At 73.1% G+C, this 113,469-nt stretch carries 97 protein-coding genes and 1 pseudogene (2 of these 98 cut by a window edge); 39 read left to right on the top strand and 59 right to left on the bottom strand.

Features of this window, described 5'->3' with window-relative positions:
• On the bottom strand, positions 1-1,440 hold the 5' portion of the coding sequence (locus tag OHS17_RS02405) for an FAD-dependent oxidoreductase (protein ID WP_330310829.1). The gene continues 117 nt to the left of window position 1, outside the view; only the first 1,440 of its 1,557 coding nucleotides appear in the window; its start codon is at positions 1,438-1,440; the stop codon falls past the left edge of the window.
• A 142-nt stretch (positions 1,441-1,582) separates the two neighbouring features.
• On the opposite strand from OHS17_RS02405, the gene OHS17_RS02400 reads away from it, so the two are divergent.
• Positions 1,583-2,110, top strand: coding sequence for a hypothetical protein (locus tag OHS17_RS02400; protein ID WP_330310828.1), 528 nt, complete (start codon positions 1,583-1,585; stop codon positions 2,108-2,110).
• A gap of 72 nt (positions 2,111-2,182) precedes the next feature.
• Here OHS17_RS02400 and OHS17_RS02395 read toward each other — a convergent pair whose 3' ends face one another.
• Both OHS17_RS02395 and thpR read right to left on the bottom strand, forming a co-directional pair.
• Positions 2,183-2,743: a hemerythrin domain-containing protein gene (locus tag OHS17_RS02395; RefSeq protein WP_161210982.1), complete on the bottom strand. Its 561-nt coding sequence runs from the start codon at positions 2,741-2,743 to the stop codon at positions 2,183-2,185.
• 138 nt (positions 2,744-2,881) lie between these two features.
• Complete coding sequence (gene thpR / locus OHS17_RS02390) at positions 2,882-3,511, bottom strand: RNA 2',3'-cyclic phosphodiesterase (RefSeq protein ID WP_330310827.1); 630 nt, start codon at positions 3,509-3,511, stop codon at positions 2,882-2,884.
• 558 nt (positions 3,512-4,069) lie between these two features.
• Between thpR and OHS17_RS02385 the strand changes: the two genes are divergently transcribed.
• The 4 genes from OHS17_RS02385 (at position 4,070) to OHS17_RS02370 (ending at position 27,089) form a co-directional block, all read left to right on the top strand.
• The gene (locus OHS17_RS02385; protein ID WP_018102966.1) at positions 4,070-4,288 is read left to right on the top strand and encodes an MbtH family protein; all 219 of its coding nucleotides are present in this window, start codon (positions 4,070-4,072) and stop codon (positions 4,286-4,288) included.
• A 438-nt stretch (positions 4,289-4,726) separates the two neighbouring features.
• A complete protein-coding gene (locus tag OHS17_RS02380) occupies positions 4,727-18,994 on the top strand; it encodes an amino acid adenylation domain-containing protein (RefSeq protein WP_330310826.1) in 14,268 nt (4,755 codons plus the stop codon).
• Positions 18,991-26,532 carry an amino acid adenylation domain-containing protein gene (locus OHS17_RS02375; RefSeq protein WP_330310825.1) on the top strand — a complete coding sequence of 2,514 codons (7,542 nt, stop codon included), beginning with the start codon at positions 18,991-18,993 and terminating at the stop codon, positions 26,530-26,532. Before OHS17_RS02380 ends, OHS17_RS02375 begins: the two co-directional genes overlap by 4 nt.
• Before the next feature lie 107 nt (positions 26,533-26,639).
• Positions 26,640-27,089: a spore-associated protein gene (locus OHS17_RS02370; RefSeq protein ID WP_330310824.1), complete on the top strand. Its 450-nt coding sequence runs from the start codon at positions 26,640-26,642 to the stop codon at positions 27,087-27,089.
• A 51-nt stretch (positions 27,090-27,140) separates the two neighbouring features.
• Here the strand turns inward: OHS17_RS02370 and OHS17_RS02365 are convergent, their stop codons facing one another.
• Positions 27,141-30,338, bottom strand: coding sequence for a TIM-barrel domain-containing protein (locus OHS17_RS02365; protein WP_330315134.1), 3,198 nt, complete (start codon positions 30,336-30,338; stop codon positions 27,141-27,143).
• A gap of 214 nt (positions 30,339-30,552) precedes the next feature.
• Positions 30,553-31,299, bottom strand: coding sequence for a DUF1838 family protein (locus OHS17_RS02360; RefSeq protein ID WP_330310823.1), 747 nt, complete (start codon positions 31,297-31,299; stop codon positions 30,553-30,555).
• Between the two features lie 216 nt (positions 31,300-31,515).
• Here OHS17_RS02360 and OHS17_RS02355 point away from each other — a divergent pair, with 216 nt between their 5' ends.
• Positions 31,516-32,244 (top strand): esterase/lipase family protein, encoded by a 729-nt coding sequence (locus OHS17_RS02355; protein WP_330310822.1) that lies wholly within the window; start codon positions 31,516-31,518, stop codon positions 32,242-32,244.
• A gap of 70 nt (positions 32,245-32,314) precedes the next feature.
• Here OHS17_RS02355 and OHS17_RS02350 read toward each other — a convergent pair whose 3' ends face one another.
• Complete coding sequence (locus OHS17_RS02350) at positions 32,315-33,502, bottom strand: hypothetical protein (protein ID WP_330310821.1); 1,188 nt, start codon at positions 33,500-33,502, stop codon at positions 32,315-32,317.
• Between the two features lie 156 nt (positions 33,503-33,658).
• Complete coding sequence (locus OHS17_RS02345) at positions 33,659-34,459, bottom strand: GNAT family N-acetyltransferase (protein WP_330310820.1); 801 nt, start codon at positions 34,457-34,459, stop codon at positions 33,659-33,661.
• 68 nt (positions 34,460-34,527) lie between these two features.
• Here OHS17_RS02345 and OHS17_RS02340 point away from each other — a divergent pair, with 68 nt between their 5' ends.
• Positions 34,528-35,508, top strand: coding sequence for an aldo/keto reductase (locus OHS17_RS02340; RefSeq protein WP_330310819.1), 981 nt, complete (start codon positions 34,528-34,530; stop codon positions 35,506-35,508).
• Here OHS17_RS02340 and OHS17_RS02335 read toward each other — a convergent pair.
• Positions 35,505-36,359, bottom strand: coding sequence for a helix-turn-helix transcriptional regulator (locus OHS17_RS02335; protein WP_330310818.1), 855 nt, complete (start codon positions 36,357-36,359; stop codon positions 35,505-35,507). The genes OHS17_RS02340 and OHS17_RS02335 overlap by 4 nt on opposite strands.
• A gap of 143 nt (positions 36,360-36,502) precedes the next feature.
• On the opposite strand from OHS17_RS02335, the gene OHS17_RS02330 reads away from it, so the two are divergent.
• The 3 genes from OHS17_RS02330 to OHS17_RS02320 all read left to right on the top strand — a co-directional run bounded on the left by OHS17_RS02330 (position 36,503) and on the right by OHS17_RS02320 (position 39,087).
• The gene (locus tag OHS17_RS02330; protein ID WP_330310817.1) at positions 36,503-37,282 is read left to right on the top strand and encodes an NAD(P)H-dependent oxidoreductase; all 780 of its coding nucleotides are present in this window, start codon (positions 36,503-36,505) and stop codon (positions 37,280-37,282) included.
• A 140-nt stretch (positions 37,283-37,422) separates the two neighbouring features.
• A complete protein-coding gene (locus OHS17_RS02325) occupies positions 37,423-38,247 on the top strand; it encodes an aldo/keto reductase (RefSeq protein ID WP_330310816.1) in 825 nt (274 codons plus the stop codon).
• Between the two features lie 45 nt (positions 38,248-38,292).
• On the top strand, positions 38,293-39,087 hold the full coding sequence (locus OHS17_RS02320) for an SDR family NAD(P)-dependent oxidoreductase (RefSeq protein WP_330310815.1): 795 nt from the start codon (positions 38,293-38,295) through the stop codon (positions 39,085-39,087).
• Between the two features lie 18 nt (positions 39,088-39,105).
• Here OHS17_RS02320 and OHS17_RS02315 read toward each other — a convergent pair whose 3' ends face one another.
• The gene (locus OHS17_RS02315) at positions 39,106-39,462 is read right to left on the bottom strand and encodes a winged helix-turn-helix transcriptional regulator (protein WP_330310814.1); all 357 of its coding nucleotides are present in this window, start codon (positions 39,460-39,462) and stop codon (positions 39,106-39,108) included.
• Positions 39,463-39,539: 77 nt separating this feature from the next.
• Here OHS17_RS02315 and OHS17_RS02310 point away from each other — a divergent pair, with 77 nt between their 5' ends.
• The 5 genes from OHS17_RS02310 (at position 39,540) to OHS17_RS02290 (ending at position 45,390) form a co-directional block, all read left to right on the top strand.
• Entirely contained in the window at positions 39,540-40,181 is a 642-nt protein-coding gene (locus tag OHS17_RS02310; RefSeq protein ID WP_330310813.1) for an NADPH-dependent F420 reductase, read from the top strand.
• 91 nt (positions 40,182-40,272) lie between these two features.
• A complete protein-coding gene (locus OHS17_RS02305; RefSeq protein WP_330310812.1) occupies positions 40,273-40,875 on the top strand; it encodes a hypothetical protein in 603 nt (200 codons plus the stop codon).
• 147 nt (positions 40,876-41,022) lie between these two features.
• Positions 41,023-42,471, top strand: coding sequence for a glycoside hydrolase family 76 protein (locus tag OHS17_RS02300; protein ID WP_330310811.1), 1,449 nt, complete (start codon positions 41,023-41,025; stop codon positions 42,469-42,471).
• 77 nt (positions 42,472-42,548) lie between these two features.
• Positions 42,549-44,882, top strand: coding sequence for an excinuclease ABC subunit UvrA (locus tag OHS17_RS02295; RefSeq protein WP_330310810.1), 2,334 nt, complete (start codon positions 42,549-42,551; stop codon positions 44,880-44,882).
• 4 nt (positions 44,883-44,886) lie between these two features.
• Positions 44,887-45,390 carry a GNAT family N-acetyltransferase gene (locus OHS17_RS02290; protein WP_330310809.1) on the top strand — a complete coding sequence of 168 codons (504 nt, stop codon included), beginning with the start codon at positions 44,887-44,889 and terminating at the stop codon, positions 45,388-45,390.
• Between the two features lie 3 nt (positions 45,391-45,393).
• On the opposite strand, the gene OHS17_RS02285 is transcribed toward OHS17_RS02290, so the two are convergent.
• The 4 genes from OHS17_RS02285 to OHS17_RS02270 are packed head-to-tail and all read right to left on the bottom strand — an operon-like array spanning position 45,394 to position 49,563.
• Positions 45,394-46,308, bottom strand: a complete 915-nt coding sequence (locus OHS17_RS02285; protein WP_330310808.1) for a class I SAM-dependent methyltransferase — start codon at positions 46,306-46,308, stop codon at positions 45,394-45,396.
• Positions 46,305-47,417, bottom strand: coding sequence for an NAD(P)-dependent alcohol dehydrogenase (locus tag OHS17_RS02280; RefSeq protein ID WP_330310807.1), 1,113 nt, complete (start codon positions 47,415-47,417; stop codon positions 46,305-46,307). The genes OHS17_RS02285 and OHS17_RS02280 overlap by 4 nt, the downstream gene beginning before the upstream one ends.
• A complete protein-coding gene (locus OHS17_RS02275; RefSeq protein ID WP_330310806.1) occupies positions 47,414-48,799 on the bottom strand; it encodes an aldehyde dehydrogenase family protein in 1,386 nt (461 codons plus the stop codon). Before OHS17_RS02275 ends, OHS17_RS02280 begins: the two co-directional genes overlap by 4 nt.
• A gap of 8 nt (positions 48,800-48,807) precedes the next feature.
• The gene (locus tag OHS17_RS02270; protein WP_330310805.1) at positions 48,808-49,563 is read right to left on the bottom strand and encodes a (5-formylfuran-3-yl)methyl phosphate synthase; all 756 of its coding nucleotides are present in this window, start codon (positions 49,561-49,563) and stop codon (positions 48,808-48,810) included.
• A gap of 173 nt (positions 49,564-49,736) precedes the next feature.
• Between OHS17_RS02270 and OHS17_RS02265 the strand changes: the two genes are divergently transcribed.
• A complete protein-coding gene (locus tag OHS17_RS02265) occupies positions 49,737-50,024 on the top strand; it encodes a hypothetical protein (RefSeq protein ID WP_330310804.1) in 288 nt (95 codons plus the stop codon).
• 66 nt (positions 50,025-50,090) lie between these two features.
• Here OHS17_RS02265 and OHS17_RS02260 read toward each other — a convergent pair whose 3' ends face one another.
• A complete protein-coding gene (locus tag OHS17_RS02260; protein ID WP_330310803.1) occupies positions 50,091-51,992 on the bottom strand; it encodes an RICIN domain-containing protein in 1,902 nt (633 codons plus the stop codon).
• Positions 51,993-52,220: 228 nt separating this feature from the next.
• Here OHS17_RS02260 and OHS17_RS02255 point away from each other — a divergent pair, with 228 nt between their 5' ends.
• The gene (locus tag OHS17_RS02255) at positions 52,221-52,874 is read left to right on the top strand and encodes a TetR/AcrR family transcriptional regulator (protein ID WP_383167601.1); all 654 of its coding nucleotides are present in this window, start codon (positions 52,221-52,223) and stop codon (positions 52,872-52,874) included.
• Positions 52,875-52,887: 13 nt separating this feature from the next.
• Here the strand turns inward: OHS17_RS02255 and OHS17_RS02250 are convergent, their stop codons facing one another.
• The gene (locus OHS17_RS02250) at positions 52,888-53,337 is read right to left on the bottom strand and encodes a GNAT family N-acetyltransferase (RefSeq protein WP_330310802.1); all 450 of its coding nucleotides are present in this window, start codon (positions 53,335-53,337) and stop codon (positions 52,888-52,890) included.
• 142 nt (positions 53,338-53,479) lie between these two features.
• Between OHS17_RS02250 and OHS17_RS02245 the strand changes: the two genes are divergently transcribed.
• Positions 53,480-53,986, top strand: coding sequence for a hypothetical protein (locus tag OHS17_RS02245; protein WP_330310801.1), 507 nt, complete (start codon positions 53,480-53,482; stop codon positions 53,984-53,986).
• Positions 53,987-53,998: 12 nt separating this feature from the next.
• On the opposite strand, the gene OHS17_RS02240 is transcribed toward OHS17_RS02245, so the two are convergent.
• The 10 genes from OHS17_RS02240 to OHS17_RS02195 form a co-directional block, all read right to left on the bottom strand.
• A complete protein-coding gene (locus OHS17_RS02240; protein WP_330310800.1) occupies positions 53,999-54,394 on the bottom strand; it encodes a hypothetical protein in 396 nt (131 codons plus the stop codon).
• Positions 54,395-54,421: 27 nt separating this feature from the next.
• Positions 54,422-55,813 carry a phosphomannomutase/phosphoglucomutase gene (locus OHS17_RS02235; RefSeq protein WP_330310799.1) on the bottom strand — a complete coding sequence of 464 codons (1,392 nt, stop codon included), beginning with the start codon at positions 55,811-55,813 and terminating at the stop codon, positions 54,422-54,424.
• On the bottom strand, positions 55,794-57,401 hold the full coding sequence (locus OHS17_RS02230) for a glycoside hydrolase family 13 protein (RefSeq protein WP_330310798.1): 1,608 nt from the start codon (positions 57,399-57,401) through the stop codon (positions 55,794-55,796). The genes OHS17_RS02235 and OHS17_RS02230 overlap by 20 nt, the downstream gene beginning before the upstream one ends.
• Entirely contained in the window at positions 57,398-58,618 is a 1,221-nt protein-coding gene (locus tag OHS17_RS02225; protein WP_330310797.1) for a Gfo/Idh/MocA family protein, read from the bottom strand. Before OHS17_RS02225 ends, OHS17_RS02230 begins: the two co-directional genes overlap by 4 nt.
• Positions 58,615-59,694: a glycoside hydrolase family 130 protein gene (locus OHS17_RS02220; RefSeq protein WP_330310796.1), complete on the bottom strand. Its 1,080-nt coding sequence runs from the start codon at positions 59,692-59,694 to the stop codon at positions 58,615-58,617. Before OHS17_RS02220 ends, OHS17_RS02225 begins: the two co-directional genes overlap by 4 nt.
• Positions 59,695-59,699: 5 nt before the next feature.
• The gene (locus OHS17_RS02215; protein WP_330310795.1) at positions 59,700-60,557 is read right to left on the bottom strand and encodes a carbohydrate ABC transporter permease; all 858 of its coding nucleotides are present in this window, start codon (positions 60,555-60,557) and stop codon (positions 59,700-59,702) included.
• 1 nt (position 60,558) lies between these two features.
• On the bottom strand, positions 60,559-61,497 hold the full coding sequence (locus OHS17_RS02210) for a carbohydrate ABC transporter permease (RefSeq protein ID WP_330310794.1): 939 nt from the start codon (positions 61,495-61,497) through the stop codon (positions 60,559-60,561).
• Complete coding sequence (locus OHS17_RS02205) at positions 61,494-62,786, bottom strand: extracellular solute-binding protein (RefSeq protein WP_330310793.1); 1,293 nt, start codon at positions 62,784-62,786, stop codon at positions 61,494-61,496. The genes OHS17_RS02210 and OHS17_RS02205 overlap by 4 nt, the downstream gene beginning before the upstream one ends.
• A gap of 87 nt (positions 62,787-62,873) precedes the next feature.
• Positions 62,874-63,893 carry a LacI family DNA-binding transcriptional regulator gene (locus tag OHS17_RS02200; RefSeq protein ID WP_161209936.1) on the bottom strand — a complete coding sequence of 340 codons (1,020 nt, stop codon included), beginning with the start codon at positions 63,891-63,893 and terminating at the stop codon, positions 62,874-62,876.
• A 123-nt stretch (positions 63,894-64,016) separates the two neighbouring features.
• Entirely contained in the window at positions 64,017-64,697 is a 681-nt protein-coding gene (locus tag OHS17_RS02195; RefSeq protein WP_330310792.1) for a ScbR family autoregulator-binding transcription factor, read from the bottom strand.
• Between the two features lie 389 nt (positions 64,698-65,086).
• On the opposite strand from OHS17_RS02195, the gene OHS17_RS02190 reads away from it, so the two are divergent.
• Entirely contained in the window at positions 65,087-65,767 is a 681-nt protein-coding gene (locus tag OHS17_RS02190; protein ID WP_026171507.1) for an HAD family hydrolase, read from the top strand.
• Between the two features lie 12 nt (positions 65,768-65,779).
• On the opposite strand, the gene dhaL is transcribed toward OHS17_RS02190, so the two are convergent.
• Both dhaL and OHS17_RS02180 read right to left on the bottom strand, forming a co-directional pair.
• Entirely contained in the window at positions 65,780-66,442 is a 663-nt protein-coding gene (dhaL, locus tag OHS17_RS02185) for a dihydroxyacetone kinase subunit DhaL (protein ID WP_330310791.1), read from the bottom strand.
• Between the two features lie 40 nt (positions 66,443-66,482).
• Positions 66,483-67,481, bottom strand: coding sequence for a dihydroxyacetone kinase subunit DhaK (locus OHS17_RS02180; protein ID WP_330310790.1), 999 nt, complete (start codon positions 67,479-67,481; stop codon positions 66,483-66,485).
• Between the two features lie 159 nt (positions 67,482-67,640).
• Between OHS17_RS02180 and OHS17_RS02175 the strand changes: the two genes are divergently transcribed.
• Complete coding sequence (locus OHS17_RS02175; protein WP_330310789.1) at positions 67,641-68,195, top strand: hypothetical protein; 555 nt, start codon at positions 67,641-67,643, stop codon at positions 68,193-68,195.
• A gap of 24 nt (positions 68,196-68,219) precedes the next feature.
• On the top strand, positions 68,220-68,732 hold the full coding sequence (locus tag OHS17_RS02170; RefSeq protein WP_330310788.1) for a tetratricopeptide repeat protein: 513 nt from the start codon (positions 68,220-68,222) through the stop codon (positions 68,730-68,732).
• A gap of 48 nt (positions 68,733-68,780) precedes the next feature.
• Here the strand turns inward: OHS17_RS02170 and OHS17_RS02165 are convergent, their stop codons facing one another.
• Genes OHS17_RS02165 through OHS17_RS02155 form a run of 3 tightly spaced genes read right to left on the bottom strand, consistent with a single transcriptional unit; the run spans position 68,781 to position 71,232 of the window.
• Entirely contained in the window at positions 68,781-69,335 is a 555-nt protein-coding gene (locus tag OHS17_RS02165) for a cysteine hydrolase family protein (protein WP_330310787.1), read from the bottom strand.
• Positions 69,332-70,774 (bottom strand): MFS transporter, encoded by a 1,443-nt coding sequence (locus OHS17_RS02160; protein WP_330315132.1) that lies wholly within the window; start codon positions 70,772-70,774, stop codon positions 69,332-69,334. Before OHS17_RS02160 ends, OHS17_RS02165 begins: the two co-directional genes overlap by 4 nt.
• Before the next feature lie 8 nt (positions 70,775-70,782).
• Positions 70,783-71,232 (bottom strand): MarR family winged helix-turn-helix transcriptional regulator, encoded by a 450-nt coding sequence (locus OHS17_RS02155; protein WP_330310786.1) that lies wholly within the window; start codon positions 71,230-71,232, stop codon positions 70,783-70,785.
• A gap of 103 nt (positions 71,233-71,335) precedes the next feature.
• Here OHS17_RS02155 and OHS17_RS02150 point away from each other — a divergent pair, with 103 nt between their 5' ends.
• Together OHS17_RS02150 and OHS17_RS02145 are read left to right on the top strand one after the other, a co-directional pair.
• Positions 71,336-71,842 carry an ArsR/SmtB family transcription factor gene (locus OHS17_RS02150; protein ID WP_330310785.1) on the top strand — a complete coding sequence of 169 codons (507 nt, stop codon included), beginning with the start codon at positions 71,336-71,338 and terminating at the stop codon, positions 71,840-71,842.
• 38 nt (positions 71,843-71,880) lie between these two features.
• Positions 71,881-72,735: a M23 family metallopeptidase gene (locus tag OHS17_RS02145; RefSeq protein WP_330310784.1), complete on the top strand. Its 855-nt coding sequence runs from the start codon at positions 71,881-71,883 to the stop codon at positions 72,733-72,735.
• Here OHS17_RS02145 and OHS17_RS02140 read toward each other — a convergent pair.
• A complete protein-coding gene (locus tag OHS17_RS02140) occupies positions 72,723-73,322 on the bottom strand; it encodes a dihydrofolate reductase family protein (RefSeq protein WP_330310783.1) in 600 nt (199 codons plus the stop codon). The two genes, OHS17_RS02145 and OHS17_RS02140, sit on opposite strands and share 13 nt — an antisense overlap.
• A gap of 288 nt (positions 73,323-73,610) precedes the next feature.
• Between OHS17_RS02140 and OHS17_RS02135 the strand changes: the two genes are divergently transcribed.
• Complete coding sequence (locus OHS17_RS02135) at positions 73,611-74,147, top strand: hypothetical protein (protein WP_330310782.1); 537 nt, start codon at positions 73,611-73,613, stop codon at positions 74,145-74,147.
• Between the two features lie 29 nt (positions 74,148-74,176).
• On the opposite strand, the gene OHS17_RS02130 is transcribed toward OHS17_RS02135, so the two are convergent.
• A complete protein-coding gene (locus OHS17_RS02130) occupies positions 74,177-74,662 on the bottom strand; it encodes a hypothetical protein (RefSeq protein WP_330310781.1) in 486 nt (161 codons plus the stop codon).
• Positions 74,663-74,856: 194 nt separating this feature from the next.
• Here OHS17_RS02130 and OHS17_RS02125 point away from each other — a divergent pair, with 194 nt between their 5' ends.
• A complete protein-coding gene (locus OHS17_RS02125) occupies positions 74,857-75,405 on the top strand; it encodes a YciI family protein (RefSeq protein WP_330310780.1) in 549 nt (182 codons plus the stop codon).
• Between the two features lie 88 nt (positions 75,406-75,493).
• Here OHS17_RS02125 and OHS17_RS02120 read toward each other — a convergent pair whose 3' ends face one another.
• On the bottom strand, positions 75,494-76,963 hold the full coding sequence (locus OHS17_RS02120) for an MFS transporter (RefSeq protein WP_330310779.1): 1,470 nt from the start codon (positions 76,961-76,963) through the stop codon (positions 75,494-75,496).
• Between the two features lie 159 nt (positions 76,964-77,122).
• On the opposite strand from OHS17_RS02120, the gene OHS17_RS02115 reads away from it, so the two are divergent.
• Positions 77,123-77,770: a TetR/AcrR family transcriptional regulator gene (locus OHS17_RS02115; RefSeq protein WP_330315131.1), complete on the top strand. Its 648-nt coding sequence runs from the start codon at positions 77,123-77,125 to the stop codon at positions 77,768-77,770.
• 11 nt (positions 77,771-77,781) lie between these two features.
• On the opposite strand, the gene OHS17_RS02110 is transcribed toward OHS17_RS02115, so the two are convergent.
• The 5 genes from OHS17_RS02110 to OHS17_RS02090 form a co-directional block, all read right to left on the bottom strand.
• Positions 77,782-78,036, bottom strand: coding sequence for a DUF6332 family protein (locus OHS17_RS02110; RefSeq protein ID WP_330310778.1), 255 nt, complete (start codon positions 78,034-78,036; stop codon positions 77,782-77,784).
• A 61-nt stretch (positions 78,037-78,097) separates the two neighbouring features.
• Positions 78,098-78,559 carry an iron chaperone gene (locus OHS17_RS02105; RefSeq protein ID WP_330310777.1) on the bottom strand — a complete coding sequence of 154 codons (462 nt, stop codon included), beginning with the start codon at positions 78,557-78,559 and terminating at the stop codon, positions 78,098-78,100.
• A 52-nt stretch (positions 78,560-78,611) separates the two neighbouring features.
• The gene (locus tag OHS17_RS02100; RefSeq protein ID WP_330310776.1) at positions 78,612-79,262 is read right to left on the bottom strand and encodes a glyoxalase; all 651 of its coding nucleotides are present in this window, start codon (positions 79,260-79,262) and stop codon (positions 78,612-78,614) included.
• A gap of 5 nt (positions 79,263-79,267) precedes the next feature.
• Positions 79,268-79,756, bottom strand: a complete 489-nt coding sequence (locus tag OHS17_RS02095; RefSeq protein ID WP_330310775.1) for a helix-turn-helix transcriptional regulator — start codon at positions 79,754-79,756, stop codon at positions 79,268-79,270.
• A gap of 86 nt (positions 79,757-79,842) precedes the next feature.
• Complete coding sequence (locus OHS17_RS02090) at positions 79,843-80,382, bottom strand: CGNR zinc finger domain-containing protein (protein ID WP_330310774.1); 540 nt, start codon at positions 80,380-80,382, stop codon at positions 79,843-79,845.
• 191 nt (positions 80,383-80,573) lie between these two features.
• On the opposite strand from OHS17_RS02090, the gene OHS17_RS02085 reads away from it, so the two are divergent.
• The 4 genes and pseudogenes from OHS17_RS02085 (at position 80,574) to OHS17_RS02070 (ending at position 84,726) form a co-directional block, all read left to right on the top strand.
• A complete protein-coding gene (locus OHS17_RS02085; RefSeq protein ID WP_330315130.1) occupies positions 80,574-81,836 on the top strand; it encodes an MFS transporter in 1,263 nt (420 codons plus the stop codon).
• 100 nt (positions 81,837-81,936) lie between these two features.
• Positions 81,937-82,827, top strand: a complete 891-nt coding sequence (locus OHS17_RS02080; protein WP_330310773.1) for an alpha/beta hydrolase — start codon at positions 81,937-81,939, stop codon at positions 82,825-82,827.
• A 32-nt stretch (positions 82,828-82,859) separates the two neighbouring features.
• Positions 82,860-83,321, top strand: coding sequence for a nuclear transport factor 2 family protein (locus tag OHS17_RS02075; RefSeq protein WP_330310772.1), 462 nt, complete (start codon positions 82,860-82,862; stop codon positions 83,319-83,321).
• Positions 83,321-84,726: pseudogene (locus OHS17_RS02070) on the top strand (MFS transporter). Before OHS17_RS02075 ends, OHS17_RS02070 begins: the two are co-directional and overlap by 1 nt.
• Here the strand turns inward: OHS17_RS02070 and OHS17_RS02065 are convergent.
• The 4 genes from OHS17_RS02065 to OHS17_RS02050 all read right to left on the bottom strand — a co-directional run bounded on the left by OHS17_RS02065 (position 84,658) and on the right by OHS17_RS02050 (position 88,835).
• Positions 84,658-85,620 (bottom strand): LysR family transcriptional regulator, encoded by a 963-nt coding sequence (locus tag OHS17_RS02065; protein WP_330310771.1) that lies wholly within the window; start codon positions 85,618-85,620, stop codon positions 84,658-84,660. The pseudogene OHS17_RS02070 and the gene OHS17_RS02065 sit on opposite strands and share 69 nt — an antisense overlap.
• Positions 85,621-85,709: 89 nt before the next feature.
• Positions 85,710-86,363, bottom strand: a complete 654-nt coding sequence (locus OHS17_RS02060) for a hypothetical protein (RefSeq protein ID WP_330310770.1) — start codon at positions 86,361-86,363, stop codon at positions 85,710-85,712.
• A 118-nt stretch (positions 86,364-86,481) separates the two neighbouring features.
• Positions 86,482-87,309: an SDR family NAD(P)-dependent oxidoreductase gene (locus OHS17_RS02055; RefSeq protein WP_330310769.1), complete on the bottom strand. Its 828-nt coding sequence runs from the start codon at positions 87,307-87,309 to the stop codon at positions 86,482-86,484.
• Positions 87,306-88,835, bottom strand: a complete 1,530-nt coding sequence (locus OHS17_RS02050) for a DHA2 family efflux MFS transporter permease subunit (protein ID WP_330310768.1) — start codon at positions 88,833-88,835, stop codon at positions 87,306-87,308. The genes OHS17_RS02055 and OHS17_RS02050 overlap by 4 nt, the downstream gene beginning before the upstream one ends.
• A gap of 138 nt (positions 88,836-88,973) precedes the next feature.
• Between OHS17_RS02050 and OHS17_RS02045 the strand changes: the two genes are divergently transcribed.
• The 3 genes from OHS17_RS02045 to OHS17_RS02035 all read left to right on the top strand — a co-directional run bounded on the left by OHS17_RS02045 (position 88,974) and on the right by OHS17_RS02035 (position 91,908).
• The gene (locus tag OHS17_RS02045; RefSeq protein WP_330310767.1) at positions 88,974-89,657 is read left to right on the top strand and encodes a TetR/AcrR family transcriptional regulator; all 684 of its coding nucleotides are present in this window, start codon (positions 88,974-88,976) and stop codon (positions 89,655-89,657) included.
• A 156-nt stretch (positions 89,658-89,813) separates the two neighbouring features.
• Entirely contained in the window at positions 89,814-90,497 is a 684-nt protein-coding gene (locus tag OHS17_RS02040; protein WP_330310766.1) for a response regulator transcription factor, read from the top strand.
• 187 nt (positions 90,498-90,684) lie between these two features.
• Positions 90,685-91,908 carry a cytochrome P450 gene (locus OHS17_RS02035; protein WP_330310765.1) on the top strand — a complete coding sequence of 408 codons (1,224 nt, stop codon included), beginning with the start codon at positions 90,685-90,687 and terminating at the stop codon, positions 91,906-91,908.
• 63 nt (positions 91,909-91,971) lie between these two features.
• On the opposite strand, the gene OHS17_RS02030 is transcribed toward OHS17_RS02035, so the two are convergent.
• The 13 genes from OHS17_RS02030 to OHS17_RS01970 form a co-directional block, all read right to left on the bottom strand.
• Positions 91,972-92,811 carry an SDR family oxidoreductase gene (locus OHS17_RS02030; protein WP_330310764.1) on the bottom strand — a complete coding sequence of 280 codons (840 nt, stop codon included), beginning with the start codon at positions 92,809-92,811 and terminating at the stop codon, positions 91,972-91,974.
• A complete protein-coding gene (locus OHS17_RS02025) occupies positions 92,808-93,476 on the bottom strand; it encodes an antibiotic biosynthesis monooxygenase (protein WP_330310763.1) in 669 nt (222 codons plus the stop codon). The genes OHS17_RS02030 and OHS17_RS02025 overlap by 4 nt, the downstream gene beginning before the upstream one ends.
• 51 nt (positions 93,477-93,527) lie before the next feature.
• Positions 93,528-94,742, bottom strand: a complete 1,215-nt coding sequence (locus tag OHS17_RS02020; RefSeq protein ID WP_330310762.1) for an MFS transporter — start codon at positions 94,740-94,742, stop codon at positions 93,528-93,530.
• The gene (locus OHS17_RS02015) at positions 94,739-95,704 is read right to left on the bottom strand and encodes an LLM class flavin-dependent oxidoreductase (protein WP_330310761.1); all 966 of its coding nucleotides are present in this window, start codon (positions 95,702-95,704) and stop codon (positions 94,739-94,741) included. Before OHS17_RS02015 ends, OHS17_RS02020 begins: the two co-directional genes overlap by 4 nt.
• A gap of 39 nt (positions 95,705-95,743) precedes the next feature.
• Positions 95,744-96,514 (bottom strand): SDR family NAD(P)-dependent oxidoreductase, encoded by a 771-nt coding sequence (locus tag OHS17_RS02010; protein WP_330310760.1) that lies wholly within the window; start codon positions 96,512-96,514, stop codon positions 95,744-95,746.
• 2 nt (positions 96,515-96,516) lie between these two features.
• On the bottom strand, positions 96,517-97,704 hold the full coding sequence (locus tag OHS17_RS02005; protein WP_330310759.1) for an FAD-dependent monooxygenase: 1,188 nt from the start codon (positions 97,702-97,704) through the stop codon (positions 96,517-96,519).
• Complete coding sequence (locus OHS17_RS02000) at positions 97,701-98,639, bottom strand: aromatase/cyclase (protein ID WP_330310758.1); 939 nt, start codon at positions 98,637-98,639, stop codon at positions 97,701-97,703. Before OHS17_RS02000 ends, OHS17_RS02005 begins: the two co-directional genes overlap by 4 nt.
• Positions 98,640-98,677: 38 nt before the next feature.
• Complete coding sequence (fabG, locus tag OHS17_RS01995; RefSeq protein WP_330310757.1) at positions 98,678-99,463, bottom strand: 3-oxoacyl-ACP reductase FabG; 786 nt, start codon at positions 99,461-99,463, stop codon at positions 98,678-98,680.
• Between the two features lie 9 nt (positions 99,464-99,472).
• Complete coding sequence (locus OHS17_RS01990; protein WP_330310756.1) at positions 99,473-99,754, bottom strand: acyl carrier protein; 282 nt, start codon at positions 99,752-99,754, stop codon at positions 99,473-99,475.
• Between the two features lie 86 nt (positions 99,755-99,840).
• Positions 99,841-101,067 carry a ketosynthase chain-length factor gene (locus OHS17_RS01985; protein ID WP_330310755.1) on the bottom strand — a complete coding sequence of 409 codons (1,227 nt, stop codon included), beginning with the start codon at positions 101,065-101,067 and terminating at the stop codon, positions 99,841-99,843.
• Positions 101,064-102,353: a beta-ketoacyl-[acyl-carrier-protein] synthase family protein gene (locus OHS17_RS01980; RefSeq protein ID WP_330310754.1), complete on the bottom strand. Its 1,290-nt coding sequence runs from the start codon at positions 102,351-102,353 to the stop codon at positions 101,064-101,066. The genes OHS17_RS01985 and OHS17_RS01980 overlap by 4 nt, the downstream gene beginning before the upstream one ends.
• Positions 102,350-102,676 (bottom strand): TcmI family type II polyketide cyclase, encoded by a 327-nt coding sequence (locus tag OHS17_RS01975; protein WP_330310753.1) that lies wholly within the window; start codon positions 102,674-102,676, stop codon positions 102,350-102,352. The genes OHS17_RS01980 and OHS17_RS01975 overlap by 4 nt, the downstream gene beginning before the upstream one ends.
• Before the next feature lie 26 nt (positions 102,677-102,702).
• Positions 102,703-104,166 carry an FAD-dependent monooxygenase gene (locus OHS17_RS01970; RefSeq protein WP_330310752.1) on the bottom strand — a complete coding sequence of 488 codons (1,464 nt, stop codon included), beginning with the start codon at positions 104,164-104,166 and terminating at the stop codon, positions 102,703-102,705.
• A 359-nt stretch (positions 104,167-104,525) separates the two neighbouring features.
• Here OHS17_RS01970 and OHS17_RS01965 point away from each other — a divergent pair, with 359 nt between their 5' ends.
• The 6 genes from OHS17_RS01965 (at position 104,526) to OHS17_RS01945 (ending at position 110,560) form a co-directional block, all read left to right on the top strand.
• The gene (locus OHS17_RS01965; RefSeq protein WP_330315129.1) at positions 104,526-105,209 is read left to right on the top strand and encodes a response regulator transcription factor; all 684 of its coding nucleotides are present in this window, start codon (positions 104,526-104,528) and stop codon (positions 105,207-105,209) included.
• Positions 105,202-105,282 (top strand): putative leader peptide, encoded by an 81-nt coding sequence (locus tag OHS17_RS33850; RefSeq protein ID WP_443053202.1) that lies wholly within the window; start codon positions 105,202-105,204, stop codon positions 105,280-105,282. Before OHS17_RS01965 ends, OHS17_RS33850 begins: the two co-directional genes overlap by 8 nt.
• Positions 105,283-105,391: 109 nt before the next feature.
• Positions 105,392-107,023, top strand: coding sequence for an ABC transporter substrate-binding protein (locus OHS17_RS01960; RefSeq protein WP_330310751.1), 1,632 nt, complete (start codon positions 105,392-105,394; stop codon positions 107,021-107,023).
• A 2-nt stretch (positions 107,024-107,025) separates the two neighbouring features.
• Positions 107,026-107,982: an ABC transporter permease gene (locus OHS17_RS01955; protein WP_330315128.1), complete on the top strand. Its 957-nt coding sequence runs from the start codon at positions 107,026-107,028 to the stop codon at positions 107,980-107,982.
• Positions 107,979-108,890 carry an ABC transporter permease gene (locus tag OHS17_RS01950; protein WP_330310750.1) on the top strand — a complete coding sequence of 304 codons (912 nt, stop codon included), beginning with the start codon at positions 107,979-107,981 and terminating at the stop codon, positions 108,888-108,890. The genes OHS17_RS01955 and OHS17_RS01950 overlap by 4 nt, the downstream gene beginning before the upstream one ends.
• Positions 108,887-110,560: an ABC transporter ATP-binding protein gene (locus OHS17_RS01945; protein WP_330310749.1), complete on the top strand. Its 1,674-nt coding sequence runs from the start codon at positions 108,887-108,889 to the stop codon at positions 110,558-110,560. The genes OHS17_RS01950 and OHS17_RS01945 overlap by 4 nt, the downstream gene beginning before the upstream one ends.
• On the opposite strand, the gene OHS17_RS01940 is transcribed toward OHS17_RS01945, so the two are convergent.
• From OHS17_RS01940 to OHS17_RS01925, 4 genes are all read right to left on the bottom strand, one after another.
• Entirely contained in the window at positions 110,528-111,202 is a 675-nt protein-coding gene (locus OHS17_RS01940) for a 4'-phosphopantetheinyl transferase family protein (RefSeq protein WP_330310748.1), read from the bottom strand. The genes OHS17_RS01945 and OHS17_RS01940 overlap by 33 nt on opposite strands.
• A gap of 29 nt (positions 111,203-111,231) precedes the next feature.
• The gene (locus OHS17_RS01935; RefSeq protein WP_330310747.1) at positions 111,232-112,152 is read right to left on the bottom strand and encodes an alpha/beta hydrolase; all 921 of its coding nucleotides are present in this window, start codon (positions 112,150-112,152) and stop codon (positions 111,232-111,234) included.
• A 151-nt stretch (positions 112,153-112,303) separates the two neighbouring features.
• Positions 112,304-113,134: an ABC transporter ATP-binding protein gene (locus tag OHS17_RS01930; RefSeq protein WP_330310746.1), complete on the bottom strand. Its 831-nt coding sequence runs from the start codon at positions 113,132-113,134 to the stop codon at positions 112,304-112,306.
• Positions 113,131-113,469, bottom strand: partial view of a FecCD family ABC transporter permease gene (locus tag OHS17_RS01925; RefSeq protein ID WP_330310745.1) — the end only. The gene runs 741 nt beyond the window's last position; only the last 339 of its 1,080 coding nucleotides appear in the window; its start codon lies beyond the right edge, outside the window; its stop codon occupies positions 113,131-113,133. Before OHS17_RS01925 ends, OHS17_RS01930 begins: the two co-directional genes overlap by 4 nt.

Below are 113,469 nucleotides of genomic sequence, written 5' to 3'. Positions count from 1 at the left end.
CGCCTCGTTGAACGCCACCAGGCATCCCAGATGCGTGCACCGCGCGGACACCGCCCGCACCGTGCCGTCCGGCTCCCGGTACACGGCGCAGCGCCGGCCGTTCACCCGGACCACCGCCCCCGTGCCCGGCACCACCTGGCTCACCGAGTCCAGGTGGCTGACGCGCAGCCGGTCGCCGACGAAGTGCTTCGCCACCTCCGCCTGCGCACCCAGCAGCGACCCCGCCTCCCGTACGGCGCTCCCCAGCCGCCTCGGGTCGTACAACTCGGCCCACGGCAGCGGCGGGACGCCGTCCGCGATGAGCGAGGTCAGCAGCCGCCCGGCGAGCACCCCGCCGGTCATCCCCCAGCCGCCGAACCCGGTCGCCACATAGGTGTGCCGGGCCCCGATGTGGAACGGCCCGATCAGCGGGACCGTATCGCTGGGATCGTTGTCCTGCGCCGCCCACCGGTACGCGGTCGGGCCCGCCGCCGGGAACCGCTCGTGCATCCACGCGTCCAGCCGCCGGAACCGCTCGCCGGGGTCCCCGGTGCCCGGGGTGAAGCTCTCCCCGGTCACGATCAGCAGGCGCCGGCCGTCGTCGAGCGGGGTGGAGCGCACCGAGCGCCTCCCCTCGTCCTCCGTGATGTACATGCCCTTCGGCGCCAGGTCCGCCGGGATGGGCGCGGCGACGACCAGCTCCCGCCGGGGTGAGAGCCGGGCGAACAGCATCGCGCGGTCGAAGACCGGGTAATGCGTGGCGACGACCACGTCCCGGGCCGTCACACTCCGCCCCGACTCGGCGGTCACCCGGCACGGCGTCCCCTCGGACAGCCCGGTCACCCGGCTGCGCTCGAAGACCCGGCCCCCCTGCGCGATCAGATCCCGGGCCAGCGCCAGCAGGTACTTGCGGGGGTGGAACTGGGCCTGGCCGTCCGCCCGGACCGCCCCGCCGATCGCGAACGGCAGTTCCGTTTCGGAGACGTACGCGACATCGAGCCCCGCGTCGGCGGCGGCCCGCGCCTCCGCCTCGACCAGGTGCCGGGACTCCGCCCCGGCCGCGTAGCTGTACGCGCTCACCCGCTCCAGGTCGCACGCGATCCCCAGCTCCTCCACGATGCCGGCCACCCGGTCCACCGCGTCCAGCTGCGACGCCGCGAACAGCAGGGTCGCGTCCACGCCCCGGGTCCGCCGCAGCCGGTCGTACACCAGCGACTGGAGGGCCGAGACCTTGGCCGTCGTGTAACCGGTCACCCCGGAGGCGATGCGGTCCGCCTCCAGGACCACGACGTTCCGGCCCGCCCGGCTGAGCTCCCACGCCGTGCTCAGGCCCGCGATGCCGCCGCCGATCACCACGACGTCCGCATCGGTGTCCGACGCCAGCCGCGGGTGCTCGGGCGCGTCGGTGCTGTCCATCCAGAAGGACTCGTCCAGCCCCGGAAGAGGGCGGGGGTGGTTCATCGTGTGCTCTCCCAATCGTTCAGGACCTGGGGTGTCGCCGGTCATGACGCACACCACGGCCGGAAGGTGCTCTGCGTCATACGGGGGCCGGGGAGGGGCGCAGTACGCTGCACGGCGATCCAGCACCCGAGGGGACGCCCCGATGCCCGCAGACCTTGCCCCGCTCATCGCCGCCACCACCCAGTGGCTGACGCGCGCGTTCCCTGCCGGCGGGGGCCCGCTCATCGCCGCCCTGGCCGAGGCGCAGGCCCGCCAGGCCGTCACGGTCGCCACCTGGCTCCGCTACCCGACCGACCTGGACGCCGCCCTCGTGGTCCTGACCGGCCCCGGCGGATCCGCCCGCCTGGACGAGGTCACCGGTGGCCACGGCCGGGCGGCGGCCGGTCCGGCGGACGTGGCCTGGCGCAGCTGGGTGGACGAGGTCGTCGCCAGCTGGGCCGCGCATCTGCTCACCGCGCCCGACGCGGCGCAGGAGGCGGTGAAGGCGCTCGAAGAGACCGAGCACGGGGTGACAGGACCCGCCGAGTTCCGCCGCCTGACCGCGCCCAGCGCGCACGACCTGGCCGCCACCGCACTGCTGCGCCACCCCGACCTGCTGGAGCCGATAGCCCGCCTCCACCACGCGGACCTGCTCGACCGACTGCGCCTCGGCCCGGCCCACGCCTGCTGAGACCCGGGGAGGCGTCGGGGAGCCGAGGGCGCCGGGAGCGGGGGGCGCCGGGAGCGGGGGGCGCCGGGGGCTTCAGCCCTTGCCGCGACCGCTCAGCAGGTCGCGGGCCCGGTCGACCAGACCGGCGCCGGGGCCCAGGATCTTGTTGCCGGGCGGGGTGTCGGGCATGGACGGGTGCGGACGCGTCGGCGCGGTCTTCTTCGCCGCGCGCACCTTCTCGCCCAGCTGGTCCAGGGTCTCCGGGGAGACGGCCGCCGCCAGGAGCGGGAAGAGCCGGTTCTCCTCGTCGCGCACATGCTTGGTCACTTCGAGCTTGAGCTGCGCCACCAGGTGGTCGAACTGCGGGTCGTCCGCCGGCAGCCCCTCCAGCTCCTTGAGGTGCTGCTCCACCCTGGCGTGGTCCTCCAGCTCCTCGTCGGCCATGTCGTCGCCGTCGTCCACGAACCGCCGGACCACCGGGTAGAGGTGCATCTCCTCCGCCACGGAATGCCGGACCAGCTCGATCGTCAGCTCGTCGGCGAGCTTCCTGCGCTGCTCGTCGCCGACCGGCTGAGCCTCGATCTGCGCGAACAGTTCGTCGACCTCGCGGTGGTCCGTGGTGAGCTCCGCGATCACGTTCCCGCCGTGTCCCATGAGTGCAACCCTCTCCGCTCGTGTGGTGCGCGCCCAAGTCAGGCTCACCGTTCCACAGCGGTACCCCCGAACCTCACCAACACACGGAGCCACGCCCCACTCCGGTCAGGCTGGCGTAACGGCCCGGCGGCCCCGCCCTCAGGGACGTGCGGGCGGCGCCGTGACCCCGGAAGCCGTGCCGAGCGGCCACGCCTCGATGTCGCGGTAACGGATCTGCCCGGGGCCGTTCCCCGCGTTGCTGCCGACCAGATGCAGGCGTGCGGCGGGCCACGGGCGGCCCCGGAACTCCGTCAGCAGCGCGGCGATCTCCCCGGCCGACGTGTGGTCGCCCCGGCGTACCCGGGCAAGCGTCAGATGAGGGCGCAGCGGCCGGGTCTCCAGGGCGATCCCGCAGTCGCGGACCACGGCCCGTACGCCGTCGGCGAGCCGGTGCAGTCCTTCGAGGTCGCCGGCGATCCCGCTCCACGCCACCCGCTCGTCGAACGTGCCGCCGCCGTGCAGCGCCAGGCGCGGAGCGGGGTGGGACGCGGCGAGGGCGGCGAGCGGCGGACGCAGCAGCGGAACGGTGTCCACCGGGAGCGCGCCCAGGAATGCCAGGGTGATGTGCCAGTCCTCCACCCGGTTCCACCGCACCTGCGGGTGCGTCGCGTAGGCGGGGCGCAGTACCCGGGCCAGCTCGTCCTTCGCCGGGTCGGGCGGAGCGAGGGCGATGAACACGCGCACGGTCGCGGGCGGGGTCTCTTCGGTCACCCGGCATTCGTATCGCATGCGGGGCCGGCCGCCCCCGCCGGGTGGGCGCCCGCGCCACGCCCCGGAACATGACGCAGGGTGAGAGGAATGGCCATTGATTTCGAATGGGGCGCGCACCCGGCGCACGGGAGCGCGATGTGTTCGGCGCGTGCCCGTGGATGAGGGGGTGTACGCCGGCGGTTATCCGAATGTGCGCGGGTCGTATTTAGTGAAATGCGCACAATCGGGACATCGGGTGGCTGAAAATTTCCGGGGGAGCGGGCCTGGCATATGTCTCCGGCCGGCCTTCCCGCACGTCGCGGCCGTACGGGCTGATAAGTAATGGGCCGAATTCGACTCTTGGGCTGTCGGCGGTCCTCTATGGTGATTGGCGTGAACGGGCGAAGCCGGATGACCGGCCGGCCATCGGCATCACGCCGGTATCCCGAGGCGTAACGTATCTCCGGTCCATGTGGCCGGACTTGCGCGCCGGGGACGGGTGGCCCGGTGGCGGGGGAGCGGTGAATCCGTGCGGCAGGCCCGCATATATCTGAAGAACATGCGGTGGCATGTGGGAAAACAAGTGGGGGGACAGTCGTGACCAATCCTTTCGATGACGAGTCGGGCCGGTTCGTGACGCTGGTGAACGGCGAGGGGCAGTATTCGCTGTGGCCGGCGCACATCGAGGTTCCGGGCGGCTGGAGCGTCGGCGGCCCGGAGGGTTCGCGACAGGAGTGTCTCGACGCCATCGAGGCCACGTGGACGGACATGCGGCCCGCCGGCCTGGTCCGGGCGATGGAGGCCGACGCCGGGTAGCGCGGCGCGCGGGCCTGCGCGCCGCCCCGGTCCGTAGGCCGCGCGCGATCCATTCGATCGCTGTCGTTCCCATCCGGGCAAAGTCGATCAGTCCCGGCTTGTAATCGATCACGCTCCGGCGGGAAATGTTCATATCGCCGCCACGCGGCTTTATTTCCCTCATCGATGGACTGCAGTGACGGACTGCATTGATGGACTGCGTCGATGGACCGCATTGATGGGCCGCGCATCGGCCTGTCCTCGATAAGCGCAGAAAACCGAGCCCGCTCCCGGTTTTCGGAACGGGAAGCCGGTCCCGTGGTGCCCGATGCCCGGGGCCGGTGACCTTCTCCCCGCTATTACCCGCCCGTTGTCGGCCATGGACGCCGCACCGGCACGGCCGGCTTCGTCCTGCCCTTTTCGTCCCCCCGAAAGCTCTCCCCGAAGGTGTGTCCCGGCATGCGCGAAAACGGCTCTGTCTCCCCGGAATCCGCTCCCGAAGAGTTCTTCGGGACGACCGCAGCCCAGCAGGGCGTCTGGTACGGGCAACTCGTCGACCCCGACAGCCCGAAATACAACGTCGGTGAATGCTTCGAGATCCGGGGCGACCTGGACGAAGCACTATTCGCCGCCGCCGTCGACCGGGCCTGCGAGCTGTGCGACAGCCTCAACCTCGAGTTCGTCACGGAGGGCGACACCCTCCTCCAGCGCGTCGTCCGCGAACCCGGGGCCCGCCGGCTCCGGATCGTGGACGTGTCCGGGGCCGCCGACCCCGCCGCCGAGGTCGAGCGCTACCTGGCGACGGACATGGCCACGCCCGACACCCTGCACCGCCCCCGCCACCACATGGCCCTGCTCCGGGCCGGCGCCGGGCTGTCCTACTGGTACGTCCGCTTCCACCACATAGCCGTCGACGGCCTCGGCGGCGCCGTCTTCACCCGCGTTGTGGCCGACCTCTACGGGCGCGCGGTGAAGGGCGAAGACCTCGCGGAGGTCACGCTGCCCGCCGCGCCCCTGCGCGACCTCGTCGCCGACGAGACGGCCCACCGCGAATCCGGCCGCCACGACGCCGACCGCGCCTACTGGACCGCCAAGTTCGCGGACCCGGCCCCCGATGCCACCGGGGACGACGACGCGCACAGCGGCCGGACCCTCATCCCCCGCCGCGCCGACCTCCCCGAAACGACGGGCGACGCACCGGCCGCCCCCGGCCTGCGGCTGCACAACGGCGAGTCCCTGTCCGCCGAAGTCTTCGAGGACCTGCGCGGGCTCGCCGCCGCCCACCGCACCACGTGGAGCGCCGTCCTCGTCGCCGCCGTCGCCGCCTACACCGCCCGGGTCACCGGCACCCGCGAGGTCACCGTGGGCCTCGCCTCCAACGGCCGGCACGGCGGGCTGCGGCACATCGTCGGCATGACCTCCAACATCCTGCCGCTGCGCCTGACGCCCACCGCCACCATGTCCGTCGGCGAACTCGTCCGCGAGGCCGCGGCCGAGATGCGCGGCGCCCTGCGCCACCGCCGCTTCTCGCGCGAACAGCTCGCCCGCGAACTGAACACGGGCGACGACCCGTCCCGCCTCACCGGCATCGTCGTCAACATCATGGGCTACGACTACGACCGGGACTTCGCCGGAATCCCCGCGCCCTCCCGGGTGCTGTCGGTCGGCCCGGTGGACGACCTCTCCCTCTTCGTCTCCGAACGGGCCGAGGGCAAGGGGCCGTTGATCGGGTTCGACGCCCGCCCCGACCTCTACCACCCCGAGGACGTCCGGCTGCACGAGCAGGCCGTCGTGTCCTTCGTCTCCGCCCTGGCCGCCGCCGACCCCGGCCTGCCCCTGCGCGACCTGCCGCTCGTGGACGAATCCACCGCCCCCGCCCTGCGCGCCCAGGGACGCGGCACCGCACTGCCCCAGCGGGCCGTCGCGCGGACCCTGCCGGAGGCGTTCCGCGACCAGGCGCGCCGCACCCCGGACGCCCCGGCCGTCGTGGACGGGGCGCACACCCTCTCGTACCGGCAGCTCGACCGGGCGGCCGACGACCTGGCGAGCGCGCTGACCGGCTGGGGCGTCGGCGCCGAGGACGGCGTCGGGGTGCTTCTCGGGCGCTCGGCCGCCGTGCCCGCGGCCACCCTCGCGACCGTCGCCTCGGGCGCCGCCTACGTCCCGATGGACGCGGCCTGGCCCGCCGAACGGCTCGGCCGTGTCGCCGAGTCGGCCCGCGTCCGCGCCCTGATCGCCGACGAGCGGACCGCCCGCGAACCCTGGGTCCGCGAGGCCGCCGCCCGGCTGCCGCTCCTCGTCGTGGACGCGAGCGGCCGGGTGCTCGACGGTGCGCCGGAACGGCCCGGAGCGCTGCCCCGGATCAGCAGACCCGACCGGCTCGCGTACGTCATGTTCACCTCCGGCTCCACCGGGCTGCCCAAGGGCGTCGGCGTCACCCACGCCGACGTGCTGGCCCTCGCCGCCGACAGCGCCTGGACCGACGGGGTGTCCGACGCCGTCCTCATGCACTCCGCGTACGTCTTCGACGCCTCCACCTTCGAGCTCTGGGCGCCGCTCCTGAACGGCGGCCGGGTGGTCGTCGCCCCCGGCGGCGTCCTGGAGGCGAGCGCCGTCCGCGAGACGGTGGAACGGCACGGCGTCACCGCGTTGTTCCTCACGACCGCCCTGTTCAACGTGATGGCCGAGGCGGACCCCGCCGTCTTCGCCGGACTGCGCCTGGTCGCCACCGGTGGCGAGGCCGCCACCCCCGACCTCATGCAACGCGTCGCCGCCGCCTCGCCCCGCACGCGCGTCCTGCACGTGTACGGCCCCACGGAGACCACCACCTTCGCCACCCGGCACCCCGTCACCGCCGACACCCCCGGCGTGCCGCCCATCGGCCGCCCGCTGGACGGGATGGGCCTGTACGTCCTCGACGGCACCCTGGACCTGGTGCCGCCCGGCGTGGTGGGGGAGCTGTACGTGAGCGGGCACGGCGTGGCCCGCGGCTACCTGGGCCGCGCCGCGCTCACCGCCACGCGCTTCACCGCCGACCCCTACGGTCCGCCCGGCAGCCGGATGTACCGCACCGGCGACCTCGTGCGCTGGACCGCCGCGGGGGACATCGAGTACGTCGGGCGCGCCGACGGCCAGGTCAAGCTGCGCGGCTTCCGCATCGAACCGGCCGAGACCGAGCACGCCCTGCTCACCGACCCGGAGGTGCGCGGCGCCTGCGTCATGGTCCGCGAGGACACCCCCGGCGACCCCAGGCTCGTCGCCTATGTGGTGCCCGCCCCCGGAGCCCGCGCCGACACCGCCGCGCTGGCCCGCCGCGTCGGGCGCACGCTCCCCGCGTACATGGTGCCGTCCGCCTTCGTCGTCCTCGACGCCCTGCCCCTCAACCCCAACGGCAAGGTCGACCGCCGCGCCCTGCCCGCACCCCGGACCGTCACCGGCACCGGCCGGGCGCCGCGCACCGCGTACGAGGAGGTGCTCGCCGGGCTGTTCGCGGACGTGCTGGGCGTGAGCGCGGTCGGGGTGGACGACAGCTTCTTCGCCCTCGGCGGCCACTCCCTGCTCGCCACCCGGCTCACCGGCCGGGTCAGGGCCGCCCTCGGCGTCGAACTCGCCCTCGCCACCCTCTTCGACCACCCCACGGTCGCCTCCCTGGCCGCCGCCCTGGACACCGCGGGCGCCGCCCGCCCCGTCCTCGTACCGCAGCCCCGGCCCGAGGTGCTGCCGCTGTCCTTCGCGCAGCAGCGCCTCTGGTTCCTCAACCGGTCCGAGGCGCCCGGCGACACCTACAACGTCCCGCTCGTCCTGGAACTCGACGGACCCCTCGACGCCGGGGCACTGCGCGGCGCCCTGGCCGATGTGGCCGTCCGGCACGAGAGCCTGCGCACCGTGTTCGCCGAGCACGACGGCGTCCCCCGCCAGCGGATCACCGACGCGGACGCCGCCGCGTCGCTCGTCCCCCTCACCGTCGAACACCCCCCGGCCGACGGGGACACCGACGCCTGGGAGGAGGAGACGGTACGCCGCCTGAGCACCGCCCCCTTCGACCTGAGCCGGGACCCCGCCGTCCGCGCCCACCTGCTCCGGCACGGGCCCGCCCGGCACGTCCTGGTCCTCGTCCTGCACCACATCGTCGCCGACGGCTGGTCCCTCGCCCCGCTCTGCCGCGACCTCTCCGCCGCCTACCTGGCCAGGACCGAGGGCACGGGCACCCCGGACTGGGCGCCGCTGCGCGTGCAGTACGCCGACTACACCCTCTGGCAGCACCGACTGCTCGGCGACGACGGCGACCCGGACAGCCTCGCCGCCCGGCAGACCGCCTTCTGGCAGGAGGCGCTGCGCGGCGCCCCCGGACTGCTCGACCTGCCCCTCGACCGGCCGCGCCCCGCCGTGCCCAGCCACCGGGGCGCCTCCGTCCCCTTCGACCTCCCCGCCCCGGCGCACGCCGCGCTCGTCCGGCTCGCCCGCACCGCCGGATGCACGCCGTTCATGGTGCTCCAGGCGGCCCTCGCCGTGACGCTCGGCGCCCACGGCGCGGGCAGCGACATCCCGCTCGGCACCGCGGTCGCCGGGCGCACCGACGAGGTGCTCGACGAGCTGGTCGGCTTCTTCGTCAACACCGTCGTCCTGCGCACCGACCTCTCCGGCGACCCGGCGTTCCGCGAACTCCTCGACCGGGTCAAGCGGTCCGACATCGCCGCCTTCGGCCACAGCGACCTGCCCTTCGAGCGGATCGTGGAGGCCGTCAACCCGGAACGCTCCGGCGACCACCACCCCCTCTTCCAGACGATGCTGGTCCTCCAGAACCAGGACCGGGCCGAACCGGAGCTGCCCGGCATCACCGTCCGCGACCGCTCCCGGCATCACGGCGGCAGCAAGTTCGACCTCACCTTCTCGCTGACCGAGACCACCGGAGGCCCGGACGCCGAGGAGGCCGCCGGGGGCATCGGTGGCTACCTGGAGTACGCCACCGACCTCTTCGACGCCGCCACCGCCCGCGCCCTCTGCGCCCGCTTTTCCCGCGTCCTCACCCAGGCCGTCACCGACCCCGGCCGCCCCATCGGCGACCTGGACCCCCTGACCCCGGCCGAGCTCGACGGCCTCCTCGCCCGGGGACACGGCGCGCCCCGGCCCCTGCCGGTGCGCACCGCCCCCGAAGCGGTCCGGGAACACGCCCTGCGTACGCCGGAAGCCGTCGCCGTGCGCGACGCGCACACGCACCTCACGTACGCGGAGCTCGACGCCCGGGCCGACGCCCTCGCCCACGCGCTGCGCGAGCGCGGTGCGGGCCCGGAGACCAGGGTCGCCATCGCCGCGCCGCCGTCCGTGCACACCGTCACCGCCATGCTGGCCGTGCTGCGGTCCGGCGCCGCGTACCTGCCGGTCGACCCCGCCTACCCGCACGCCCGCATCCGCCACATGCTGGACGACGCGCGCCCCGTCCTCGTCCTCACCGCCGGGGACGTGCCCACCGGCGACATCCCCCGGCTCGCCGTCGACGCCCCGCTCCGGCCCGCCCCCCCGCTCCCGTACACACCGCGCCCGGCGGACCCCGCGTACGTCATCTACACCTCCGGGTCCACCGGCCGCCCCAAGGGCGTGGTCGTCACCCATGGCGCGCTGGCCAACCACATGGCCTGGATGGCGGGATATCTGACGGTCACTCAGGAGGACCGGGTCCTCGCGAGGACGTCCACCAGCTTCGACGCCTCCGTGTGGGAGGTGTGGCTCCCGCTGATGCACGGCGCCGAGGTGTGCGTACTGCCGTCCGGAGCCAACACCGAGCCGGAGGTACTGGTCTCCTGGATGAGCCGGTTCCGCGTCACCGTCGCCCAGTTCGTGCCCTCGCACCTCGCGCTCGTCCTGTCCGAGGCGTCCGGCGCCGCGCCCCTGCCGGGGCTGCGCGCCGTCCTGTGCGGCGGCGAACCCCTGCCGCGCGCCCTCGCCGAGGAGACGGCCGCGCTGTGGCGTACGGAGGTCCACAACCTGTACGGCCCGACCGAGGCCACCATCGACGCGACCGCCCACCGCGTCCCCGCCACACCGGACAGCCCGTACGAGGCGGTGCCGATCGGCGGGCCCGTCGACACCATGCGCGCCTACGTCCTGGACCACCGGCTGAGGCCCGTCCCGCCCGGGGTCACCGGGGAGCTCTACCTCTCGGGCCCCAACCTCGCCCGCGGCTACCTGAACCGGCCCGGGCTGACCGCCGCCCGCTTCGTCGCCGATCCCATCGCCGGTGCCGGCGCCCGCATGTACCGCACCGGCGACCTCGTCCGGTGGAACGCGGCCGGGCTCCTCGACTACGTGTCCCGCGCCGACGACCAGGTCAAGCTGCGCGGCTTCCGCATCGAACCCGGCGAGATCGAGGCCGCCCTGCTCAGCCACCCCGGGGTCACCGCCGCCTGCGCCGTGATCCGGGAGGACGCGCCGGGGGAGCGCCGCCTCGTCGCCTACGCCGTCACCACGGACGCGGGGCCCCGCCCGGCCGCCCTGCGCGACGCCCTCGCGGAGGCGCTGCCGCACTACATGGTGCCCGCAGCGGTCGTCGCCCTGGACGAACTGCCGCTGCTGCCCAACGGCAAGACGGACCGGCGCGCCCTGCCCCGCCCCGACGAGGAGGCCGCGCACCCCGCCGAGGGCTCCGGCGCGCTCAGCCCCCGCGAGGACCTGCTCGCCGGGATCTTCGCCGAGGTGCTGGGCCGCCCCGGCGTCGGACGGGACGACAGCTTCTTCGACCTGGGCGGGCACTCGCTCCTCGCGATGCGCGTCGTCAGCCGGGTCCGCACGGTCCTCGGCGCCGACCTCGCCGTACGCACCCTCTTCGAGCACCCGACCGTCGCCGGGCTCGCCCGGGCCCTGGACACCCGGGGGCAGTCCCGCCCGCCGGTGCGCCCCGTGGCCGAGCGGCCCGACCCGCTGCCCCTGTCGTACGCGCAGCAGCGGCTCTGGTTCCTGAACCGGCTCGACGGGCTCAGCTCCTCGTACCACATCCCGCTGGTGCTCGACCTCGACGGGCCGCTGGACACCGACGCGCTGCGCTCCGCCCTGCTGGACGTCATGGAGCGGCACGAGGCGCTGCGCACGGTCTTCCCCGAGCGGGACGGCGTGCCGCACCAGTTGGTGCTGCCCGCCGAGGTCGCCGCGCCCCGGCTGCCCGTCGAGAGCACGGCACCGGCCTGGCTGGAGGCGGCCGTCGCGGACGCCGTGGGCGAGCCGTTCGACGTGGCCGCCGACCCGCCGCTGCGGGCCAGGCTGCTGCGCACCGCGCCCGGCCACCACGTGCTCGTGCTGGTCCTGCACCACATCGCGGGCGACGGCTGGTCCCTCGCCCCGCTCGCCCGCCACCTGGGCGACGCCTACCGGGCCCGCCTCGCCGGGCGGGAGCCCGAGGCCGGAAACGGGATCCAGTACGCGGACTACACTCTGTGGCAGCACACCGTCCTGGGCGAACCGGACACCCCCGGAAGCGTCCTGCGCGAGCAGTTGGACCACTGGCACACCGCGCTCGCCGGACTGCCCGGGCTCGTCGACCTGCCGCTCGACCGCCCGCGCCCGGTCACCACCGACCCCTCGGGGGCCGTCCACGCCTTCGACGTACCGCCCGCGCTGCACGCCGGACTCCTGCGCGTGGCACGGGAGTCGGGCGCCACGCTGTTCATGGTGCTCCAGGCGGCCGTGGCCACCCTGCTGCACCGGCACGGCGCGGGCGACGACATCCCGCTCGGCACACCCGTCGCGGGCCGCACGGACGAGGCGCTGGAGGAGCTGGTCGGGTTCTTCGTCAACACCCTCGTCCTGCGCACCGATCTGTCCGGCGCCCCCACCTTCGGTGAACTCCTCGGGCGGGTGCGGGAGTTCGACCTTGCCGCGTACGCCCACCAGGACGTGCCCTTCGAGCGGCTGGTCGAGAGCGTCAACCCGGTCCGGGCCCGCAACCACCACCCCCTGTTCCAGACCATGCTGGTCCTCCAGAACCAGGACGCCGTACGCCCCGAACTGCCGGGGCTCGACGTCGAGGACCGGCTCGTCCACAACGGCCTGAGCAAGTTCGACCTCACTTTCGCCTTCGGGGAGGAGCGGGCCGGGGGCGGGCTCACCGCCGGGATCGAGTACGCCACCGCTCTCTTCGACCGCGTCACCGTCGAGGCCCTGGCGGCGCGTCTGCTGCGGCTTCTGGAACAGGTGGCGGCCGACCCGGCCCGGCCCCTCGCGGACTACGACCTGCTGACACCGGACGAGCGGACCCGCACCGCCCAATGGGGCACCGGCCGCGAACTGCCCGCCCCCGCACCGGACACCACCCTGCCCGCGCTCTTCGCCGCGCAGGCCCGCCGCACCCCGGACGCCGTGGCCGTGACCGGTGACGGCGCCACCCTCACGTACACCGCACTCGACACCGTCTCCTCGGAACTGGCCGGCGCCCTCGCCGCGCTCGGCGCGGGCCCGGAGACCGGCGTCGGCGTGCTGCTCTCCCGGTCACCGGCCGTCGTCACCGCATCGCTCGGCGCGGTGCGGGCCGCCGCCGCGTACGTCCCGATGGACGCGCGCTGGCCCCGGGAACGGCTCGACCAGGTCGCCGACGTGGCGGACGTGCGGGTCCTCGTGGTGGACGAGGCGGCCGCCTCGTCCGCCTGGGTGACCGAGACCGCCCGCCGCATCCCGGTCCTCGTCGTGGACCGGACCGGCCGCGTCCTGCGCGGCGCGCCCCCGGCACCCGGCGAGCCCGTCCCCGTACCGGGCCCGGACGCGCTCGCGTACGTCATGTTCACCTCCGGCTCGACCGGGCTGCCCAAGGGCGTCGGCGTCAGCCACGCCGACGTCGCGGCGCTGGCCGAGGACGCCGCCTGGCACGGCGGCGCGGCCGACGCGGTCCTCATGCACTCGGCGTACGTCTTCGACGCGTCCACCTTCGAGATGTGGGCGCCCCTCCTGGGCGGCGGCACGGTCGTCGTCGCACCGGACGGCGTCCTGGAGACCGGGACGCTGCGCGACGCCGTCCGCGAACACGGCGTCACCGCCGTCTTCCTGACGACTGCTCTGCTCAACGTGATCGCGGACACCGACCCCGGCGCCTTCGCCGGACTCCGCCTCGTCTGCGCGGGCGGCGAACTCGCCTCGCCCGACGCCATGCAGCGGGTCGCGGGCGCCGCGCCCGGTGTCCGCGTCCTGCACGTGTACGGCCCCACCGAGACCACCACCTTCGCCACCCGCTGCGACGTGGCCGCCGACCTCCCGGCGGGCCCGCCGCCCATCGGCCGGCCCCTGGACGGCATGCGGCTGTACGTGCTCGACGGCTCACTCGGCCCCGTCCCGGCGGGCGTCACGGGCGAGCTGTACCTCGCGGGGCGCGGCGTCGCCCGGGGCTACACCGGCCTGCCCGCCCTGACCGCCACCCGGTTCGTCGCCGACCCCTTCGACCCGGACGGCGGGCGCATGTACCGCACCGGCGACCTCGTGAAATGGACCCCGGACGGGCAGATCGCCTACGTCTCCCGCGCCGACAGCCAGGTCAAGCTGCGCGGCTACCGCATCGAACCCGGCGAGATCGAATCCGTCCTCGCCTGCTGCGAAGGGGTCGCCGACTCCTTCACCGTCGTACGCGAGGACATCCCCGGAGACCGGCGCCTCGTCGCGTACGTGGTACCCGCCGGGGCCGCCCGCCCCGACCCCGCCGACCTCGCCGAGGCCGTCGCCCGGTCCCTGCCCGCCTACATGGTGCCCTCCGCGTTCGTCCTGGTGGACGCCCTGCCGCTGACCGTCAACGGCAAGGTGGACCGGCGCGCCCTGCCCGCGCCCGAACAGCACGTCGCACCCCGCGGGCGCGCCGCCCGCACCGTGCGCGAGGAGATCGTCTGCGGGCTCTTCGCCGACGTCCTCGGCCTCCCGGCCGTGGGTGCCGACGACGACTTCTTCGCCCTGGGCGGCCACTCCCTGCTCGCCACCCGGCTCGTCGCCCGCATCCGGACCGCGCTCGCCGCCGAGATCCAGGTCAAGGCGGTCTTCGAGCACCCCACGCCCGCCGGGCTCGCCGCCGCCCTCGACGGTGCCGAGACCGCCGCCCCGCCGCTGACACGCACCCCGCACCGGCCGGACCCGCTGCCGCTGTCCTTCGCGCAGCAGCGGCTGTGGTTCCTCAACCGGTTCGAGGGCCCCAGCCCCACCTACAACGTGCCGCTGGTGCTGCGCCTGGAAGGACCGCTCGACGCCCCGGCGCTGGAACGCGCCCTCATGGACGTCGTGGAACGGCACGAGAGCCTGCGCACCGTCTTCCCCGAGACCGGCGGCGTGCCGCGTCAGCTCGTCCTCGCCGCCGACCACGCCGACCTGGACCTGACCCCCCGGCAGATCCGCCCGGACGCCCTGGACGAGGCGCTGGCCGCCGAGGTGGCCCACGCCTTCGACGTCACCGCCGACCTGCCCGTAAGGGCCCGGCTGCTCGGCCTCGGCGCCGAGTCCCACGTCCTCGTCCTGCTCGTTCACCACATCGCGGGCGACGGCTGGTCGCTCGCCCCGCTGGCCCGGGACCTCGGCGACGCCTACCGAGGCCGCAGCCGGGGCGAGGCGCCCGGTCAACCGGAACTCCGCGTCCAGTACGCCGACTACACCCTCTGGCAGCGCACCCTCCTCGGCGACGAGAACGACGCCGACAGCCGGGCCGCCCGGCAGCTGGACTTCTGGCGCACCGCCCTGGCGGACAGCCCCGGACTGCTCGCGCTGCCCCTGGACCGGCCGCGCCCCGCCGTCCTCACCTACCGGGGCGACGCCTTCGCGTTCCCCGTGGACGCCGACACGCACCGGGCGCTCGCCGAGCTGGCCCGCGCCCGGGGATGCAGCCTGTTCATGGTGCTCCAGGCGGCCCTGTCCGTCCTGCTCTTCCGGCACGGGGCCGGCGAGGACATCCCCCTCGGCACCGCCGTCGCCGGACGCACCGACGAGGCCCTGGACGATCTGGTGGGCTTCTTCGTCAACACCCTCGTCCTGCGCGCCGACCTGACCGGCGACCCCACCTTCACCGAAGTGCTGGACCGGGTCCGGGCGTTCGACCTGGCCGCCTACGCCCACCAGGACCTGCCGTTCGAACGGCTGGTGGACGCCCTCGCCCCGGCCCGGGCACAGGACCACCACCCGCTCTTCCAGACCATGATCGTCCTCCAGAACCAGGCGGACACCGTGCTCGGCCTCGACGGCCTCACCGTGACCGGGCAGCCCGTGCGAACCGGGATCAGCAAGTTCGACCTCACCTTCACCTTCACGGAGACCCGCGACGGGGCGGGCCGCCCCACCGGGCTCGACGGGAACCTGGAGTTCTCCACCGACCTCTTCGACCCCGCCACCGCGCACGCCCTGGCCGCGCGCCTGACCCGGCTGCTCGCCTCGCTCGCCGCCGACCCCGACGGACGCGTCCGCACCGCCGCGTTCCTGGACGCGGCCGAGCGCGCCGAGCTGGACCGGGCCGCCCCGGGCCCCGTCCGCCCGGTCCACGCCCGGACCGCCCCCGAGGCGTTCCGCGCCCAGGCCGCCCGGACCCCCGGACGGATCGCGGTCCGGGCCGGTTCCCGGCAGCTCACCTTCGCCGAACTGGACGCCCGCTCCGACGACCTGGCCCACCACCTCCACGACCGGGGCGTCGGCCGCGGCGACCTCGTCGCGCTCGCCGCCGAAGGCACCGCCGACCGGGTCGTCGCGATGCTGGCCGTCGCCAAGGCCGGGGCCGCCTGCCTGCCCGTCGACCTGGACTACCCCGAGGCCCGCGTCACCCACATGCTGGACGACGCCCGCCCCGCCCTGTTCCTGGCCCACGACGCGGCGCGGGCCGCCCGGTTCACGGCCGTGCCCCGCCTCGCGCTCGGCGACCCGTCCGCCTGGCCGGGCGGACGCGGAGCGCCACCTGCCGCCGCGGCGCCCGGCCCCGACGACGCCGCGTACGTCATCTACACCTCCGGCTCCACCGGCCGGCCCAAGGGCGTCGTCGTCACCCATGGGGCGCTCACCAACCACATGGCCTGGATGGCCGGCCACTTCGGCCTCACCGACGACGACCGCGTCCTCGCCCGCACCTCGCCCAGCTTCGACGCCTCGGTGTGGGAGACCTGGCTGCCCCTGCTGCACGGCGGCGCCACCTGCCCCGTACCGGCCGCGCTCAATCACGACCCGGCCGGGCTGCTGGCCCGGATGCGCGAGGAGGGCGTCACCCTCGCCCAGTTCGTGCCCTCCCACCTCGCGCTCCTGCTCACCGAGACCGGGGCCGAGGCGGCGCCCCCGGCGCTGCGGGCCGTCGCGTGCGGCGGCGAGCCCCTGAACCGCGCCCTGGCGGCCCGGGCCGCCAAGGCCTGGACGGCCGAGGTCCACAACCTCTACGGCCCGACCGAGACCACCATCGACGCCACCGCCCACCACGTCACCGCCGGGGGAGAAGAGGGCGGCGTCCCGCTCGGCCGCCCCGTCGACAACACCCGCGCCTACGTCCTGGACGCCGCCCTCCAGCCCGTACCGGCCGGAGTCACCGGCGAACTCCACATCGCCGGTGACGGCCTCGCCCGCGGCTACCTCCACCGCCCCGGGCTCACCGCCACCCGCTTCGTCCCCGACCCCTTCGGCCCGGCCGGCAGCCGCATGTACCGCACCGGCGACCTGGTCCGGCGCGACGCCGACGGACTCCTGCACTACGTCTCCCGCGCCGACGACCAGGTCAAGCTCAACGGCTTCCGCGTCGAGCTCGGCGAGATCGAGGCCGCCCTCACCGCCGTCGACGGCATCACCGCCGCCTGCGCCCTCGTCCGCGAGGACCGGCCCGGCGAACGGCGCCTGGTCGCGTACACCGTGGGCGCCCGCCCCACCGACGGCGCACTGCGTACCCGGCTCGGCACGGAGCTGCCGCCGTACATGGTGCCCGCCGCCTTCGTGGCCCTGGAGGCGCTGCCGCTGCTGCCCAACGGCAAGACGGACCGCGCGGCGCTCCCCGCGCCGGAGCGCCCGGACACCGCCCGGCCGGGCCGGGAGCCGCGCACCGCGCCCGAACGCGTCCTGTGCGAGGCGTTCGCCTCCGTACTGCGCGCCCCCGCCGTCCGTACCGACGACGACTTCTTCGCACTCGGCGGCGACAGCATCCTCTCCATCCAGCTCGTCAGCCGCGTCCGCGAAGCCGGGCTCGCCGTCACCCCCCGGGACGTCTTCGTCCACCGCACCCCCGAGGCCATCGCGGCCGTCGCCGCACCGCTGGACGACGCCACCGGCGAACCGGACGGGCACGGCACCGGCACCATGGAACCGACCCCCATCGCCGCCTGGTTCCTCGAACGCCCCGGCACCACCGACGGCTACAACCAGTCCGGAGTGCTGAGCACCCCCGCCGGGGCCCGCGAGGACACCCTCGTCGCCGCGCTCCAGCTCCTCGCCGACCACCACGACATGCTCCGCCTGCGCGTCACCCGCACCGCCGGGGGCGCCCCCGTACTCGAAGCGCTGCCGCCCGGCGCCGTCACGGCCCGGCGCCGCTTCACCCGCGTCGACATCGCCGGACTCGACGCCGACGCCGCCCGGGCCGCGCTCACCGAAGCGGGCGAACGGGCCCGCAGGCGCCTGCGGCCCTCCGCCGGAGCCGTCTTCGAAGCCGTCTGGGGCGACGCCGGACCCGGTGCGCGCGGCCGGCTGCTCCTCGTCGTGCACCACCTGTCCGTCGACGCGGTCTCCTGGCGCATCCTCGCCGACGACCTCGCCCACGCCTGGCAGGCGGTCACCGGCACGGCAGCCGAGCTGCCCGCCACCACCACCTCGTACCGGCGCTGGTCCCAGCTCCTCGCCGAACAGGCCCGCACCCCGGCCCGCACCGGCGAACTGCCCCTGTGGGAGGAGGCGCTGAGGACCCCCGACCCCCAGCTCGGATACCGGCCGCTCGACCCCTTCCTGGACACCGCCGACGGCACCCGCACCCTCACCACCCACCTGCCCGCCACCTGGACGAAGCCCCTGCTCAGCACCGTCCCCGGCGCCTTCCGCGCCGGAGTCGACGACATCCTGCTCACCGCGCTCGCCCTCGCCGTCAGCAGCTGGCGGGGCCGCCCGGAGACCGCCGTCCTGCTCGACCTGGAGAGCCACGGCCGGGAACAGATCGCCGACCACATCGACCTGTCCCGCACGGTCGGCTGGTTCACCAGCCTCTACCCCGTCCGGGTCGACCCGGGCCCGCTGGACGCCCGCGACCCGGCACGCTTCGGTGCCTCGCTCGTTGAGCGTGCAGTGAAGCGCGTCAAGGAACAGTTGCGCGCCGTCCCCGACCACGGTGTCGGCCACGGCATGCTGCGCCATCTCAACCCGGCCACCGGCCCCCGCCTGGCCGCCCCCGCACCCCAGATCGGCTTCAACTACCTGGGGCGGTACGCGGCCCCCGGCCAGACGGCGGACGGCGACTGGGAGGTCCTGCTCGACGCCGGCGGGCCCCGCAGCCAGGACCCCGACATGCCCGTGCACCACGTCCTCGACATCAACGCGCACACCGAGGACCGGCCGGAAGGCCCCCGCCTGGTGGCCCGCTGGACCTGGCCCAGCGACCTGCTGAAGGAGGAGGACGTGGGCGCACTCGCCGAGGCGTTCCACCGCGCCCTGCGCGCCGTCGCGGAACACGCCGAACAGCCCGGAGCAGGCGGCTGGACGCCGTCCGACCTTCCCCTGGTCTCGCTCAACCAGAACCAGATCGACCGACTGCAGAACAAGTGGGGTGGACGCAAGTGAACGGGTTCCAACTGGAGGACGTACTCCCGCTGACGCCGCTGCAGGCCGGGATGTACTTCCACGCCCTGTACGACGCGCACGCCGTGGACGTCTACACCGCGCAGTTCGTCTTCGACCTCGAAGGACCCGTCGACGTCGCGACGCTGCGCGCCGCCGTCGCCGGACTGCTCCGCCGCCACGCCAACCTGCGCGTCGGCTTCCTCCACGAGGACCTGGACGAGCCCGTGCAAGCGGTCGCGGCCGAGGTCCCCGTGCCCCTGGAGGAACTGGACCTGACGGGCGCCGACGAGGTGCCCGACCGGCTCACCGCCTTCCTCGCCGCCGACCGCACCCGCCGCTTCGACCTGGCCACCCCGCCCCTGATGCGGTTCACCCTGGTACGGACCGCGCCGGACCGGCACCGCCTGGTCATGACGAGCCATCACATCCTGTTCGACGGCTGGTCCCTGCCCCTGCTCGTACGGGAGCTCTTCGAGCTGTACGCGGCCGGTGGCGACGACAGCGCACTGCCGCGCGTCACCCCGTACCGTGCCTACCTCGTCTGGCTCTCCCAGCAGGACCGCGCCGCCGCCCTCGACACCTGGTCCGCCGCGCTCGCCGGAATCGAGGCGCCGACCCTCCTCGCGGAGCGGGACGGCCCCGACGGCGCCGCAGAACTGCCCGAGACGCTCGTCCTCGACCTGGACGCGGCCGTGACGTCCCGGCTGCGCGAGACGGCCCGCGCCCACCGCCTCACCCTCAACACCCTGGTCCAGGGCGCCTGGGGCCTGCTGCTCGGCCACCTCACCGGGCGGTCCGACGTGGTGTTCGGCACCACCGTGTCCGGGCGCCCGCCGGAGATCCCCGGCGTCGAGTCCATGGTCGGCCTCTTCATCAACACCGTGCCCGTACGCACCGGACCCGCGCCCGCCGAGACCCTCGCCGAATACCTGACCCGGCTCCAGGCCGAACAGGGCCGCCTCCTCGACAGCCAGCACGTGGGCCTCAGCGACATCCGGGGCGTCACCCATCTGGACGAACTCTTCGACACCCTCGTCGTGTTCGAGAACTACCCGATGGACGCCGAGGCCCTGCGCACCGCCCAGCGCGGACTGCCCGGCCTCGCCGTCACCGGCTTCAGCGGCACCGACGCCGCCCACTACCCCCTCACCCTCACCGTCGCCCCCGGCGACACTCTGAGGATCACCTTCGGCTACCGGGCCGCCGTGCTCGACCGCCAGGAGGTGGCCGAGACCGTCTCCCGCATGCGGCAGCTCCTGACGGCCATGGCCCAGGACCTCGGGAGCCGCGCCGACACCGCGCCCTTCCTCCTCGACGGCGAACGCGAGGAGCTGATCGCCCGTGGCACCGGCGCCGCACTCCCCGACGGCACCACGGCCCTCAGCGTCCCGGAGGCCATCGCCGCCCGCGCCGCCCGCCACCCGGACACGGTGGCCGTCTCCGGCGCGGGCGAGCAGCTGACGTACGCCCGGCTGACCGGGCTCGCGAACCGGCTCGCCGCCGACCTGACCGGGCTCGGGACCGGGCCCGAGGACGGCGTCGGCATCCTCGTCGCCCGCTCGGCCGCCACCGTCACCGCCTCACTGGCCACCCTGCGCGCGGGCGGGGCCTACGTGCCGCTCGACCCCCGCTGGCCCACCGAACGGCTCAACCGGGTCACCGACGTCGTCCCCCTGCGCGTCCTCGTCGTGGACGAGACGACCGCCACGCTGCCCTGGGTCCGCCAACTCGGCCCGGACACCGCCCTCCTGACCGTCGACCGGGCCGGCCGCGTCCTCACCGGCGGCCCCGCCACCCCCGGCCCGCTCCCCGCCGCACCGGGCGGCGACCGGCTCGCGTACGTCATGTTCACCTCGGGGTCCACCGGACTGCCCAAGGGCGTCGGCGTCAGCCACGGCGACATCGCCGCGCTGGCCGCCCACCACGGCTGGGACGACGCCGCCGACGCCGTCCTGCTGCACTCCGCGTACGTCTTCGACGCCTCGACCTTCGAGCTCTGGGCCCCGCTCCTGCGCGGCGGACGCGTCGTCGTCGCCCCGGACGGCCCGCTCCAGCCCGACATCCTGCGCGACCTGGTGACCCGGCACGGCGTCACCGCCGCCTTCCTCACGACCGCCCTCTTCAACGTGCTGGCCGAGACCGACCCCGGCTGCCTCGGCCAACTGCGCCTGGTCGCCGCCGGCGGCGAGGCCGCCGCGCCCGGGGTCATGCAGCGCATCGCCGCCGCCCACCCCGGCACGACCGTCCTGCACGTGTACGGCCCCACCGAGACCACCACCTTCGCCACCGCACACCACGTCGGCCCCGACCACACCCCGGGCGGTGCCCCGCCCATCGGCCACCCGCTCGACGGCATGCGCGCCTACGTCCTCGACGCCGCCCTGAGCCCCGTGCCGCCCGGCGCCGAGGGCGAGCTCCACCTCGCGGGCCCCGGCGTCGCCCGCGGCTACCTCGGCCGGGCCGCCCTCACCGCGACCCGCTTCGTCGCCGACCCCTTCGCGGGCGACGGGACCCGCATGTACCGCACCGGCGACCTGGTGCGCCAGGACGCCGACGGCACCGTGCGCTACGTGGCCCGGGCCGACCAGCAGATCAAGCTGCGCGGCCACCGCATCGAACCCGCCGAGATCGAAACGGTCCTGCGCGACCACCCGGCGGTACGCGCCGCCTGCGTCCTCGTACGCGAGGACCTGCCCGGCGACCGCACCCTCACCGCCTACGTCGTCCTCGCGCCCGGCGAGACCCCCGACCCCGGACTGCTCGCCGCCCACGTCGGCCGGCTGCTGCCCGCGTACATGGTCCCGGCCGTCATCCAGCCGCTGGACGTCCTGCCCCTGACCCCCAACGGCAAGGTCGACCGCAACGCCCTGCCCGCGCCCACCGTGCCGCGTACGGCGGCGGGGCGCGCCCCGCGCAGCGCCATGGAGGAGATCCTGGCCGGGCTGTTCGCCGATGTGCTCGGCGTGGACCGGGTCGGCACCGACGACAGCTTCTTCGCGCTGGGCGGCCACTCCCTGCTCGCCACCCGCCTCGTCGGCCGCATCCGCACCGCCCTGCACACCGAGACCGACATCCGCACCCTGTTCGAGCACCCCACCGTGGCCGCCCTGGCCACCGCCCTGGAAGGCGCGGAGGGCGGCACCCGCCCCCCGCTGGTCCCGCAGCCGCGCCCCGCCGAACTCCCGCTCTCGTACGCCCAGCAGCGGCTGTGGTTCCTGCACCGGCTCGACGGGCCCTCCGCCACGTACAACATCCCGCTCGCCGTCCGCATCGACGGACCGCTCGACCCCGACGCCCTGTGCACCGCCGTCGCCGACCTCATCGCACGGCACACCGCCCTGCGCACCGTCTTCCCCGAGGGCGAGGACGGGCCGTGCCAGCAGATCACCGCACCCGGCGACGTCGTCATCCCGTTCGCCATGGAGAGCGCCGAGGAGGCGAAGCTGCGCCACCGCGTCGCCGCGGCCACCGCCGAGGCCATCGACATCGAACGCAGCCTGCCGCTGCGCGCGACCCTGCTCCGCCTGGCGCCGGACGCCCACGTCCTGGTGCTCGTCGTCCATCACATCGCGGCCGACGGCACCTCACTGCCGCCCCTCGCCCACGACCTGGGCCTCGCCTACCGCGCCCGCGCCCGGGGCGAGGAACCCAACTGGGCCCCGCTGCCCGTCGACTACGCGGACCACACCCTCTGGCAGCGCGACCTGCTCGGCGACGAGAAGGACCCCGACAGCCTCGTCTGCCGGCAGCTCTCCCACTGGCGGCACGCGCTGGACGGGCTGCCCGAGGCGATCGAACTGCCCTGGGACCGGCCGCGCCCCGCCACCTCCCGGCACACCGGCGCCACCCTCGGCTTCTCCGTGGACCGCGCCACCACCCGCCATGTCACGGAGCTCGCCCGCTCCTGCGGCTCCAGCGCCTTCATGGTCCTCCAGGCCGCCCTGGCCACCGTCCTGTCCCGGCACGGCGGCGGCGAGGACATCCCCCTGGGCACGGCCGTCGCCGGACGCACCGACGAGGCCGCGAACGGTCTCGTCGGCTTCTTCGTCAACACCCTCGTCCTGCGTACCGATCTCTCCGGCGACCCCACGTTCCGCGAACTCCTCGGCCGCGTCCGCGCGTTCGACCTCGCCGCCTACGCCCACCAGGACGTGCCCTTCGAGCGGCTGGTCGAACTCCTCAACCCCGCACGCGCCCAGAGCCACCACCCGCTCTTCCAGACCATGCTGGTCCTCCAGAACCAGGCGGCCGCCGCCATCGACCTGCCCGGCCTCACCGTCACCGGGGTGCCCGCCGAGGCGGAGGTCAGCAAGTTCGACCTGTCGTTCGCGCTCACCGAGACCTACGACGACACCGGCGCCCTCGACGGGATGCGGGGCACCGTCGACTACGCCACCGAACTCTTCGACGCCCCCACCGTCCAGGGCCTCACCGACCGCCTCGTCCGGCTCCTGGCCGCCGTCACCGCCGACCCGGACCGCCCCCTGCACGCGTACGACCTGCTCACCCCCGCCGAGCACAGCCGCCTCACCGCCCTCGGCACCGGGCCCGCCGACGACCTGCCCGCCACGACGGTCCCCGCGCTCTTCGACGAGTGGGCCCGTCGCACCCCCGCCGCCCCGGCCGTCCGCGACGCGCGGACCACCCTCACCTACGGCGAACTCGACGCCCGAGCGACCGCGTTGGCCGGTCACCTCGCCGCGCTCGGGGTGGGCCCGGAGGACCGGGTGGCCGTCGCGCTGCCCCGGACGTCCGAGCTCGTGGTGGCCCTGCTCGCCGTCCTCAAGGCGGGCGCCGCCTATCTGCCGCTGGACCCGGACTACCCGGCCCAGCGCCTGTCGTACATGCTGGACGACGCGCGACCCCGGCTGCTCCTCACCACCCCGGAACTCCACCGCCGCCTGCCCGAGAACCCGGTGCCGCACCTGTACACCGACGACCTCGGCGCGAGCGGCACGGCCCCCGCGCCCGCCCGCGTCGACCCGGCCAACCCGGCGTACGTCATCTACACCTCGGGCTCCACCGGCCGCCCCAAGGGCGTCGTCGTCACGCACCGGGGTGTCCGCGCCATGGCCAGGACCCAGAGCGAGCGGCTGCGCGTCGGACCGGGCAGCCGGGTGCTGCACATGGCGTCGGTCAGCTTCGACGCCGCGTTCTGGGAGCTGTGCATGGGGCTGCTCACCGGCGCCTGCCTGGAGATCGACACCCGCGCCGCCCTGCTGCCGGGACCGGCCCTCGCCGGCCTGGTCCGGGACCGGGGCGTCACCCACCTCACCATCCCGCCCGCCGCCCTCGCCGTGATGCCCCCGGACTCCCTGCCCACCGGCCTCACCATGGCGCTCGCCGGAGAGGCGTGCCCGCCCGCCCTCGTCCACGCCTGGGCCAAGGACCGCTTCCTCGTCAACGCCTACGGCCCGACGGAGACCACCGTCTGCGCCACCATGAGCGGCTTCCAGCACGCGGAAGGCCCCCTCGCCCCCGACCGCACCGTCCCCATCGGCGCCCCCGTGAACGGCACCCGCATCCACGTCCTGGACGACCGGCTGACCCGGGTGCCGCCCGGCGTCACCGGCGAGCTGTACGTCGCGGGGGAGGGCGTCGCACGCGGCTACCTCGGCCGCCCCGGGCTCACCGCCGGCCGCTTCGTCGCCGACCCCTTCGACCGCGAGGGCGGCCGGATGTACCGCACCGGGGACCTGGTCCGGTGGACGCCCGACGGCCGCCTCCTCTACGTCTCCCGCGTGGACGATCAGGTCAAGCTGCGCGGCTTCCGCATCGAACTCGGCGAGATCGAGGCCGCGCTCGGCTCGCACCCCGGGGTCGCCGCCGCCTGTGTCACCGTCCGCGAGGACCGCCCCGGCGACCGGCGCCTCGTCGCCTACACCGTGGCCGCCGACGGCGAAGCCGCCCCCGGCTGGGCCGAACTGCGCGCCCACCTCGCCGCCACCCTGCCCGAACACATGGTGCCCGCCGCCCACGTCCGGCTCGACGCCTTCCCCGTGACGCCCAACGGCAAGACCGACCGGCGCGCGCTGCCCGCCCCGGAGAGCCCGGCGGCGGCCGGCGGGCGTGCCCCGCGCACCGCCCGTGAACGGGAACTCTGCGAGGTGTTCGCGCAGACCCTCGGCGTGCCCGAGGTCGGCGTCACCGACGACTTCTTCGCGCTGGGCGGCCACTCCCTGCTCGCCGTCACCCTGGCCCGCCGGATCGGCGAACGCTGCGGCGTACGGCCCTCCCTGCGCGCCCTGTTCGCGACGCCCACCGTCGAAGGCGTCGACCGGCTGCTCGGCCGGGCGCCGGGGGAGGAGGAGCAGGCGGAAGCGGCGGCCCCGGACTTCGCCGCCGAGGTGCGGCTCGCGTCCGACATCACCGCCGAGCGCCGCAGCACAGCCGAGTGCGGGGGCCCCAGGGAGCGCCGTCCCGCACGCCCCTCCGCGCGGCCCTTGCTCACGGGCGCCTCGGGCTTCCTGGGCGCGTTCCTGCTGCGCGACCTCATCGAGGCCACGGACGGCCCGGTCGACTGCCTCGTCCGGGCCGTGAGCCCCGACAGCGCGGCCCAGCGGATCCGGGCCAACCTGGAGCACTACGGCCTGTGGCAGTCCCGGTACGCCGACCTGATCCACCCCGTCCCCGGCGACCTCGCGGCCCCCGGCCTCGGCCTCGACCCCGCCGAACGGGCCGCCCTCGCCCGGCGCCTGGGGCCCGTGCTGCACAACGGGGCACGCGTCAACTTCGCCGCCCCGTACGGTGATCTGCGCGCGCCCAACGTGGGCGGCACCGAGGAGCTGCTGCGGCTCCTCGCGGACTCCGGCTCGCCCGGCCTGCACTACGTCTCCACCACAGGTGTGTACGCCCCGTCGCGCGGGACGGACCCCGCACCGCTCACCGAGTCGTCCCCGACCGGTCCGGCGGAGGGTCTGCCCGATGGGTACGCGCAGAGCAAGTGGGTCGCCGAGCAACTGGTGGGCCTCGCCCGCGAGCGCGGCCTCCCGGTGACCGTCCACCGCCCGGGACGCATCAGCGGCGACACCGCGACCGGCGCCTGCCAGGACCGGGACCTGCTCTGGCAGCTCATCAAGGGCTGCCTCCAGGCCGGAGCGCTGCCCGATCTGGCGCACGGCACGACCGACTGGGTGCCGGTGGACTACGTCAGCGCCGCCGTGGCGGCCCTCAGCACGGCCGAGGGACCCGGGGTACCGGCGTACCACTACACCAACCCGGACGCGCCGGGCCTGGACCGCGTCTTCGAGGCGGCGGCCCGCCTCGGATACGAGCTGCGCCCCGTGACCCCCGAGGAGTGGCGGGCCTGCGTGGCCGAACACCCGGACAACGCGGCGCAGTTGTTCCTCGGCGACGACGGTGGGTCCGGCGAGGACGAGGCGGACCACCGCCGCTTCGACTCCGGCTGCACGGCCCGGGCGGCAGCGGAGGCGGGTGTGCGCCAACCGCCCCTCACCGACGAGGTTCTGACGCGCTATCTGACGTACTTCCAGGTCACAGGCTTCCTGCCGGCCCCCGGAGCGCTCCCGGGGACGTAAACGATCACCAACCGTCAGATCCCCGACGATTCGCATACAACCATCCGTGTCCCCCGAAGGTCCCAACAAGTGGGAGCAAAACACTCCTGGAACTACAAGGGGGAAATATGCGAAACATCCGTACTCTCGCCACCGCCGGGGCTCTGACCACCCTGATGGTGGGCGCGACGGCCGCCTTCGGCCCGACCGCCTCCGCCGCGCCCAACACCACCCCGCAGAAGGTCTGCGGCAGCGCGTACAAGACCGTCAACTCCGCCGCGGTGGGCTCCCTCGGCACGGTCTACCTGACGTACAACGCGTCGAACGGCAAGAACTGTGTCGTGACCATCCGGTCCACGCCCGGCGCCGCGAAGGAGATGTCGGCGTACATCTACGTCCCCGACACCGACGCCTCGGCGAACGACTACGGCAACTACACGTCGTACGCCGGTCCGGTCTACGCCTACGGCAAGGGCCACTGCGTCAGCTGGGGCGGCCACATCGCCAACGTGTCCGTGTCCATCGACAACTCCAACTGCGCCTCGCTCAAGGAGCAGCGGACCCTCCAGGTCCGCTGACCCGCGCCGCGCACCGGCCCGCCCCGGCTCCCACCGGGGGCGGGCCGCTCGCTACCAGTAAGTGACGGTCACCGGCGCACGGACGCTGCGCTTCGGCAGGGTGACGGTCAGGGTCTCAGAGCCCGCGTCCCACGTGTACGCCCGGGCGGACAGGTGCGTCCCGCTCGCGGTGACCTGCCGGGGCGCGTGGTCCGCCTTGACCGACACGGTCCACACACGGTCCTTCGCCTGGCCCCGGAAGGACCCCTTCGCCGCTCCGACCGACACCGTGTGGCGTCCGCCCGACTCCTTGTAGGAGACCTTCGTCGTGGTGCTCCGGGCCTTGCCCGCAGCACCCCCGTCGTCCTCGTACAGGCTGAACGAACCGGATCGGCCCGGGGCGATCGTGAGCGTGAGGTCGTCCGCGCCGGCCGCGCCGTCGTGGGCGACGTCCTGCGTGCGGCCCGGGATGATCGCGCCCGCCCTGACGAACACCGGCATGGTGTCCAGCGTCGTCGTGACCTCCCGGGTGCTGCCGCCCTCGTACGTCCTGCCGGTGAAGTAGTCCGTCCACTGCCCCGGCGGGAACCACACCGACGTCTTCGCGGAGGCGCCGGGGGTGGTGACCGGGGCGACCAGCATGTCGGAGCCGTAGAAGTACTCGCTGCCGGCCGTCTCGTACGCCTGCCGCTCCTCCGGGTACTCCAGATACATCGGCCGGACGATCGGCACACCGGTCCGGTTGGCCTCCTCCGCGAGGGTGTACGTGTACGGGAGCAGCTTCTCCCGGAGGTTGAGGAACTTCTTCGCGGACGCCGACGCCTCGGGACCGTACTGCCAGGGCAGCCGGTCGCTGTGGTTGCTGTGCAGCCGGTCGACGGGCTGGAAGGTGCCGAACTGCACCCAGCGCGCGTACAGGTCGTCGGACAGCTTCGTCGTGGTGTGCGTGCCGCCGCCGTCGGTGTACGTCTCCGAGCCCTTCAGGCCCGTCGTGTCGTTGTGGCCGCCGATGTCATGCGTGACGTTGGCCATCCCCGTCGCCGCCGACTCGGCCGGGGTGTACCCGACCTCGAACTTCAGCGTGCCCCAGGTGGACGACGTGTCGCCGGTGAAGTGGACCGTGGTGCGCTTGTCGGCCCAGGGCCCGGTGGGCACCGCCTGCTGACCGCTGTAGCCGCCCGCCTGGAGCGAACCGAAGGCGCGCGAGAGGACGAACGGCCGGTCGAGGTGGCGGCCGGTGGCGTCCGCGTACTGCTGGTTGATCCACGCGTCCGGGGTCACACCGGGCAGCGACGACTGCGCCGCGTCGCAGCACCAGTCCAGCCACCAGAAGTCGTTGCCCTGCTCGTCCATGGTCCGGTGCAGATCCATGTACGCCTGCAACTGATCGGGGTCGCCGAAGTCGAAGGTGTAGCAGTCGGAGCCCGCGCCGCCCGCGCAACCGCCCTTCTTCAGCTTGCCCTTGGCGGTCTTCTGCGCCTGGGCGAACTGGGGGTCGGTGGCGAGGATGCTGGGGTGCACATTGAGCGTGTTGTGCAGCCCCTGGGACTCGGACCAGTCGAAGAACCCCTTCGGATCGGGGAACTTGGCCGGGTCGATCTCCCAGCCGCTCCACGCGTTGACGGCCTTGTAGTCGGTGTCCGTCACCAGCACGTCCAACGGCACGCCCTCCGAGCGGAACTTCGGCAGGATCGTGTTGCGGTAGTCCGCGTCCGTGCGGTCGATGTACTCCGAGTACCAGACCCCGTACGCCCAGGAGGGCAGCAGCGCGGGCGGCCCGGTGAGCGTCGCCAGGTCGCCGAGGCCCCGCTTGTAGTCGTGCCCGTAGCCGAAGAGGTAGCCGTCCTGGTACGGGGCGCCGCCGTGGTCGGAGCGCTGGGTCACCTTGCGGGTGGCGGAGTCGTAGAGCGCGGACGGGGTGTCGTCCAGGAGATACCAGCCGTCCCGGTTGAGCAGGCCGGGCGTGGTGGCGGGCGGTGCGCCGTCGCCGGTGACGCCGTCGAGGCCGCGCCGGTAGCCGCCGAGGGCCAGATGCGGCTGCGGAGCGGGGTCCCCGGTGGCGGCGACGGACACGGTGTCCGCGTTCACATGGCAGCTGCCGGCGTCCGGGCAGCCCAGGGTGACGTCGTTGGCGCCCGCCTCCAGGTGGACGGGCAGGGTGGCCGTGGACCACGTGTCCCAGTCGTCCGTCGCGGGGAACGACAGGGTGCCGGTGGCGCCGCCCGCCGACACGGTGGCGGTGCGCGCCTCGTGCCGGCCGTCGCCGCCCGGGCCGTTGGCGTACCGGACGCGCAGGGTGTACGTCCCGGCCGACGGGACCTCCACCACATGGGTCGTCAGCGAGGAACCCTGGTTGAGCTCCGCGACGAAGCCGTTCCCGGCGAAGCCCTGATGGTCGGTGGCGGCGGCCGCCGTACCGACGACCCGCCCGGCCTCCGCCTCGCAGCTCACCCCGAACCGGCAGTCGGCGATCGCCGTGCTCGACGCGGGCGGGTACGCCTCGCCCTCGCCCAGCAGCGCGACGCTGTCCACGTTCACACTGCCGGAGTCCGCGGCGCCCCGGGTCAGGCTGACCGTGTGGTGCCCGGCGTCCAGCCGGACCCCGGCGGAGACGGTTTCCCAGCTGTCCCAGTCCGCCGTCCGGGGCAGCGTCACCCGCTGCTCGTCACCGCCGTCCACCGACAGGGTGAGGGTGCGCGGCTCGCTCTTGCCGTCGCCGCCGCGCGCGTTGGCGTACCGCACGGCGAACCGGTAGGAGCCCGCCGCTTTGACATCGATGTCAGAGGACAGGGAAGCGCCGGTGCTCTCGAACCCGGCGGCGAACCCGGTCCCGGTGTAGCCGTCGTGGTCGGACGCCACGGAGACCCCGCCTGCCCGCAGGTTCTCCGCCTCGCACAGCGCGCCGGGCGGGCAGCTGACGCGGTGCCAGGGGGCGGCGGTCACGGGGGAGTCCCCCGCGTTGAGCCGGACCGACAGGTTGCTCGCGTCGAACGGCCCGGACCCCACCTTGTACCGCAGCGTCACCGCGCTCGTCCTGACGGTGAGCCAGCCGTCCGCCGTCTTCGCGGTGTAGGCCGCCGGGGTGAAGGAACCCCGGCCGATGGCGTTGAACGTCGCCTCGTCGGTGAACGCCCCGTCACCCGCGTACTCGGTCCGGATCAGCGTCGGCGACAGGACCTGGAACCGGGCGTCGCCCGAGGTCACCGTCGGGACGCGGTGGCTGTGCGGACCGCCGGCCGAGGCCGGGCTCGCCGTGCCCGTCACCGTCATGGCCGCGGCGGTCCCGAGGACGGCGGCTCCGCCGATCCACCGCCGCAGCCCTCTGCGCCGCCTCGCGGATGGAGGTTTCATGTGCGACTCCGTTCTCACCCCGATCGGCAGGCCCGTCCGCACCGCGCCGCTCGTTGTGCATCGTTGGAAAAGGGCAAGTGGCATGAGAGCACGCCCATGGCGCGGTGTCCATAAGGCGGGCGCCGGCTCCTTGCTACGCCGGAGGGTTGAGCTTGCGGAAGTACGTCCAGCTGGTCTCGTTCGGCTCGCTCCACCGCTCCGGCGCGTGCGCGAACTCCGGGTGCCGGTCGGCGATGTAGGCGCGGGTGCGCTCCGGCACCTCCGCGTACGAGCCGAGCTTCCGGCCCCGGCAGTGGAACGTCAGCCCGCCCGGCGCCTGGCCCCGGGCCATCCACGGCAGCCACGGGGACATCCGCGTCCACGACATGGTGGCGGGCACACTCGTCGCCGGACCGGCGAGGTCCGCCCGGTCGGCGAAGAACTGGAAGAGCTCCAGCGCCCGGTAGGTGTCTCCGGAGGAGTGCACGGGGTACTCCGCGACGGGCAGCGGCGACGGATAGGCCAGCGGGATCTCCAGGCTGAAGCACACCTGGCCGCCCAGCTCCGTCATGGGCACCGGGAAGGGCCGCCACTTCTGGTTGGCCGGGTCGTTCCAGACGTGCACCACCGGCAGATCCTGCCAGGTCTCCAGGATCTCCCGGGTCTGCGGGTCGAGGTAGAAGGCGGCCTCGCGGGTGAGCAGTTGGAAGGCGCCCGGCCCGGCATCGGCGTCCTGGACGAGCCGGGCCACATTGACCCCCTCGAAGCCGAAGAGGCGCTGGTAGGGCTGGTCGGGCGCCCATGCGTACACATCGCCCGACCACCAGTACGTGACCTCCTCCCCGTCGAGGGAGGCCCGGGTGCGGGCGAGGAGGTGGAGCAGCTCAGCGGGCGCGGTCATACGCAGCACTCTGCGCGAGCGCCGCGCCGCCCGGGGGCGGAACACCGCGTCCCGGGCCCGAACGGCTGAAAACCACCGTTCCCCGGGCCCGGCCGCCACGGAACACCCGCACACGGCTCACGAAGACCGGTGAATTCGCCGATGGCGTGGGCACCCCCCGCCCGGCACCTTGTGCGGGCAGGCCACCACATCCCCACGTTCCCCTCAGGAGTGCCCATGCCCCGTCGTTCACCGCACAGGCTCCTCGGTGTCCTCGCGGCCGTCACGGTCGCGTTCACCCTGTTCTCGCCGTCGTCCCCGGCCGGAGCCGCCGAGACGAACACCTCGGCCCGCGCGGCCGCGGTGCAGCCGCTGTCGACCAGTACTCCGGTCGTCTTCGTCCACGGCTACACCGGCAGCGCTTCCAACTGGGTCACTGCCATGAGCGTCTTCCGCCTCAACGGCTGGTCGAGCGCGAACCTCTTCGCGTACGAGTACGACTCCTACGGCAACAACATCACCAACGCCCAGGGCCTCGCCGCCTTCGTCGACGGCGTGAAGTCCCGGACCGGGGCGAGCAAGGTCGCGATCGTCAACCACTCCATGGGCGGCCTGGTCAGCCAGTACTACCTGAAGGTGCTGGGCGGCAACACCAGCGTCAGCCACCTCGCGTCCATCGCCGGCGCCAACCACGGCACCACGGCCGCCGGGGCCTGCCTGATCTACACGACCTGTCAGCAGATGTACCCGGGCTCCTCGTTCATCGCGCAGATCACCTCGGGTGACGAGACCCCCGGCGACACCAAGTACGCCACCTGGTACTCGGCGTGCGACGGCGTCATCCTCCCGTACACCAGCACCCGGCTGAGCGGCGCGACGAACAACAACGTGCTCTGCCAGACCCACATCGGGTATCTGGCCGACACGGTCGTCCTCGGCCGGGTCGCGCGGTTCATCGCCTCCTGACCCCGCGCGGCCCGGACGGGTCCGGTCCCCGACGCCTGCGCGCCGGGGACCGGACCCGTCCGCCGCCCGCTCAGACCCGGCCGCGACGGCGGCGCACCGCGGTGAAGCCCAGGGCGCCCGCCCCGGCCGCGACGAGGCCCGCCGCGCCCACCGCGGTCGCCGAGAGGCCGCCGCTCCCGGTCTCGGCCAGCTGCGCGGACATGCCGGACGACGCCGAGGTGGAGCCGGTGCCCGTGGTGGTGGGGGAGGACGACGCGGTCGCGGTGACGGAGGGGGAGGGGGACGGGGTGCCGGAGGTGGCCGCCTTCTTCACGGTGAGCGTGGCGCCCTTGCCGCAGCTGGTGATGCCCCGGAAGGGGATATCACCCGCGTTGACGATGGCGCAGGGGGACACCTCGGTCTTCCCCAGCGGAGCGTCCTTGCGGTAGGTCACGCGGATGTCGACGGACGCGCTGCCGTGCGCCGGGAGGGAGGCGTCCTTGCCGATCACGTTGTACCCGTAGACGTCCGGTTCGGCGTTCGAGGTGATCGGCTTCAGCGTCGTCCACGTTCCCGAGCGCCGCACCTGGACGGTGGTGTACCGGTTGGTGAACAGCACGTCCGTGACGTTCTCGTACGCCGACGGCGTCGGGTTGTCGACCGTGGCCTTGAAGGCGATCGCCGGGCCACCGGCGGTCGCGGTGGCCGGCACACCGGACAAGTGAGTGTCCAGCCCGTCGACCTTTACGTTGTCCACGTCGGTGTCGTTGGCGGCGCCCGCGGCCCCGTAGGAGATCATCGTCGTCAGCTTCAGGTGGTCGGTGCCGCCGTTGCTGTCGCCGTTGTGCGGGGTGCCCATGGGAAGCCCGAGGCGCAACTGCACCGTCCGGGACTTTCCGGCGGCCAGCGGGAACTGCTCGGGAAGCTCACCGCCGTACATGCCTTCGATGACTTCCAGCGGCACGGACTTCCAGGTCGTTCCGTCGAGCCGGTACTCCAGGCTCAGGGCGTTCTCCGGCAGGGCGTTGCCGCCGTCGATGCGGTAGATGAGGCGCGCCGACGAGGTGTCGTTCGGGCCGGGGTTGGACGCCGTGGTGGTGAAGGCGACCGGCAGACCGCCGAGGCCGACCGTCGCGGGCGCGTCGGTGGAGACTGCCAGCATGGGCGGGCCGCTGTCGGCCAGGGCGGCCGGGGCCAGGGCGGCTCCGGCCAGGGCCAGGAGCAGGCCGGCGGCCGAGGCGACGGCGGACGAACGCAGGCTGCGCGCAACGGTGTTCAAGGTATTCCCCCAGGGCGTGTGGGCGGCGCGGCCGGTTGCCGCGACCCGCCGACGACGGGTGGATCAGCCCGTCGTCTCACCCAGTTGGACAGGCCACCCGCGCCCCGGGTTGTGACCCCGCGTGTCATGGTTCTGTGACAGGGCCGACGGCCGCCCTCACTTCTGCAACCCGTAGAAGCGCATGGCCGAATTGGGGGTGAACCCGATCCGCGGGTACACCGGGGCGCCCGCCGCCGTCGCGTGCAGGGTGGCGCGGGTCAGCCCGGTGGCGCGGGCCCCCTCGTACAGCGCCTTGCGCGTCACCGCCTCGCCGTAACCCCGGCGCTCCCACGCCGGATCGGTGGCGACCAGCACGACGAAGAGCCGCCCCGCCGCCTCCACCGTCGCGGCACACGTCACCGGCACCCCCTCCCGCAGGCCCAGGTAGGCGTGCACCCCGCTCTTCCACAGCGCGGACCCCGCCAGCCCGTCGCGGCCCGCGTCCAGGGGGAAGCCGTACGCGCGCGAGTTCAGATCCGCGTACGCCAACAGGTGGTCGTCCTCGCTCACGCGGACGAACTCCAGCTCCGGGTGGGCCGGTTCGGGCAGCGGGAAGAGGTCGCCCGCCATGCCCGTGCCGGGGAAGGCGTACGCCAGTCCGGCGCGCTCGGCCGCCGTGTCCAGCGAGGCGCGCGCCTCCGCGTCGAGCAGCCCCTCGAAGACCCAGAGGAAGCCGGGCCGCCGCTTCGCCCGCATGATGTCCGCCGCCTCACTCATGCGCCGGGCGGCGAGCGCCGCGTCCGCGCCGACGTCGGTCAGGGTGACGCAGTTCCAGAACGCGAAGCCGCAGTCGGCCCAGCGCACGGCGATCCCGGGCAGGTCCCGTACGTCCGCGCCGGCATCCCGGTCGAGCACCATCGTCCGCCAGCCGACGGTGAGTTGTTCCATCGACTCGACCGATTCCGCGAGATACGCCACCACAACTCCTGAAGGTTTCGAAGAACGGGCTTGACCTGGAGCGCACTTCAACGCCGAGCATGACGGACATGAACGCGAACACGAACCGCGCCGACGCGCACGCCACCGACACCAACGAGGCGAACCCCCGGATCGTTCTGGGCACCATGGGCTTCGGCACACAGGTCGACCCCGACACGTCCTTCGCCATCCTGGACGCCTTCGTCGCCGGTGGCGGCGGCTGGCTGGACACCGCCAATTGCTACTCCTTCTGGGCCGATCCCAGCGGCGTCGGCGGTGCCAGCGAGCGCGTCATCGGCGCGTGGCTGGCGGCCCGCCCCGGCGCCCGCGACGCCGTGCGGATCGCGACCAAGGTCCGGCAGAACCCGCTCGTCCCGCACTCCTGGCCCGAGAGCGCCGAAGGCCTCTCCGCCCGCGCCGTCCACGCGGGCATGACGGAGAGCCTTGAGCGCCTCGGCGTCGACCACGTCGACCTGCTGTGGGCCCACGCCGAGGACCGCACCGTCCCCCTGGAGGAGACGGTCGGAGCCTTCGGTGAACTGGTCACCAAGGGCGTGGCGTTGCGGGTCGGCGCGGCGAACCACCCCGCCTGGCGCGTCGAGCGCGCCCGGTCCCTGGCCCGCGAGCAGGGCGTCGAGCCGTGGACGGCGCTGCAACTGCGCCACTCCCTCGTCCAGCCCCGCCCGCTCACCCCCGTCGCGGAGGGCGGCCACCGCCACCTCACCCCTGACGACCTGGACATCGCAGAGGCGGAAGGGCTGGAGGTGTGGGCGTACAGCTCCCTGCTCTGGGGCTCCTACACGCGCCCGGAGAAGCCGTTCCCCGCCACGTACGACCACCCCGGCACCACCAGGGTCCTCGCGGTCCTGGACGAGGTGGCCGATGAGGTCTCCGCGACGAAGAACCAGGTCGTCCTGGCGTGGCTCCAGCACCAGGGCATCGCCCCCATCGTCGGCGTCAGCCGCGTCCAGCACGTCGAGGAAGCCCTCGCCGCCCGGGACGTCCGGCTCGGCGACGACCACCTGGCGCGCTTCGAGGCGGCTCGCTAGCGGGGGCGTTCCTCACGGACGGGGGGCCGGTCGGGCGCGCCGTCGCTCTCCGCCCCCAGCCCGGACAGCAGCCGCAGGCCGTCCTCCGCCGGGCTGCCGGGCGCCGCCGACAGCACGATCATCTCCCGGCCCGGCGCGTCCACCAGCGAGAAGTTCTCCTGGTGCAGCTCCAGCACACCGACGAGCGGGTGCCGGTACACCTTGCGCCCATGCGTACGGGCCCGCACGTCCGCGCGGGCCCACAGCCGGCGGAAGCGGTCGCTGCCCATCGACAGCTCCCCGATGAGCGAGGCCAGCCGCGCGTCGTCCGGATACTTGCCGGCGGCCAGCCGCAGGTGGCCGACCGCGTCCAGGGTGCACTGCTCCCACTCCGCGTACAGACCCCGCTCGGTCTCCTCCAGGAAGAGGTGCCGGGCGGTGTTCATCCCCGGCAGCGCCCGGCCGTACAGCAGCCTGGCCAGGCGGTTGCCCGCGAGGACGTCCATGCGGTGGTCCATGATCAGCGCGGGTGCGTCGGTCACCAGGTCGAGGACGCGCAGCAGCTCGGGCCGGACCCGCCCGCCGGGCGTCTTCGCGCACCGGCGCCGCTGCCGGGCGAGCCGGTCGAGGTGCTCGCGCTCCGTCTCGTCCAGGCCGAGGACACGGGCGAGCGCGTCGAGGACCTGCTCGGATGGCTGGGTCGCGCGTCCCTGTTCCAGGCGTACGTAGTAGTCGACGCTCACCCCGGACAGGTGCGCGACCTCCTCGCGGCGCAGCCCGTCCACCCGGCGGCGGCTGTCGGCGGAGATGCCGGCCGAGGCCGGGTCGACCCGGGCGCGCCGGGTCCGCAGGAATCCCGCGAGATCGTCCATGCCCCCAGTATGGCCACGCCCGGCCCGCGCGAGGGTGGCCCTGCCGGTACCAGGAAGTCCCGTCCGACGGAAGCGGCGCCCCTGAACAACGGGCGTCTCGGCGTCCAGGATCGAACCCATCCGATCCGAAGGAGTGCGTTCCCATGAAGACGCTCATCGTCCACGCCCACCCCGAGCCGAAGTCCCTCAACGGCTCGCTCAAGGACCTCGCGGTCTCGACCCTGGAGGCGGCCGGGCACGAGGTGCGGGTGAGCGACCTGTACGCGATGAACTGGAAGACCACCGTCGACGCGGCGGACTACGGGCCCGACGCCTCGGACCCGCTCAGGCCGGCCCGCGACTCCGGCCGCGCCTTCGACGCCGGGACGCTCACCCCGGACGTGCGCGCCGAGCAGGAGAAGCTGCTGTGGGCGGACGCCGTCATCTTCCAGTTCCCCCTGTGGTGGTACACGATGCCCGCGATCCTCAAGGGCTGGGTGGACCGCGTGTTCACGTTCCACTTCGCGTACGGCGTTGGCGAGCACAGCGACACCAAGTACGGCGAGCGCTACGGAGAAGGCACCCTCGCGGGCCGCCGCGCCCTGCTCTCGGTGACCGTCGGCGGCCTGGAATCCCACTACGCGCCCCGGGGCATCAACGGCCCCATCGACGACCTGCTCTTCCCGATCCAGCACGGCATCCTCCACTACCCCGGCCTCGAGGTGCTCCCGCCGTTCGTCCTGTACGGCACCGACCGGATGACCGACGCGGACTACCCGGAAGCGGCCAAGGCCTGGCGGGAACGCCTGCTCACGCTGGAGACGACCGCCCCGGTCCCGTACCGCCGCCAGAACTTCGGCGACTACGAGATCCCGTCCCTGCACCTCAAGGAGGGCCTGGAACCGACGGGCCGCACGGGCTTCGGGCTGCACGTGGGGGAGTGACCGACGCGGGAAGCCGTCGATTGCATTAGTGAGCGTGTGCAAGTATTGTGGATGCATGTAAGGCGCGCTTGCATGCATGTGCGGCGAGCCGGCCCGGCTCGCCGCACGGCATACGACGAACACGAAAAGGACCACCCCCCATGACTTCCGTGCCCACCCTCACCCTGAACAACGGCGTCCGCATGCCCCAGCTCGGCTTCGGTGTCTTCCAGGTGCCCGACGACGAGACCGCCACCGCGGTCGGGCACGCCCTGGACGCCGGGTACCGCAGCATCGACACCGCCGCGGTCTACGGCAACGAGCGCGGTGTCGGCCGGGCCATCGCGGACTCCGGCCTGCCGCGGGAGGAGCTCTTCGTCACCACCAAGCTGTGGAACGCCGACCAGGGCTACGACCAGGCGCTCGCCGCCTTCGACGCCTCCCTGGACAAGCTCGGCCTGGACCATGTGGACCTCTACCTCATCCACTGGCCCACCCCGGCCCGGGACCTGTACGTGGAGACGTACAAGGCGCTGGAGAAGATCCTCGCCGACGGCCGCGCCCGCGCGATCGGCGTCTCCAACTTCCAGGTCCCCCACCTGCGGCGGCTCATGGAGCACACCGGAACCGTCCCGGCCGTCAACCAGGTCGAGCTGCACCCCGGCCTCCAGCAGGCCGAACTGCGCGCCTTCCACGCCGAGCACGGCATCGCGACCGAGGCGTGGAGCCCGCTGGCCCAGGGCGCGGTGCTGGCGGACGAGGCGGTCGTGCGCATCGCTCAGGCCAACGGCGTAACCCCCGCACAGGTCGTGCTGCGCTGGCACCTGGCGACGGGCAACATCGTGATTCCCAAGTCCGTCACCCCCGCCCGCATCCGGCAGAACCTCGACGTCTTCGGCTTCGAGCTCACCGACGCCGACCTGGCCGACCTCGCCGCCCTCGACCGGGGACTGCGCACCGGCCCGGACCCCGACACCCTCAACTGACCCGCGCGGGCCGTGTCGCCGGCCCCGGCGCGAGGAGGACCCGCCATGCACATCGATCTCTCCGGCCGTACCGCCCTGGTCACCGGCTCCACCCAGGGCATCGGCGAGGCCATCGCCGTCGGGCTGGCCCGGGCCGGTGCCCATGTCGTCGTGAACGGCCGCGGCCAGGAGCGGGTCGCCGAGGCCGTGCACGCCGTACGGGCCGCCTCGGGGAGCGAGGAGGTCACCGGCGCGGCGGGTGACCTCGCGACCGAGGACGGCACCGCGGCCGTCCTGGAGGCCGCACCGGCGGTCGACATCCTGGTCAACAGCCTCGGCGTCTTCGGCTCCGCCGACCCGCTGGAGATCGAGGACGCGGAGTGGCGCCGCTACTTCGAGGTCAACGTCCTCTCCGCCGTCCGGCTCATCCGCGCCTACCTGCCGGGCATGAAGGACAACGGCTGGGGGCGCGTCCTCAACATCGCCAGCGACTCGGCCGTGGTCATCCCCGCCGAGATGATCCACTACGGCATGACCAAGACCTCGCTGCTCGCCGTCTCCCGCGGCTTCGCCAAGGACGCCGCGGGCACCGGGGTCACCGTCAACTCCGTCATCGCGGGACCCACCCACACCGGTGGCGTCGAGGACTTCGTCCGCGAACTAGTCGGCGACGACCTCCCCTGGGACGAGGCCCAGCACGAGTTCATGGTCAAGCACCGCCCCCAGTCCCTGCTGCAACGCCTCATCGAGCCCGAGGAGATCGCCAACATGGTCGTCTACCTCGCCTCGCCGTACGCCTCCGCCACCACGGGCGGCGCCCTCCGCGTCGACGGCGGGTACGTCGACTCGATCCTGCCCTGAGCCCGGTCCCGCCCGCCGCTACCCCTCGTCCGCGCCGGAGTCCTGCGCCGCCATCACCTCGTCGCCGTGCTCGAAGGCCCACGCCCCGATGGTGTCGATGGGCCCCAGCAGGGTGCGTCCGAGACCGGTGAGCGCGTACTCCACGCGTGGCGGGGAGCCGGGGTACGCCTGCCGGGACACGAGCCCGTTGAACTGGAGGCGGCGCAGCGTCTCGGTGAGCACCTTGGGGCTGATCGAGCCGATGTGCTCGCGCAGTTCGACCGGGCGGCGGGGGCCGTCGCGCAGGGACCAGAGCACCACGGCGTTCCAGGTGTGGGAGAGCAGGTCGAACGCCAGGCGGGCGCGGCAGTCGGCGAGAAAGGCGTCGGTGGTCACGTACCAGATGGTGCCCGAGCCGCGTTCTAGCGTCGATGCGAACGGCTGAACGGGCCGTCGGCGAAAGGACATGCGTGATGAGGATCGGCGTACTGGGCGCGGGGAACATGGCGGACGCGCTCGCCACCCACTGGGTGCGGGCGGGGCACGAGGTCGTCGTCGGCGGACGCGACGAGGAGCGGGCGCGGCGGCTCGCGGGACGGCTCGGCGGAGGCGCGCAGGCCGCCGGGCTGTGCGAGGCAGCCGCTGCTGGGGATGTGGTGCTCGCCGCGCTGCCCTTCGGCGCCGGGGCCGAGGTGGTGCGGGACCTGGGTCCCGAGCTCCGGGGCAAGGCGCTGATCGACTGCTCAAACCCCGTCGGCCCCGGCTTCCGGCTGCTGACCCGCGGGGGCGTCTCGGCGGCGGAGCAACTGGCCGAGGCCGCGCCCGGAGTACATGTGGTCAAGGCGTTCAACCTCTGCCACGAGGACGTATGGCGCATGCGTCCGCCCGTCTTCGACGGCCGCCCGCTGGCCGTACCGGTGTGCGGGGACGACGAACCGTCCCTCGCGCGCGTGCGCCGGCTCGTACGGGACACCGGGTGCGAACCGGTGCCGGGCGGCGGACTGGAACGCGCGGGGCTCCTGGAAGCGACGGCGGCGCTGTTCATCGGGCTGTGGGTCGGCGAGGGAGCGGACGCCCAGGCGATCGCACCACCGCTGGCGTACGCGGCCGGTTGACGGGGTCCGGGCCCGCGAAAAACCGTCAGGGCCCGGCCGCGAGTTCATGAGAAGGTGCAACCGGCAGGGCCGAGGGGGAGGGGCATCGCTCATGGGGCTGACCTACGGCTACGACATCTACCTGCGCCCGCAGAACGTCGCCGGGGCGCTGGCCGCGCTGACGGAGCTGGCCCCACCGGATCCCGACGGGACTCCGCTCCACGTCACGCTGCCCGGCGGCGACCGGCTCACGCTCCCCTTCACCTCGGACTTCGGGAGCGCCCCGGTCGACTGCTCCGGGGGCGGCACACTCGACCTCGATACCACGCTCCTGTTCGGCCTGGACGACGCGGTACGCGCCTACGCCGACCGGCCCGGTTACGCCCCGGCGGCCGACGGGCGGCTGGAGGTCGGCTACATCTACGCCACGGTCCGCTTCACGTCCGCCCACCACCCGGGCTACGCGTCCATGGAGTTCTGGGCGGCGACCTCGGCGATGAGTCGCCTCTTCGAACGCTCCGCCACCGTCCGGGAGACGTTCACGGGTCTCGCGGCGGCCGCCGGGGGAGTGTGCTGCCTGTTCGACCTCGGCGACGGCAGCCCCGGCGAAGTGTGCTGGCTCGCCGGTGAATCGCTCCGGGCACCGATCGGCGGCCCCCGCTTCCCGGACGTGGACACGTTGGTCGCGGCCTGGCCGGACCCCGGCGCCGGGTGAGAGGCCGCGGCCGGGGTGGTGCTCTTCGCCGCGCGGCCCGTGCGCGCGCCGTTGACGTGCTCATGGCGCTTCGCTAGCGTCGGAGAGCGTTCTCCTGCGCGTCGGCGGAGCGCTCTCCGCCGCCCCCACTCGTTCCGGGAGCCCTCCATGAATCCTGCGCGTCCCCGGGCGGCCCTCATCGGCGCCGTACTGACAACGTTGTCCGCGCTTTTCGTGGGCGCCGTGCCCGCCGCCGCTGCCCCGGAGGCTGCGGTGTGCAACAAGTACTGCGACGCGCGGGACCCGGCGCTCAGTCCGCAGGACCGGATTCCCGTCACGGCCACCGTCGACTCCCGCACGATCGCCCTGCACATCGACGACACCGACGCGATGGGCTGGGGCTCCCTCGACAACGGCGGGGCGGGCGACCACGTCTGGCTGGACCGCTCCATGGACGGCGGCAGGACCTGGGCGTCCGGCAGCAAGCTCGGCGACACCGCCGTGCCGTCCGGGGGCCGGGGCTGGCGCACCCAGATGTACAACGTGGACGACTGGAACACCCAGGGCGTCGGAGCCCTGCGCGCCTGCGGGCAGCCCGCGGGCGGCGGCGCCATCGCGTGCACCCCCTGGGCCCGCACCACCTGGAACGCGGGCAGCAGGAGCACCGCCGCCGCGACCGCCCTGATGATGTCGTACGACCGGGGCACCAAACTCTTCGGCGGCAACGGCTGGTGGACGGCGGCCAACGCGCTGACCACCGTCATCGACAACATTCGGATCACCGGCATGGGCAGCTACCGGTACGCCATCGCCGACACGTATGACAAGAACATCAACGCCCAGGGCGGCCAGTTCCGCAACGAGTACCTGGACGACACCGGCTGGTGGGGCCTCGCCTGGATCGCCGCGTACGACCTGACCGGGGAGAGCCGCTACCTCGACACCGCCCGGGCCGACGCGGACCACATGTTCGCCAACTGGAACGGCACCTGCGGCGGCGGGGTCCGGTGGAACACCGACGGCAACTACAAGAACGCCATCACCAACGAACTCTTCCTCGGCCTCACGGCGGCCCTGCACAACCGCATCCCCGGCGACACGGTGTACCTGGACCGGGCCAAGAACGAGTGGGACTGGTTCCAGCGCAGCGGCATGATCAACGGTGACCGCATGATCAACGACGGCCTGGACGGCAACTGCGCCAACAACGGCCAGCCCACCTGGACCTACAACCAGGGCGTCGTCCTGGGCGCGCTCACCGAACTGCACCGCGCCACCGGCGACCAGGCCCTCCTGACAACCGCGCGCGGCCTCGCCGACGCGTCCACCGTCCGGCTCCAGACCGACGGCGTCCTGCGCGAGCCCGGCGAGGGCGACGGCTGCACCGGGGACGGCCCCAGCTTCAAGGGCGCCTATGTGCGCGGCCTCGGCGCCCTCAACCGCGCGCTCTCCGACCACCCGTACGCCGCACCCCTCACCCGCTGGGCCGACGCCGCCCACGACCGCGACCGCAACGCCCTCGACCAGTACGGCCCGCACTGGAACGGCGGCGGCGGGACCACCGACTACGGCTGCCAGCAGAGCGCGCTCGACCTGCTCAACGCAGCCACCGGCTGACCCTCCGGGGCGCCCGGCACGCGAAATGCCGGGCGACGTCACCCGGGAGGGCGCAGGTGGCTGAGTACGATCCCCGGATGAGCGATGCGCATGCGGCCGGGGTGATCCGCGTGGTCGGCGCGGCGACGAACAACCTCCAGGACGTCACCGTCGACGTCCCCAAGAAGGCGCTCACCGTCGTCACGGGGGTGTCCGGCTCGGGCAAGTCCTCGCTGGTGCTGGACACGATCGCGGCCGAGGCCCAGCGGCTGGTCAACGACGCCTATCCGACGTTCGTACGCAACCGGCTGCCGCAGCTGCCCGCGCCCGAGGTCCAGTCGATGGACGGGCTCACGTTCACCGCGCTGATCGACCAGCGCCGCTTCACCGGCAACGCCCGCTCCGTCGTGGCGACCGCCTGCGACGTCGCACCGCTGATGCGGCTCGTGTTCTCGCGGATCGGCGAACCCTCCGCCGGGTACACACCCGCGTACTCCTTCAACGACCCGACCGGGATGTGCCCGAGGTGCGAGGGCATCGGCACCGTGGTCGACATCGACCCGGCCGAACTCATCGACCCGGAGAAGTCCATCAACGAGGGGCCCGTCCGCTTCAGCCTGTTCCGGCGGGGCGGATACCGGTGGAAGCGGTTCGCGTACAGCGGTCTGTTCGACCGGGACAAGCCGCTGAAGGACTACACGGACGAGGAGATGGACCTCTTCCTCCACGCCGAGCAGCTGAAACTGCCCGACCCGGAACCCGAGTTCCCGAAGACCGCCCGCTTCGACGGCGTCATCACCCGCATGCGCGACACCTTTGTCAAGAACCACCCGACGAAGATCTCCGCACAGGTCCGCGAGGAGCTCGACCGCATCACCACCCGGCACACCTGCCCGGAGTGCCACGGCGCCCGGCTCAACGAGGCGGCCAGGGCCAGCCTGATCGACGGCCGTTCCCTCGCGGACTGGTCGGCCATGTCGGTCACCCGGCTGCGGGAACTGCTGGCGGACACCCATGACCCGCGCGTCGAACCCGCGCTCGACGGCATCCGCGCCACCCTCGACGCCCTCCGCTCCGTCGGCCTGGGCTACCTCTCGCTGGACCGGACCTCCTCCACCCTCTCCGGCGGCGAGGCCCAGCGCGTGAAGATCGTCCGGCACCTGGGCAGCGCTCTCACCGACGTCACCTACGTGTTCGACGAGCCCTCGGTCGGCCTGCACCCCGTGGATGTCCACCTCCTCACCCAGTTGCTGCTGCAACTGCGGGACTCGGGCAACACCGTGCTGGTGGTCGAGCACCACCGGCAGCTGATCGGCATCGCGGACCACGTCATCGACGTAGGCCCGGGCGCCGGGGCCGACGGCGGGCGGATCGAGTTCGAGGGCACGCCCGACGCGCTGCGCGCGAGCGGCACGGTGACCGGGCGGCTGCTCGGGACCCCGCTGAAGGTCGCGACCAAGGCCCGCCCGTGGCAGGGCTCCGTCGTCGTCCGCAAGGCCCGGGCCAACAACCTGACCGGCTTCGACACGGAGATCCCGCTCGGCGTCCTCACCGCCGTCACCGGCGTCGCGGGCTCCGGCAAGAGCTCCCTCGCCACCCAGGAACTCCCGGCCCAGCAACCCGGCTTCACCGTCGTGGGCCAGGACCCGCTGCGCGGCGGACAGCGGTCCACCTCGCTGTCCATCCTCGGCGTGGCCGACCACGTCCGGGGCGCGTTCGCGCGGGCATCGGACCTGGACCCGTCCTGGTTCAGCTTCAACTCCAAGGGCGCCTGCCCCGCCTGCCGGGGCAAGGGCCACCTCACCACCGAGCTGGCGTTCCTGGACGACGTCTCCACCCCGTGCGACGTGTGCGGGGGCCTGCGCTTCAACGACACCGCCCTCGCCGTCACGGTCGGCGGCAGCACCATCGCCGACGTGCTCTCCATGGCCGCGCACGCACTCGCGGACCTGTTCCCCGACGACCCCGGGATCGTCGCGGCGATGTCCTGGCAGCAACGCGTCGGCCTCGGCTACCTCGCCGTCGGCCAGTCCCTCGACACGCTCTCCGGCGGCGAGAAGCAGCGCCTCCTCCTCGCGCGCCACCTCTGCGGCGTGGACGACCTGTCCGGCGAGCGGATCGTCCTGGACGAGCCGACCACCGGACTGCACCCCAGCGACGTGGACCGGATCAACGTACTCTTCGACGACCTGCTGGACGCCGGGGCCACGCTCGTCGTGGTCGAGCACAATCTCCGCGTCGTCGCCCGCGCCGACCACGTCATCGACATCGGGCCCGGGGCCGGCAGCGACGGCGGCCGGGTCGTCTTCACCGGCACCCCCGCCGCCCTGCTCGGCGACGACACCTCGCTGACCGGCCGCGCGCTCCGGCTCGCCTCCGCACCCGCGACCCGGCCTCGGCGAAAGGCCGCCCGGGGCCGTACGGCAGAGTAGGGGCATGCCGACCTACACGACCATGCCGTACCACCTGGAGACCGAGCGGCTGATCCTGCGCCCCTGGGCCGAATCCGACGCCGCCGAGTTCAGCGAGCTGCTGTCCGAACGCGGCGAGGAGAACTACACGGTCGAGCGCGCCCGCAAGGGCATCGCCGGTCTCCTCGCCGGCACGGAGGACACCGGCATCGCCCTCCTCCCCATCCAGCGCCGCGAGGAGGGCGACTTCATCGGATACTGCGGACTGATCATCGGCCGCTCCACCCTGGAGGAGCCCGAGATCGCCTACGAGCTCTTCCGGCGTGCGCACAACCAGGGTTACGCCACCGAGGCAGCCCGCGCCGTGCTCGGCGCCGCCGCCGCGACCGGGCGGCGACGGCTCTGGTCGACCGTCCGGACGTGGAACGAGCCCTCGCTCCGCGTCCTGGAGAAGCTCGACTTCGTACGGGATCACATCTCCACGGACGAGGACGGCGAAATCGTCTGGCTCACGCGCGAGTTGCCGTAGTGATCACGTCCGGCGCCGATACGCGAACACCCAACGGTTCCCCTCCAGCGCGTCGTTCGGCTCCGGCAGCGGGCCGCGCCCGTGGCGACGGGTGAACTCGAAGGGCGTGTGCGTCGACGCGGACCAGCCCCGCATGGCGAGCCGCCCCGCCGAGTCGGGGCGCGGGCCCGGGTCGAAGAGACCGAGCAGGTCGATGCCGATCTGCTCCCGCGTCGCCGTGTAGATCGCGCTGTCCCGGTACGCAAGGAGGTCCGCCTCCAGCTTCGCCTCGAAGGCCAGGGCGCTGCCCTCGGTGGCGAGCAGGTCCACCGTGTCCACGAGATACGTCTCGGCGGGGCCCGGCAGATAGAACAGCAGCCCCTCCGCCAGCCAGATGCTCGGCGCCGCCGGGTCGAAGCCGGACGCGGTCAGCGCGGTGACCCAGTCGTCGCGCAGATCCACCGGAACGAGCACCCGGTTCACCCTCGGCGCGGCCGACAGCTCCGTCAGCACCTGGTGCTTGAAGGCCAGCACGCCCGCCCGGTCGACCTCGTAGAACACACAGTCCGAAGGCCAGTCCAGCCGGAACGCCCGGGTGTCCAGCCCGGCCCCGAGCAGCACCACTTGGCGGGCGCCCGTGAGCACCGACCGCACGACGAAGTCGTCCAGGACCCGGGTCCGCAGCCCGAAGTAGCGGGCGAACCGGCCCCACAGCGCGTTCCCGTCCCCGTCGGGCACCTCCTCGATGCGCACGGGCCACCCGGCGCAGGCGGGGGCCGCCCGTACGAAGTGCTCGGCGTACATGTCGCGGGCCAGGCTGTCACGGCGGTGGGTCTCGATCGCGCGGGCGGCGGCGACCAGCAGAGCGGTCAGCCCCACACCCCCGTCCACGCCTTCCGCCGCCAGGTCCTGGGACGTCGTACCGCATGCCTCGTTCATCGGCTTCTTCCCTCCGGGATCAGGACGGGTTTGACCACCCGGCCCGCTTCGCAGTCGCGTTCGGCCTCGTTGACGTCGGCCAGGGGATAGGTACGGATCAGCTGGTCGAAGGGGAACCGCCCGGCCCGCCACAGCTCCGTCAGTACGGGGATCAGCAGCCCCGGCACCGCGTCCCCCTCGCAGATGTGGCGGACGCTCCGGCCCCGGTCCAGGGTGCCCGGCTCCAGCGACAGGGCGCTGTGCAGCCGTGCCACCAGACCCAGCGTCCCGGTCGGACGCAGCGCCCGGAGCGCGTCGTTGATCAGGGCGGGCGACGCCGTCGTGTCCAGCGCGTACCGGGCGCCGCCGTCCGTCAGCCGGCGGACGCGCTCCGGCAGCCCGGCCGCGTCGGCGGACAGCGGGACGGCCCCGAACCGCTCGGCGAGCTCCAGCCGCCGCGGCAGCCGGTCCACCGCCACGACCGGCACACCGGACGCCACCGCCGCCATGACCGCGGCGAGACCCACCGCCCCGGCGCCCAGGACCAGCAGCGGGTCGCCGGGCCCGGCGCGGAAGGTGTTGAGCACCGCCCCAGCCCCGGTGAGGAAGCCGCAGCCGAGCGGACCGAGCAGTTCGACGGGCAGCGCGGGGTCGACGCGCACGGCGTTGCGGGCGGACACGAGCGCGTACTCGGCGAACGAGGACTGGCCGAACCACCGGGGAGCCAGCGCCTTCCCGTCCGCGTCGCCGAGCCGGGGCGGTTCCTGCGCACGGCCGCCGAAGAGGTTGAGGGCGGCGAAGGAGTCGCAGTACGCGGGGGCCGCGCCCCGGCAGTTCCGGCAGTGCCCGCAGGAGTCGAAGCTCAGCACCACAGGGTCGCCGACGCCCGTCTCCGTACCGGGCCCGCCGCCCGACGCCACGACTACCCCGGCTCCCTCGTGGCCGAGGACCGCCGGGAGCGGGCTGCGCCCGGCGGACCGGCGCACCGCGAGGTCGGTCCGGCACATCCCGGCGCCCGCGATCTCCACCAGCAGCTCACCGGGTGCGGGTTCGGTGTGCAGGACGACATCCTCGACCGCGAACGGCTCCTCGTACCCGCGCAGCACCGCCGCCCGGAATCTCCTGGTCATGGCACCTCCGGGCGGTGGACGACGAACGGCCGCAGATTTCCGTACAGCCCCCACGGCCCGCCCGCGACGCCGACCCCGCTGTCCTTGATCCCGGCGAACGGCTGGGCGAGCGACAGCTCCGCGTGGTGGTTGATCCAGGCCGTCCCGCATTCCAGCCGGTCCGCGACCGCCTCCGCTCGGTCGAGATCGGTGCCCCAGACGGAGCCGCCGAGGCCGAAGCCCGTGCCGTTCGCCGCGTCGACCGCCTCGTCGACGCTCCCGTACGGCAGCACGGGCAGGACCGGACCGAACTGCTCCTCCGTCACCACCGCGCTGCCGGGCGGCACATCGGTGAGGATCGTCGGGGCGAAGAAGTGGCCGGGTCCGTCCAGCCGGTGCCCGCCGGCCGCGGCCCGGGCGCCGTCGGCCAGCGCCCGTCCGGTGAGCTCGGCCACCCGGGCCAGCTGCGGGGCGTTGTTGACCGGGCCGATGCGGGTGTCCGGGTCGAGGCCGCTGCCCACCGTGACGGACTTCGCCCGCAGGGCCAGCGCCTCGACCACCTCCGCGTGCAGCCGGGCGGGGGCGTACACCCGCTTGACGGCCATGCAGACCTGCCCGCAGTTGCGGAACGCGGCCCAGAACAGCCGGTCCGCGACGCCCTCCACATCGACGTCGTCCAGCAGGACGGCCGCGTCGTTCCCGCCCAGTTCCAGGGTGACCCGGGCGAGGGAGGCCGCCGCCCCCTCGGCGACCGCCCGCCCGGTGGGCACCGAACCGGTGAACGTGACGTGCCGGATGCCCGGATGCGACGCGAGGCGCGCCCCGAGGGGTTCGCGCCCGGTGACGACGGTCAGCACGTCCTCGGGCAGGGCGGTCGCGAGAACGGACCCCAGCAGCCGGGTGGCGAGCGGGGTGTACGGGGACGGTTTGAGGACCATCGTGTTGCCCGCCGCGAGCGCGGGTGCGAACTTCGCCGCCGCCAGTTGCAGCGGGAAGTTCCACGGCACGATCGCCGCGACCGGCCCGACGGGACGCCAGCGGACCTCGCTGCGCACGGGCCGGCCGTCGCTGATCCGCCGCGTCCTGGGGGCCAGGTCCGCGAAGTACCGCAGCCGGGCCGCCGTGCGGGCGACCTCGGCATACGACTCGGCCAGCGGCTTGCCCTGCTCCCGGGTGAGCAGCCGCGCCAGCTCGTCACCGGCCGCCTCCACGGCACCGGCCGCGCCGAGCAGCGCGTGCGTCCGGGCGGCGGCGTCGGCCCGCCACCCGGACCAGGCCCGGTGGGCTCGGCCGATCACCGCGTCCAGCTCGTCCGGCCGCATGTCGGGGGCCTGGCCGCAGGTCTCCCCGGTGGCCGGGTCGGTGACGGGGATCCCGCGCCCCGCCTCTTCGAAGGTCGGCATTCCGGCGGTCAGCCCGCGAGGGTGACGCCGGCCGCGAACTCCCGGGCGTGCCGGTCCATCTCCGCCCGGAACGCGGCCACCAGATGCGGCTGGATTCTTCCGGCGTTGCGGTCACCGCCCTCGCAGACCGCCCCGCGCACCCCCACGATGTCCGTGCCGATACGGGTCAGCGTGGCGAGGTCCGCCTGCTTCACGCTGCCCGCGAGGGCCGCGAGCAGCCCGGAGGCATGGGCGAGACCGACGAACTCGGCGCAGACCTCCGGCGGTACGTGGTCGAACAGCCGCGTGCCGTCCTTGATCGCCGTGTCGAGCATGGCCGCGTCGGCGCCGGACCGGGCCGCGATGTCGGGCAGCGCGAGCGGGTTGACGCAGCCGACGCGGTGGGCGTCGGCATAGCCGGAGGCGACGACCAGCGCCTCGGGACGGTAGTCCTTCACCGCCCGCACGACCGCCCGCATCACCTCGATCCCCTGGTCGGGCGTCGTGCACCCGTAGAGCCCGACCTTGATGTACGTGGCACCCGAGACGACGGCCCCCAGCGCCGCCTGGGCCACCGTGCCGGGCTTGTACGGGACGTCGCCCACGGTCGCGGAGACCGGTTTGCCGGCCGGGACCGCCTCCCGGATCTCCCTGATGACCCAGGGGAAGTTGGCGCCGAGCGACCCCTCGTCGGGCTTCTTCACATCGACGATGTCCAGATACTCCGCCGCCTTCGCACAGTCGACGGCTTCCTCGACGCTGTCCGGAGAGATGAGAAGCAACACCTTGGGCTCCTTCCGCCGCAGGGGTGCGGATCACCAGGTTGACCTGCGGTGTGCTCATCATTTCCGCCGCCCACGGGCCCCGGTAGAGCGTGCGGAGACCCCCGGGAGCACGGCGGCCCAAGCGCACAGCGCCGCACGCCCCGGCGCGCGGAGGCACGTGGGATCATGCGGGGATGAGCGGAGACCTGGAAGTGAGCGCACTGGCGGTCAACATCACGGTCCCGCCGGAGCTCCGCTGGACCGACACCCGGCGCGGGAAGGAGTTCCAGCTCACCACCCTCAACATCCGGCTCCTCCCCGACGGCCACCTCGCCGCCAAGGCGTACGGGCGACCGGTGGAGGGCGGACGGGGCGCGTACGTGTCGTTCCCGGTGCCCGACCGGCCCGAACTGGCGGCCCTGATCGCCGAGGGGGCGAGCCGCGCCGGCACGCTGTGGGCCGCCCACCGCGGACTCGGCTGAGGCCGGCGGCGTATGCGCGAGGCCCCCGTGAGCGGACCGCTCGCGGGGGCACACGGCCGGGGGTGCTCAGCTCTCCAGGGAGAACGTCTGCGCCGCCGATCCGTCGCACGGCTGTTGCGAGAGGTGCGCCCCGTTGGCGGTGGACCCGTCGTCCACGGCCAGGCACTTGCCGCTGTTGCGGGCGACGAAGCGGTAGCGGCCGGCCGCGCCGGAGGGCTCCGCCCGCCACTGCTGGTTGGTGCCGCCCACGTACGACCACAGGTGCACGCGGGTGCCGGACGCGGTCGCGCCGGGGCCGCCGTCGACGTCCCACACCTTGCTGTTGTGCCGGTTGACGACCTGGTAGGTGCCGTCACCTGCGGACCGGAACTGCCAGCCCTGGTTGGCGCCGGTGGTGCAGCTCCACTGCTGGAGCGCGGTCCCGTCGGCGGTGCCCCAGTCGGCGGCGTCCAGGCAGGCACCGCTGCCGGCGTTCTTCACCCGGTACCAGGCGGACTGGTCGATGGAGCCCGTGGGCGGCTCCGTGGTCCCACCGTCGGTCCCGCTCCATACGAAGGTGCCGACCGCGCCCGCGGGCAGCGTGTAGACCAGCGACCTGCCGTTGTCGGTCAGCGAGAACTTCTGCGCGCTGGTGGCCGAGTTGACGACGTACGCCGCACGGGTGCCGTCCGGGTTCTGGAAGGCGACGTTCTCCACCCCGCCGTTGCCCTGGCTGGTCGAACCGATGCGGGTGGCGCCGGGCTTGACGAACTTGGAGAGCTGACCCAGCACGTAGTACTCGGCGTTGCGCGTCACGTTGCCGTTCGCGATCTCCACGACGCCGTTGCAGCGGTCCGAGCAACCGCCTTGGTGCGGGCCGCCGTTCTGGTCCAGGGCCAGGTTCCAGTCGATGACCGTCTCGCCGCCGTTGCGCATGTTCTGCACGACGAGGTTCTCGGCGTGCCACTTGAGGGTGTCGGCGAACGTGGTGGAGCGGTCGGCGCTCTCCGTACCGGAGCACTCGGTGAAGAACACCCGCTTCCCGGCGTTGACGACCTGCTGCTGGGCGGAGGGATCGCCGCCGTAGCAGTGGAACGCGGCGCCGATGACCCGGCTCATGCCCGGGGTCCCGTTGAACACCTCCAACGGGTAGTTCGGGTGGTCCCAGTTGTGGTCGAAGGCCAGCAGGTTCGTCGGCAGGTTCGCCGCCGTCAGCGTACGGTCGAGCACCTTGAAGAAGTCCGCCTGCTGGGACGACGTCATGGTCATCGAGGGGTAACTCGCCGCGAACTCCGGCTCGTTCTGCACGGTCAGGTCGGTCAGCGTGATGCCCTGCTGCCCGTACGCCTTGATCGCCTTGACCAGGTAGTCGGCGTACGCCTGGTAGCTGTCCGTCTTGAGGCTGCCGCCGTTCAGCGCGTTGTTGGTCTTCATCCAGGCGGGCGACGACCAGGGGGTGCCCATGAAGCGGATGGCCGGGTTGACCGAGGTGGCCTGCTTCAGGACCGGGATGATCTCGGCCTTGTCCCGGTCGATGGAGAAGGAGCCGCGGGTGTCCTCGTACGTGTAGAGGCTGTTGTCCGCGTTGAAGTCGCTGCTGCCGAGCGGCTGGCGCAGATAGCTGAGCCCGATGCCGTCGCCCGCGGACGAGAACAGCGAGCTCATCAGCGCGTTCCGCTTGTCCTGCGGCAGGCCCTGGATGAGGTGGGCCGAGGCCCCCGTGACCGAGGCGCCCGCGCCGGTGAACTTCTGGCCCTTGCTGTTGGCGTCGACGCGGATGTCGACGCTCTGCGGCGAGCCCGTGAAGGCGACGGAGCCCTCGGCGGACAGTCTCTTCGCGCCGTCGGGGGTGGTGACCCATACCTGAGCCGTCGGGTCGGCGGCCTGTGCGGCCGTACCGCTGCCGGCCAGGCCGACGGCCGCGACGGCCATGGCCAGGGCCGCGCCTGCGGCGCGCGCCCGTGGGCGCGGGGGAGTGTCGTGGGACATGTGCGGCTCTCCTTCGGTCATGCCTGGGGGAGGACATGGCGCGTCCCTCGGACACCGTGTCAGGGCGCGGGCTCCGTGGACGACGGCGATATGAAAGCACACCCACTAAGTGGTTAGTAAGTGGTCGTGCGCGCATTGGTGCGGGCGGTTTCCGCGCGCCCGCGGCCCCCGGTTCAGCGGCCCTGACGCCCCCGTTGACCCCCGTTCCCGCCGGTCTAAGCTGTGCCGGTGAGCAACCAGTCAGCACGCAGGTCCGGCCGGTCGGCCAAGCCCCGCACGCCCCGGAGCCCGGAAGCCCAGCAGCGGCAACGGGACATCCTGCACATCGCGATGGACACCTTCGCGGCCCGTGGCTACAACAATGCCTCGCTCGCCGAGATCGCCGACCGGGTCGGCCTCACCCAGGCCGGTGTCCTGCACTACTTCCGGTCCAAGGCGCTCCTGCTCACCAGCGTCCTCGAACTGCGCGACGAGTCGGACATCCAGCAGCTGGGCCCGGACCGCCCGCAGGGCCTGGCGTTCCTGCGCCACCTGGTCGACACGGCGACCCGCAACGCCGAACGCGAGGGCATCGTCCGCCTGTACGCCGTCCTGTCGGCGGAGTCCGTCACGGACGACCACCCCGCCCAGGACTACTTCCGGGACCGCTACGACGGACTGCGGGGTTTCGTCGCCGACGCGCTCCGCGAGGTGTGCGGCCTCCCCGACGACGGGACGGGCGAGGTCGAGCACGCGGCCAACGCCGTCATCGCCGTGATGGACGGCCTCCAGGTCCAATGGCTGCTGGCCCCCGGCGCCGTGGACATGGCCGCCTCGACGGACCTGGTGGTCAACGCCCTGCTCAAGACGCTGGCCCCGGACCGCTTCGGCGCCGACGGCTGAGCGGCGCCACGGGTCACGCCTCGCGCGCGAGGTAGCGCCGGAAGCCCTGGGCCCGCGGCTCGAAGCCGCACGACGCGTAGAACGTGTGGACGTACGCGTCATCGGCGGCGAGGAGCTGCACCTTGTAGCAGCCCGCCTCCTCCGCGAGGCCCACCACCGCGTCCAGCAACCGCCGCCCGACGCCTCGGCGGCGGCCCGCCCCGGCGACCACCACGTTCTCCACGAAGAGGATGCCCCGGCCGCCCCGGGTCAGGTTCGGCATGACGATGCAGTCGGCCGTCCCGACGACGGCCCCGCCGGCCTCCGCGACGAGAACGGTCCGCCCCTGCTGCGCCGCGATGCGCTCCCACCCGGCCCGGGCCGTCTCCGGCGACAGGGCGGGGTCGTCGGGGTTCAGCTCGCGGTAGAGGGCGAGCAGCGCGGGAAGGTCCGGCGCGGCGGCGGTTCGTACGGTTATCTCCACCCCGTAAGCCTAGGGGGCTCGTGCGTTCCGGTGATCTTCCGGCGGAGGGCGATCCGTTCCGGGCCCGGGCGCCGTTACCCGTGGGGTGCGAACGCGCACCGCGCAGGAGACGAGCAAGGGTGTGAGGCACGGGATGACCCGCATGGACCGCAGAAGCATGATGCGACTGACCTCGGCGGCGACGATCACCGGCGGACTGGTGGCCGGAGCGGCCGGAACCGCCCACGCGGCACGGAGGGCCGACCGGCAGCTCACCCTGCACGGCAGGCGCACCGGCGCCAACATTCCGGACGTCCTGACCGTCGGCGTCCCGTACTACGTCCGCTACGACCTGACGGACGCCGAGGGCCGCGCCGTCGGCACCGAGAACGCGCACTGCCTGCCCGTCACCGTGGGCCCCGACGGCTCCTTCGTCATGGCGACGCTCGTCCTGGCCCTCACCGACGGCATGATCACGGCCTCCACCGCCTTCCAGCGCCCGCTCCCCGCCGTGACCGAACTGCCCCTCGACTCACGCCGCTGGACGCACGAGTTCGCCGTCACCGGGGGCACCGGCGCCTACAACGGCGCGGAGGGCTCGGTCACCATCGAGCACCTCACCCGCGACGAGGACACCCTCACCATCACCCTGACGGACGACGCCGGCTGACCGGCGCGGCCGTCACGGTTTCAGCGGGCCGTAGGTGCCGTCCCGGAACGTGAAGAGCGTCGGCTCGGTGTCGTACTCCTCCCGGAAGCAGCCGCCGAAGCAGGGGCTCGCGACGTGCGGGGCCAGCAGGTCCAGAACGGTGACCAGTTCGCCCATGTCGTCGTCCAGCCAGTAGTTGCGGCTGTACAGGCCCCACCCCTCGTCCTGGAGGCGCAGGGACGCGAAGTCGCCGCCGGGCAGACGGCTGTGCGGGTCCGGGGTGAGCAGCGGATACGCGTACTCACCCCCGCCGTGCCCCTGCGGTGGCTCCTCGGTCAGGCCGAGGTGCCACCGCAGGGCGTCCAGTACCGGGGCGGGCGTGTCCGCGCGGAGGAAGCAGGTGAAGACGACTTCGTAGTGCAGGCTCATGGCCCGCATTGTGCCCGGCGGTGTCCGTCAGGCCTCGCGCACCGTCGCCAGCACCTCGTCCCGGACCCGGGCCATCAACTCCCCGGTACTCGCCTCCACGTTGAGCCGCAGCAGCGGTTCCGTGTTGGACGGGCGGAGGTTGAACCACCAGTCCGTGCCGCTGACGGTGAGCCCGTCCAGGGTGTCGGCCGTGACGCCGGGGCGGGACTCCCACGCCGCGCGGACCGCTGCCGTGCGGGCGGCCTGGTCGGTGACCGTGGAGTTGATCTCGCCCGACGCGGCGTACCGCTCGAAGCGGCTGGTCAGCGCGGACAGCGGGCCGTCCTGGCCGCCGAGCGCGGCGAGCACGTGGAGCGCGGCCAGCATGCCCGTATCCGCGTTCCAGAAGTCGCGGAAGTAGTAGTGCGCGGAGTGCTCACCGCCGAACACCGCCCCGGTGCGGGCCATTTCGGCCTTGATGAACGAGTGGCCGACCCGGGTACGGACCGGGGTGCCGCCCGCCGCACGGATCACCTCCGGCACCGCGCGCGAGGTGATGAGGTTGTGGATGACGGTCGCGCCCGGGTGCCGCGCCAGCTCGCGCGAGGCGACCAGGGCCGTGATCGCCGACGGGGAGACCGGGTCGCCGTTCTCGTCCACGACGAAGCAGCGGTCCGCGTCGCCGTCGAAGGCCAGCCCGAGATCGGCGCCCTCGGCGCGCACCCGCGCCCGCAGGTCCACGATGTTGGCCGGTTCCAGCGGATTGGCCTCGTGGTTCGGAAACGTGCCGTCCAGCTCGAAGTACATCTCCACCACCGTCAGCGGCAGCCCCGCGAGCACCGTCGGGACCGTGTGGCCGCCCATGCCGTTGCCCGCGTCCACCACCACCTTCAGCGGGCGGATCGCGGACAGGTCCACCAGGGAGTGCAGATACGCGGAGTACCCCGCCAGGGTGTCCCGGCCGGTGACGGCACCCGCGCGGGCGGCCGGGGCCGGTGCGCCCTCTTCCGTCCACCGCTCCACGAGCGACCGGATCTCCGCGAGACCGGTGTCCTGCCCCACCGGCTCCGCACCGGCCCGGCACAGCTTGATGCCGTTGTACCGGGCCGGGTTGTGCGAGGCGGTGAACATCGCGCCGGCAAGGCCCAGTGAACCCGACGCGTAGTACAGCTGGTCCGTCGAGCACAGCCCGATCTCCGTGACGTCGGCGCCCCGCGCCGTGGCGCCCCGCGCGAACGCCCGGGCAAGACCGGGGGAGGAGGGCCGCATGTCGTGCCCCGTCACGATCGCGTCCGCACCGGTGACCCGGACGAACGCGGCACCGAACAGCTCCGCCGTCGTCCCGTCCCACTGGTCCGGCACCACACCGCGTACGTCGTACGCCTTGACGAGCCCCGACAGGTCGGTCCGGGGCGTCGGTTCAGTCACGGGCGTCGTCATCGGTGTCTCCAGGGGCGGTACGGGAAGAGGGCGGGGCGAGGAACCACACGGCCGTGTCGGGCGGCAGCAAGTCCCCGTCGAGCGGTCCACTGCTGAGCAGCGGGCGGCCGGGCGTACGTACGGGCCCGGCGCCCAGATTGACGGCGCACACCAGCTCGCCGCGGCGGAAGGCCAGGACGGGCACGCCCGGCTCCGAGAGCCAGACGGGCGGCGCCGCCGGATCCGGGGCCGGATGGGCGCGCCGCAGCCGCAGCGCCGCCCGGTACAGGGCGAGGGTCGAGCCGGGGTCCGACTCCTGCGCGGCGACGGTGAGCCCGGCCCAGCCCTCGGGCTGCGGCAGCCAGGTGGCCCCGGCATCCGCCGTGGTGAAGCCGTACGGGGCTTGCGCGCCGGACCACGGCAGCGGCACCCGCGCCCCGTCGCGCCCGCGCTCGGTGCGTCCGGACCGCTCCCACAGCGGATCGAGGATGCGGTCGGCCGGCACCTCGGCCTGGGGAAGGCCCAGCTCCTCGCCCTGGTAGAGGTACGCGGAGCCCGGCAGCGCCAGCATCAGCAGCGCGGCGGCGCGGGCCCGCGCGAGCGAGCCGTACCGGGTGACCGGACGCACCGCGTCATGGCTGGAGAGCAGCCAGGTGACGGCCGCGCCCGGCACACCGAACGAGTCGTCGATGACGCGGCGCAGCTCCGCCGCGTCCCACGCCGCTTCCAGGAAGGCGAAGTTGAACGCCTGGTGCATCTCGTCGGGCCGGATGTAGCGGCCCAGCCGCGCCGGATCGAAGACGGCCGACTCCGCGACCATCACCCGGTCGTGCGGCGCCACCGCACCCGGGGGCGCCGGATGGGTGTCGAGGAGCGCCCGCCACTCGCGGTACAGCGGGTGCAGCTCCTCCTGGTCGTAGTACGGCATCAGGTGGTTGCGCAGCGGGTCGGTGTGCTGCCCGGGCCCCGCGTCCGGCAGGCCCTCCGCCTTGAACAGGGCGTGCGCAACGTCCACCCGGAAGCCGTCCACACCCCGGTCGAGCCAGTGGCGCAGAACCTCCATGAACGCGTCCCGCACCTTCGGGTCGCGCCAGTTCAGGTCGGGCTGCTCGGGGGCGTGCAGATGGCAGTACCACTCGCCGTCCGCGACCCGCGTCCAGGCGGGCCCGCCGAACGCCGACTGCCAGTCGTTCGGCGGCAGTTCGCCCGCCGCGCCCCGGCCCGCCCGGAACAGGTACCTCTCCCGCTCCGCCGATCCCGGGCCCGCCGCGAGCGCGTCCAGGAACCACGGGTGGCGGTCCGACGTGTGGTTCGGGACGAGGTCCACGATGAGCTTGAGGCCCAGCTCATGGGCGCGGGCGGTCAGCCGCCCGGCGTCCGCGTCCGTCCCCAGGTCCGGGGCGACCCCCGTGTAGTCCGCGATGTCGTAGCCGCCGTCGGCCAGCGGGGACGGGTAGAACGGGGTGCACCACACGGCGTCCGCGCCCAGGTCCCTGATGTGTTCCAGGCGCGCGGTCAGGCCCGCCAGGTCGCCCGTGCCGTCCCCGTCCGAGTCGGCGAAGGCCCGGGGGTAGACCTCGTAGCAGACCATGTCCTGCCACCAGCTCATGCGGGGACTCCTTCGAAGAGGGCCGGGCCGGGGGACAGCACGTGCTGCTCGGCGCCGGTCGCGGCGGCGACCGTGGCCGCCTCGGCGACCGCGACCGCCGCGAAACCGCTGACCGGTCCGGCCACCGGGGGCACGCCGGTCCGGGCCGCCCGCACCAGGTCGGCCATCGCCGCGCGCACGCTCTGCGCGTACACATACGGCTTGCGCGGTTCGCCGCCGAGGTCGAGGACCGCGGTCACCCGGTGCGGCACGGTCCGCTCCTCGCCCCGGCCCCGGGCCGGTGCGGCGGACCCGGCGTGCCGCTCCACGCGCACGGTGATCCGCTCACCGCCGCCGGGCCGGAACCCTTCGACGGCCAGCAGGTCGTCCCGCAGCCCCGGCAACTCCTCCCAGGCGCGGGCGCCTTCCTCGTCCACCCAGGCCGTGATCTCCGCGTATACGGGGATCCAGCCGCTGATCCGGCTCTCCGCGAACCCGTGGTCCAGGCGCATCAGCTGCCGCTCGGCGCGATGGGCGTGCGTGAAGGAGTGCAGGTGCGAGGCGAGCACGCCCCCGGGGTGCACCACATCGGCGCTGACCATGTCGACCGGGCCGCCGGGGCGGCCGACCGCGGTGGCCCGCACGCTCAGCGGGTCGGTGCCGAGGAGGGCCCGGGCGGCGTCGAAGAAGTGGACGCCGTGCTCGATGAAGATGCCGCCGCTGTGTGCCGGGTCCCAGAACCAGTGGCCGGGGCCCAGGTCCTCGTCGGACGCGTCGTTCTCGAACAGGAACCGGCGCGGCGGCGCGAGCAGCCCCCGCCCGGTCAGCCGCTCGACGGCCCGCAGCAGCGGGTTGTAGCGCAGTACGTGGTCCACGACCAGGGCGCGCCCGGCGATCCGTGCCTCGTGGACGACCGCCGAGGCGTCCTCGGTCGTGGTGGCGAGAGGCTTCTCGCAGAAGACGTGGCGCCCCGCGCGCAGCGCGGCCGTGGCCATCGCGGCATGGGTGGCCGGCGGGGTGGCGATCAGCACGGCCGCCACGTCGTCCCGCTGAAGGAGCTCGTCCAGCGAACCCAGCGCCGGGACGCCGTGCCGCTCACCGAGCAGCCGGGACCGCTCCCGCGAGGGGTCGGCGACCGCCGCGAGCCGCAGGCCGGGGAGCCCGGCGATCGCGTCCAGGACGAACTCCGCGAACCCGCCGCAGCCGGCCAGGCCGATGCCCAGGGCGCCGTCCGTCATGCCGTGCGCTCCAGAAGGGCCACGCCGATGTGCGCGTCGGCCATGCCGTAGAACACGTACAGCTCGCCGTCGATCTCCTCGATCGCCGTGGGGAAGACGACGTTCGGGACGGTGCCCGAGCGCTCCTCCTCGGTCTCCGGCGCCATCAGCGGCTGGTCGGAGCGGGCGAGGACGCGGGACGGGTCGGCCGGGTCGAGGATCATCGCGCCGGCCGCGTACGACACGTCCTGGTTCTGCGCCCACGGGTCCTCGATGGAGCCCGACACGCCGTGGTGGATGAGCAGCCAGCCCTCGGGCACCCGGATCGGGGCGGGGCCGCCGCCGATCTTCAGGGACTCCCAGGGGAACTCGGACAGCGCCAGCAGGCGGTGGTCGCGCGGCCGGGTCAGCGCGGTGATGTCGGCCTCCACCTCGGCGGCCGGGACGTAGCTGATCCAGATGCCGGGCCGCTCGTCGGTGACCCCGGCGGGCAGGTGGACGCCCTCACCCGGGCGGAACCAGCCCAGGTCCCACATCGGGCGGTGCAGCATCGCGTACGCCGGCTCGCCGTCCGGGCCCGGGACCGGCTCGGGGAAGTGGACGACGTCCTTGTTCGGGAAGAGGTTGAGGTCGGTGTCCAGGTCCGGCTGGTAGGCGAACTGGATCGGGCCGAGGCGGGTCCAGTCGGTGAGGCTCTCGGACACGGCGAGCGCCGGCTTCGGGCCGAGCGGGCCGTAGGCCACGTAGCTCATGACGTGCTTGCCGAGCGACGGGATCCAGGTGACGCGCGGGTCCTCGACCCCGGCGTTGTTCTTGCCGCGCTCCCAGCCCTCGTCGGGGGAGAGGACGGTGCCGCGGCGCTCGACGCCGTTCGGCACGCCCGCCCCGTCGAAGGTCACCTCGGCGAGGCCGACGCGGGAGACGTTGCCCTCGGCGACCAGGCGCGGCAGCAGGTGCAGGGTGCCGTCCGGGGTGCGGCCGGAGGCGGGGTTCAGGACACCCTCGACCTCGTTCGCCTCTCCGGCCAGCGGGGACATGACCACACCCTTGCGCACCATGCGGTAGGGGATGCGGGTGGCGGTGGTGGTGTTGCTCATGGCGATTAGCCCTTTACTCCGGAATCGATGTCGGTAGAGGTGAAGTGGCGCTGGAACAGGAGGAACAGGACCACCGCGGGGAGGGCCAGCACACAGGCGCCGGCCAGCAGGGCACCGGCCGGGTTGGCCACCGTGCCCTGAAGGTTGGAGAGGAAGCTCGCGAGCGAGACGGCCAGCGGCTGCATGTCCGCGTTCTTGGTGACGAGGAACGGCCACAGGAACTCGTTCCACGGACCGATGAACGTCAGCAGCAGCGCGGTCAGCACGGCCGGCCGGGCCATCGGCAGCGCGATCCGCCACAGGATGCGCAGCTCGCTCGCGCCGTCGATGCGGGCCGCCTCGAAGAGCGACTGCGGCATCTGCGCGAAGAACTGGCGGAACAGGAACACGGCCGTCGAGTTGATCGCGAACGGCAGGATCATGCCCAGGTAGTTGTCGCCGAGCCCGTAGTCGCGGACGACGAGCACGTACAGCGGCAGCGTCAGCAGTTGGAACGGGATCATCTGCACGAGCAGGAGGGCCGCGAAGACCGCCCCCTTGCCCCGGAAGCGCAGCTGCGCCAGCGCGTACCCGGCGAGCACGCCGAACACCAGCGTGCAGATCAGCACCCCGATGGTCATGATCCCCGAGTTGAGCAGGGACCGGCCCAGCGAGATCGCGCTGTTGACTGCCGCGTAGTTGTCACCGGTCAGCCCGGACGGGACCGCGGCCGACAGGTCACCGACCGTCTGCCCGCGCAGCGAGCCGACGATCATGTAGTAGAAGGGGAACAGGAAGGCGACGGCGCCGAGCGACAGCAGCACGTAGCGGACGGCGCTGCCCCTGGCGAAGCGGCGGGTGGGCCTCGGTGTGGCGGCGCTCATGTCAGTCGCCCCTCTCGGTGAGCTTGCGGGCGGCGATCGACACGACCATCACGAAGGCGACGAGCACGACGCCCAGAGCGGCCGCGAAGTCGGGATGCCCCTGCTCGATGCCCTTCTGGTACATCAGCAGGACGGGCGAGGTCGACGCGTGGTCGGGGCCACCGCCGCCGGTCAGCAGGTACGGCTCGCTGAACAGGTTGGCGCCGGTGATGATCGCGTAGATCACGACGAGCGTCGTCGCCGGCCGTACGCCCGGCACGGTCACCGAGAAGAACTGCCGCACCTTGCCCGCGCCGTCCATGGCGGACGCCTCGTACAGCTCCTTGCCGACGTTCTGCAGCGAGGCCAGGTACAGCATCACGAAGAAGCCGAGCTGCTTCCAGGTCACGAACACGGCGATCATTGGCATCGCGAGATGCGAGTTGACCAGCCACGACGGGTCCGGGGCGTGCGAGCCGAGCAGGTGGTTGACGAACCCGTCCGAGCCGAAGAGGAACTGCCATACGGCGACCAGGGCCACGCTCGCCGTCACATATGGCACGTAGAACGCGGCGCGGAAGAACCCGCGCCCCCGGATCTTCGAGTTCAGCGCCGCCGCCAGCACCAGCGAGAGGCCCACCGTCAGCGGCACGTTGATGACGAGGAAGATCAGGATGTTGAGGAACGCCTGCCCGACCACCGGGTCCGTGAAGACGTCCCGGTAGTTCGACAGACCCACCCATGGCGAGTCGATGTCCGTGCCCGGCGCGGTGAAGTAGAAGCGGTGGAAGGAGATCCACACCGTGTAGACCAGCGGGACCGCGAAGACCACCACGATGAACAGCACGTACGGCGACACGAACAGCGCGCCGGCCCGCGACAGACCGCGCCGTGCCTTGCCGCGCGGGGCGGCCCCACTCGTGTGTACGGCGCCGGGCGCCGCGTCCAGGTTCACGCTCATGACGGGTCCCCGTACTCGTTCAGCAGGCCGGTGATGTCGGACGACGCCTTGCGGAGCCCCGTGTCCGTGGACTCGCGGCCGAACACGACCGACTTCGTCCACTCGTCGCGGAACGTCTGCCAGATGTCGATGGAGCCCGGCACGTTCGGCACCTCGACCACGCGCTCCGCCTGGTCGGCGAACGCCTTGTACATCGGGTTCTTCGCGAAGTAGCCGGGATACTTGGCCGTCAGGTCCTCGCGCATCGGCATCTGGCCGGTGGCCTCCAGGAACTTCCCGTCCTGTGCGGCGGAGCTCGCGAACTTCAGCACGTCCCAGGCGGTGGCCCGGTTCTCGCAGGCGCTGAACATGGCCGCGGACTTCTCGTCGCTGAACGAGTGCTTCCCGCTCCCGCCGTCGGCGGTCGGCACCGGTGCCACCCCGATGTCCACACTGTCCTTGTACGCGGCCACCGCCCACGGGCCCACGGTCGCCATGGCGGCCTTGCCGTCGTTGAGGGAGTCGCCCGGATACTGCTCCTGGGGCGCCAGCTTCTCCGCGTACAGCGTGCGCCAGAACGCCGCGACCTGCCGGCCCGCCGCCGAGTCGAACTGCGGCTTGCCGTCCTCGATCAGCTGCTTTCCGCCGCTCTGCGCGGCGAACGCCGGATAGAAGTCGTACCAGGGCTGGAAGAAGTCACTGCTCGGCGAGGGCCATATCGCGGCCTTCGCGGCGCCGCTGTGCACGAGCGTCCGGGAGGTTTCCAGGAATTCCTTGTACGTGGCCAGCTTCGGGTGCTCGGGATCGAGACCGGCCTTCGCGAACAGCTTCTTGTTGTAGAGGATCATGACCGGATTGCTCTTCCACGGCAGCTGGTAGAACTTGCCGTCGGTGGAGCGGTACTGGTCGGTGAGGGAGCCGCCGCGACCGGCGATGTACTTCTCGCCGTCCGGGAAGTCACTGAGGGGGACGAGGCCGTTCTGCTTCTGGAAGGTCGGCACCGCCGCCGGCGAGGTGTTGAAGGCGAGACAGGCCGTCGTCCCCGCGATGATCGAGGCGCTGATGGCCTCCTCGGAGGTCTTGCCGGCCGGGATCTGCTGCGCGGTGACGTGCTGGTCGGGATGGGCCTTGTTCCACGCGGCGACCATCGCCCTGCCCCACTGCACCTCCTGCGCGTTGTTGGAAAGCCAGACCGTGATCGGGCCGCGCGCCTCGGCGGCGGTGGCCGGATCGGGAGCCGACCGGCCGCAGGCCGTCGCCGTGCCCGCGAGAGCGAGCACGAGCAGCGCGTACGCCGTTCTCCTCAGCATGATTGATCTCCGAACTGTTCACGCGGCCTCGTCGCCGCGCGGAATTCCCGGTCGGCGCGAGCACGACCGGTCGATTGCCCCGTTACGTCACCGGCGGGGCGCCGGCCCCATCGACGCGCGGGGCACGAACTGCGCCGGGGGCAGCCGCACATGGTCGGCGGCTCCCTCGGCGACGACCGCGTCGAGCGCGCGGGCCGCCGCCTCGCCCCAGCCGCGGGCGTCCGCCCGGGCGGAGGCGAGCGGCGGGAAGCTGTACCGGGTCAGGGGCGCGTCGTCGTAGCCGACCAGCGACAACTGGTCGGGCACGCGGACACCCAGCTCCTGGGCGACCGAGAGCCCGGCCATCGCGGCGAGGTCGTTGCCGTAGACGATCGCGGTCGGCGGCTCGGCGGAGCCCAGCAGCTGCCGGGTCGCCTGCGCGCCGCCCTCGGGCGTGAAGCCGCCGGGCAGCACGGGTCCTTCGGGCAGGCCGAGCGCGCGCAGGGTCTGCTCCCACGCGGTCCGGCGCCGGTGGGCGTGCAGCAGCTCCTGCGGCCCCTCGACGTGGGCGATGCGCCGGTGGCCCAGCTCCGCGAGGTGGCGGACGGCGGCGGTGTACGCCGGTTCGTCGTCCAGGCTCACCGCCGTCAGGCCGTCGCCCCACTCGGGCTGGCCGACCACGACGGCCGGCAGACCGAGCTCCCGCAGCAGCGCGGGACGCGGATCGTCGCGGCGCAGGTCGGTGAGGAGGACCCCGTCCACCTGCTGCTCCGATGCGAGGCGCCGGTAGACGCTCTGTTCGTTGTCCGGGGCGGTGATGTGGATCATCAGCCCGTCGCCGCGCTGCCCGATCACCGCCTCGACCCCGGCGATGAACGCCGGGAAGAAGGGGTCGGCCCCGACCTGCTCCGCGTCACGGGCGAGGACGAGCCCGAAGGCGCCGGCCTTGCCGAGCGAGAGGGCCCGGGCCTGACGGCTGGGGGTCCAGCCGAGCTCCCGGCTCGCCGCGAGGATCCGCAGCTTCGTCTCCTCGGCGACACCGGGCCGGTCGTTCAGGGCGAAGGAGACCGTGGCGCGTGAAACACCGGCCCGCCGGGCGACATCCGCGATGGTGGGCTTGCGTGCCATGGGCCTGGACTTCCTTGCCGCGGGCCGAAGACAGGCGCCTTCAAACCGGTTTGACTGGTCGAACGAGGACAACCAAACCGGTTTGGAAGGAGGGCGTCAAGAGGCCGGAGCCTGTGATGCCCGTCACCGGGGAGGGGTGGCGGCGGCCGGCCGCCCGGCGTCCGAGCCGTCCGGCTGCGCGGGGATCCGGGCGCGGGCCCGGGCGAGCAGGCCCGCCGCGTCGGGCTCCGCCTGGAGCGAGGCGAGGGCCAGCCGCCACCACTCTTCGAGCCGTTCCGGCCAGCCCCACTTGCCCGGCATCTCGTCGGTCAGGGTGCAGTGCCCGTAGAACCCGCACACCAGCGCCACGGCCGCCGCCGACGGCTCGACCCCTTCCGCCAGTTCGCCCCGCGTCCGGGCCTGGGCGAGGAGCCGGGCGCACGCGAGCGCCCAGGTGCCGAACGGTGTCGGCACGGGCGCCCCGATGGTGCGCCGCTCCGCCCACAGCCGCGCGCCGGCCCGCGCCACGACGTCCTCGCTGAGCGACCGGGCGACGCGGAAGCTGAGCGCGACCAGCTTCTCCAGCGGCGGGACGCCGGGTGCGGCGTAGACGGCGGCGAGCTGCGGCCAGGTGGCGAACTGCTCGCGGACGACGGCGAGGGCCAGCTTTTCCTTACTGGAGTAATGGAAGTAGATCGCGCCGCTGGTCTTTCCCGAGTGGTCACTTATGTCATTGACACTCGTGCCCGCATATCCCCGTTCTACGAATAGATGTGCCGCCGATTCCAGCAGCACTTTCCGGGTCGCGCGCGCCCTGTCCTGCACCTGTTCCACCTTCGCTCATGCGTGCTAGCGCCGCGACGTGAAAGCCCGTCCCGTCCCTGTGCGAGGGGCCCAGTCGCATCGCGCGACGATCCTATTATTCATCGAGGGGGCCGCGCAGTCGGCCGGTACTTCTTCATGTATTCCGGTGCACTCGAATTGGTGATTGCGGAATTCGGGGCCGTCGAAATAACGTAATGGTCATGATGTTTCGGACGGGCTGACTCTCGGGGTCGCGAGTCCGTTGCGGCGCCCAGCGGAATCGACCTGGCCGCCGCGCTCACGGAGCGACGCCCGCGTCCGATTCCTCCCTTTCACAGGTGTGCCATCCGGCACATGTCTGCGCCCTCGTACCTCACCGGTTCGGCGCAGCCTCCGAGAACGGCGGTTACATGACAGCTCATCGCATTTTCTCCTGGTCCCCGTCCGCCCTCGTCTTCGACTGCGACGGCACCCTGATGGATACGGAAAGGCACTGGCAGGAGGCCCGCACCCTCACGTTCCGGCTCTACGGGCTCGCCTCGCCCGCCGGGTTCGCGGACCGGGCGAAGGGCGTGCACTACATCGAGTGCGGCGCCCTGATGGCCCGGGAGACGGGAAAGCCCGACCTGGCCGGCGACTTCGCCGACACCCTCCTGAGCACCTTCACGGCGCTGGTCGAGGAGGACCCGGTCACCATGCCGGGCGCCGCCGCGCTGGTCCGGCTCGCCGCCCGCCACCGCCCGCTCGCGGTGGCGAGCAACTGCCCCCGGGCCACGGTGGAGTCGTGCCTCGACAGGGCCGGGCTCCTCGGCTGCTTCCAGCATGTCGTGGTCGCCGGGGAGGAGGTGCGGCCCAAGCCCGAACCGGACGTCTACCGGGCGGCCGCCCGCCTCTGCGGCGTACCGCCCGAGGAGGCCCTGGCCGTGGAGGACTCGCTGACCGGCATGGAGTCGGCGCGCCGGGCGGGCCTCCGGGTCATCGGCATCGGGACGCGCCCGCCGGACCCGGACGGCGAGCAGGCCGACCTGTGGGTGACGAGCCTGGCCGACCCCGAACTGCTCAGCTGGGCCCGCAGCCGCCTCGGCCCCTGAGCGGCGGGCGGGTCAGTCACCGGCGAGGTGGGGCGCCAGCGTCCGTACCGTTCCCCCTGCGGACGCGAAGAACAGCGCCATGCCCACGGCCCCCGGATCCGGGACGCCGGTGGCCCGCTCGCCCAGGTAACTGGCCCGTCCCATGCGCGCCGCCTGGGACGCCGTCTCCCGCACCCCTCGCCACGCCGCGTCCGCGGCGGCGGCCAGGGCGTCGGCGGGGGGCGCGTCCCCGGCCGCCCGCAGCGCGTCGGCGGCCGGGGCCAGCGCGTCGACCAGCGTCTTGTCGCCTGGCGCCGCGTCCCCGACGCGGCGGATGGCGGCCAGACCCTCGGAGGCACCGTCGGCGAGCACGCCCGTCGTCAGCCCCGGTCCGGAGCCGGCGGCCCGGCCCATCGCCTGGAACAGCAGGCCGAACAGCGGTCCGCTGGTCCCGCCGACCTCGTCCAGGAAGGCGGCGGCCAGGGCGCCGAGCTGGTCGCCCGGGCCCGCCGACGCCCCCAGCCGGTCGAGCAGCGGACCGGCGGCCCCGACCCCGGCGGCGAGGTTGGCGCCGAAGTCGCCGTCGCCCGCCTGCTGGTCCAGCTCCGTCAGTTCGGCCTCCGTGGCGTGGACCGAGTCCGCGAAGCGCCCCGCCCAGTCACGGGTGCGCGTGCCGTCCAGAGCGTCGCTCGTCATGGGCCCTCCTCGTACCTTCGTCCCGCAGGGGGCTGACCGGTCACCACCGCAGTGCCGGGGTCTGCACGGGCGCGTCGTAGAAGTCCAGGGCGGCCCGGTCGGCCGCCATGAGCGTGAGGGAGAAACCCCGCATGTCCAGCGCCGTCACGTACTCGCCCACCAGATGGCGCGCGAGCCGCACCCCTCGGCTGTCCAGCACCCGGCCCAATTCGCCGAACACCGCGTACAGTTCGAGCGAGGTGACGGCCCCGAGCCCGTTGACGAGAGCGACGACGGACTCCTCGGGGCCGGGGCGCAACGCGTCCAGCAGTGCCCCGGTCATCTCCTCCACCAGTGCGCCCACGGTGCCCTGTTCCCGGGTGCGCGCGGCGCGCTCCCCGTGGATACCGACCCCGTACTCCAGCTCACCGGGCGGCAGTTCGAACGCCGGCTCACCGGTGGCCGGCGCGTGGTGCGCTGCCGAGGCGACCGCGAGCGTACGGCACCGGCCCGCGAGGCCCGTACCCAGCTCTGCCAGCTCTTCGAGCCCCATCCCCGTGTCGGCGGCGGCGCCCAGGACCTTCTCCAGCAGCACCGTGGCGCCCGTGCCGCGGCGTCCGGCGGCGATGTCCTCCGAGTCGGTGGCCAGGTCGTCGTCCACGAGGACCCGCGCACAGGCGATCCCCGCGTCGGCGAGGCGCTCGGCCGCGATGCCGAAGTTGATCCGGTCGCCCGTGTAGTTCTTCACGATGTGCAGCACGCCGTCCGGCCCGGCCACCGCGCGCGAGGCCCGGAAGATCTGCCGGTTGTGCGGCGAGGCGAACACCCTCCCCGGGCAGGCCGCATCGAGCATGCCCGCACCGACGAACCCCGCGTGCAGCGGCTCGTGCCCGGACCCGCCCCCCGACAACAGCCCCACCCGCCGCCCGGGCGCGGGGTGCCGGGCGGTGACGAAGCCGTCCGCCGCGTCGTACCGCACCAGATCCGCGTGCGCACGGGCGAAACCGGCCAACGCGTCGGACACCAGTTCACCGGCGCCGTTCTCGAAGTACCTGGCCATGAGCAGCACCCATCCCGTCCCTGGCGGTGAGGCCGTACGAGCCGACCCGGACGATAATCCCATGGTGCGGGTAACGGTCCGCATGCGGCAACTCGCACAGCGTGGGGGTGCGGGTGGTGGGGGGTGTGCCCTAAGGTGCGCCGGAGCGGGGGAGGGCGCATGACGCGGCTCGACAGAGGGTTTGCGGCCGAGCGCGCCGGGTCGGCGCCGTCGTCCGTCTCCGTCGCGGTCCTGTGCGTGGCCCTCCTCGCGTCCGCTCCGCTGTGGTCCGGCCGGCTGGCCGCGCCCGAGGGGTCCCTCGTGGTGATGCTGGTGGCGGGCGCGCCGCTGCTCTGGGTGCTGAGCACACTGCTCACCTTCGTCTACGTTCTGCCGCTGGTGGCCGCGGCGCACTGGTTCGGCAGGCGCCGGGGGCGTGGTGCGCGTCGGCGGTACGTGGTGGCGGCCACGCTCCTCGGAGTGCCGGCGGCGGCCGGACTTCCCACGCTGGTCCTGATGGCGCGGACGGGGTCCGGGGAATGGGGCCAACTCGCCGCGCACGGCGCGCTGGCCGCCGCAGTGCTGTGGGCCGTCTCGGCACCGGCGGCCGTGGCCGTCCACCTCACCCTGCGGCGCGAGCGTGCCGGTCGCCCGGTGCGGCCGGTGGTGGACATCCTCCTCTGGGGGACACTGGCGCTCGGCGTCGAGTTCGTCGGCCTGCTGGTGTTCGGGTGATCCGGGTGTGCCACCGTAGGCCGCATGAGCGTGGATGACCATGAGAAGGACCTGGCCCTGGCGCGTGCCGTGCGGCTGCGGGAGCAGGGTGAGGCCGGGGCGGCCCGGGAGCGGTTGCTGGGGCTGGCCGGGCGGTATCCGCAGGACGCCGTGATCGCCTACCAGACCGCCCGGGTGCACGACGTCCTCGGCCTGGAGGCGGAGGCCGTGCCGTTCTACGAGCGGGCGCTGGCGGGGGAGGGCCTGGCCCGCGAGGACCGGCACGGGGCGTTCCTCGGGCTGGGGAGCACGTACCGGGTCCTGGGGCGTTACGAGGAGGCCGCGCGGACCCTGCGGCGCGGGCTCGACGCCTTCCCGGAGGACCCGGCGCTCCGGGCGTTCCTGGCCATGACGTTGTACAACCGCGGCGAGGGCCGCGAGGCGGTGGGCCTGCTCCTGAAGACGCTGGCCACCGCCTCCGACGACCCCGGGGTGCGGCAGTACCGGCGGGCGATCGAGCACTACGCCGACGATCTGGACGCCGTGGAGCCGGGGTGAGCCGGTGGTCGGGGCCTGGGCTGACCTCGGCCCCGACCCGGCCCGGGGTCAGCCCAGGCCCGCGATCCAGCCGTCCACCGTGGTGACCTCGCTCTGGTTCGGGAACACCTTCTCCGTGAGTACGCGGTGCACCTCCGGGTCGCGGTCGGCGCAGCCGTCGGCCAGGACCGTGAGCCAGTAGTCGAGGTCGGCGGCCTGGCGGAGCGTCGAGAGTACGACGCCGCTGGTGGCGAGACCGGTCAGGACCAGGTGGTCGACGCCCGCGCCGCGCAGGACGAGATCGAGATCGCTGCCCGTGAAGGCGCTGACCCGCTTCTTGGTGACGACGGCCTCGCCTGCGAGTGGCGCGACGTCGGGGTGGATCTCCGCCCCCGGATCGGCCTCGGTGAAGGCCCCTGCGGGCAGGGCGCCGAAGAGCGGACTGGACTTGGCCTCCGGGCGGCCCGGCCGGAAGCCGACGACGACGTGCACGACGGGCACGTCGGCCGCACGGGCCGCGGCGACGGCCCGGGCGAGGCGCGGGGTGAAGCCGGCGTCGAGGTCGGGGACGCGGCCGACGACGGCCTTCTGCAGGTCCATCACGAGCAGGGCGGGGCGGGTCATGGGGATTCCTCATCGTTCTGGGAGTCGTTCTCGGAGCTCTCGCCGATACGGCGCAGCGAGCGGTCGGCGACGGTGACCGCGAGGAACAGGACGCCGGCGGCGAGCATGAACCAGGCCAGGTGGTGCAGGCCCGGGGTGTCGGCGCGCTGCCCGAAGAAGGCGCCGTTGGCGGCCGACGCGGTGATGGCGCCGAGGTAGCCGAAGGTACGCAGCAGCCCGGCGGAGGAGCCGATGCGGTCGGCGTCGGCCTGGTGGTAGACCGCGTTCTGAAGGGCGAGGCCGTTCAGGCCCTGCGGCACACCCAGGACGACCACGACGGCCAGCAGCATCCACACGGGGCTGTCGCCGTGCAGGAGGAGCAGCATCGCGCAGGCCGCGATCTGCCCGACCGCGCCGACCAGGAGCTTCCCGCGCACCGCCTGGCGCCGTCCGGTGAGGGCGGAGACGGCGATCCCCGTCGCGAACAGCGGCAGCTGGACCAGCCCCGCCTGCGAGGCGGACAGCCCGCGCCCCTGCTCGGTCCACTGGGTGAATCCGTACAGGAACGCGTAGGTGACGACGTAACAGAGCAGCGCGCGGCCGTACGTGGCGACCAGGGGCAGGTTCCCGCCGAGCACCCGTACGTCGATGAACGGCTCCTCTGCCCGCAGTTCGCGCCAGGTGAATCCGGCCCCGGCCACGAGGGTGAGCACCAGCAGGTACCAGTCGCCGCTGCCGATGTCCATCAGGAACAGCAGCAGGCACGACAGCGCGACGGCGAACAGCCCCATCCCCGGCAGGTCCAGGCTCCGCGCCCAGGCGCGGTCGTCCGCGCGGGCCGTCCCGGGAAGCGCGGGGATGCGGCGCGCCCCGAGGTACAGGCCGAGGAGCGCCAGCGGGATGTTGACGGCGAGAGTGGCGCGCCAGCCGCCGATGCCGACGAGCAGTCCGCCGACGCTCGGGCCGACGACGGCGATGGTCTGCGTGGTGATCGCGAGCGCGGTCAGCACCCCGGCCGGGCTCTTCTCGCCGGTGCGCCGGGCCTCGCTGCGGATCAGGTACATGGCGGCCGGGTAGCCGGAGCAGGTGCCGAAGCCGAGCAGCACCCGCGCGGCGACGAGCACGCCGAGACTGGGCGCCAGCATGCCGACGACCCCGGCGATCCCGGTCAGCGCGGTCCCGGCGAGGAACAGCCGCCGGGGCCCGAACAGGTCGATCAGCCGGCCCATCACCGGCTGGCCTGTCGCGGTCGCCAGATAGAGGGCGGAGATCAGCCACGCGGTCTGGGCGGGCGGAGCACCGAAGGCGGCCCCGATCGGGACCAGCGAGACCGAGATGATGGAGGAGTTGACCGGATTGAGGGCGGCCCCCGTCATCATCGGGGCGAGCAGCCGCCGGTCGAAGCCCTGCGCCGGGCCCTTGTCCCGCTCGGGGCGCCACCGTTTCAGGGCGCGCGTCATTCCCGTACTCACGACCGGACGATCCGCTCCAGGACGGCCATCGCCGCCAGGAGCTCGCGCCGCTCCTCCTCCGTGCAGTGGTCCTCCAGGGCCCGGGCGAGCCAGCCCTCCCCGGCGAGCCGGCGGTCCTCCAGGAAGGTGTGCCCGCTGTCGGTCACGTACACCAGCTGGCGGCGGCCGTCCTCCGGGTCCGGGCGGCGGCCGACCAGGCCACGCTCGGCCAGGGCACCGACGGTGCTCGTCACCGACTGGTGCCGTACGCCCTCGGCGGCGGCCAGCTCGACCACCGACGCCTCGCCGTCCTTGTCGAGCCGGCTGAGGACGGAGGTCTGGGAGGGCGTGAGCTCGTCGCGGTCGTACGTCTCCCGCAGGCGCCGCCGCAGCCGGCTGTACACCACGCGGATCTCGTGCGCCGCGCGTGCGGCCGTCTCGGAGACGGTCTGCTCGGTCTCGTTCATACGTGCAGCCTAGGGTGCGCAGTCTGGACTGCGCAATTATGCCGTGTGAGGGGGACGCGGATTCACCCTTGCACGTGACTACGTAATTACGTAATCTCGTTCCATGGACTTGGAGGAGCGTGTCACCGAGCTCGAACGACGCCTGGCCGAGCTGGTGGAGGCGGCGCCCGCCGCGCCCGCCGTGTCGGAGGCCGACTTCTGGGCGCTCGACGCGCTGAAGGCACGGCATCCGGTGACGGAGGAGGCGGACGGCGCCGTGCTGTTCACCGGAGCGGTGCGTGTACCGACCGGGCATCGCTACGAATGGCAGTACGGGTTGCTGACCGAGACGGTGCTGGACGACAACTGGTCGGACGCCGCCGCGTCGTTCGCCGCGCTCGGCAACCCCGTACGGCTGACGCTGCTGCGCGAGGTGCTGGGCGGGCTGCGCACCGCGGCCGAACTGACCGCGCTCGAAGGCGTCGGGACGACCGGCCAGGTCTACCACCATCTGCGCCAGCTGACGGGCGCCGGCTGGCTGCACTCCCCGGAGCGCGGCCGCTACGAGATACCGGCCGGGCGAGTCGTGCCGCTCCTGGTGGTGCTCACCGCCGCACGCCCCGTGACCTGACCGATGGGGTGCACCGATCTACGTTCAGGGGGGAGAACATGTCCGTGAACCGAAGGAAGATCGCCGCGAAGGTTCAGTACGCGCTGTGGGTGGTCTTCTTCGCCCAGATCGTCGTCGAGCGCTTCGTGGAACTGCCCTACACCTACTGGTGGAGCTGGCTCCCGGCGCTCGGCGCGATGGGAATCGGCCTGATGGCAGCGCGCTCCGCCCGCCACCGGATCGGGACCCGCTCCCCGGCCGCCGTCGCGGTGGCGCCCCCGGTGACCGGCCGCTGGTCCGCGGTCAACAGCCCCGCCGACAAGGTCCCGAGCCACGGGACGCACAGCCTGGCGCAGACCTACGCCATCGACATCGTGGCCGAGCCCGCGGAGGGACCCGCCCGGCCCGCCCCCGTCTGGTTCTGGCCCGTCGCCCAGCGCAACCGGGACTATCCCGCCTTCGGCGCGCCCTTGTACGCGGTCGCCGCCGCGACCGTCGTGCACGCGGAGGACGGTCAGCGCGACCACCTGAGCCGCAGCTCGCTCGCCGGTGTCCTGTACTTCTGGCTGGTCGAGGGGGTGGGCCGGACCCTAGGCGGCAGCCGTCGCATCGTGGGCAACCACATAGTCCTCGACCTGGGCGACGGAACGCACGCCGTGTACGCGCACGTGCAGCGTGGCTCCCTGCGCGTCCGGCCGGGCGACGAGGTGGGGCCCGGCGATCTGCTCGGCCGCTGCGGCAACTCGGGCAACTCCACCCAGCCCCATGTGCACTTCCAGCTGATGGACGGGCCGGACCTGGAGACGGCGAATGGAATCCCGTTCACCTGGCACGGAGTCGGCGTACCGGCCTCCGGCGAGACGTTCACCGTGGACGCGGACGCCACCGCTCGGGCACGGCCTCAGGACGCCTGATCCGGACCTCCACCGTCTTCGCCGGGCGGCGCGTCGAGAACGGTGGGGGCGTACTCCAGCAGTTGGAGCCGGCCGTCGAAGGTGCGGCTCTCGACCAGATCGAGGCGGACATCGGGGTATGCGTCGAAGATCCTCTCCTGCCCGGTGGCGCCGGTGATGACCGGGAAGACGACGACGCGGAAGCGGTCCACGAGCCCGGCCACGAGCAGCGCCCGGCACAGACTCAGGCTGCCGAGGGTACGCAGCGGACGCGTCTCCGTCCGCTTCATCTCCCTCACGGCCTCGACGGCGTCGCCCCTGACAAGCTCGGCGTTCTCCCAGAAGAGAGGCGGTTCCAGAGTGGACGAGAACACGACCTTGGGCATGCCGTTCAGCTCGGCGAACCCGGGGTCATCGGGCATCTGGGCGGCGAACCCCGACATGAGCCGGTAGGTCGTGGCCCCCATCAGGCTGACATGTCGCTTCTCGCTCTCGCTGTCGATCCAGGCGAGGTATTCGGGTCCCTCCATGCCCCAGAACCCGGGCCAGCCCTCTGCGGACGCGTAGCCGTCGAGCGAAATGATGAAGTCCACCATGAGGCTGGTCATCGGACTGTCCCTTCACGGTCGGTGGGTGTATCAGTAAGGACCGCCACCACCCCGCAAACTCATCGCCGACCCAGCAGCGGCGGGGCCCAGTGCCCTGACCGGGCGACACGCCTACCGGCTGCCGTCCGCCTGGGTGAACAACAGACGTCTCCGCGACAGGTCGATGTCCAGGACGACGATGACACACCGCCTTTACGGTCCCGCGCCGCTTTCGGTCTGCCAGTCCATGCCGCCCACCCTGGCACGAGCGTGGCCGTCGATGTCAGTCTCCGTCCGTACGATCACGCCATGTCTGATGCCTTCACGGTCCTGTGGACCCATGACGTGTGCCGGGCCCTGCGCAAGGCGGGGCGGGTGGGTGAGCGGCCGCCGGTTGCCTTCAGCGGTGTGCACTCGTCCCTGCCCAGGTGGGCGGGCGCGAGCGCCGGGGACACGGTGTACGCGGTGCACGTCAACCAGCGCCAGGTCTACGTGGTGAGCCGGCTGCGCGTGGTGGACAGGGAGCGGGGTGACTGCTGCGGCACGCCTCCCGCCACCTGGGAGGACCCGGCCCATCCGGGTCACGACGACTGGTCGATGCTCGGTGGCGACGGCTGCGGCGCCGAGGCGGTGCACGTGGCGGCGACCCCCGTGCGCTTCGACGTGCCGGTCCCCGGCGACCTGCTCCCGCAGCTGACCTGGCAGAACCGTCGAGGCCGGACGCGCGTTCTGAAGTACGTGGTGGACGGCCGCCTCGAAAACTCGATCAGCCTTCAGGGCTTCTACCGCCTGACCCCGGAGTCCGCCGACGCGCTGTCCGGGGTGGTTGACGGCGCGACCGGCTGACGCCGACGGACGAGAGCGGTTCTCGTCGGTTACCACCGGTGCGGGCGGCGGGTGGCGGTGAGGAGTACCGCCACCACCGTGACCATGGCCAGGGCGATGGCGAAGTGGGCGGCCCAGGCGCCTGCCGGGGTGGGGCCGCCCCAGGCGTGGGAGGTGTCCTCGCCCGCCGTGGCCAGCGGGTACAGCAGGCCGCGAGTAAGGAGAAGGACCACGGAGGGGGCGGCCAGGGCGAAGGCGAGGGCATTCGCCGGGAGGCCCCGGAGGGCCCGGCCGACGACGGTGCGGAAACGGTCCGGTGTGGGCGGATGGGGCGCGTCCGCCGGGGACGCGGTCGGCCCGCCGAGGGACGCCAGGCGCCGCTGAAGCCGTCCGGCGGCGGACGCGTTGCCGGTCAGGGCCAGCACCAGCGCGAGGACGGTGGCGGGCAGGGCCAGCAGCGCATGGACCAGGAGCAGAGCGGCGCGCCGCGGCAGCGGGCGACGGGGCGCGGGGAGGGCGTCGGGCGCGAGCGTCATGGGGAGCCCCTTCTCGGGTTCGGTGCGATGACCGGACGGTAGGGGTACGGCCGCGCCGAAGGCGTCATACCGGGGAGCCAACCCTGCCGTCAGACCTCGGTAGCACTGCCGGTCCTCTCGGGACCGTCGCCACCGCGTACCGGTGACCCGAAACCGGTTGAGCGGGAGCCGTCGACACGGAAGGGTCCGTGGTCATGGAGTACTTCTGCTACCACCGAGACCGGCCGGGCTCCCTCGCCCTGCGCGAAGAGTTGCTGGAGGAGCACTGGTCCTACATGGACCGGTACGCGAAGGAGCTGATCGCCCGGGGCCCGACCTTCGCCGCTGACGGTGAGACACCCACCGGAAGCGTGCACATCGTGGACCTCCCCGATGCGGCCACCGCCCGGGCGTTCGCCTTCGACGAGCCCAACTACCAGGCAGGTGCCTATCGGGACGTGCTGATACGTCGTTGGCGCAACGTGCTGGGCCGCACCATGTGGGACTTTCCCGGAGGCTCGGAGGGCGGCAACCGCTATCTGGTGATCGGCCTCGGCGAAGGTCCCGCGGCCGACCCGGGCCTGCCGGCCGCCCAGGACGACCTGATCGCGTACGGGCCCCTGCTGTCCGACGACGGCGGGACCTGGCTCGGTACGGCCTGCCTGCTCAGGGCCGCGAGCCCGGACGAGGCACGCGCCGTCCTCACCGCGGACCGGTACGCCGACATCGAGGTCCACGACTGGGAGTTCGGCGGACGCCGGTGACGGAAGGAGCGCCCGGCCGCGTGTGCGACCGGGCGCTCCCCCCGGCAACTGAGCCCGGGACCGACGGGCTCCGCTGCCGGGGCGTACATCAGGCGGGTTCCTCGACGGGGTGTTCCTCGACGCTGTGCGAGTCGGTGAGGCTCAGCGCGCCGCCGGCCGCGATCAGCCCGACGACGACGGCGAGCAGTGCGTAGGTGATCCGTTCGCCGTGGAAGAAGGAGGCGACGAGGTCGCTGCTCCAGACCCCGGCCGGGAGCGACGTGGTGACCAGTGCGGCGATCAGCGTGCCGACCACCGCGGTGCCGACGCTGGAGCCGACCTCCTGGGCGGTGTCGTTCAGGGCGGCGGCGATCGAGGTGCGGTTGCTGGGCATCGCGTCCACCAGGGCCACCGCGCAGATCGTCATCACGGTGCGCAGCCCCACGGTCATGAGCACCATGCACACCGCGATGACGGCGTACCCGTGCTCGACGCCCCAGGCGAGACCGGCCAGCGACCCCGCCAGGCAGGCCGCGCCCACCAGGCAGGCGATGCGGTGGCCGAACCGGCGGGCGAGCCACTCGGACAGCGGGGTGGCCATGAGCATCGTCACGATGATGGGCAGGTTGGCCAGGCCGGCCCGGACCGGGCTCCACCCGTACGCGTACTGGAAGTGCAGGATCAGCCCGAACATCACACTGGCCATCGCGATGGACGTCCCGATCTGCGCGAGCGCGGCCCCCCGCACTGTGCCGTTCGAGAAGACCCGCAGATCCAGCATGGGCGCCGCGGTGCGCCGCTCGTGCCGCACGAAGCCGACCGCGGCCGCGACCGCGCCCACGACGGACGCCAGGGTGATCCCGGAGAGCCAGCCGTGCTCGACACCGCTGGTCAGCGAGTAGCAAGCGAGCCCGATGGCGGCGACGCTCAGCAGCGCGCCCGGCACGTCGAGCCTGTCCTTGGTCAGGTCCTCGGGGCGGTCGGCCGGGACGCCGAGCCGGACGCCGATGCACGCGATCAGCGCGATCGGGGCGTTGACGAGCAGCAGCCACTCCCACCGGACGTGCGCCAGCGCCGTACCGCCGAGCAGCGGGCCCAGGACGAAGCCGGACATGCCCACGATGATCATGACGGTCATCGCGCGCATCCGCAGCGCCTTGTCGTCGAACAGGCGGAAGACCAGCGAGTTCGTGATCGGAGCCATCGCGGCGGCCGCCACGCCGAGCGCGGCGCGCAGGGCGATCAGCTCGCCCGCGGTGGAGACGAGCGCGACGCACAGGCTGAGCGCCCCGAACACGGTGAGCCCGATGAGCAGCACCCGGCGGCGGCCGAGCCGGTCCGCCATCGATCCGGCGGTCAGCAGGAGGCCGCCGAACGTCAGCGAGTAGGCGCCGGTGACCCACTGCAACGCGGTCGTGCCGCTGCCCAGGTCGCGGCCGATCGTGGGCAGGGCGATCGACAGCAGGGTGTTGTCGACCATCTCGACGAAGAAGGCCAGGCACAGGGCGGCCAGGGGTATCCACGCCGCGCGCAGCGAGGGATACGAACGGGACCCGTTCACGGGTGGGGCGGTAGTCATGGCGCGGTCCTTTCGGTCGAACATCGTTCGGCTATCGAACGCCGTACGATGAGCTACGATAGAACAACGTTCGATGCGATGCAAAAAGCGAGAGGAAAAGCCATGGCACAGCCGCAGCGGCGCCGGTCGGACGGAGGGCGCCGCCGGGCTTCGCACTCGATGGAGTCCGTGCTCACCGAGGCGGTGGCCCTGCTGGACGAGGCCGGTGCGCCCGCGCTCACGTTCCGCGCGCTCGCGCAGCGCCTGGGCGGCGGCGTCGCCAGCATCTACTGGTATGTGGAGAGCAAGGACGAACTGCTGGACCTCGCCACTGATCACGTGGTGGGCACGGTGCTCGCCGACATCGAGAAGCTTCCGGAGGGCGACGACCCCATCGACAACCTCCGCGCGATGGCCGTGACGCTGTTCGACGCGATCGCGGACCGGCCCTGGCTCGGCGCGTACTTCATGCGCAACACCAACCTCCAGAGCAATTCGCTGCGCCTGTACGAACAGCTCGGCCGGCAGACGCTGCGCCTGAAGCTCACCGCGCGCCAGCGGTTCCACGCGGTGTCCGCGGTCGTCGGAGTCGTCGTCGGCTCTGCCGTCGACATGGGCCAGGAGCCGCCGCAGGAGATCCTCGACGGTGCCGTGGACCGCGACGAGTACCTCGGCCGCTTCGCCAGTGCCTGGCGCGAGCTGGACCCGGCGGACTACCCGTTCGTGCACGAGATCATCGACGAGTTCGACGGCCACGACGACGTGGACCAGTTCCGCTCCGCGCTGGACCTGACCCTGGCCGGACTGCGCCTGCAGGCCGGAGCGTAGGCCTCGACGGCTCAGTGCCCCTTACGGCGCTCCGCGTCGAAGCGGCGCAGCACCCGGACCACGCGCCACACCCCGGCCGCCGCTCCGAGCAGCGCACCGCCGGTCAGGGTGCGGTCACGTGCCGGGCCGGTGACGTCGAAGGCCAGGACGGCGGCGAAGGACACCGCGAAGACGGCCGCCCCCAGCACGGCGGCCGATACCAGGGCGAAGACGATCTCCACCGTCATCGCGTCCTTCTCCCACCGTGACTCACGCCCCATGTCCATGGCGCAAGTCTCACATCGCGGTCAACCCCGACCGGGGCCGACCGCGGGGGAACACGGGGCCTCAGCCCGCCGCCTTCCGGACGAGCGCGGTGATCTGCTCCTCGGCGGCGGCGGTCAGCTCGGTCAGGGCGTACGCGGCCGGCCACATCACGCCGTCGTCCAGCGCGGCCTGGTCGCTGAAGCCGAGCGTGGCGTACCTCGACTTGAACTTCTCCGCGCTCTGGAAGTGGCAGACGACCTTGCCGTCCCTGGCGTACGCGGGCATGCCGTACCAGAGCTTCGGCGCGAGCGCCGGAGCGGCCTCTCCGATGATCTTGTGGATGCGCTCGGCGAGAACGCGGTCCGCGTCCTGCATCTCGGCGATCTTCGCGAGGACGTCCTGCTCCGCAGCCGCTTCCTTCTCGGCCCGGGACGCACCGCGCCGGGAAGCCGCCTTCTTCTCCTCGCGCGCGTGCTCCTTCATCGCGGCCCGCTCCTCGGCGGTGAATCCGCTGTAGTTCTCGGAGGACTTCGACGTCGGCATGGCAGGGGGTTCCTTTCGTACGGGAAAGATGGGGGAGGAGCGGGTGTGCGGGTCAGGCGTGGTCGGCGGCGGCGGGCTCCCAGGCGAAGCCGTCCGGGTCGGTGAAGGCGCCGGCGGTGCCGCCGAGGACGATCCGGTGGGCGCCGGCCGCGTCGTCCGGGACCCCGAGGTCCTTGGCGAGGGCGCGCCGCTTGTACAGCGCCAGCTTGACGGCGGAGGACTCGCCGGGCAGGAACTCGGCGTACTTCCCGCCGAAGCTCTTGCCCACGGCCAGCCCCCGGTCCACGTAGAACTGCTTGGTGGCCTTCACGTCCCGCACGCCGAGCAGCAGGATGAACTCGTCGATCTCGCGGGTGGCGGGGCCGGTGTCCTTCTTGGCCGAGGTCGCGATCTTCCAGATCGTCCCGTCCGGGGCCTGTACGACGCCGCCGTACCCCCACAGCGACTTGGCGGCCGGCTTCAGCACGGTGGCCCCGGCGTCGACCGCGGCGGCCACGAACCCGTCGACGGTGGCCGGTCCGGACACGGTGAGCGCCAGGGTGAAGCCGCGGAACCCGGTGTCCTGGGCCTCGCGGGCCCTCAGCCGGATGTGCGTGTCCACTCCGAAGGCGGCGTAGAAGCGGCGGGCCTCCTCGACGTCGGCCACCTCAAGGGTGACGGAGGAGAGCGAGCCGGCGGGCTTGGTGTCAGTGGTGGTGTCCATGAACTTCACGTTAGGGGCCGGGTCGGTGCCGGGGCTTCTTGATTCCTGACCGCTCTCGCGACCCGCTGCGCCAGGCACGCCGGCAGTCCCTCCACGCCGGGTGAAGCCGCCGCACCCGCGTTGTCCGCCCCGCTCTTCGCCAGGCGGCGGAAGCGCTCCGGCGTCAGGCCGGTCAGCTCGGTGAAGCGGGCGGTGAATATCCCCGGAGTCGCGCAGCCGACCGCGGCGCAGACGGCGCCGACGCCGAGCTCGCCCCGTAGCAGCAGCGTCGCGCGGTCCACGCGACGGGCCGTCAGATAGGCGTACGGGGACTGCCCGTAGACGGTCCGGAACCGTCGGCTGAGGCAGCCGGGGGCCATGCCGGCGCCGCGCGCGAGTGCCAGCACGTCGAGCGGCGCGGCGTAGGTCCGGTCGATCAGATCACGGACGCGGCGTAGCCGCGCCACGTCGGCCGGGCGCTTGCCCGGGGTGTGTTGTACGGGTGAGATGTTCATGTCCAGCAGGCTAGGGACGCCCCGGCGGCCCCCGCTTCTCGATTCCTGATGAGCCCGGCTCCTGATGAGCCCGGCGGGACGCCCCGTCAGACGGCTTCCCGCTTACGGGTGGTGTAGGTGCGGGACTTGTTGCGGTTGCCGCACACCTTCATCGAGCACCAGCGGCGGCTGCGGTTCTTCGAGATGTCCCAGAAGGCCCAGGCGCAGGTGTGCTCCGCGCAGCGCTTGAGCCGGGCCGCGTCGCCGGTGGTGACCAGTTCGTTCCAGGCGATGCCCAGGGCGGCCACGGGCCGGCGCGCCGACGGCAGACCCGGGGCGGCGGCGAGCGTCCCCCGGGCGGTGACCAGCACCGGGTGCGCGGCGAGCACGCGCTCGGCGGCGGCGAGCAGCGCGGGGTCGGGGGTGTCGCCCACGTGCGCGCCCAACTCCTCCCTGAGGCCCGCGCGCAGCGCGAGGTAGTCGGTGTGCACGTCCGCCGACATCTCTGCGGGGGCGTCGAGCAGACCGCGTCCGGTGAGCCAGGCGGACAACCCGGCGGCGGTGGCGATCTCGTCGCTCGCTTCCTCCACGTCGACCGTGTTGGCGAAGGCTTCGATCAGGACGGCGGGGGCCGGCTGCTCCAGCATGAGCGTCACTCCTTCCACACCCTCGCCATCCTACCGGCTATCGGTTTTGCCGGTTGCGCGGTGCGGGCGGCGTGGGGCACAGTTCACTCACCGGCTAACGCGTTAGGCGGTGATACGGCGTGCTGCCGAGACGACCAGGGGGATGGACGGCCATGACGACAACAGCGCCTGCGCACACGGGCACCGCGACCATGCGGCACGACACCCGCGCGCGCCCCGGGTGCCGCAACACCGCCGTCCTGGTCGCCTTCACCGCCGCGACCAACCTCGCCGACGGCGTGATGAAGATGGCCCTGCCCCTGCTCGCCGCCCAGCTCACCGGCTCACCCGCGCAGGTCACCGCCGTCTCCCTCACCCTCACGCTGCCGTGGCTGCTCATCGCCCTGCACATCGGCGTCCTCGTCGACCGCTTCGACCGCCGCCGACTGCTCTGGACCGCGAACGGCATGCGCGTGGCCGCCATGGCCTGGCTCACCGTCTCCGCCCTCGCCGGCGGCGTCGCGCTCCCCGTGCTCTTCGCCGCCGGCGCGCTCCTCGGCGTCGCGGACGTGGTGGCCTCGACCTCGGCGTCGGCCCTGGTCCCGGCCGCGGTGCCGCCCGCCGGGCGCGAACGGGCCAACGCCTGGATGGTGGGCGCGGAGACCGTGGGGCAGGAGTTCGCCGGCCCCTTCGTCGGAGGGCTGCTCCTGGCCGCCGGAACCAGCATCGCGCTGGGTGTGACCGGCGCCTCCTACGCCCTCGCCGCCCTGTCCCTGCTGCTGCTCGTGGGCCGCTTCCGCCCCGCCGCTCCCACCCCGGACACGGTCCCCGCATCGGTCAACAGCCGCATCGCGGAGGGCGTACGTTTCCTCTGGAACGACCGCCTGCTGCGCACCCTGTCCCTGATCGTCGCCGTGCTCTCCGCCGTCTGGGGTGCCTGGCTGGCGCTCATGCCGCTCTACGCCCAGCGGACCATGGGGCTCGGCTCCCGCGAGTACGGCATCCTGCTGAGCGCCCTCGGCGTCGGCGGCCTGGCCGGGGCGCTGACGGTGACCTGGGTCAACCGGGTCCTCGGCATCCGGCGCGCGATGTTCGCCGACCTGATCGGCACCCTCGCGATGGTGTCGCTGCCCGCGCTCACGACGAGCCTCTGGGCGGTGGCGGCCGGGGCGCTCCTCGGCGGCATGGGCGGCACCCTCTGGTCCGTCAACGCCCGCACCCTCACGCAGCGCAGGGTGCCGGACGAGATGCTCGGCCGCTACGGTGCGGCGTCCCGCCTCTTCACCTTCGGCGCCATGCCCCTCGGTGCGGCGCTGGTGGGCCTGCTGGCCGAACTGGGCGGCATGCGCCTCGCGTTCGGCCTCTTCGCCGCCGCGACCGCGGTGACGCCGGTGCTGTTCATCCGGAACGTGCCCCCACCCTCCGGACGTGCGTCCTCACCGTCCGGCTACCGCACACCGTCGGGGAACGTTTAGCTCAGCTCAACCTCGCCTTATACATGGGCCGTTGATCCGGAACACCGCCGGATGTCAGCGTGAGGGCATCCCGTTCCCCCTCGATCGCAAGGAGTGGCGTATGCCCGTACGTGAACAGGTGAGCTTCGTCGGTGACATGGGCAAACTGGCCGGTCACCTCAACCTGCCCGACGCCGATGAGACCACCCCGCCGTCCGCCGTCCTGGTCGCCGGAACGTGGACGTCCGTCAAGGAACAGATGGCCGACCGCTACGCACGGGAGCTGGCCGCACGCGGCTACGCGGCGCTGTCGTTCGACTTCACCGGATACGGCGAGTCCGACGGCGCGCCACGCGACTGCGAGTCGCCCGCGCAGAAGGTCCGCGACCTGCGCGCGGCGGCCGACTTCGTCCTGGCCCACCCCGCCGTGAACGGCGAGGCCCTGGGGGCGCTGGGGGTGTGCGCGGGCGCGATGTACGCCGGAGCCTTCGCCGCCGAGGACCCCCGCGTACGCTCGCTCGCCCTCGTCGCACCCTGGCTGCACGACCGCCGGATCTGCGAGGAGAACTACGGAGGCCCCGAGGGCATCGAGGCGAAGAAGGCGGCGGCGGCCGAGGCCGCCGGCCGGTACGCGGAGACCGGGGAGGTCACCTACGTGCCCGTGGTCAGCGGCAGCGACCCGGACGCCGCCATGCCCTTCGACATCGACTTCTACCTGAACCCCGAACGTGGCGGGATACCCCAGTGGCCCAATCGGTACGCCGTCATGGCCTGGACCGAATGGCTCGACCACGACGCCGTCGCCCTCGCCCCGCGCATCACGGCACCGACGCTGCTCGTGCACAGCGAGGACGCCGCGATCCCGGACGGGGCCCGGCGCTTCCACGCGGGTCTGGCCGGGTCCTCGGAATTCGTGTGGACGGAGGGCGTTCAGTTCGACTTCTACGACCAGGCACCCCAGGTCCGCCTGGCCGCCGATGCCGCCGCCGAGCACTTCGCCCGCACGCTGTGAACACCGCCGCCCCCACAGACAGGTCGTCCACCATGCCCGAATCCACCCACACCCTCGCCTCCCGGTACGCCGTCGCCGAGACCTGCACCCGCATGGCGGTGCACGCCGACCGCCGGGAGTGGGAGCAGTTGCGCACGCTCTTCGCCGACAAGGTCGTGCTCGACTACACCAGTCTCAACGGCGGAGAGCCGGTCCGCCTGACACCGCGGGAGATCACCGACGCCTGGAGCGGCACGCTCTCCGGCTACGACGCGACCCAGCACCTGATCGCCAACCAGCTCGTCATCGTCGAGGGCGACCGCGCCGTCTGCACCGCCTCCTTCCAGGCCACCCACCGCCTGGCCGCCGCCCACGGCGCGTCCCTGTGGACGCTCGGCGGCGACTACCGCTGGGAGCTGGCCCGCAATGGCGACCGGTGGGTGATCGACACGGTGGTCATGACCGCGACCTGGGGCGACGGCAACCAGGCACTGCCCGTACGGGCGGCGGGCTGATGGCCGCCGGACTCGACTCCACCACCGGCGGAGCATCGGCCACCGAACGGCGCGGCTCACCCGCCGTGCTGGGCGCCGCCCTGCTGGGGTTCTTCCTCATCTCCCTGGACGCGCTGATCGTCACGGTCGCCCTGCCCGACATCGGCCGCGGCCTCGGCGTCGGCATGTCCGGACTCCAGTGGGTGGTCGACGGCTACACACTGATGTTCGCCGCCCTGATGCTGTCCGCCGGGGCCCTCTCCGACCGCATCGGCGCGAAGCGGGCCTTCGGAGGCGGACTGATCCTCTTCGCGGCGGCCTCGGCCGCCTGCGGGCTCGCGCCCGGCCTCGCGGTCCTCGTCACGGCCCGGCTGGTCCAGGGTGCGGCGGCCGCGGTGATGATGCCGGCCTCGCTGGCACTGGTCCGGCAGGGCTTCCCCGATCAGGCCGAGCGGGCGCGTGCGATCGCGGTCTGGACCGTCGGCGGAGCCGTCGCCGTCGCGGCCGGCCGGTGGTCGGCGGGGCGCTGACCGCGTCGGCCGGCTGGCGTTGGATCTTCTACGTGAATCTCCCCGCGGCCCTGGCGGCGCTGGCTCTCCTGGCCCGGCTCCCGGCCTCCCCGCGACTGCCGGCGCGGCTGGACGTGCCGGGGCAGGTGACGGCGGTCCTGGCGATGGGCGGGCTGACGTACGGCGTGATCGAGGGCGGGGCCGAGGGCTTCGGCCGCCCGGCGGTCCTCGCCTCCTTGGCGGTGGCCGTCGTCGGGGCCGCGGGGTTCCTCGTCGCGCAGGCGCGGGGCGCCCACCCCATGGTGCCGATGGCGCTGTTCCGGACCCGGGTCGTGACGGTGTCCCTGGTGGTCGGCTTCATGGCCAACGCCGCCTACTACGGGGGCGTGTTCGACTTCAGCCTCTACCTCCAGCAGGAGCGCGGGCAGACGGCGCTGCACGCGGGCCTGATGTTCATCCCGATGACGGCCCTGGTCGCGCTGGTGAACCTGGCCTCCGCCCGGATGGCCGCCCGGTACGGACCGCGCGTCCCGATGACCGTGGGGCAGCTCGTCGGCGCGGGCGGACTGCTGTCCCTGCTCGTCGTCGGCCCGCACACCGGGGTGTGGGTGGTGGCGACGCTCATGGTGCCGGTCGGCCTCGGCGGTGCGCTGGCGGTGCCGGCCCTGACCGCGATGCTCCTGGATGCGGTGCCCGCCGACCGTGCGGGCACCGCCGGGGCCGTACTCAACACGGCACGCCAGGTGGGCGGGGCGATCGCGGTGGCCGTCTTCGGGGCGCTGCTGGCCGGCGCGGATTCGTTCCTCGCGGGGATGCGCTGGAGCGTGCTGCTCGCCGCGGCCGGGCTGCTAGCGACCGCCGCCGCAACCCTGACACTGCCGAGCGCCGGAGGCGTCGGTGCCCCCGCAGCCGCATGAGGGGCGGCCGGCCGGCGCGGCGAGCTCCACGACGGTCCGGATGAAGGCCGACAGGCCCGGCGGCCGGTCACCGGTGCGCCACATCAGCGCGTAGTCGACGGGCTCCGCGTCATTGAACGGCACGTAGGCGACATCCGGCCGGACGTGGTACCTGCCGGCGGCGACGGCCGCCACGGTGGCCCCCTTCCCGGCCCCGACCAGCGCCAGGACGCCCTGCCAGCCGCCCGCCGCCGGACCGTGCTCGATCGGCAGGCCGCCCGGTGTGCGGGCGGGGAAGAACCACTCGCTGAACGCCTTCGAAACCCCTGCGGCCGTCACCAGCGGCAGCTCGGCCAGCACCTCCACGGACACGGTGGCCCGCCGTGCCAGAGGGTGGCTTGCGGAAACGACCAGCGCACGGGGCTCGGAGAACACCACCGGGCCGACGACGACGTCGGCTTCCTCCACGGGCGGCTCAGCGACCACCAGATCGACCTGCTCGTTCCTCAGCGCGGCTATGGCGGCGTTGTACGTCGCTTCCAGCAGCTCGACCGTGCAGTCCGGGTGGCGCGCGGTGAAGGCGTCACCGGCCTTGATGAGGAGTTCCCCGCTCCACGGAGTGGTGAAGCCGGCCCGCAACGCGCCCCGTATACCGGAGTACGCCGCCGTCGCGTCGGCGAAGGCACGCTGGATCTGCCGGTACGCGGGCAGCAGGTCCTCCCGGAGCCGCCGGCCGACCGGGGTGAGGACGACGCGGCGGCTGGACCGTTCGAACAACGGGCCACCGACGCGCCGTTCCAGCGCTTTGACCGTCTGACTGACCCGCCCGGGCGACACGTGCAACCGTTCCGCGGTCCGCGCGAAGTGCAGCTCGTCCGCCAACGTCAGAAACGTCTCGATCTCGTACCGCTCCACCAACGCCCCCCGGCCCGTCCGACACCGCCGCGTCGTCATCGTAGTTTCGCGGCAGGACCGGGGTGTTCCGCCGCCCCGCTGCGGCCGCCTCAGCGTGGAGCGGTGGCGTCCGGGGGCAGGAAGGTGCGGTGGTGGCGGTAGAGCGTGCCGGTGCCGCCGAAGTCCTTGAGCACCGGGGCCCACACCGCCTCGATGTGGGCGACGGCCGGCTCCTCCGCGACCCACTCGGAGAAGCTGAGCACCTGGCCGCCGTCCGCGGCGATGTGGAGGTGCGCGGCCAGAGCACCCGGGTAGGCCCGGTCGTCGCCCTCCGTCCGCTCTTCCCCCGCGAGCAGCCCGTCGAGCCAGGCGCGGGCGGCCCGCTCGTCCTCGGCGGGGAAGAACGCCGCCGGGAACGACTCCGGGACGGGCGCCGGCTCCTCCACGGCGGTGCCGCGGACCGTGCGGTAGTGCCGGAACACCCGGGACACGGCGCCCGCCCCGTCCGACGGGCCGGTGGCCGGAATCCGGTCCTCGGCGTCCCACTGGGCGTAGGTCAGCACGGAGTCGTCGTCACCGCTGGTGTACACGGTCAGGGAGAGCAGCCCGCGCGGCCACGGTGCGCGGCGCGCGGCGGCGACGGCCTGCTCGGCGGTCCGCCGGGTGTGGTCCGGTCCCCGTGTGGCGACGGTGGTGACGAGTACGGCCGCGCTGCGCGGATCGTCGAGGACGGCCCGTACGGGGTCGGCGGACACGTAGGACATGGTGGCGGGCTCCTGGGAGTCGGGGGGCGGGAGAGGCGGGCGGTGCGGGCGCCCTCCCAGTCTCCGTCCGGCGTCCTCCGATTCCCAGGGCCGCCGTTTCAGGTCTTCGTCAGGAGTGTCAACTCCCCGCAAGGAGGCGGTCGGTGAGGTCGCGCAGCCGGCGTGCGGCGGCGGGGGCGAAGTCGGGGGTGTCGACCGGAATGCGACGGCCTTCGACGTAGGCGCTGAGCGCTTCGGCGGGGGGTTTGTCGATGGCGTCGGTGATCGGCGGCAACGCTGCCTCGACGGGCTTCGCGTGCGCCTGCATCGACCGGATGTGAGCGAGTGTCGCGCGGTCGTACTCACCGGAGAAGCCGGTCGCCGTGACCCCGGGGTGGATCAGGACGTAACGGATCCCGGCCGGGCCGTGCTGCTCGGCGTAGGAGACGCCCAGCAGGTCGTTGAGCTTTCCGCCGTGACCGAGCGCGGCCCCACCGTGGTAGCCGCGGCTGAGCTGGAGGTCGTCCCACTGGACGATGTCGAGCCCGGCGCCCGGACCGGCCACGTTGACGACGACCGGATGCGGGGCCCGGGAGAGCGGCTCGGCGAGGGCCTGGCCCAGCACATGGCGGCTCAGGTAGAAGAGCGCGAAGTTCTCCTCGTACCCCTCCGCCGTCTCCGTGCGCCGGAAACGGTAGTGGCGGGCGCAGAACACCAGCGCGTCGACCGTCGGGAACGCGGCGCGGATCTCCTCGGCGGCGCGGGAGGTCTCCGTCAGCAGGCTGAGGTCGGCCGTGACGAAGAAGGCCCGCCCGGCGGCGCCCGACGCACCCGCGGCGTCGAGGAACCGGCGGCCCTTCTCGGGGTTCCGGCCGATGACGACCACCGTGTCGCCCCGCCCCAGGTACACCTCGGCCAGAGCCTTGCCGATGCCGTCGGTGCCACCGGCGATCACCAGCGTGCTCATTCGCTCTCTCCTCGCGTACGAACGGATGCGGTGGGGACCCCCACGGACGGGGCTTCCGCGGACCTTGCTTTTACGGTCGCGGCCTCCGCGGGCGGGCTTCCGGCGGACGGGGCCTCCGACGGCGTGGCCGCGGGGCGGCCCGGCAGCAGGGTCGCCGCCCCCAGGACGAGGACGAGCACCACCGACACCGTCCAGTACGCGGCGTGGAATCCGCGGACCGGGTCCCCGTCACCGGCGGTCTGCATCACGAGCGCCACGACGGCGATGCCGATCGACGCCCCGAGCTGGTTGAGCATGTAGAGCACCGAGCTCCCCTGCGGCACCAGGGGCGCGGGCAGGGTGCGGTAGAGGGAGGCGATCGTGGGGGCGCCGACCGCGCCGAGACCCACGCCGATGGCGAACGCGTCAACGGCCGGCCACACTTCGGACGTGTCCGCGCCGATACGGGTGAAGGCCAGCGCGCTCAGCAGCGCGAGAGCGCCGCCCGCCTGGACGAGGCGCCGCGAGCCGACCCGGTCCGAGAGCCGGCCGGTGACCGGCATGGACAGGGCCGACCCGATGCCGAGCGGGGCGAGCAGCAGGGCCGCCTCGAAGGTGCTCCGTCCCTGGACCTGCTGGTGGTAGAGCGGCAGGGCGAAGAGGCTGGCGAACGTGGCGAGGCCGACGAGCGAGCCGACCGTCACACTGGCGGCGAAGCTGCCGCGCTTGAACAGGCGCAGGTCGATGAGCGGCGCGGCCGCACCCTCGCCGCGTCGTCGCAGGGCGTGGAACCCGTAGCCGCCCAGCAGCACGACGGAGAGCACCAGCGGCACCAGCACCGACGGGACGGCGAACGCGGCCTGTTCGGCGGCCTGCGAGAGCGCGAGCACACCGGCCGCCACGCCCGGTCCGATCAGGGCGAGTCCGAGGATGTCGAGCTTGCCGGCGGCCGACTTCCCGGCGGGGGAGTCCCCGGGCACGAACTTGAGGGCGAGTGCCAGGGCGACGAGGCCGATGGGGACGTTGACCAGGAACATCCAGCGCCAGCCGGTGCCCTGGAGGATGATGCCGCCGACGACCGGTCCGAACACCGGGCCGCTGGAGCCGACGATCCCCATCAGCCCCATGACGCGTCCGGCGCGGGCGGGCCCGGAGGAGCGGGCGAGCAGGGTGAGCATCAGCGGGTCGAGCAGGCCGGCACCCAGGCCCTGCACGACGCGGAAGACGATGAGGCTGGGTGCGTTCCAGGCGAGGCCGGAGGCCACCGAGCCGACGAGGAAGACGACGAGGCCGAGCAGCCACAGCCTGCGTCCGCCGAACCGGTCGACCGCCCACGTGGTGACGGGGATCGAGACGGTGAGCGCGAGCAGATAGCTGGTGGACACCCAGCTGATGGTGGACAGCGAGGTGTCGAAGTCCCGGGCGAGGGTGTCGGCAGCGACGGCGATCATCGAGCCGTCGAGGATCCCCATGATCCCGCCCAACAGGATCACGCCGATCAGCCGCCGCAGGGCGGGATCCAGACGTTCGTCCTGTGCATGCGCCATGACTGTCTCCGGTGAGATCGAGCGAGAATTGCACTGGCGAGTGCAGAGTAGGGCACCCGTGCGTTCGGTTTCAACGCTTCGGGGCATTGATTTGCACTTGCTGGTGCATTTCTGTGAGTTGGTGGGTACGATGGCCCCGTGAGCGGAACGAGCACCCCCAAGGCCCCGTCGCGAGGCCGCATCGACAAGCGGCAGGCGATCCTGGGCGCCGCATTCACCGTCTTCGCCCAGCGGGGCTACGCCCGCGCCTGCATGGAGGAGATCGCCGAGGTCGCGGGGGTCGCCAAGCACACGGTGTACAACCACCTCGGCGACAAGCAGAGCGTCTTCCGCAGCGCGATGGAGGCCGCGGCCGACGACGTGATGGCTCAGAACCTGGCCGTCGTGGACCTGTTCACCGCCGAGGGTGGCACGGGTGCCGAGGTGCCGGACGGCGACGAGGCCGCCCGGCTCGAAGAGCTGGCGTACCGCTTGCTGTTGCGATGTTGCAATGAGCAGTCCTGGGCGCTGCGGCGCCTGCTCTACGCGGAGATCGGCCAGTTCCCCGACCTGTTGGAGATCGTCTGGGGGCGTGGTGCGAGCCGGCTCAAGGAGGCGCTGGCCGACCGGCTGGCCCGGCTCGCCCTCTCCGGCCGCCTGAGGTCCTGCGATCCGGCGGAGGCGGCCGAGCACTTCCTCGCCCTGCTGACCGGTCCGATGGAGGCCCGGTCCCAGCTCGGCACCCGAGCCGTTCCGGACGCTGAGGTCCGGCAGGTGGCGCGGTCGGCGGTGCACGCTTTCCTGGGAGCTTACGGGGTGTCAGATCCCTTGCTGAGTTCATGAGTTGACACGTACTGGCAAGCTCGAACGGTCGTACGCGAAGCGGTCATTGACTTCCGTGAACGCTTCTTTAAGACCCTCGACACGTGCCATCGGATCCCGGGCCGCGCGGAGAACATCGTCTGCGTATGCGCACCCGATCGGATCAAGGGAGACATCGTGCAGATTCTCGTGGTGGAGGACTCACACAACAGCGACGGCGAACTGACCCGGGCACTGGAACGCCACGGGTACGGCGTCGCCTCCGTCAGCAGCGGGACGGCGGCACTGGACGCACATCGTGGTGCGGACTTCGTCCTGCTCGACCTCGACCTTCCCGACATCGACGGCCTGGAAGTCTGCCGGCGCATCCGCGAGGAAGCGGAGATACCGGTCATCACCTTCACGGACAGCGGCAGCGAACTGGACCGCGTCCTGGCCCTGCGGACCGGCGCGGACGACTGCCTCGACAAACCCTACGAATTCCGCGAACTGGTGGCGCGCATCGAGGCCGTGACCAGGCGCAGGCACGCCCGGCCGGGATTACGGGAATCCCTGACGGTCCTCTCGATCGGAACGCTGCGCATCAATGCCGCGTCCCGCGAGGTCCTGTTGCGTGGAAGTCCCGTCGATCTCACCCGCAAGGAATTCGACCTGCTCTACTATCTCGCCCGGCACTCCGAGAGCGTGGTCAGCCGGCAACGGCTGATGACCGAGATCTGGGAGGACCCGATGCCGCACGTGCTGGGGTCCCGGGCGACCCGCACCGTCGACACCCATGTCAGTTCCCTGCGCAGCAAGTTGGGCCAGAGGAGCTGGATCAGGACCGTACGAGGCGTCGGGTTCAGGGTCGGGCACGGGTGAAACCCCGTGGTGGGCCGCCGGATTCCGTGACCCGTCGGCCCACCTTCGCCCCCTGCCCCGCCGGTTTTCCTTTTCCTGACAACGAATTGTCGAGATGTGATGAAACGGCTGACCGGGACGGAAAACGGCGGAATCTAGAGTCGGCAGGGTTCGCGCACCGGTTCACCTCACAGACGGAGACCCTCCGATGACGACGACCGATTCCGGGAATTCCCTCTCCTCCTGCCCTTACCACGCCTCCGGCTTCACCTCCGAGCGCCTCGAACTCGACCCGGCCTACGCCAGGCTGCGGAGCGAGGAGCCCGTCACCCGGGTCACGATGCCGCACGGCGGGGACGCCTGGCTGGTGACCCGGTACGCGGACGTACGCGCCGCGCTCTCCGACCCCCGGCTGAGCAGGGCCGCCGCCGTCGGCAAGGACGTCCCCCGGTCCAGCCCGCTGATCCAGCAGGCCGATTCGCTCCTCAGCATGGACCCGCCGGGGCACACGCGGCTGCGCCGGCTCGCCGCGAAGGCGTTCACCGCACGACAGGTGGCCGCCGTCCGGCCGAGGGTGCAGGCGGTCATCGACTCCCTCGTGGACGCCCTGGAGGAGTCGGGTCCCCCCGCCGACCTGGCCACCGGGCTGGCCTGGCCCATGGGCATCACGGTCATCTGCGAGACCTTCGGCATACCGGAGGAGGACCGCGGCCGGTTCCGCGAGTGGACCGACGCGATGATGGCGCTGACGGTCGCCGATCCCGCGACCATCCAGGCGGCGCGGGACAGCCTCGACGGCTACCTGCGGGAGCTCATCGCGCGCCGGATCGCCGAGCCCGGTGACGACCTGCTCAGCCGTCTGGTCACCTCGCGCGAGAGCGGCGACCGGCTGACCGAGAGCGAACTCGGCGTGTTCGCCGTGGATCTGCTCACCGCCGGCCATGAGACGACCGCCAACCAGACCGGCAACTTCCTGTACACCCTGCTGGCCCGGCCCTCGCTGTGGGAGTCCCTGGTCAAGGACCCGGCCCTGGTTCCCCCGGCGGTCGAGGAACTGCTGCGGTACACCCCCCTGGCCACCAGCGTGGCGCCCTTCTCCCGGATCGCCGTGGAGGACTTCGAGCTCGCCGGGCAACTGGTGCGCGCCGGTGACGCGGTGGTCGCGCAGACCGACTCCGCCAACCGGGACGGGACCGTGTTCGAGAACCCGGAGGAGCTGGACTTCCACCGGGAGAACAACCCGCACGTGGCGTTCGGGCACGGCGCGCACCACTGCCCCGCGGCCCCGCTCGCCCGGCTCGAACTGCAGACGGTCATCGCGACCCTGGCGCGGCGGCTGCCGGGGCTGCGGCTCGCGGTGCCGGCCGACGAGGTGGAGTGGAACACCAACCGGGTGATGCGGGGTGTCACGCGCCTGCCCGTCGAGTGGTAGCACCGGAACGGCCGTGAGCGGCGCCCCCGGCGGGGGCGCCGCTCACACGTGGGCCGTGGCCGGTCAGCGGAAGGCTTCGGCGTTCTCCTCCGCCCACTGCGCGAAGGAGAACGCCGGACGGCCCAGCACGTCCGGCACGCCGTCGTACGTCCGCTGCGGCCGGCCGTCCCGCTCCGCCTGGTACGCGACGAGTGTCGCGGCGACCGGTTCGGGCACGAACGCGGTGAGCTGCTTCTGGTACTCCTCGGGCGTGATCAGCCGCACCAGGACCTCCCGGCCCGCTGCCGCCGCCACGAGCTCCGCCTGCCGCCGCGCCGAGAGGGACTGCGGGCCGGTGATACGCAGAGTGGCACCCCGGTGGGCCTCGTCCAGGAGCGCGCGCACCGCGACGGCCGCGACGTCCGACTCGTGGACCGGCTCGCTGTGGGCCTCGGGATAGGCGAGCCGCAGCGGGCGCCCCTCCCGTATGTCCTCGGCCCACTGGAGGGCGTTGGTGGCGAACCCGCCGGCCCGGACGAACGTCCAGCCGATCCCCGACGCCCGCAGCACGTCCTCCACGAGCCGGTGCTGCTGCGCGATCGGGCTCGTGTCCGCCCCGTGGCTGTCGATGGCGAGAGAGGAGAGCAGCACGATGTGCCCGACCCCGGCCGCCGCCGCGGCCTCGGTCAGACGGGCGGCGCCGGCCGGCTGGGCGTACAGGAAGATCTTCTGCACGCCGTGGAGGACGTCGTGCAGGCCCTGCGGTGAGGCCAGGTCGAGTCGCACCCGCTCCACCTCGTCGGGCAGTGCCGTCAGGGACGCCGGGTCGGCGCTCGCGGCCCGCACCTTCTCGCCGGCGGCGAGAAGTTCGCGTACGACGGCGGCGCCGACCCGGCCGCGTGCTCCGGTCACCAGGATGGTCATGTGTCGCTCCTCTCGGGGGTGATGCTGTGGTGGAGATGGAAGCGGCGAAAGCCTATGGGGCGTACGCCGGGAGTGGCACCGGTGGCCCGGAGGGTGGCCGCGCGGGCCGCACTCTCAAGGAAGGCCAGATGTGCCGCGTCACTGGTCCACTCCGCGTAGTTGAGGACCCGGCTGCCGTCCGTGCTCGCGTGGAAGTGGGCGCTGAGCATGCCTTCGCGCTGTTCCGCCGGTGCGTCGGTGACGGCCCGCGCCACGGACTTGATGATCCGCTCCTGTGCGTCGGCCCCGTCGACGTCGAAGGTGGCGACGACGACGGCTCCGGGGGGTGTTCCGGTGCCGTCCAGGACGACGCTGGTGTGCAGCCGGTAGGAGACGGCCGCGGCCGCCGCCGGACCCCGGAGCGTCCGGACGAGGTCGTGGTGGGCGGTGGGCCGTGCCGCCTGGACGTACGTGAGGACGGTGTCGCCGCCCGTATCCAGGTAGGCGTGGAACGACAGCAGGCCGTCGGGCCACACGGCTCCGGCCCACCGGTCGGACACCTCGTCCAGCAGGGCGCGGGCGGCGTCACGTCCGGGGGCGTGCCAGTGGGTGATGTGGACCGAAGTGGCGTCCGGGCGCGCGAGGTCGGGGCCGCGGCGGGCGGCGGCCCGGGGCTCAGTGCCCATGGGGCTGCTCGCGGACGGGGACGGCGACCGGGAGCGGTGGTGCGGAGCGGGTCATGCGGGTTCCTTCCGTGCGGGTGGGCCGGGACGTCCGTCGCGGAGTCCGGGGAGAGCGGCGGCCAGGCCCCCGGCCGCCGCGACGGCCAGCACGGCGAGGGCCGGGCGCCGGTCGTCGAAGGCGGTCAGGAGCCAGGCGGTGAGCGGGAGGAGCAGGACCGCGCCGAGTTGCACGGCCATCTGGTAGAGCGGGATCGCCGTGGCGCGCCGCGACGGCGGCACGGACCCGGCGGCCCGCATGTTGAGCGCGGCGAAGGAGAGCACGAACCCCGCGCCGACGAGGAGCAGCACGGGCAACGTGCGGGTGAGGTACGCGTCCGAGGGCGGCCGCCACACGGCGAGCAGGTATCCCAGCAGAGGCGCCGCGGCGCCCAGCGCGATGAGCCGGCCCGTTCCGTGGCGACGGACCAGGGAGCCGGCGAACGGCACGGACACGGCGAGCGGCACGCAGGCGGGCAGCAGCGCCAGCGCACCCGTCCAGGGCGACAGACCGAGCCGCCCCTGCATCTGGAAGGTGAGCAGGAACAGCAGCCCGTGGTAGGTGCCGTTCAGCGTGGCCGCCCCCAGACCGGTGCGCAGCAGTACGCGGTCGCGCCCCGACAGGCGCGGAGCCGGGGCCGGCGGCCGGGCCGTTGCCTCGTGGGGCACGAGCCGCAGCCCCCACAGCAGGAGGACGAGGGCGACGGGGGCCGGCAGGAGGAAGATCCAGCGCCAGCCCACCTCCAGGAGCGCCCCGGACACAAGGAGCCCGGCCGTGAACCCCGCGGCCCCGAAGGCGGAATACACCGAGACGGCACGGCGCCGCTCCGGCCCCTCGGGATAGGCCGTTCCGATGATGGCGAGCCCCATCGGCGCCGTGAGGGCCGCGCACGCGCCCTTGACCACCCGGGTCGCGATGAGCAGGGCGGGCCCGTCCGCCAGCCCGCCCGCGACCGACGCGAGCGCGAAGCCGAGCATCGCGGCGAAGTAGACGCGCCGCCTGCCGAACCGGGCGGCGAGCCGCGGCCCGGTCGGCAGCAGGGCCGCGAAGCCGAGGGCGAAGCCGCTCATGAGCCATTGCACGGTCAGCAGCGACAGGCCCAGGTCGTTCCCGATGACCGGCAGGGCGACCAGGACGAGGGACACCTCGGTCGCGTCCAGCACCATGTTGCCGGAGAGGACAAGGAGCAGGGCCCACGCGTGCCGGGCGGAAGCGCGTTCGGTCGTCGTCACGGCAGGAGGCGCGGCAGCTGTTCGGTGACCAGCTCCAGGTTCTCGGCGACCAGGTCGTCCGGCATGCCGGCGATGCTCGCCCAGAAGATGAGGTGCTTCACGGGCAGGCCCGCGGTCAGCTCCTTGATGCGGACGGCGGCGTCCTCGGGGGTGAGGATGTCGAGCAGTCCGCGCCGGTCCTCGGCGTCCGGGTCGCGCAGATCATCGAGGGTCAGCGGCGGCGGTCCGTCGAAAGCGGTTCCCTGGAGGGCCCCTTGACGGTAGGAGTTCACCTGGTGGACCAGGTGGGGGCCGATGCGGTGCCAGGCGGCCTCCGGGTCCCGGGAGAGCAGGAGGGGGAGCAGGTCGCTCACACGGGCGGTCTCCGGGTCGTGGCCGCCCTCGACCAGTCCCTCGCGGTACTGCCCGAAGCGTTCACGGTTGATGTGCAGCAGCCCGACGCCCAGCCGCCCGGCCAGCCGGGCGCCCCGCGGCCCGTAGAAGCCGCCCCACACCGGTGGCGGGTCCTGGACCGGCAGGGGAGTGATCTCCCGCTCGCGCCAGAGGCGGAGGATCTCCCTCATGCGTTCCTCGGTCCGTGCGAAGCGGTGACCGAAGTCGGCGTCGAAGAGCGCGTACTCGGGGACGCGGTAGCCGGCCCCGAGGCCGAGCTCGAGCCGGCCGCCGCTGATCAGGTCCACGATCGAGGCCTGTTCGGCGAGGTCGACGGGGTGGTGCAGCGCCGGCAGGACGACGGAGGTGCCGATGCGCGCGCGGCGGGTGCGTGCGGCGACGGCCGCCGCGAAGGTGAGCGGCTGGGGAAGGTAGCCGTCCTCGAAACGGTGGTGCTCGGTGAACCACAGACCGCCGACGCCCCGGCGATCCGCTTCCTCGCAGAACTCCAGGGTTCGCGCGTAGTGGTCTGCCCAGGGCCGGTGCCACTGGTCGGGGTTGCGCAGGTCGAAGAGGAGTCCGACGTCCATGACAGATGCCTTTCGGAGGGGAGGGACGGCGGCCAGTGCCTAGCCGAGGAGGGTGCCGCCGGTGGCGTCGACGAAGGAGCCGGTGATCCAGCGGGCCTCGTCCGTGGCGAGGAAGGTGACGACGTCGGCGACGTCCCCGGCCTCTCCCACCCGCTGGAAGGCGGACAGCTTGGCCATCTCCGCCACGGCCTCCGGGATGTCGAAGACGGGACTCCCGTTGTCGGTGATCCCGGGCGCCACGCTGTTGATGGTGATGCCGCGCGGGGCGAGCTGCCGCGCCAGGTGGAGGGTGAGCTGCTCGATGGCTCCCTTGGTCATGGCGTACGCCACCTGCTCGGGGTTGGCGACCCGGGTCAGGCCCGAGGAGATGTTGACGATCCTGCCCCCCTCGGGAATCGACGGCAGGGCGCGCTGCACCAGGAAGTACGGTGCCTTGGCGTTGACGGCGAAGAAGCGGTCGAACTGCTCCGGGGTGACGTCCTCGGGGGCGACACCGTTCTGGGTGGTCTCACCCGCGTTGTTGACGAGGATGTCGAGGGTGGTCTCGCCGGTCCGCTCCTTCAGCCCGCGTTCCAGGCCGAGGAAGAGTTCGTGGACATCGCCGGGGACGCCGAGTTCGGCGCGAACGGTGAAGCCGCGGCCGCCCTCCCCCTCGATGGTCGCCAGGGTCGCGTCGGCCGACTTCCGGTCGTGCGCGTAGTGGACGGCGACGAGGGCGCCCTCGCGGGCCAGCCGGATCGCGATGGCGCGTCCGATGCCCCGGCTCGACCCGGTGACGAGTGCGGTCTTTCCTTCGAGCCTGTTGCTCATGGTCAGCTCCCTGTGGATGCGGGCGGTCGGGGGGTGTCGAGCCCGGTGACGACCCGGGCGAGATGGCGGCGTACGGTGCCCAGGCGCAGGAGTCCGGCGATGACCTCACGCACGCCGTCCACCTCGGGGCCGCCGAGCAGCAGCCGTGCCTGGGCCCGGATTCCGGTGAGGACGCGGGCGGCCACCGGGTGCCGTTCGCGGTGGTACGCGTCGAGCTCGTCGTCTCCGGCGCGGCCGGTGACGCGGGCGGCGAGGCGGGGACCGAGGGCGGCGGCGTCCTGGAGGCCCAGGTTGAGCGCCTGGCCGCCCACCGGCATCTGGACGTGGGCGGCGTCACCGGCGAGCAGGACCCGGCCGCGCCGGTACGCGGTGACCTGCCGGCTGGTGTTGTCGAACGCGTTCAGCCACAACGGCGTGCCGTGGCCGATGTCCTCGCCGGTCACCGCGGCCCAGGCGGCGGCGACCTCCGCGAAGGACGGCGGACCGGTACGCCGGGCCGGTGGCGCGCCGAAGAGGTGGACCATCACCCGGGTGGAGCCGTCGGGCCAGCGGTGCGCCGTGGCCAGCCCGTGCGGGTGCCGTTCGAAGCGGCGGTCGGGTACGTCGATGCCGGCCACGTCGGCACGCAGCATCTCCAGCGTCCCGTCCTCACCGGTGAGTTCGAAGCCGCCGAGCCGCCGTACCGTGCTGCGTTCGCCGTCGCAGCCGACGACGAACGCGGCCGTGGTGCGGTGCGCGGTGCCGTCGTCGCCGGTGTGGGCGACCTCCACGCGGTGGGGAAGGACCGTGAGCCCCGTGACCCGCTGTCCGCGCCGGACGTGGGCCCCGAGGCCGGTGGCCCAGAGCTGAAGGACGGCCTCCAGCCGGGTCTGGGGGCACTTCCACTGTCCGGCGTGCGGGTGGCCGGGCTCCGCTTCGGCGAGATCGAGGCGGAGCCCGCCGAAATGGCCGGGCCCGCCGTCCGGCAGGGCGCCCAGCCGCCGGAGCACGCCGCGGTCCTCCAGGATCTCCAGGGTGCGGCTGTGCAGGGTGGACGCCCTGGACTCCGTGGCGGGTTCGACGAGCTGCTCCAGGACGGTCACCCGGGCACCGCCCAGGCGCAGTTCCCCGGCGAGGAGGAGCCCGACGGGCCCGGCGCCGACGACGACCACGTCGGCCGCCGGGGCCTCGGCAGCCGTCCGCCCGGTCAACGCCGGTCTTCCGCGTACTGCTTGGCGTGGCCCAGCGTGGCGCGGCTGTTGCCGCCGAGGGCGTCGCGGATGTAGGCGCGGGCCTCCGGGACCCCGGCGTCCACGCCGAGAATCTCGCTGATCCTCTCCGCGTTCAGGACCACGGTGTGCTGGGAGGTCGCGGTGGTGACCCCGTCGGCGTCCTCGTCGAGCTGCCAGTAGCCGGTGTGCAGGGTGAGCAGCCCGGGCAGCGTCGTCTGCTTGTAGGCGATCCGGCGGTACGGGAAGCAGACCCGGACGGACTCGGTGGTGTGGGTCGACCCGTCCTTGGTACGGGTGTCGAGCCGCAGGGTCTGGAGGCCGGGGGTCTCCTCCGTGAGCCGGACCCCGGCCACGTGCGGGAGCCGCTCGGACCAGAGCGTGGCCTCGTTGAGGAAGTCGTACACGTCCTTGGCGGAGCCCTCGATGCGCACGGAGTCCTCGAAGGAGAGGGACAGCCCCGCGTCGGTGGCGCCCAGTTCGAGGTTCGCCTTGAGCCCGGGCAGCTCGGCCCGGCTGTTGCGGTCGACGGCCTGGTCGATCCAGACCAGCTTCTCCGGATCGTCGTCCACGGCCCGGTACTCGTGGAGGAGGCGGACGCGGGTCTCGTCCTCGGCGAGCGGCTCGATGATCCAGGTCCCGGTCATCTCTGCGACGGGGTGGGCGGGGATCTCCTGCCAGAAGCGGATCCGCAGGCCCTCGGGGTCCAGGACCCGGATGGAGGTCCAGCTCTTGGCCTCGCCGTTGGCGGTGGCCCAGATGCGTATGCGCTCCTGGTCGCCGTCGGCCTCCAGCTGCTCGACGTGGACGGAGGGCGGGAAGAGGCGGGGCCAGTTCTCGACCTCGGCGAGCAGCCGGTAGACCTCGGAGGCGGCGGCCCGGACGGTGATTTCGTGCTCGACCTCGCGGGTCGTCATGGTGAAGTCTCCTGTGGGTGAGGTGACGTGATGGGATGTCAGAAGTTGCCGAGGCCGCCGCAGACGTTCAGGGCCTGCGCGGTGATGGAGGCGGCGGTGTCGGACACCAGATAGCCGACGAGACCGGCGACCTCCTCGGGCGTGGAGTAACGACCGAGCGGGATCTTTGCGTTGAACCTCTCCAGGACCGCCTCCTCGGTGGTGTCGTAGGCGGCGGCGTAGCCCTCGCGCACGCGCTGGGCCATCGGCGTCTCCACGTACCCGGGGCAGACGGCGTTGACGGTGATCCCGGTCGGGGCCAGTTCGTTGCCGAGCGCCTTGGTGAAGCCGACCACCCCGTGCTTGGAGGCCGAGTAGGGGGCGCCGAGGACGACGCCCTGCTTTCCGGCGGTGGAGGCGATGTTGATGATCCGGCCCCTGTCCTTCTGCCGCAGTCCACCGGTGTTGAGGACTTCCCGGGTGACGCGGAAGACGCTGGTGAGGTTGGTGTCGATGACGTCGGCCCAGAGGTCGTCGGCGATGTCCGCGGTCACGCCTCCGCCGCTGCGGCCGGCGTTGTTGACGAGGACGTCGACCGTGCCGTAGCGGTCCACGGCGGCTCCGACGAACGTGCGCACGTCGTCGGCGGACCGGACGTCCAGGGTGGCGCCGTCGACGTCCAGCCCCTCCGCCCGCAGTTCCTTGACGGTGGCGGCGACGTTGTCGCCGTTACGGGCTCCGATGAAGACCCGGTGGCCCTGGCCGGCGAGCAGCCGGGCGACGGCGAGGCCGATGCCGCTGGTGGCGCCGGTGACGAGGGCCACGGGGCCCGTGTGCTGGCTCATGAGGTCTCCTCAGACGGTGCGGGCGGCGGTCAGTTGCGCGTTGACCACGTCGATCAGTGCGCGGGGGGTCTCGGCGTCGGTCAGGGTGTCGTCGTCCAGCGTGATGCCGTACTCGCGCTCGATCCGGCCGCCCGTCTCCAGCAGGGCGAGCGACTCGTAGCCGAGGGCGTCGAAGGTGGTGTCGAGGATGTCGGCGTCGAGGTCGACCCCCTCCTCGGCGCCGGCGGCCTCCCGGAGGATGCGGCGCAGATCGTCCAGAACGAAGATGGTGTGGGTGCCGGGCACGGACATGGCGAAGCCTTTCGTGGCGTGGGGGCGTGACGGATGGTGGCGCGGGCGCGCAGCCGGGGGTGGGGGAGTCGCGGTGTACGGGAGCGTCACCCCGGTTCGCCGTCGCGGCGTACGACGAGCGCGGAGTTGAAGCCGCCCTGTCCCCGGGCGAGGACCAGCGCGGTGCGCAGCGCGGCGGGGCGGGGACGGGGCCCGACGAGGTCGATCTCGTACCCCTCGGCGAGGGTGGAGCCGACGGTCGGCGGGATGACGCCGTCCCGCAGGGACAGCAGGGCGGTGGCGACGTCGAGCGGCGCCGCGCCGGAGTACAGCCGGCCGGTCATCGTCTTGGGGGCGGTGACCGGCACCCCGCGCGGCCCGAAGACCTTGGTGAGTGCCTCGGCCTCCGCCCGGTCGAGTTCCGGCACGGCGGCCGCGTCGGCGAACACGACGTCGATGGCGGCCGGTTCGCTTCCGGCGTCGGCCAGGGCGAGTTCGATCGCGCGCTGGAGCCCGGGGGCCCGTCCGCTGCCGGGTCGCGGGTCCATCGTCGCGGCATGGCCGGTGATCTCTCCGTACACCCGGGGGGCGCCCCGGCGGCGGGCGTGCTCGGCGTCCTCGACGACGAGGAGGGCACCCCCCTCACCCGGCACGTGCCCGGAGGCCTCGCTGTCGAAGGGGAGGTAGGCGCGCGCGGGGTCGTCGGAGGTGGTGAGCCGGCCGCCGGCGATCTGCGCCACCCATCCCCAGGAGCACAGGGAGGCGTCCACGGCGCCGGTGATGAGGACGGGAGTCCCCTTGCGGACCTGGCGCCGGGCCTGGGCGAGGGCGTCGAGGCCGCCGGCCTGGTCGCTGACGACGACGCTGCTCGGTCCCTTGGCACCGGTGCGGATGGAGATCTGCCCGCTGTTGACCGCGTAGAACCAGGCGAACGACTGGTACGCGGAGACATAGGTGCCGCCCTTGCTCCACAGCGCCTTGAGCTCGTTCTGGCCGAACTCGAAGCCGCCCGAGTGCCCGGCGGTGATCACGCCGACGTCGTAGTCGGGCAGATCGCCCGGGGTGACGTCCGCGTCCGCCAGGGCCCAGTCGGCCCCGACGAGCGAGATCCGCGTCATCCGGTCGGTCTGCGGCAGGAGGCGTCCCGGCAGCAGTTCGGCGGCTTCGAAGCCGCTGATCTCGCCGGCCAGCCGGGAGGGGTAGGACGTGGGGTCGAACCGGGTCAGCGGGGCGATGGCCCGCCGCCCCGCGAGGGTGGCCCGCCAGTAGGTCTCCAGACCGAGTCCGTTGGGGGCGGCGACACCGATTCCGGTGATGACCGTCCGGGCGCTCATCGGGTGCTCCGATCGGGGCGGGCGAGGACGACCGCGCTCTGGAAGCCGCCAAAGCCGCTGCCGACGGACAGCACCGCGTCCGTCCGCCGGTCGCGGGCGGTCAGGGGCACGTAGTCGAGGTCGCATTCGGGGTCGGGGTTGTGGAGGTTGGCCGTGGGCGGGACGACGTGGTGCTCCATCGCCAGCACCGACGCGGCGACCTCGATCGATCCGATGGCGCCGAGCGAGTGGCCGACCATCGACTTGATGGAGGAGACGGGCGTCCGGTAGGCGTGCTCGCCGAGGCTCCGCTTGAACGCCGCGGTCTCATGGCGGTCGTTCTGCTTCGTACCGGAACCGTGGGCGTTGATGTAGTCGATGTCCTCGGCGTCCAGCCGCGCCTCGTCCAGGGCCACCCGGATCGCCTCGGCCATCTCCTTGCCGTCGGGCCGCAGCCCGGTCATGTGGAAGGCGTTGGACCGGGTGGCGTAACCGGCCACCTCGGCATAGATGTGGGCACCACGCCGCCGTGCGCCGGACAGCTCCTCCAGGACGAAGACGGCGGCGCCCTCACCGAGGACGAAACCGTTGCGGCTGGAGTCGAAGGGACGGGAGGCGTGTTCGGGGTCGTCGTTGCGGGGGGTGGTGGCCTTGATGGCGTCGAAGCAGGCCACCGTGATGGGGGAGATGGGGGCGTCGGTGGCACCGGCCACCATCACGTCGGCGAGACCGTCCCTGATGACCCCGGCGGCGTGGCCGACGGCGTCCAGCCCGGAGGTGCATCCGGTGGAGACGACCGTGCCCGGCCCCTCGGCGCCGACGGCCCAGGCGACCTCCGTGGCGAAGGAGCTCGGGACCAGGAAGTTGTAGAGGTGCGGCACGGCGTAGCGGTGGTCGACCAGGTCGAGCCTGCCGCCGTCGCTGACCGTGCGGTACTCCTGGTCGAGTCCGGTGGTGGCGCCGACGGCGCTGCCGATGGTGACCCCGGTGCGCACGGGGTCCAGAGCCGTGAAGTCGAGCCCGCTGTCGTGGACGGCCTCGCGGGCGGTGACGACGGCGAACTGGGCGGCCCGGTCCATCCGCCTGACCTCCTGCGGGCCGAGACCGGCGAGCTCAGGGTCGAAGTCCACCTCCGCCGCGACCTGGGATCGGAACGGCGAGGGGTCGAAGAGGGAGATCCGTCGCGTTGCGGTCCGGCCGTCGGAGATCAGCCGCCAGAAGTCCTTGGTGCCGAGGGCGCCGGGAGCGGTGACACCCACCCCGGTGATGACGACACGGCGTTCCTGCCCGGGCGAAGTGGCGGTCACGTGGCGCTCCAATGGTAGAAGCGCTGGGCCAGGGCATCGGCCGGCGAGCGCCAGGTGGTGGGGTCGTAGGCCGCGATGTGGGGCTTGAGGTCGTCGCTGATGCCGATGAACCGGCTGTCCGACTTGGCGGCCTCGATGCGCTCGCCGCCGTCCTCGCCGTCGAAGTCCTGCAGGTGGAAGTAGAGCCCGCGGTACGCGAACAGCTGGCGGCGGCGCGTGCCCATCCGGTGGGGCATGTCGGTGGTGTCGAACTCGCCGAAGAGACGGGCGACTTCGTCGGCGCTTCCGATCTCCATCCGGGCGACGATGAGGTTGCTGTGCATGGTGGCCTCTCTGAGAGCGGTCGGGGTCAGGCCGGTCCGAACCAGCGGTCCAGCGCGGTGGGCAGGTCGTGGTGGCTGCCGGGGGCGGCCCAGGCGACGTAGCCGTCCGGGCGGAGCAGGACCGCGGTGGTGCCGGCGAGCCCGGCGGGCAGGGAGCCGTGCGGGGTGCCGGTGACCACGTCGATCCGGTCCCGCCAGCGGGCGGCCCTGCGGCGCGGCCAGGGGTTGTCCGTGAGGTCGAGCAACACCCCGCGGCCGGAGCGGAGCAGGGCGGTGGAGCTGGTGCGCCCGGCCCGGGTGGTCAGGTTCAGCCGGGGCATGCGGGCGCCGAGCAACGGGTGGGAGCCCGTGCCGACGTCGTACCGGATGTCGGTCCCGCTGACCTTGGCGGCGAGGTGGCGGGCCACCTCGTCGTACGGGAGGAGTTCGGACAGGACGTCCCGCAGCGGTTGCACGTCGTCGCCGCCGAGGATGAGGAGGCTCTGCGCGCGGGTGTTGGCCAGCAGCTGCCGCCCCACCCGGTGGCGTTCCGAGTGGTAGGTGTCGAGCAGGGTGGCGGGAGCGGTCCCGCGCAGGACGGCGGCGAGCTTCCAGCCGAGGTTGAACGAGTCCTGGATGGAGGTGTTCATGCCCTGTCCGCCGGCCGGCAGGTGGATGTGGGCCGCGTCCCCGGTCAGCAGCACCCGGCCCCGCCGGTACTCGGACGCCTGACGGGTGGCGTCGGTGAACGCGGACACCCACACCGCTTCGGCCCCCGAGATGTCGCCGCCCGTGAGCCGCTTCCACACATCGGCGACCTCGTGGAAGGAGGGCGGCCCGGTGCGCCGCCCCGGCAGGGCGCCGCGTTCGCCGACGATGACGCGGTGCAGGCCGTCGCCGAGCGGGGCGGACATGACCATCCCGCCGGCGAGGCTCTGCCCGGTCGCCCGGGCATCCACGTCCACGCCCCTGATGTCGGCGAGCAGCAGCTCCGTGGTGGCCTCGGTGCCGGGGAAGTCGAAACCGGCCGCCTTGCGGACCGCGCTGCGCCCGCCGTCCGCCGCGACGAGATAGTGCGCGGTGAGCGTGGATTCCCGGTCGCCCGCCCTGACGCGAACGGAGACCGCTTCGCCCGTGTCCTGGAGCGACAGGAACGCGTGGCCGCGCCTGATGTCGGCGCCCAGTTCCCGCGCCCAGCCCTCCAGGACCGTCTCGGTGACGGACTGCGGGATGCCGCGGGCGGCGGGATGCGCGCCGCCGAGGACCGCCAGGTCCAGCGGGATGCCGCCGAAGTGGCCCCGGGTGCTGGTGTCCAGTTCGCCGAACCGGGACAACAGTCCGCGCTGGTCGAGACTTTCCGTCGTCCGGATGGTGAAACCCAGTCCCCGCGATTCCCCGGTACGCCGGGAAAGGCGTTCGACCACGATCACATCGATTCCGGCCAGACGTAATTCACCGGCGAGTACGAGTCCTGCCGGCCCCGCTCCGACAATGATGACCGAAGCATCCATGGAGTCTCCCGACTGAAGGTCCGTTCGATTCCTGCTGACGTGAAACATCCTCGGCCGCCGCACTTTTTGTTTTCAAGGCGGAAACGTCAAGGTCCTGCGCAAGGAGATGTCAAGCGAACGTCAAGTCGCCGGGGCGGATGTCTGACATTCACGCGGCGGGTAAAAGCCCCGCGCCGGGTCGACTGCGCGGCCGGCGCCAAGGAAATGTCAGGGGAAGTACAAATCCCTGTTCAGGAAGGCGCAGGACACCCTCTCGGACCGCCTCCTGTGACCCCGCTCACAGTCAGGTGCGCGGCCGGGTGTCTAGCCTGAGGCCCGCAACTTCGGTGCTGCGCCCGCACCATGGAACGGGGGAATTGATGCGCGTCCTGGTCGTTGATTCCGACAGGTCGAACGGAAACACGTTGAGTGCCCAGCTGAAGCGTCACGGGTACGACGTGGAGATCTGCACGACGGGCACCGAAGCTCTGGAAAAGCACGAGAAGTTCGACCTCTTTCTCATCGATCTCCTTCTTCCCGACATCGACGGCCTGGAGGTCTGCCGGGCCGTCCGGGCGACCAGCGATATTCCTGTCATCGCTTTCACGGACGCCGGGATGAAACTCGACCGGATCCTGTGCCTGCAGGCGGGCTGCGACGACTGCATGGCGAAGCCGTACGGGTTCCGCGAACTTCTCGCCCGCATCGACGCCGTACTCCGGCGGTCCCGCCCGGTGGCGGCACGCACCACGCGGGCGGAGGCGATCGCGCACGGTTCGCTGTGCATCGATCCGGAGACGCGGGAGGTGCGGCTCAACGGACGGCTGATCGGCCTCACCCTCAAGGAGTTCGACCTGCTCCACCGGCTCGCGTCGGAGCCGCACACCGTGCACTCCAGGGCCTCGCTGATGGCCGCGGTGTGGGGGTTTCCGGGACACCATGTCCCCGGCGGCCGGGCCAGCCGGACGATCGACACCCACGTGAGCGCGGTCCGTGCCAAGCTCGGCTCACCCGACTGGATCATCACCGTACGCGGGGTCGGCTTCAGGATGGGCCGTGTCTGAGTGGATACCGCTGACGACCCGTCGGCACATCGATCTGCAACGCCTCGCAGGCTTCCTCTGTCCGGGGTACTGACCCCACCTCCCGCACCTCACGCGGGCACGCGTGTGCCATGGGCCCGCGACGCCCGCGCCCCACCCCGGTCTCCTCATTTCCGCTCTCGCTCACCCGGAGTCGTACCTTCATGTCCAGACGTCCCATGCCCGCGCGCCGTTTCGCGAGCTCCCCGGCCACCGCCCTCGCCGCCGCGCTCGTCCTCTCACTCGCCGCGACGGCCTGCTCCGGAGCATCCGGGTCCTCCGGCAAGGCGGCGTCCACGCCACGGTCCGGCGGCCACCTCAGGTTCGCGATGGCGGCCGACCCCGGCTGCGTCGACCCGCACCAGGCCGCGACCACCGACGCCCTGTACGGGGCCCGCGCCTTCGTGGACTCGCTCACCGACCAGAACCCGACGACCGGCCAGATCGTGCCGTGGATCGCACGCTCGTGGCAGGTCTCGTCCGACGCCACGCAGTTCACCTTCAGCCTGCGCACGGACGCCACCTTCGCCGACGGCACCCCGGTCGACGCCAAGGCGGTCAAAGCCAACCTGGACGCCGTCGCCGCCCTGGGCGCCAAGTCGATGCTGGGCGCCGGCTACCTCCAGGGCTACCGCAGCACCGAGGTCGTCGACCGGTACACGGCCAAGGTCACCTTCAAAAAGCCCAACGAGCAGTTCCTCCAGGCGACTTCCACAGCGACACTCGGGCTCCTCGCCCCCGCGAGCCTGAAACTCCCCGCGGACAAGCGCTGCACCGCGAAACTGATCGGCTCCGGGCCGTTCACCCTCGACGGCTACACCCCGAACACCTCGGTCGAACTGACCAGGCGCAAGGGCTACACATGGGGCTCCCCGCTCTGGAAGCACTCCGGAGCCGCCTATCTGGACAAGCTCACCCTGAGAGTCGTCCCCGAGGCCGGTGTACGCAGCGGGAGCCTGAACTCCGGACAGGTCGACGCGATCGCGGGCGTCGCGCCGCAGGACCAGGAGACCCTCACCGGGCAAGGGCTGAGCGTCCTCGACCGGCCCAACCCCGGTGTCCCCGTCGCCCTCAGCGTCAACACCGCACGACCGCTGACGAAGGACCCGGCCGTGCGGCACGCCCTCCAGACGGCCGTGGACCGGGACGAGGTCGTGCAGACCGTGCTCAGCCCCAGCTACCTCCCCGCGACCAGCGCGCTGTCCAGCAGCACGGGCGCGTACGCCGACAACAGCGCGCTGCTCGCCCACGACCCCGGGAGGACGAGGAGGACGCTGGACGCGGCCGGCTGGGTACCCGGCCCGGACGGCATCCGGGTGAAGAACGGCAAGAAGCTGAACCTGAAGGTGATCCTGGGCGCGAACTTCGGACCCAACCAGACCGTCCTGGAACTGATCCAGCAGCAGCTGCGCAAGACCGGGATCGGCCTCACCCTCACGCTGCTCTCGCTGCCGGACTACCAGCAGGCGCGCGGCGCGGGCGACTACGACCTCGCCTGGGGCAACGGCACCCGCAACGACCCGGACATCCTGCGCACCGCGTTCTCCGGCAAACTGCTCAACCTCGGCCGCATCGACGACCCCCGGCTGGAACGCTCGCTGGACGCGCAGGCCGCCGAGATCGACCCGGAGAAGCGGGCAGCCCTGGTCGCGACCGCACAGCGCCGGGTGCTGGAACAGGGCTACCAGATCCCCGTGTTCGAGATGGCGAGCGTCTACGGAATCGGCGAGAAGGTGCACGGCCTGACCCTCGACTCCACGTCCTACCCGCAGTTCCACGACGCGTGGCTGTCCTGACCATGACCACGTACGTCGTACGCCGGCTCGCCCAGGCCGTCTTCGTCCTCTGGGCCGCCTACACCCTGTCCTTCGGTGTGCTGTACCTGCTGCCCGGCGACCCCGTGACCGTCATGGCCGCCGGGGGCGGGGACAGCACCTCCGTGACCCCGGAACAACTCGCGTCGCTGCGCACCCGGTACGGTCTCGACCGGCCGGTGGCGGAGCAGTACGCGACACGGCTCGGGCACGCCCTGCACGGGGACTTCGGCACCTCCGTACACACCGGCGAACCGGTCGGGCGGATGATCGCGGACGCGGCTCCCGCGACGCTGGAACTCACGGCGGCCACGCTGGCCCTGGCCCTGCCCCTGGGGGCCGGGGTCGCCCTGGCCGGCACATACACCCGCCGACGGTGGGCGGCGCAGCTCCTGCTGTCGCTCCCGTCGGCGGGGGTGGCCGCCCCCACCTTCTGGACCGGCCTGGTGCTCATCCAGCTCTTCTCCTTCCGCTGGGGGCTGTTACCGGCCTTCGGGGACGGAAGCGCCGCCTCGCTGCTGCTCCCGGCGGTGACGCTGGCGCTGCCCGCGGCCGCGCTGATCGCCCAGGTCTTCGCGAAGAGCCTGCGCACCGCACTCGCCGAGCCTTACATCGGCACGGCCGTCGCCAAGGGGGCGAGCCGGCTCCGGGTCCACTTCTCCCACGCGGCCCGCAACGCGGCACTCGCACCGCTGACCGTCGTGGGGGTGCTGGTCGGCCATGTGCTGGCGGGCTCCGTGGTCGTCGAGACCGTCTTCTCCCGCAACGGGATCGGCCGCCTGACGGCGACCGCCGTGTCCGCGCAGGACATTCCCGTAGTCCAGGGGCTGGTGGTGGCCGGGGCCTGCGCGTTCGTCCTGGCGAACCTGGCCGTGGACCTCCTGCACCCGGTGCTCGACCCGCGCCTCACGGCGACGGGCCCGAAGGCGGTGGCCACATGAGCGCCCTCGGCACGTCCCCCGACGGCGGGGCCCCCGTCGCCGCGTCCTTCGACGGCGCGCCGCGCCAGGCGCCCGCGCGGCTGCGCCGGACCGCCGGGTTCTGGCTCGCCCGGCCCGGCCTCGTCCTGTCCGTCGTGTTCCTCGCCCTGGTCCTGCTCGCCGCACTGCACCCCGCCCTGTTCACCGGCCGCGATCCGCTGGCCGGGGTGCCCGCCGACCGGCTCCGGCCGCCCGGCGGGGACCACCTCCTGGGTACCGACCAGCTCGGCCGTGACCTGTTCACCCGGCTGGTGCACGGCAGCTCCCTCACCCTGCGGGCGACGGCGCTCGCCGTCCTCGTCGGCCTGGTGGCGGGGTCGCTGACCGGGCTGGTGGCCGGTGCGGCCGGAGGCTGGGCCGACAGCGTGCTGATGCGGCTCACCGACGTGCTCCTCGCCGTGCCGGGACTGCTGCTCTCGCTCGCCCTGGTCACCGCCCTCGGCTTCGGGACCGTGCAGGTCGCCGTCGCCGTCGGGGTGACCAGCGTGGCCATGTTCGCCCGGATCATGCGGGCCGAGGTCCTGCGGGTCGCCCGCTCCACGTACGTGGAGGCCGCCCGGGCGAGCGGCACCCGGTGGTACGCGGTGCTGCTGCGGCACGTACTGCCGAACGCGGCCGGGCCCGTCCTCGTCTACGCGGCGGTGGACTTCGGCGGCGTCGTGCTCCAGGTGTCGTCGTTGTCGTTCCTCGGTTACGGGGCGCGCCCGCCGGCCCCCGAGTGGGGGTCGCTGGTCGCCGGCGGCCGTGACTACCTGGCCACCGCCTGGTGGCTGACCACCCTGCCCGGACTCGCCCTGGCGGCGACGGTCCTGGCCGCCAACCGCATCGCCCGCGCCCTCGACGGCGAGGCGAAGGAGAGCGCCCCATGACGAAACCCCTGACGGCACCGGACGGACGGCCCGGGGAATCCGGCCCCCTGCTCGGCATAGAAGGGCTGAGGATCTCCTACCGCACCCGGGCGGGCCGGGTGGACGCGGTGCGCGGGGTCTCCCTCACCGTCGCACCGGGCGAAGTCGTGGCCCTGGTCGGCGCTTCGGGCTCGGGCAAGTCCACGACGGCCCACGCCGTCGTCGGCCTGCTGCCGCCCGGGGCGACGGTCACGGCGGGCCGCGTCCTCTTCGGCGCGACCGACCTCGCCGCGGCCGGTGAACCGGAGCTGCGCCGCCACCGCGGCCGGGACATCGGCTTCGTCCCGCAGGACCCCATGGTGTCGCTGAACCCGGTGCGCCGCATCGGCCCGCAGATCGGCGAAGTGCTCCTGATCCACAAGCTGGTCCCCGGCCGGCGGGAGGCCGCGGAGCGCGCCGTCGAACTGCTCGCCGAGGCGGGCCTGCCCCAGCCGCACCTGCGGGCCCGGCAGTACCCCCACGAACTGTCCGGCGGAATGCGCCAGCGGGCGCTCATCGCGATCGCCCTCGCCGCCCGGCCCAAGCTGCTGATCGCCGACGAGCCGACCAGCGCGCTCGACGTCACCGTGCAGCGCGCCCTCCTCGACCACGTGGACGAACTCGTCGCCCGTACGGGCACGGCGGTGCTGCTCATCACCCACGATCTGGGTGTCGCCGCCGACCGCGCCCAGCGCGTGGGGGTGATGTCCCAGGGTGAGATCGTCGAATCGGGGACGGTCGGCGAGGTGCTGGGCGATCCCCGGCACCCGGTCACCCGGCACCTGCTGCGTGCCGCGCCGAGTCTCGGTTCGGTACGGGAGCGGACCCCGCCGGTCCGGTCGGCCGGGGCCTCGCGGGACCTGGTGGTGGCCCGGGGACTGGTGAAGGAGTTCACCCGGGGCCGTCGCGGCCGGGCGCCGGTCCGGGCGGTCGACTCGGTGGACCTGACCATCCGGCGGGGGGAGACGCTCGCCCTGGTCGGGGAGTCGGGCTCGGGCAAGTCGACCACCGCCCGGCTGCTGGTCCGCCTCGCCGACCCGACGTCCGGCACGGTCCACTTCGACGGCGAGGACATCAACTCGCTGCGCGGGGAGGCGCTGCGGCGGCTGAGGCGTCGCATGCAGATCGTCTACCAGAGCCCCTACGCCTCCCTCGACCCGCGCCTGACGGTGGGGGACATCATCACCGAGCCCCTGCGCGCGTACCGGGTGGGCGACCGGGCCGGGCGCTCCCGGGAGGCGGCGGCCCTTCTGGACCGCGTGCATCTCCCGGCCGGTACGCTCCGGCGGCGCCCGCAGGAGCTGTCGGGCGGGCAGCGGCAGCGGGTGGCCATCGCCCGCGCACTGGCGCTGCGACCCGATCTCGTGGTGTGCGACGAACCGGTCTCGGCGCTCGACGTCGCGGTGCAGGCGCGCATCCTGGAACTGCTCACCGAACTCCAGGACGAGTCGGGGCTGAGCTGCCTGTTCATCTCGCACGACCTCGCCGTGGTCCGGGGCATCGCCCACCACGTCGGCGTCATGCGGGGCGGTCGGCTGGTCGAATCGGGTCCGGTGGCGCAGGTGTTCGCCAAGCCCTCCCACCCGTACACGAGGGAGCTGCTCGCCTCGGTGGCCGGTTCACGCCATGCCGGTGCGATGAACGCCGGGTAGCGGTACGGGGTACGCGACGGCGGTCGCCGCCGCGTACCCGGGAGGAGCGGCCAGATCGCGGACGTGCCAGCCGGGCGGCTGCGTCCCGTCCAGGAGGCAGTCGGTGGCCAGACCGCGCGCGAGGCCCGTGCCGAGGCCCTTCAGATAGGCCTCCTTCCGCGTCCACAGCCGGGCGAAGGCGGCTGCCCGCGCGGCCCGGGGGACGCGCAACAGGCCCTCGCGCTCCGCCGGGTGCAGCCGGGGCAGCAGCGCGTCGACGGTGCCGGTCCGGGGCACGCGCTGCACGTCGACGCCCACGGGCACGGCGGCGACGGCGATCAGGATCAGGTCGTGGCTGTGCGAGAGGGAGAAGTGCGGCCCCTCCGGGAAACCGAGCAGCACCGGCCGCCCTCCCGGACCGCTGCCCGCACCGCCGGGCCGCTCGCGCCCGAACCGCAGCCGTGCCGCGTCCGTACCGGTGCACTCCGCGAGGACCTCGCGCAGCGCGGCATGCGCGGTGACATAGCGGAGCCGGGCGCGCGGATCGGCGAAACCGGCGGCACGGGCCCGCTCTCCCGCGTCGAGGCAGCCAGGGACGGGGAACCGCGAACCCGGGGCGGGCAGCGACAGCGTCCGCAGCCGGACCCGAGGCGGAACGCTCACGCGGGAGGGACGGGCCGGGGCGGCGGCGGTCACCGTGCGGCGGCCCGGTCGCCCGTGTCGAGGCACTCGTCGAGAAAGGCCAGGGCACGCAGGTGGTACGCCCGCGCGGCGGAACCCAGGCTGACGTTGTGCCCGGCCGCGGCAAGCCGGTCGACCAGCACCCGGGGCGCCGCCGAGAACTGCGCGGCGAGGTCCGCCAGATCGGCGTCGTCGTGACGCCACCACGCCTCGTGCTCGGCGAAGGTGAAGCGCACCGGCACCCGCACCCGGGGCAGCAGACGGGCGGACAGCGTGTCCCACTCCACCGCCGACTCGACCTCCCGCCGTGGCATCGGGGCGACGACCGCCCCGCTCTCGCGGAACGTCCCGGCCGGATACAGCCGCAGCGGACCCCAGTTGAGCCGCCGCAGCCCGGAGGCCGTGGAGCGGCCGAGCAGCCCGGCGGAGGCGGCCGGCCGGTGCCCGCACCCGGAGACGTCCAGGCCGACGTAGGAACCGGGCGGGGCGTCGGCGGCGAGAGCGAGGGCGAGCTTGCCGCCGAAGGAGTGGGCGAGCAGGAAGAGCGGCGCGGACACCTGGCGTTCCCGCGCGTCGGCGAGCGCCGCACGGACCGTCTCCGCCTGCTCCGGCAGCGACTGGCCGGCGGGCAGATACGGGGCCGACGCGCCGTATCCGGGCCGGTCCAGTGCGAGCACGGCGCAGCCGAGGCGGGCGCCGAGCGTCAGCAGGGAGACGTCCGGATGGGCCTGCCCGTCGAAGTACCCGGCGCTCATCCCGCCGCCGTGCAGGGCGACGACGGTCGCCCGCGCCGGACGCCCGTCCGCGGGCTCGCTCAGCAGCGCGGACAGGGGGATGCCCGCCGCGTCGAGGGTGATCCTGCGGACCCCTGGCGACAGACGGCCGGGGGCGCCGGTCTCCGGTGAAGGGCGTGCCGTGGTCGTCAGCATCATGCGTTCCCGTTCTGGTCGAGGTCCACCGCGGGCTCCTCTCCAGCATCGGGCGCGCCCGACGGACGGGACAAGGCATGCCGGTTCAGGACTACCGCAGAACTCCGCCTCCGCCCGGTCAGGGGAATGTCAGGGTTTCGACGCTCCGGCCCCGTCAGCGCGTGATCGTCTTCTCCGCCGCCGACGGCTGCCAGCTGTACCCCGGGACGACGAGGCGGCCGCCCGTGAGGGGATCCGGGATGATGACCGACGACAGCCCGAAGACCTCCTGCACCATCTCCGTGGTGACCACCTCGTCCGGCGCCCCCTGCGCCACGATGCGCCCGTCCTTCATCGCGACGAGGTGATCGGCGTAGCGGATGGCCTGGTTCAGGTCGTGCAGCACGGCGACGACGGTGCGCCCCCGCTCCAGATTGAGACGGCGCACCAGGTCCAGGACCTCCACCTGATGGGCGACGTCCAGATACGTCGTGGGCTCGTCCAACAGCAGGAGTTCGGTGTCCTGCGCCAGGGCCATCGCGATCCACACGCGCTGGCGCTGACCCCCGGAGAGTTCGTCCACCGGCCGGTCGGCGAGGGACGCCGTGTTCGTACGCTCCAGCGCCTCGCTCACGGCGCGCTCGTCGGCCTCCGACCACTGCTGCCACCACTTCTGGTGCGGCTGCCGGCCCCGCGCCACGAGGTCGGCGACGGTGATGCCGTCGGGCGGCGTGGGGGACTGCGGGAGCACGCCGACGGTCCGCGCGATCTCCTTGGCGGGGAGGCCGGCCAGTTCGGCGCCGTCCAGGAGCACGGCACCGCGCCGCGGCTTGAGGAGACGGCCGAGCGCCCGCAGGAGCGTCGACTTTCCGCAGGCGTTGGGCCCGACGACGATGGTCACCTTGGCGTCGGGTATCTCCAGGTCCAGGCCCTCGACCACGGTGCGGTCCTCATAGGCGAGGGTCAGGTCGTGCGCCGAGAGGCGGCTGGCGGACGGGCGGCTCATGACGAGATGCCTCCGGATCGGCTACGGGTACGGACGATGAGCCACATCAGGTACGGCGCCCCCACCACGGCGGTGAGGACACCGGTCGGCAGCTCGACCGGGGAGAACAGGCGGCGGGCCAGCAGGTCCGCGACCACGACGATCAGCGCCCCGGCGAGCGCCGACGACAGCAGCGGGGTCTGCGCGGTGCGGGTGAGGCGGCGCGCGATCTGCGGGGCGAGCAGCGCCACGAAGTCGACCGGCCCCACCGCGCCGGTCGCCACCGACGCCAGGACCACGCCGAGCACGGTCAGCCCGAGCCGGACCCGGCCGAGGCGCAGTCCGAGCGCGGTCGC

The organism is Streptomyces sp. NBC_00523 (assembly GCF_036346615.1).
In the GTDB taxonomy this organism is placed as follows: domain Bacteria; phylum Actinomycetota; class Actinomycetes; order Streptomycetales; family Streptomycetaceae; genus Streptomyces.
The sequence above is the reverse complement of the archived record's forward strand: the minus strand, read 5'-3'. Positions and strand labels throughout refer to the sequence as shown.

Coding starts and splice junctions, on each gene's coding strand:
- OHS17_RS02400 (WP_330310828.1), top strand. CDS start 1,583: ATGCCCGCAGACCTTGCCCCGCTCATCGCCGCCACCACCCAGTGGCTG.
- OHS17_RS02395 (WP_161210982.1), bottom strand. CDS start 2,743: ATGGGACACGGCGGGAACGTGATCGCGGAGCTCACCACGGACCACCGC.
- thpR (WP_330310827.1), bottom strand. CDS start 3,511: ATGCGATACGAATGCCGGGTGACCGAAGAGACCCCGCCCGCGACCGTG.
- OHS17_RS02380 (WP_330310826.1), top strand. CDS start 4,727: ATGCGCGAAAACGGCTCTGTCTCCCCGGAATCCGCTCCCGAAGAGTTC.
- OHS17_RS02370 (WP_330310824.1), top strand. CDS start 26,640: ATGCGAAACATCCGTACTCTCGCCACCGCCGGGGCTCTGACCACCCTG.
- OHS17_RS02365 (WP_330315134.1), bottom strand. CDS start 30,338: ATGACGGTGACGGGCACGGCGAGCCCGGCCTCGGCCGGCGGTCCGCAC.
- OHS17_RS02360 (WP_330310823.1), bottom strand. CDS start 31,299: ATGACCGCGCCCGCTGAGCTGCTCCACCTCCTCGCCCGCACCCGGGCC.
- OHS17_RS02355 (WP_330310822.1), top strand. CDS start 31,516: ATGCCCCGTCGTTCACCGCACAGGCTCCTCGGTGTCCTCGCGGCCGTC.
- OHS17_RS02340 (WP_330310819.1), top strand. CDS start 34,528: ATGAACGCGAACACGAACCGCGCCGACGCGCACGCCACCGACACCAAC.
- OHS17_RS02335 (WP_330310818.1), bottom strand. CDS start 36,359: ATGGACGATCTCGCGGGATTCCTGCGGACCCGGCGCGCCCGGGTCGAC.
- OHS17_RS02330 (WP_330310817.1), top strand. CDS start 36,503: ATGAAGACGCTCATCGTCCACGCCCACCCCGAGCCGAAGTCCCTCAAC.
- OHS17_RS02325 (WP_330310816.1), top strand. CDS start 37,423: ATGACTTCCGTGCCCACCCTCACCCTGAACAACGGCGTCCGCATGCCC.
- OHS17_RS02320 (WP_330310815.1), top strand. CDS start 38,293: ATGCACATCGATCTCTCCGGCCGTACCGCCCTGGTCACCGGCTCCACC.
- OHS17_RS02310 (WP_330310813.1), top strand. CDS start 39,540: ATGAGGATCGGCGTACTGGGCGCGGGGAACATGGCGGACGCGCTCGCC.
- OHS17_RS02305 (WP_330310812.1), top strand. CDS start 40,273: ATGGGGCTGACCTACGGCTACGACATCTACCTGCGCCCGCAGAACGTC.
- OHS17_RS02300 (WP_330310811.1), top strand. CDS start 41,023: ATGAATCCTGCGCGTCCCCGGGCGGCCCTCATCGGCGCCGTACTGACA.
- OHS17_RS02295 (WP_330310810.1), top strand. CDS start 42,549: ATGAGCGATGCGCATGCGGCCGGGGTGATCCGCGTGGTCGGCGCGGCG.
- OHS17_RS02290 (WP_330310809.1), top strand. CDS start 44,887: ATGCCGACCTACACGACCATGCCGTACCACCTGGAGACCGAGCGGCTG.
- OHS17_RS02285 (WP_330310808.1), bottom strand. CDS start 46,308: ATGAACGAGGCATGCGGTACGACGTCCCAGGACCTGGCGGCGGAAGGC.
- OHS17_RS02280 (WP_330310807.1), bottom strand. CDS start 47,417: ATGACCAGGAGATTCCGGGCGGCGGTGCTGCGCGGGTACGAGGAGCCG.
- OHS17_RS02275 (WP_330310806.1), bottom strand. CDS start 48,799: ATGCCGACCTTCGAAGAGGCGGGGCGCGGGATCCCCGTCACCGACCCG.
- OHS17_RS02265 (WP_330310804.1), top strand. CDS start 49,737: ATGAGCGGAGACCTGGAAGTGAGCGCACTGGCGGTCAACATCACGGTC.
- OHS17_RS02260 (WP_330310803.1), bottom strand. CDS start 51,992: ATGTCCCACGACACTCCCCCGCGCCCACGGGCGCGCGCCGCAGGCGCG.
- OHS17_RS02245 (WP_330310801.1), top strand. CDS start 53,480: ATGGACCGCAGAAGCATGATGCGACTGACCTCGGCGGCGACGATCACC.
- OHS17_RS02240 (WP_330310800.1), bottom strand. CDS start 54,394: ATGAGCCTGCACTACGAAGTCGTCTTCACCTGCTTCCTCCGCGCGGAC.
- OHS17_RS02235 (WP_330310799.1), bottom strand. CDS start 55,813: ATGACGACGCCCGTGACTGAACCGACGCCCCGGACCGACCTGTCGGGG.
- OHS17_RS02230 (WP_330310798.1), bottom strand. CDS start 57,401: ATGAGCTGGTGGCAGGACATGGTCTGCTACGAGGTCTACCCCCGGGCC.
- OHS17_RS02225 (WP_330310797.1), bottom strand. CDS start 58,618: ATGACGGACGGCGCCCTGGGCATCGGCCTGGCCGGCTGCGGCGGGTTC.
- OHS17_RS02220 (WP_330310796.1), bottom strand. CDS start 59,694: ATGAGCAACACCACCACCGCCACCCGCATCCCCTACCGCATGGTGCGC.
- OHS17_RS02215 (WP_330310795.1), bottom strand. CDS start 60,557: ATGAGCGCCGCCACACCGAGGCCCACCCGCCGCTTCGCCAGGGGCAGC.
- OHS17_RS02210 (WP_330310794.1), bottom strand. CDS start 61,497: ATGAGCGTGAACCTGGACGCGGCGCCCGGCGCCGTACACACGAGTGGG.
- OHS17_RS02205 (WP_330310793.1), bottom strand. CDS start 62,786: ATGCTGAGGAGAACGGCGTACGCGCTGCTCGTGCTCGCTCTCGCGGGC.
- OHS17_RS02200 (WP_161209936.1), bottom strand. CDS start 63,893: ATGGCACGCAAGCCCACCATCGCGGATGTCGCCCGGCGGGCCGGTGTT.
- OHS17_RS02190 (WP_026171507.1), top strand. CDS start 65,087: ATGACAGCTCATCGCATTTTCTCCTGGTCCCCGTCCGCCCTCGTCTTC.
- dhaL (WP_330310791.1), bottom strand. CDS start 66,442: ATGACGAGCGACGCTCTGGACGGCACGCGCACCCGTGACTGGGCGGGG.
- OHS17_RS02180 (WP_330310790.1), bottom strand. CDS start 67,481: ATGGCCAGGTACTTCGAGAACGGCGCCGGTGAACTGGTGTCCGACGCG.
- OHS17_RS02175 (WP_330310789.1), top strand. CDS start 67,641: ATGACGCGGCTCGACAGAGGGTTTGCGGCCGAGCGCGCCGGGTCGGCG.
- OHS17_RS02170 (WP_330310788.1), top strand. CDS start 68,220: ATGAGCGTGGATGACCATGAGAAGGACCTGGCCCTGGCGCGTGCCGTG.
- OHS17_RS02165 (WP_330310787.1), bottom strand. CDS start 69,335: ATGACCCGCCCCGCCCTGCTCGTGATGGACCTGCAGAAGGCCGTCGTC.
- OHS17_RS02160 (WP_330315132.1), bottom strand. CDS start 70,774: ATGACGCGCGCCCTGAAACGGTGGCGCCCCGAGCGGGACAAGGGCCCG.
- OHS17_RS02155 (WP_330310786.1), bottom strand. CDS start 71,232: ATGAACGAGACCGAGCAGACCGTCTCCGAGACGGCCGCACGCGCGGCG.
- OHS17_RS02150 (WP_330310785.1), top strand. CDS start 71,336: ATGGACTTGGAGGAGCGTGTCACCGAGCTCGAACGACGCCTGGCCGAG.
- OHS17_RS02145 (WP_330310784.1), top strand. CDS start 71,881: ATGTCCGTGAACCGAAGGAAGATCGCCGCGAAGGTTCAGTACGCGCTG.
- OHS17_RS02140 (WP_330310783.1), bottom strand. CDS start 73,322: ATGACCAGCCTCATGGTGGACTTCATCATTTCGCTCGACGGCTACGCG.
- OHS17_RS02135 (WP_330310782.1), top strand. CDS start 73,611: ATGTCTGATGCCTTCACGGTCCTGTGGACCCATGACGTGTGCCGGGCC.
- OHS17_RS02130 (WP_330310781.1), bottom strand. CDS start 74,662: ATGACGCTCGCGCCCGACGCCCTCCCCGCGCCCCGTCGCCCGCTGCCG.
- OHS17_RS02125 (WP_330310780.1), top strand. CDS start 74,857: ATGGAGTACTTCTGCTACCACCGAGACCGGCCGGGCTCCCTCGCCCTG.
- OHS17_RS02120 (WP_330310779.1), bottom strand. CDS start 76,963: ATGACTACCGCCCCACCCGTGAACGGGTCCCGTTCGTATCCCTCGCTG.
- OHS17_RS02115 (WP_330315131.1), top strand. CDS start 77,123: ATGGAGTCCGTGCTCACCGAGGCGGTGGCCCTGCTGGACGAGGCCGGT.
- OHS17_RS02110 (WP_330310778.1), bottom strand. CDS start 78,036: ATGGACATGGGGCGTGAGTCACGGTGGGAGAAGGACGCGATGACGGTG.
- OHS17_RS02105 (WP_330310777.1), bottom strand. CDS start 78,559: ATGCCGACGTCGAAGTCCTCCGAGAACTACAGCGGATTCACCGCCGAG.
- OHS17_RS02100 (WP_330310776.1), bottom strand. CDS start 79,262: ATGGACACCACCACTGACACCAAGCCCGCCGGCTCGCTCTCCTCCGTC.
- OHS17_RS02095 (WP_330310775.1), bottom strand. CDS start 79,756: ATGAACATCTCACCCGTACAACACACCCCGGGCAAGCGCCCGGCCGAC.
- OHS17_RS02090 (WP_330310774.1), bottom strand. CDS start 80,382: ATGCTGGAGCAGCCGGCCCCCGCCGTCCTGATCGAAGCCTTCGCCAAC.
- OHS17_RS02085 (WP_330315130.1), top strand. CDS start 80,574: ATGCGGCACGACACCCGCGCGCGCCCCGGGTGCCGCAACACCGCCGTC.
- OHS17_RS02080 (WP_330310773.1), top strand. CDS start 81,937: ATGCCCGTACGTGAACAGGTGAGCTTCGTCGGTGACATGGGCAAACTG.
- OHS17_RS02075 (WP_330310772.1), top strand. CDS start 82,860: ATGCCCGAATCCACCCACACCCTCGCCTCCCGGTACGCCGTCGCCGAG.
- OHS17_RS02060 (WP_330310770.1), bottom strand. CDS start 86,363: ATGTCCTACGTGTCCGCCGACCCCGTACGGGCCGTCCTCGACGATCCG.
- OHS17_RS02055 (WP_330310769.1), bottom strand. CDS start 87,309: ATGAGCACGCTGGTGATCGCCGGTGGCACCGACGGCATCGGCAAGGCT.
- OHS17_RS02050 (WP_330310768.1), bottom strand. CDS start 88,835: ATGGCGCATGCACAGGACGAACGTCTGGATCCCGCCCTGCGGCGGCTG.
- OHS17_RS02035 (WP_330310765.1), top strand. CDS start 90,685: ATGACGACGACCGATTCCGGGAATTCCCTCTCCTCCTGCCCTTACCAC.
- OHS17_RS02030 (WP_330310764.1), bottom strand. CDS start 92,811: ATGACCATCCTGGTGACCGGAGCACGCGGCCGGGTCGGCGCCGCCGTC.
- OHS17_RS02025 (WP_330310763.1), bottom strand. CDS start 93,476: ATGGGCACTGAGCCCCGGGCCGCCGCCCGCCGCGGCCCCGACCTCGCG.
- OHS17_RS02015 (WP_330310761.1), bottom strand. CDS start 95,704: ATGGACGTCGGACTCCTCTTCGACCTGCGCAACCCCGACCAGTGGCAC.
- OHS17_RS02010 (WP_330310760.1), bottom strand. CDS start 96,514: ATGAGCAACAGGCTCGAAGGAAAGACCGCACTCGTCACCGGGTCGAGC.
- OHS17_RS02000 (WP_330310758.1), bottom strand. CDS start 98,639: ATGACGACCCGCGAGGTCGAGCACGAAATCACCGTCCGGGCCGCCGCC.
- fabG (WP_330310757.1), bottom strand. CDS start 99,463: ATGAGCCAGCACACGGGCCCCGTGGCCCTCGTCACCGGCGCCACCAGC.
- OHS17_RS01990 (WP_330310756.1), bottom strand. CDS start 99,754: ATGTCCGTGCCCGGCACCCACACCATCTTCGTTCTGGACGATCTGCGC.
- OHS17_RS01985 (WP_330310755.1), bottom strand. CDS start 101,067: ATGAGCGCCCGGACGGTCATCACCGGAATCGGTGTCGCCGCCCCCAAC.
- OHS17_RS01975 (WP_330310753.1), bottom strand. CDS start 102,676: ATGCACAGCAACCTCATCGTCGCCCGGATGGAGATCGGAAGCGCCGAC.
- OHS17_RS01970 (WP_330310752.1), bottom strand. CDS start 104,166: ATGGATGCTTCGGTCATCATTGTCGGAGCGGGGCCGGCAGGACTCGTA.
- OHS17_RS01965 (WP_330315129.1), top strand. CDS start 104,526: ATGCGCGTCCTGGTCGTTGATTCCGACAGGTCGAACGGAAACACGTTG.
- OHS17_RS01960 (WP_330310751.1), top strand. CDS start 105,392: ATGTCCAGACGTCCCATGCCCGCGCGCCGTTTCGCGAGCTCCCCGGCC.
- OHS17_RS01955 (WP_330315128.1), top strand. CDS start 107,026: ATGACCACGTACGTCGTACGCCGGCTCGCCCAGGCCGTCTTCGTCCTC.
- OHS17_RS01950 (WP_330310750.1), top strand. CDS start 107,979: ATGAGCGCCCTCGGCACGTCCCCCGACGGCGGGGCCCCCGTCGCCGCG.
- OHS17_RS01945 (WP_330310749.1), top strand. CDS start 108,887: ATGACGAAACCCCTGACGGCACCGGACGGACGGCCCGGGGAATCCGGC.
- OHS17_RS01935 (WP_330310747.1), bottom strand. CDS start 112,152: ATGATGCTGACGACCACGGCACGCCCTTCACCGGAGACCGGCGCCCCC.
- OHS17_RS01930 (WP_330310746.1), bottom strand. CDS start 113,134: ATGAGCCGCCCGTCCGCCAGCCGCCTCTCGGCGCACGACCTGACCCTC.